Source organism: Algoriphagus namhaensis, from assembly GCF_042649705.1.
Taxonomy (GTDB): Bacteria; Bacteroidota; Bacteroidia; order Cytophagales; family Cyclobacteriaceae; genus Algoriphagus; species Algoriphagus namhaensis.
The window spans coordinates 633,743-749,085 of record NZ_JBHRZS010000006.1; the positions used below are offsets into that span (position 1 = coordinate 633,743).

69 protein-coding genes and 1 tRNA gene (2 of these 70 running past the window's edge) are annotated in these 115,343 nt (G+C 41.4%); 59 read left to right on the forward strand and 11 right to left on the reverse strand.

Annotation, left to right across the window (positions count from 1 at the left end):
• The 41 genes from ACFOSV_RS06465 to ACFOSV_RS06665 form a co-directional block, all read left to right on the forward strand.
• On the forward strand, window positions 1–3,390 hold the final stretch of the coding sequence (locus ACFOSV_RS06465) for an ATP-binding protein (RefSeq protein WP_377904583.1). The gene continues 4,236 nt to the left of window position 1, outside the view; only the last 3,390 of its 7,626 coding nucleotides appear in the window; its start codon lies beyond the left edge, outside the window; the stop codon is at window positions 3,388–3,390.
• Window positions 3,387–5,525 (forward strand): sensor histidine kinase, encoded by a 2,139-nt coding sequence (locus tag ACFOSV_RS06470; protein ID WP_377904585.1) that lies wholly within the window; start codon window positions 3,387–3,389, stop codon window positions 5,523–5,525. Before ACFOSV_RS06465 ends, ACFOSV_RS06470 begins: the two co-directional genes overlap by 4 nt.
• A gap of 2 nt (window positions 5,526–5,527) precedes the next feature.
• Entirely contained in the window at window positions 5,528–7,687 is a 2,160-nt protein-coding gene (locus ACFOSV_RS06475; protein ID WP_377904587.1) for a sensor histidine kinase, read from the forward strand.
• A complete protein-coding gene (locus ACFOSV_RS06480; RefSeq protein WP_377904589.1) occupies window positions 7,684–11,460 on the forward strand; it encodes a sensor histidine kinase in 3,777 nt (1,258 codons plus the stop codon). Before ACFOSV_RS06475 ends, ACFOSV_RS06480 begins: the two co-directional genes overlap by 4 nt.
• Window positions 11,457–15,140, forward strand: coding sequence for a sensor histidine kinase (locus tag ACFOSV_RS06485; protein ID WP_377904591.1), 3,684 nt, complete (start codon window positions 11,457–11,459; stop codon window positions 15,138–15,140). Before ACFOSV_RS06480 ends, ACFOSV_RS06485 begins: the two co-directional genes overlap by 4 nt.
• Before the next feature lie 7 nt (window positions 15,141–15,147).
• Window positions 15,148–18,879, forward strand: coding sequence for a two-component regulator propeller domain-containing protein (locus ACFOSV_RS06490; protein WP_377904593.1), 3,732 nt, complete (start codon window positions 15,148–15,150; stop codon window positions 18,877–18,879).
• Window positions 18,876–22,532 (forward strand): sensor histidine kinase, encoded by a 3,657-nt coding sequence (locus ACFOSV_RS06495; protein WP_377904595.1) that lies wholly within the window; start codon window positions 18,876–18,878, stop codon window positions 22,530–22,532. The genes ACFOSV_RS06490 and ACFOSV_RS06495 overlap by 4 nt, the downstream gene beginning before the upstream one ends.
• A gap of 25 nt (window positions 22,533–22,557) precedes the next feature.
• Complete coding sequence (locus ACFOSV_RS06500) at window positions 22,558–23,718, forward strand: FIST signal transduction protein (protein ID WP_377904597.1); 1,161 nt, start codon at window positions 22,558–22,560, stop codon at window positions 23,716–23,718.
• Window positions 23,715–24,779, forward strand: coding sequence for a sensor histidine kinase (locus ACFOSV_RS06505; protein ID WP_377904599.1), 1,065 nt, complete (start codon window positions 23,715–23,717; stop codon window positions 24,777–24,779). Before ACFOSV_RS06500 ends, ACFOSV_RS06505 begins: the two co-directional genes overlap by 4 nt.
• Before the next feature lie 4 nt (window positions 24,780–24,783).
• Window positions 24,784–25,518, forward strand: a complete 735-nt coding sequence (locus ACFOSV_RS06510; RefSeq protein ID WP_377904601.1) for a DUF6090 family protein — start codon at window positions 24,784–24,786, stop codon at window positions 25,516–25,518.
• A 2-nt stretch (window positions 25,519–25,520) separates the two neighbouring features.
• Entirely contained in the window at window positions 25,521–26,294 is a 774-nt protein-coding gene (locus ACFOSV_RS06515) for a DUF6090 family protein (RefSeq protein ID WP_377904603.1), read from the forward strand.
• Window positions 26,295–26,376: 82 nt separating this feature from the next.
• Window positions 26,377–27,372 carry a sensor histidine kinase gene (locus tag ACFOSV_RS06520; protein ID WP_377904605.1) on the forward strand — a complete coding sequence of 332 codons (996 nt, stop codon included), beginning with the start codon at window positions 26,377–26,379 and terminating at the stop codon, window positions 27,370–27,372.
• Window positions 27,369–29,387: an ATP-binding protein gene (locus tag ACFOSV_RS06525; protein WP_377904607.1), complete on the forward strand. Its 2,019-nt coding sequence runs from the start codon at window positions 27,369–27,371 to the stop codon at window positions 29,385–29,387. The genes ACFOSV_RS06520 and ACFOSV_RS06525 overlap by 4 nt, the downstream gene beginning before the upstream one ends.
• Before the next feature lie 4 nt (window positions 29,388–29,391).
• Window positions 29,392–30,114: a DUF6090 family protein gene (locus ACFOSV_RS06530; RefSeq protein ID WP_377904609.1), complete on the forward strand. Its 723-nt coding sequence runs from the start codon at window positions 29,392–29,394 to the stop codon at window positions 30,112–30,114.
• Window positions 30,114–30,422 (forward strand): hypothetical protein, encoded by a 309-nt coding sequence (locus ACFOSV_RS06535; protein ID WP_377904611.1) that lies wholly within the window; start codon window positions 30,114–30,116, stop codon window positions 30,420–30,422. The genes ACFOSV_RS06530 and ACFOSV_RS06535 overlap by 1 nt, the downstream gene beginning before the upstream one ends.
• Window positions 30,423–30,505: 83 nt before the next feature.
• Window positions 30,506–33,880, forward strand: a complete 3,375-nt coding sequence (locus ACFOSV_RS06540; RefSeq protein ID WP_377904613.1) for a sensor histidine kinase — start codon at window positions 30,506–30,508, stop codon at window positions 33,878–33,880.
• A gap of 151 nt (window positions 33,881–34,031) precedes the next feature.
• Entirely contained in the window at window positions 34,032–41,714 is a 7,683-nt protein-coding gene (locus tag ACFOSV_RS06545; RefSeq protein WP_377904615.1) for a sensor histidine kinase, read from the forward strand.
• Complete coding sequence (locus ACFOSV_RS06550) at window positions 41,711–43,660, forward strand: sensor histidine kinase (RefSeq protein ID WP_377904617.1); 1,950 nt, start codon at window positions 41,711–41,713, stop codon at window positions 43,658–43,660. Before ACFOSV_RS06545 ends, ACFOSV_RS06550 begins: the two co-directional genes overlap by 4 nt.
• Before the next feature lie 20 nt (window positions 43,661–43,680).
• On the forward strand, window positions 43,681–46,878 hold the full coding sequence (locus ACFOSV_RS06555; protein WP_377904619.1) for a sensor histidine kinase: 3,198 nt from the start codon (window positions 43,681–43,683) through the stop codon (window positions 46,876–46,878).
• A gap of 251 nt (window positions 46,879–47,129) precedes the next feature.
• Window positions 47,130–51,929 (forward strand): response regulator, encoded by a 4,800-nt coding sequence (locus tag ACFOSV_RS06560; RefSeq protein WP_377904621.1) that lies wholly within the window; start codon window positions 47,130–47,132, stop codon window positions 51,927–51,929.
• Between the two features lie 41 nt (window positions 51,930–51,970).
• Complete coding sequence (locus tag ACFOSV_RS06565) at window positions 51,971–52,351, forward strand: response regulator transcription factor (RefSeq protein WP_377904623.1); 381 nt, start codon at window positions 51,971–51,973, stop codon at window positions 52,349–52,351.
• Window positions 52,352–52,392: 41 nt separating this feature from the next.
• Window positions 52,393–54,078 carry an adenylate/guanylate cyclase domain-containing protein gene (locus tag ACFOSV_RS06570; protein WP_377904625.1) on the forward strand — a complete coding sequence of 562 codons (1,686 nt, stop codon included), beginning with the start codon at window positions 52,393–52,395 and terminating at the stop codon, window positions 54,076–54,078.
• Between the two features lie 12 nt (window positions 54,079–54,090).
• Complete coding sequence (locus ACFOSV_RS06575; protein ID WP_377904627.1) at window positions 54,091–54,348, forward strand: ATP-binding protein; 258 nt, start codon at window positions 54,091–54,093, stop codon at window positions 54,346–54,348.
• Window position 54,349: 1 nt separating this feature from the next.
• Window positions 54,350–61,384: an ATP-binding protein gene (locus ACFOSV_RS06580; protein ID WP_377904628.1), complete on the forward strand. Its 7,035-nt coding sequence runs from the start codon at window positions 54,350–54,352 to the stop codon at window positions 61,382–61,384.
• 378 nt (window positions 61,385–61,762) lie between these two features.
• Window positions 61,763–65,524 (forward strand): two-component regulator propeller domain-containing protein, encoded by a 3,762-nt coding sequence (locus ACFOSV_RS06585; RefSeq protein WP_377904629.1) that lies wholly within the window; start codon window positions 61,763–61,765, stop codon window positions 65,522–65,524.
• Window positions 65,525–65,538: 14 nt separating this feature from the next.
• A complete protein-coding gene (locus ACFOSV_RS06590; RefSeq protein ID WP_377904631.1) occupies window positions 65,539–66,900 on the forward strand; it encodes a sensor histidine kinase in 1,362 nt (453 codons plus the stop codon).
• Window positions 66,901–66,963: 63 nt separating this feature from the next.
• Window positions 66,964–70,644 carry an ATP-binding protein gene (locus ACFOSV_RS06595; protein ID WP_377904633.1) on the forward strand — a complete coding sequence of 1,227 codons (3,681 nt, stop codon included), beginning with the start codon at window positions 66,964–66,966 and terminating at the stop codon, window positions 70,642–70,644.
• 3 nt (window positions 70,645–70,647) lie between these two features.
• Window positions 70,648–71,022: a response regulator gene (locus ACFOSV_RS06600; protein ID WP_377904635.1), complete on the forward strand. Its 375-nt coding sequence runs from the start codon at window positions 70,648–70,650 to the stop codon at window positions 71,020–71,022.
• Between the two features lie 5 nt (window positions 71,023–71,027).
• Entirely contained in the window at window positions 71,028–72,077 is a 1,050-nt protein-coding gene (locus ACFOSV_RS06605) for an adenylate/guanylate cyclase domain-containing protein (RefSeq protein ID WP_377904637.1), read from the forward strand.
• Window positions 72,078–72,097: 20 nt separating this feature from the next.
• Window positions 72,098–75,688: an amidohydrolase family protein gene (locus tag ACFOSV_RS06610; protein ID WP_377904639.1), complete on the forward strand. Its 3,591-nt coding sequence runs from the start codon at window positions 72,098–72,100 to the stop codon at window positions 75,686–75,688.
• Between the two features lie 218 nt (window positions 75,689–75,906).
• Window positions 75,907–76,662, forward strand: a complete 756-nt coding sequence (locus tag ACFOSV_RS06615) for a DUF6090 family protein (RefSeq protein ID WP_377904641.1) — start codon at window positions 75,907–75,909, stop codon at window positions 76,660–76,662.
• A gap of 50 nt (window positions 76,663–76,712) precedes the next feature.
• Window positions 76,713–77,480: a DUF6090 family protein gene (locus ACFOSV_RS06620; protein ID WP_377904643.1), complete on the forward strand. Its 768-nt coding sequence runs from the start codon at window positions 76,713–76,715 to the stop codon at window positions 77,478–77,480.
• A gap of 231 nt (window positions 77,481–77,711) precedes the next feature.
• On the forward strand, window positions 77,712–78,440 hold the full coding sequence (locus tag ACFOSV_RS06625; RefSeq protein WP_377904645.1) for a DUF6090 family protein: 729 nt from the start codon (window positions 77,712–77,714) through the stop codon (window positions 78,438–78,440).
• Between the two features lie 47 nt (window positions 78,441–78,487).
• Window positions 78,488–79,756 (forward strand): hypothetical protein, encoded by a 1,269-nt coding sequence (locus ACFOSV_RS06630; RefSeq protein ID WP_377904647.1) that lies wholly within the window; start codon window positions 78,488–78,490, stop codon window positions 79,754–79,756.
• Between the two features lie 9 nt (window positions 79,757–79,765).
• Window positions 79,766–80,518: a hypothetical protein gene (locus tag ACFOSV_RS06635; RefSeq protein ID WP_377904649.1), complete on the forward strand. Its 753-nt coding sequence runs from the start codon at window positions 79,766–79,768 to the stop codon at window positions 80,516–80,518.
• Window positions 80,519–80,559: 41 nt separating this feature from the next.
• Entirely contained in the window at window positions 80,560–81,363 is an 804-nt protein-coding gene (locus ACFOSV_RS06640; protein WP_377904650.1) for a DUF6090 family protein, read from the forward strand.
• A 147-nt stretch (window positions 81,364–81,510) separates the two neighbouring features.
• Window positions 81,511–82,224: a DUF6090 family protein gene (locus ACFOSV_RS06645; RefSeq protein WP_377904652.1), complete on the forward strand. Its 714-nt coding sequence runs from the start codon at window positions 81,511–81,513 to the stop codon at window positions 82,222–82,224.
• Between the two features lie 10 nt (window positions 82,225–82,234).
• Window positions 82,235–83,386: a serine hydrolase domain-containing protein gene (locus tag ACFOSV_RS06650; protein WP_377904654.1), complete on the forward strand. Its 1,152-nt coding sequence runs from the start codon at window positions 82,235–82,237 to the stop codon at window positions 83,384–83,386.
• A gap of 27 nt (window positions 83,387–83,413) precedes the next feature.
• Entirely contained in the window at window positions 83,414–84,442 is a 1,029-nt protein-coding gene (locus tag ACFOSV_RS06655) for a serine hydrolase domain-containing protein (RefSeq protein ID WP_377904656.1), read from the forward strand.
• Window positions 84,443–84,519: 77 nt separating this feature from the next.
• Window positions 84,520–84,960 carry a nucleoside deaminase gene (locus ACFOSV_RS06660; RefSeq protein ID WP_377904658.1) on the forward strand — a complete coding sequence of 147 codons (441 nt, stop codon included), beginning with the start codon at window positions 84,520–84,522 and terminating at the stop codon, window positions 84,958–84,960.
• Window positions 84,961–85,044: 84 nt separating this feature from the next.
• Window positions 85,045–85,878 carry a hypothetical protein gene (locus ACFOSV_RS06665; RefSeq protein WP_377904660.1) on the forward strand — a complete coding sequence of 278 codons (834 nt, stop codon included), beginning with the start codon at window positions 85,045–85,047 and terminating at the stop codon, window positions 85,876–85,878.
• Between the two features lie 133 nt (window positions 85,879–86,011).
• Here ACFOSV_RS06665 and ACFOSV_RS06670 read toward each other — a convergent pair whose 3' ends face one another.
• Both ACFOSV_RS06670 and ACFOSV_RS06675 read right to left on the reverse strand, forming a co-directional pair.
• The gene (locus ACFOSV_RS06670) at window positions 86,012–86,398 is read right to left on the reverse strand and encodes a cupin domain-containing protein (protein WP_377904662.1); all 387 of its coding nucleotides are present in this window, start codon (window positions 86,396–86,398) and stop codon (window positions 86,012–86,014) included.
• Between the two features lie 367 nt (window positions 86,399–86,765).
• Window positions 86,766–87,815, reverse strand: coding sequence for a zinc-binding metallopeptidase family protein (locus ACFOSV_RS06675; RefSeq protein WP_377904664.1), 1,050 nt, complete (start codon window positions 87,813–87,815; stop codon window positions 86,766–86,768).
• A 123-nt stretch (window positions 87,816–87,938) separates the two neighbouring features.
• On the opposite strand from ACFOSV_RS06675, the gene ACFOSV_RS06680 reads away from it, so the two are divergent.
• Together ACFOSV_RS06680 and ACFOSV_RS06685 are read left to right on the forward strand one after the other, a co-directional pair.
• Window positions 87,939–88,577, forward strand: coding sequence for a YdeI/OmpD-associated family protein (locus ACFOSV_RS06680; protein WP_377904666.1), 639 nt, complete (start codon window positions 87,939–87,941; stop codon window positions 88,575–88,577).
• Between the two features lie 50 nt (window positions 88,578–88,627).
• A complete protein-coding gene (locus ACFOSV_RS06685; protein WP_377904668.1) occupies window positions 88,628–89,338 on the forward strand; it encodes a sialate O-acetylesterase in 711 nt (236 codons plus the stop codon).
• Window positions 89,339–89,456: 118 nt separating this feature from the next.
• Here ACFOSV_RS06685 and ACFOSV_RS06690 read toward each other — a convergent pair whose 3' ends face one another.
• Together ACFOSV_RS06690 and ACFOSV_RS06695 are read right to left on the reverse strand one after the other, a co-directional pair.
• Window positions 89,457–90,545: a terpene synthase family protein gene (locus ACFOSV_RS06690; protein ID WP_377904670.1), complete on the reverse strand. Its 1,089-nt coding sequence runs from the start codon at window positions 90,543–90,545 to the stop codon at window positions 89,457–89,459.
• A complete protein-coding gene (locus ACFOSV_RS06695; RefSeq protein WP_377904672.1) occupies window positions 90,535–91,920 on the reverse strand; it encodes a family 2B encapsulin nanocompartment shell protein in 1,386 nt (461 codons plus the stop codon). Before ACFOSV_RS06695 ends, ACFOSV_RS06690 begins: the two co-directional genes overlap by 11 nt.
• A 293-nt stretch (window positions 91,921–92,213) precedes the next feature.
• Here ACFOSV_RS06695 and ACFOSV_RS06700 point away from each other — a divergent pair, with 293 nt between their 5' ends.
• From ACFOSV_RS06700 to ACFOSV_RS06715, 4 genes are all read left to right on the forward strand, one after another.
• Complete coding sequence (locus ACFOSV_RS06700; RefSeq protein ID WP_377904674.1) at window positions 92,214–92,357, forward strand: hypothetical protein; 144 nt, start codon at window positions 92,214–92,216, stop codon at window positions 92,355–92,357.
• 17 nt (window positions 92,358–92,374) lie between these two features.
• Window positions 92,375–92,893: a hypothetical protein gene (locus ACFOSV_RS06705; RefSeq protein ID WP_377904676.1), complete on the forward strand. Its 519-nt coding sequence runs from the start codon at window positions 92,375–92,377 to the stop codon at window positions 92,891–92,893.
• 20 nt (window positions 92,894–92,913) lie between these two features.
• Window positions 92,914–94,128, forward strand: a complete 1,215-nt coding sequence (locus ACFOSV_RS06710; RefSeq protein WP_377904678.1) for an adenylate/guanylate cyclase domain-containing protein — start codon at window positions 92,914–92,916, stop codon at window positions 94,126–94,128.
• 176 nt (window positions 94,129–94,304) lie between these two features.
• The gene (locus ACFOSV_RS06715) at window positions 94,305–95,852 is read left to right on the forward strand and encodes a M20/M25/M40 family metallo-hydrolase (RefSeq protein ID WP_377904680.1); all 1,548 of its coding nucleotides are present in this window, start codon (window positions 94,305–94,307) and stop codon (window positions 95,850–95,852) included.
• A 31-nt stretch (window positions 95,853–95,883) separates the two neighbouring features.
• Here ACFOSV_RS06715 and ACFOSV_RS06720 read toward each other — a convergent pair whose 3' ends face one another.
• Window positions 95,884–96,846 carry an alkaline phosphatase family protein gene (locus tag ACFOSV_RS06720; protein ID WP_377904682.1) on the reverse strand — a complete coding sequence of 321 codons (963 nt, stop codon included), beginning with the start codon at window positions 96,844–96,846 and terminating at the stop codon, window positions 95,884–95,886.
• A gap of 96 nt (window positions 96,847–96,942) precedes the next feature.
• Between ACFOSV_RS06720 and ACFOSV_RS06725 the strand changes: the two genes are divergently transcribed.
• Both ACFOSV_RS06725 and ACFOSV_RS06730 read left to right on the forward strand, forming a co-directional pair.
• Window positions 96,943–98,034, forward strand: coding sequence for a serine hydrolase domain-containing protein (locus ACFOSV_RS06725; protein ID WP_377904684.1), 1,092 nt, complete (start codon window positions 96,943–96,945; stop codon window positions 98,032–98,034).
• Between the two features lie 23 nt (window positions 98,035–98,057).
• Window positions 98,058–99,086, forward strand: coding sequence for a metallophosphoesterase family protein (locus ACFOSV_RS06730; protein WP_377904686.1), 1,029 nt, complete (start codon window positions 98,058–98,060; stop codon window positions 99,084–99,086).
• 19 nt (window positions 99,087–99,105) lie between these two features.
• Here ACFOSV_RS06730 and ACFOSV_RS06735 read toward each other — a convergent pair whose 3' ends face one another.
• From ACFOSV_RS06735 to pnuC, 3 genes are read right to left on the reverse strand one after another with little or no spacing between them, the layout of a single operon-like run.
• A complete protein-coding gene (locus ACFOSV_RS06735) occupies window positions 99,106–100,665 on the reverse strand; it encodes an arylsulfatase (RefSeq protein WP_377904688.1) in 1,560 nt (519 codons plus the stop codon).
• A gap of 9 nt (window positions 100,666–100,674) precedes the next feature.
• Complete coding sequence (locus tag ACFOSV_RS06740) at window positions 100,675–101,196, reverse strand: AAA family ATPase (RefSeq protein WP_377904690.1); 522 nt, start codon at window positions 101,194–101,196, stop codon at window positions 100,675–100,677.
• Complete coding sequence (gene pnuC, locus ACFOSV_RS06745; RefSeq protein ID WP_377904692.1) at window positions 101,186–101,800, reverse strand: nicotinamide riboside transporter PnuC; 615 nt, start codon at window positions 101,798–101,800, stop codon at window positions 101,186–101,188. The genes ACFOSV_RS06740 and pnuC overlap by 11 nt, the downstream gene beginning before the upstream one ends.
• Before the next feature lie 159 nt (window positions 101,801–101,959).
• On the opposite strand from pnuC, the gene ACFOSV_RS06750 reads away from it, so the two are divergent.
• The 5 genes from ACFOSV_RS06750 to ACFOSV_RS06770 all read left to right on the forward strand — a co-directional run bounded on the left by ACFOSV_RS06750 (window position 101,960) and on the right by ACFOSV_RS06770 (window position 106,305).
• On the forward strand, window positions 101,960–102,535 hold the full coding sequence (locus ACFOSV_RS06750; protein ID WP_377904694.1) for a Crp/Fnr family transcriptional regulator: 576 nt from the start codon (window positions 101,960–101,962) through the stop codon (window positions 102,533–102,535).
• 76 nt (window positions 102,536–102,611) lie between these two features.
• Complete coding sequence (locus ACFOSV_RS06755) at window positions 102,612–103,070, forward strand: hypothetical protein (RefSeq protein ID WP_377904696.1); 459 nt, start codon at window positions 102,612–102,614, stop codon at window positions 103,068–103,070.
• Window positions 103,071–103,096: 26 nt separating this feature from the next.
• On the forward strand, window positions 103,097–103,276 hold the full coding sequence (locus ACFOSV_RS06760) for a hypothetical protein (protein ID WP_377904698.1): 180 nt from the start codon (window positions 103,097–103,099) through the stop codon (window positions 103,274–103,276).
• A gap of 77 nt (window positions 103,277–103,353) precedes the next feature.
• Window positions 103,354–106,170, forward strand: a complete 2,817-nt coding sequence (gene uvrA / locus ACFOSV_RS06765) for an excinuclease ABC subunit UvrA (protein WP_377904700.1) — start codon at window positions 103,354–103,356, stop codon at window positions 106,168–106,170.
• 60 nt (window positions 106,171–106,230) lie between these two features.
• A tRNA-Val gene (locus ACFOSV_RS06770) sits at window positions 106,231–106,305 on the forward strand.
• Window positions 106,306–106,536: 231 nt separating this feature from the next.
• Here the strand turns inward: ACFOSV_RS06770 and ACFOSV_RS06775 are convergent.
• The 3 genes from ACFOSV_RS06775 to ACFOSV_RS06785 are packed head-to-tail and all read right to left on the reverse strand — an operon-like array spanning window position 106,537 to window position 108,923.
• Entirely contained in the window at window positions 106,537–107,148 is a 612-nt protein-coding gene (locus ACFOSV_RS06775; protein WP_377904702.1) for a class I SAM-dependent methyltransferase, read from the reverse strand.
• A gap of 57 nt (window positions 107,149–107,205) precedes the next feature.
• Entirely contained in the window at window positions 107,206–107,517 is a 312-nt protein-coding gene (locus ACFOSV_RS06780; protein WP_377904704.1) for a rhodanese-like domain-containing protein, read from the reverse strand.
• A gap of 8 nt (window positions 107,518–107,525) precedes the next feature.
• Window positions 107,526–108,923 (reverse strand): MBL fold metallo-hydrolase, encoded by a 1,398-nt coding sequence (locus ACFOSV_RS06785; protein ID WP_377904706.1) that lies wholly within the window; start codon window positions 108,921–108,923, stop codon window positions 107,526–107,528.
• 197 nt (window positions 108,924–109,120) lie between these two features.
• On the opposite strand from ACFOSV_RS06785, the gene ACFOSV_RS06790 reads away from it, so the two are divergent.
• The 5 genes from ACFOSV_RS06790 to ACFOSV_RS06810 form a co-directional block, all read left to right on the forward strand.
• Window positions 109,121–111,652: a M14 family zinc carboxypeptidase gene (locus ACFOSV_RS06790; protein WP_377904708.1), complete on the forward strand. Its 2,532-nt coding sequence runs from the start codon at window positions 109,121–109,123 to the stop codon at window positions 111,650–111,652.
• 179 nt (window positions 111,653–111,831) lie between these two features.
• Window positions 111,832–113,493, forward strand: a complete 1,662-nt coding sequence (locus ACFOSV_RS06795; protein ID WP_377904710.1) for a carboxylesterase/lipase family protein — start codon at window positions 111,832–111,834, stop codon at window positions 113,491–113,493.
• A gap of 194 nt (window positions 113,494–113,687) precedes the next feature.
• Window positions 113,688–114,026 (forward strand): cupin domain-containing protein, encoded by a 339-nt coding sequence (locus tag ACFOSV_RS06800; RefSeq protein ID WP_377904712.1) that lies wholly within the window; start codon window positions 113,688–113,690, stop codon window positions 114,024–114,026.
• On the forward strand, window positions 114,023–114,715 hold the full coding sequence (locus ACFOSV_RS06805; protein WP_377904714.1) for a hypothetical protein: 693 nt from the start codon (window positions 114,023–114,025) through the stop codon (window positions 114,713–114,715). The genes ACFOSV_RS06800 and ACFOSV_RS06805 overlap by 4 nt, the downstream gene beginning before the upstream one ends.
• A 52-nt stretch (window positions 114,716–114,767) precedes the next feature.
• Window positions 114,768–115,343 carry the beginning of a GMC family oxidoreductase gene (locus ACFOSV_RS06810; protein WP_377904716.1) on the forward strand. Its footprint extends 1,038 nt past the window's final position, so only the first 576 of its 1,614 coding nucleotides appear in the window; the start codon lies at window positions 114,768–114,770; the stop codon falls past the right edge of the window.

Below are 115,343 nucleotides of genomic sequence, written 5' to 3' on the forward strand. Positions count from 1 at the left end.
CAGCAAGTAATGGTCAAACATGCACCTATGATTGCCGAGCGAAGAGTGGGGTTTGTGAATAATCGAAGGCAATCTGATCATTCAGAATTTTGGAACTTTAGTGACTTTTCCGAAGGATCTCTTTTGCTGGTAACACATTCCCCCGCAAGTATAGACACCAAAGTGGTGCTAAGAAAAGCCGCAGCGGTATTTGATATCGCCTACAGGAGATTTCGTGATCTTCAAAAAGCTGAGGCTCAAGCTAGAGAAGCACAAATAAATTTAGCAGTAGAGCGAGTCCGTGCAAGGGCTTTGGCCATGAATCGATCAGAGAAAATTCTTGATGTTGTATATAAACTGAAAGAAGAGCTGATGGGCCTTGATATTTCGGGGGTAGCTGCTGCCACCATTTTACTGAAAGAGACTGATGGCAGAGTCCGTAGCTGGGATCTCACCTCTATGGAACAAGAGGGAGACCAAATGCATATCTCTTCTGATATCGTCTTCGATTTGGATACAACCCATCCCAATTTTTATCAACGCGAACTATGGGCCAAAGGGGAAGCATACCGGGTAGTGACACAAGACAGAGCATCGCTTAAGATTTCCACTAATTGGTTACGGGATCATGGTAAAATCAAGGAAGCTGAGGAAGCAGATGCATTTATTGCTTCTGCAGACATCAAGGTAGTATATCATCCTAGCGTTCCTTTAGCAAAAGGAAGAATGGTCATTGATTTGTTAGAACCGCCCCAAGAGGAGGTGAAATCCATTCTCACAAAAATGGCTGCGGCCTTTGATCTTGCCTACAAACGATTTGAAGACCTACAAAAAGCGGAAGCTCAGACCAGAGAGGCCAAGGTAGAACTCTCTCTAGAAAGAATCCGAGCGCAAGTTACTGCCATGAGAGAGTCAAGTGAGCTCTTTGATATTGTGGTAGCCATGCGCAAGGAATTCATCACTCTTGGTCATGAAGCAGATTACTTCTGGCATATGAAATGGACCGAAAAATCCTATGAAATGTCCATGACCTCTGAAGAAGGAGATCGAATTGGTATGGTGATCAGCATTCCAAAGTTTGTACATGATGACATTCCAAGATTGGCTGATTGGGAAAAGAGTGATTCCAACCTTTTTGTCTTGGACCTTAATGGGCCAGAAGCTTGGGACTATATTGAAAAAATGAACACCTATGGCAAGTATGAGCAAGTAGACCCTCATGCGCCATCGGAAGAAGATATTTTAGCAATAGGAGGTCTGACTTTTATAATTGCAAGAACCTCCCACGGAGAAATTGGATTCAGCCTAGCAGGCCAAGTTCCCGAGCCCCCTCAAGAATCTCTAGAAACCCTCATCCGCTTTGCTAAAGTATTTGGAATTGCATACAAGCGATTTGAAGATCTTAAAAAAGCAGAGGAGCAAGCAAAAGAAGCAAAAGTAGAGCTATCTCTAGAAAGAATCCGTGCCCAAGTCACGGCCATGAGAGAATCTGAAGAGCTCCTGGAAATCGTGGTAACTATGCGCAAGGAGTTTGTTAATCTGGGACACGAGGCTCATTACTTTTGGCATATGCGTTGGCTACCCGATACCTATGCCAAAGCTATGACTTCAGGAGACGGTACTCAAATCGGGATGGTCATGTCTTTACCTAGACATATCCATGGAGATATTCCGGCTGTGGCAGCTTGGGAAAAAAGTAATGAACCCACACATATCCTGGCAATGGACATAGATTTGGCCGTAGACTATGTGGACAAAATGATCAAATTGGGAGACTTTGAAAGGGTAGACCCGCAGGCTCCTACCTTAGATGACATTCGGCATATTGGGGGCTTGACCTTTGTCATGGCCAGAACAACACACGGAGAAATCGGATATAGCCTACCTGGCAAAGTAGAGCAGCCACCACAAGAATCCATAGATACACTTACTCGATTTGCAGGGGTTTTTGATTTGGCTTATCGACGTTTTGAAGACTTACTTACCTCGGAAAAACAAAACCGCAAAGCCAAAATTGAACTCGCACTGGAGCGAGTCCGAGCACGAGCGATGGCAATGCAGGAACCAGAGGAATTGGTAGAGGTGGCCCAAGTTTTACGAGAAGAAATGGGTCTCCTAGGGGTAGAAGAATTAGAAACCAGCTCCATCTATATCAATCAAGGCGAACAAGGAAAAGCGCAATGCTGGTATTCGATTAAAGATATTCGTGAAGGGGCCAAAACGTATATAGCTGATCATTTTGATCTGAATTACAAGGACACTTGGGTGGGCAAGCAAATGTTAGACTTTTATCAAAGTGACCAAACCAATACCTCCATTTTGATGCAAGGGGAACACCGGATCGAATGGATCAACTATTGTGCAAAGCGTACGAAAAAGCTGGATGGATACTATGGAAATGAAATTCCCGAGCGTACCTACCACTTGACCAAATTCTCGAATGGTGCCATTGGTGCAGCAACGCCAGGTGAAATTTCTCCCGAAAGCTGGGAGCTATTGCGAAGAGCAGCCACTGTATTCTCCCTTGCCTATTCCAGATTCCGCGATTTGTCTCAAGCGAAAGATGATTTAAAGAAATTGAAGCGTGCCAAGGCCAAAGCAGAAAAAGCACTGAAAGAATTGAAGGCCGCCCAGGAACAATTGGTGCAACAGGAAAAACTTGCCAGTCTGGGTCAGCTGACCGCGGGAATCGCCCATGAGATCAAAAACCCCTTGAACTTTGTGAATAACTTCTCAGATCTCAGTAGGGAACTGATCGAGGAAGTCTTCGAAGAATTGGAAAACATTGAAGATTCGGCGGCCAAAGAGGAAATCATTGCAATTCTTAATGATGTAAAAGGAAATCTATCCAAAGTTTATGAGCATGGATCTCGCGCTGACAGCATTGTCAAATCCATGCTTCAACATAGTCGTGCCTCAGGAAGTAAGCGAGAAGCCAAAGCCTTTAATCCGATGGTGCAAGAATTTGTCAACCTATCCTTTCATGGCATGCGGGCCGGAAAAGCTCCAATCAATGTGGAAATTGACTTACAGCTAGACCCAAAAGTTGGTGAAGTAGACTTGATCAGTGAAGATTTTTCACGAGTGATCTTGAACCTCTGCAATAATGCCTTCGACGCCATGCGAGATAAGCTGAATTCGAATAATGAATATCAGCCAAAATTAACCGTGAAGACCGCTGTGCAAAAGGACAAGGTATTGCTATCAATTGGGGATAACGGTGGCGGAGTTCCTAAGGAAATCCAAGACAAAATCCTCCAACCTTTTTTCACCACCAAAAAAGGAACGGAAGGAACAGGCCTTGGGCTGAGTATTACGCACGATATTATCAAAGCTCATGGTGGGGAAATCCAAATACATAGCGAACAAGATTCAGGCGCAACCTTCATCATCAGCCTTTCAAACTCATGAAAAAACTCTCCGGGCTCTTTACTTTTTTGATTATTCTCGCTCAGCCCCTGCTGGCACAGGAGGAGGTCGTTACGCTTGATGATGGAATGTTTCGCTCACATCAGCGAATATTTCTGGCGCCATTGGGCGGTTGGCTTTTCAAGCAAGGCCATGATCCCAAATGGGCTGATCCCGAATTTAATGTTTCTACTTGGGAAAAAATGAACCCTACAGCCATGAGTCCCGCGATGGAGGATGAAAACGGAAGAATCGAGGGCTGGTTTCGGATTAAAATCCGCTTGGATGATTCCCTAAAAGATCTTCCCATGTATTTGAATAGAAATCTTTGGGCAGCTACAGACATCTTCTTGGATGGTCAGTTGATTCATTCCTTCGGTGATACGGGTGATCCTTATAAGGCTTTCAACCCCGTTCTTAAATATCCACAACCCATTGATATCGATTTGGGTAGAGAATACGTTCTCGCAGTTCATTTTGTGGATTACGAGTCTACCTTTACGCAACGAGAAATCCGTCTGAAACCTGAAAACTTAGAGTCATTCCTGAATCTCACCGGGCCTGCCTTTGTGCAGTGGGTTGAAAGAGATCATAAACAAACCCATATCTATGTTACCCTTAGCATAGGAGTTTCTTTTTTACTGTTTTTCTTGTATTGGTTTCTGGTCTACCTCAATCCCGACCAAAAGATTTTTCGCATTATCGCCTGGTATACAACGGCCGTTTTGATCGGGACACTGGTAATATTCGGACACACCCTTTTTGAGATGTCCTATACGCTTGAAAAAGTCAGGTTTATACTATTTGTTACTTTTCAGGCTATTATGACCCTTTTTGGGTTATTGATTTTGGAGTGGGTACTTACCCAGAAAATATCCAAGACCTCGTGGGTGCTTCTTCCTGTAATCTTTATAGCAAATATCCCCGCACATATTTTTTCAATCTCTCCTCCCTTTGCCATTGCATTTAGCTACATGCTCTTCCACTTTGGGCGCAAGCTCTATGTTCATCGAAACGACATTACCGGTGCGAATTGGGCCATCGTTGGCGCAGTAGTGGTACCCACGGCAGCAATTATTATTCAGATCATTTTGCACAAATACTCACTTGATCTTTACAATGAGTATGACAAATTACTTCTGTCCATGAATATCCTTTCCGCGCCCTTATTTTATCTGGCCTATATATCGATCAGGTTTAAGGAAACACAGGAGGCTGTACGAATCGAAAACCTAAAACTCCTGCAAGTCACCGAGGAAAAACGCGAAATTCTGGAGAACCAGAATACACTTTTAGAAGCCCAAGTGGAAGCTCGTACACACGAACTCAACCAATCACTTGAAAACCTTAAATCCGCTCAAGCTCAACTGATCCAATCGGAAAAAATGGCAAGCCTAGGAGAGTTGACAGCAGGAATTGCTCATGAGATCCAAAACCCGCTAAACTTTGTGAACAACTTCTCAGAGCTGAGCAATGAACTGATTGATGAAGTAGAAGAAGAGAGAGCCAAGAACCAAGAGTCAAGAGATGAGACCTTGGTCACCGAAATATTGGGTGACATCAAGCAAAACCTAAGCAAAATCAACCTCCACGGCAAGCGCGCTGATGCCATCGTCAAAGGAATGCTCGAGCATAGTCGAACAAATAAAGGCGATAAAGCACTTACAGATTTGAATGCTCTAGCTGATGAGTTTGTGCGACTCTCCTATCATGGACTTCGAGCCAAAGACAAAGAGTTCAATGCTGACTTTAAATTGGATCTCGATCCCGACTTACCAAAAGTGAATGTGGTTGCTTCGGATATCGGCCGAGTGATTTTAAATCTGGTGAATAATGCTTTTTACGCAGTAAATGAAAAAATAAAATCTGCCCCTGAAGGCTACAACCCAGAGATGGTAATCAGTTCGAAGCAGACCGAAAAAGGAATCGAGCTCTCCGTAGAGGACAATGGAGATGGGATTCCCGAACACATTAAAGAAAAAATCTTTCAACCCTTCTTTACGACAAAACCTACAGGATCTGGGACAGGTCTCGGATTGTCCTTAAGCTATGATATTGTGAAAGCACATGGAGGAGAATTGAGATTGACCAGCCATGAAAATCAAGGCAGCAAATTTACAATCCACCTAAAAACGTGAGCATGAAAGCCCTATTTTTCCTAGCTAGCTTATTCTTTATTTTTTCACTAAGTGCCAATGCTCAAAAAGATGTATTGAGACTTAAGGCTGCAGATTTCGATGAGTTGAATAGTATTATCATTCAAGAGAGTGATCTCTGGAGATTCACGACCGACCCTAATGCATTTTGGTCAAATGACACCCTTGTTGCTGAAGATTGGCAAAATAAAAACACACTGAACTTTGCTCCATTCTTCCACCTCGACCGAACCTTAGAAGGATGGTTTCAGATTAAATTATCCTTTGATGAAAGTATTACTTCTCAACCCGTTGGATTAAATGTTGGAAATTTTGGCCAAGCATTGGAAATTTTCTTGGATGGGAAATTGATCCATAAAATTGGCTCTTTAGGTGAGGGAGACGAAAAATACCAGCGAGGAATTCCAGAAAATCTATACGATGTAATTCCGCTTAACATAAACCCGAATCAAGAATATGTCCTTAACATTCATTACAAATACGAACCTGTAGGATTTCCAGCGAACCTGTTTACTATCTCGGATTCTTTCAGATTTGGATGTGCGATTACTGGTCCTGCCTATGAAACTCCTGCTTCAGGAATAAATATTTCTGAATTAGGTGTCACTCTTTTTTCTGCAGGGATAGTTGGTACCATTTTGATCCTTTTGCTGATGCTACTATTTCAAAATTGGAATGACGAGTTATTGCGGCTCCTAGCAATCTGTATAACTGGTTTTGCTTCATTGGTTGCCACAAGCATATTCACTGATTTCGGCATTTATTTCAACTATCCTCTTTATGTCGTGGTGAGCGGATTATCCGATTTATCGTTTGCACTAATTTTACCCACCCTACCCCTGATTTTTTCAATTATTTTCACGGGCCAACTCCCTCAAAAAAAGGGTTTTGCTTGGGCTTTTTTCTTCCTATGTATTCTGGAATTTCAGTTTTTACACATCGCAGCACTTGGATTCTCGCTGCTTGTCATCGGATTTGGGACTAGTCTCACATACATCGTACGATCGAGAAAAACTGTAAAAGGTGCTCAATGGTATGTCGTGATTGGAGGGATCATCTTTTTATTAAGTGCAATTTTGCTGTTTTCCTTATTCCTTCAAAATAGTCCGTGGGTGAACCCGTTCACTTTCAATTTTCTTATGTTGGTTTTTCCATTTTCACTGGTAGGCTATGTGGTGACCAGATTTAAAGAGGCAGAAAAAGAAGTGAAACTAAAATCTCAAAAGGTAATTCAGATTACGGAGGAAAAAAGACTTCAAGCGCTAAACCAGAAAGATCTATTAGAAAAGGAAGTAAAACTCAGGACTGCCGAATTAAGTCAATCCCTAGAAAACCTAAAATCCACCCAAGCTCAACTCATTCAATCGGAAAAAATGGCTTCCCTGGGTGAGCTAACTGCAGGAATTGCCCATGAAATCCAAAACCCGCTAAACTTTGTGAATAATTTCTCGGAGTTGAATAAAGAGTTGCTTGAGGAAGCAAATGAGGAGTTGGAAAAGGGCGATATCGAAGAGACTAAAGTCATCTTAAAAGACTTAGGAGAGAATTCCGAAAAGATCAACTACCATGGCAAGCGCGCCGATGCCATCGTCAAAGGAATGCTCGAGCATAGTCGAAGCAATAAAGGCGATAAAGCCCTTACAGATTTGAATGCTCTAGCTGATGAGTTTGTGCGACTCTCCTATCATGGACTTCGAGCCAAGGACAAAGAGTTCAATGCCGACTTTAAATTGGATCTTGATCTCGACTTACCAAAAGTGAATGTGGTCGCTTCCGATATAGGCCGAGTGATTTTAAATCTGGTGAATAATGCTTTTTACGCAGTAAATGAAAAAGTAAAATCTGCCCCTGAAGGCTACAACCCAAAGGTGGTAATCAGTTCGAAGCAGACCGAAAAGGGAGTCGAGCTCACAGTAAAAGACAATGGAGATGGGATACCCGAACACATTAAAGAAAAAATCTTTCAACCCTTCTTTACAACAAAACCTACAGGGTCTGGGACAGGTCTCGGATTGTCCTTAAGCTATGATATTGTGAAAGCACATGGAGGCGAATTGAAAATTGAAAGTCATTCTCACAATGGGGAAAACGCGGGTGCTTCCTTTATTATCATCCTTCCAAATTCAAAAATTGAAAGACAATGAAATTAGATCGCAAGCAAATAATTAGGTTTTTTCTTTTACTATGGGCAATCCCCATTTTGGTTCTTTCTTGTCAGCCGAAAAAAAGCCCCATAGAATTCCCCTCGGATAAAACTGAATTCGAAGAACCAAAAATTTCCCCTTTAGAATTCGGTGATCCTAAAGAAGTCGAATGGAATGTAACGGATATGAAAGCTTTTCCAGCTCCCATTTCCAGGAATGTGAACCTCCAAGACCTCGCCGCAAAGCCGTTTTATCCAGAGGGGTATTTTCCATTAAAGACGCCAATGATTGAAATTGACGTTGCTTTTAACCCGCTTTTAGACTCCTCAATTATTTTCTCAGAAATCCCTTCACTAGAAATTAACTTTGAAACTTCCTTATTGGATAAACCCAAGAAAATAAAGGCAGGCCTACCAAAAATTGACAAAAACTCTTCACTGGGCATATTGGAATTTAGCGAAGACCAAGGTTTACCAAGTTATTTGGTGACTGCTTTAAAAGAAGATAGCCATGGGGCAATGTGGATTGCCACTGATAAAGGTTTAAGCAGGTTTGATGGAGAATATCTGGAAAATTTCAATTTTATAGAATCATTTTTTACTGGAAGTCAAGCTATTGTAAATGATATCCTAGAGGATAAAAGAGGTAGAATATGGATTTATACCTCTCAAAAAGGGCTTTATACCCTAGACATTAGAAGAGGTTTAGTAAATAGCTTTGATTTTTCAGCAATAGACCAAAGCTTCAATTTCAATGATAACTGCTCTATGGTCATGGATGAAGAAGGCTCAATTTGGGTAGGTACCCTTCGGGATGGACTTTTTATCATTGATCCTGAAAATGATACTTACAGACATATCCCTCAACTTGGGCCAACAGCTATTCAAGATGCTTCCAAGTTGACAATAGATAAGGATGGAAATATTTGGGTAGGATCAAGTTTAGGTTTAACAAAAATAGATCCCAGAAACGGTAGTGTTCAGACCATAGAAAATCAAAAAGATGTGATTATAGCACCTGTCAACGCTCTTTTTACTGATAGCAATAATCAAATCTGGGTAGGATCTTCCTCGGAAAGTGTGTCAGTGTTCAACACGAGTCGCACCAAAGTCAACATACTGGGAAATGATCAAGGAATAGAGACAAGTATCGCTCACTTTTCAGAAGGGTTTGATCAAAAAATATGGATGTCATCAAATGAAGGTCTTTATTCTTTTGACCCAAACCAGCGAAGACTGAAACACATAAATGCCTCCGATGGTTTGATAGATGATTTCATCAATACTACCTTATTTGACAGCGAGGGTCAAATTTGGATTGCAACTCAGGATGGAATTAATCTTTTCCCTTTAAAAGGTCTTGCTCCTATTTTTCTCAAAGCCTCCGATGGTCTCACAGGCCCTGATGCATGGTCATTTTTTGAAGACTCAAATGGAAGACTTTGGATAGGTACTCGGCAAGGATTGGATATTTATGATCCAGAGAAAAACTCTATCAAACGGATTGATCAAGCACTTCAAATGAGAAAGGCAAATAACATTTCTCATAAAACCCAAAGGCTTTCTCCCAGCGAATTGCTTATCTCTTCACCAGGTTTAGGCTATTGTATCTACGATGAGATAAACCAAACAATTAAATATATCACCTCCAACCAAGGTCTTACAAATATTTTTCCCTCTTCTACAATAGTGGATAGTAAGGGAAGAATATGGAGTGGATCCTTTCGTGATGGGAGCATAGAAGTTATAGATTTAAAGAATAATCAAGTAAAAGGTTTAACGAACAAGGAGGGAATATTCGGATCTATAGTTTGGGGGTTTATTGAAGATCCTTATGGACAAATTTGGGCAGGAACAGACCTAGGTATAAACATCATCAATACTGAAAACAATACTATCTCTCTCCTTCTGGAATATGGGAAACCAAGTCAACGAAATTCTGGGGCATTTTTTAAGGATGAAGAGGAGAGACTTTGGATTGGAACCCGTTCTGGACTTCTTATCGCAGACCAAGAAAACAATCAATTAACCGAAATCTCTGTACAGGAAGGACTTATTAATCCCGCTGTTTATACCGCCTATAGTTCAAATGGAATTAACTATATAGGAACTGGCAACGGACTTACCATCCTTACGCCAAAACCTGAGGGCAATGAACAGAATAAGCTGGAATTTGACTTAAAATCATTTGACAAAGGCCAAGGTTTGATTTATACAGATTTCAATGCGGATGCAGCCTTTGAATTCAATGATAAACTTTGGTGGGGGATCGAAACTGAAGCAATTACGCTTACCAATCTTCCACAAAAGAATCCTTCAGAGAGTCAAGCACGGATATCTGGAATAACCATTTCTGATAAGCCTCAGGTTTTCTTCGATAGAGAAGATCTTAGCAGTTCATACCCTAAATTAGACACCCTTTTCAGTGCGAAGAAGGACACCTTTTTTCTGGCCAACAACATACCGGATGAAAGTAATTGGCTAAGTGAAAATGAAATAAAATGGGATGGGTTAACTGGATATTTTAACCTTCCAGCTCAATTAGAAATACCTTTTGAGCATAATTATCTGAGCTTCCAATTCAATAGCACACAGCTTTCCGATAGGGATAAAGTAAGATATAGGTATTTTTTAGAAGGATTTGATAAGGAATGGAGTCAAATTTCATCAGATCCTTTCAGCGAAAACTACAGAAATCTACCTGCGGGTGATTATACGTTTCATGTCCGTAGTTTATCCTTTGACGGCCGTTGGAGTGAACCGGACAGGTTTAGTTTTACTATTCTCCCCCACTGGACCAATACTTGGTGGGCTTGGGTTTTATACCTCATAGGGTTTTCAACATTAGTTGGAACAATTGTTCAATATCGGGCCAAGGCATTAAAAAAGGAAAATTTGATCCTTGAAGAAAAAGTCAAACACCGTACAGCTCAACTCAACCAATCCCTCGAAAACCTAAAATCCACCCAAGCTCAACTCATTCAATCGGAAAAAATGGCTTCCCTGGGTGAGCTAACTGCAGGAATTGCCCATGAAATCCAAAACCCGCTGAACTTTGTGAATAACTTCTCGGAGTTGAATAAAGAGTTGCTTGAGGAGGCAAATGAGGAGTTGGAAAAGGGCGATATCGAAGAGACTAAAGTCATCTTAAAAGACTTAGGAGAGAATTCCGAAAAGATCAACTACCATGGCAAGCGCGCCGATGCCATCGTCAAAGGAATGCTCGAGCATAGTCGAAGCAATAAAGGCGATAAAGCCCTTACAGATTTGAATGCTCTAGCTGATGAGTTTGTGCGACTCTCCTATCATGGGCTTCGAGCCAAGGACAAAGAGTTCAATGCTGACTTTAAATTGGATCTCGATCCCGACTTACCAAAAGTAAATGTTGTTGCTTCGGATATCGGCCGAGTGATTTTAAATCTGGTGAATAATGCTTTTTACGCCTGTGCTGAGCGGAGTCGAAGTACAGTAAATGAAAAAGTAAAATCTACCCCTGAAGGCTACAACCCAAAGGTGGTAATCTGTTCGAAGCAGACCGAAAAAGGAATCGAACTCTCCGTAAAGGATAATGGAAATGGTGTCCCCGAACACATTAAAGAAAAGATCTTTCAACCCTTCTTTACAACAAAACCTACAGGGTCTGGGACAGGTCTCGGATTGTCCTTAAGCTATGATATTGTGAAAGCACATGGAGGGGAGTTGAGGGTAGAAAGTGAAGAAGGTGAGGGAACAACCTTTATTATTTCCTTACCTTTTAAATTCAATCCCATATGATGATATCGAAAACGAAAACCATACTATTTTTTTCTTGCCTTGCGGCCATTTTTACGGTATCCTGTGATGATGATGAAGCTAAAAAAAGGGCTCTTGACCCGACCGCCTTCAGAGCGCCTGTAACCAACGCCTTTAAGCTTACAGACCCTAAACCCATCGAATGGCAAGTTGTTGACCCGGATAGTATTGACCTTCCTCAAACATATCCGTTGGACATTGACAAAATACCTTCTAAGCCATTCAATATTACTGAGTTCAAAACTCTAAATCCTCCAATGGAGGAATCTCCCCTGGATTGGGATCCTAATAATCGGATGAAACTGGAATTTGACACCATTCCGATTAAAAAGAAAATTTCTATCCTTCCTGAACCGGTTGTTACCAGAATGAACCAACCAAGTGCTCTGAGTGGAACCTCTTCGGTTATGTTGCAACTTTCGAGGGCTGAAGGGCTTCCCGGGAACGACATCAGAAAAATCATTGAGAACGAAGACGGCACATATTGGATTGCCACCTTCGACGGAGGACTATGTCTCTACAACGGGAATGAGTTATATACTTATGATTATTTGCGAATCTGGGATCTCGAAATAGACCAGGATGACAAACTCTGGATGGCCACGGGAAATGGTATCTACGTTCTTGACTTCAAGAAAAAAACCCAAACCCATTTCCTGTCAGCGAATACAATCCTTTCCCTTCTTTGTGATCATCAAAATCAGATGTGGATAACCTATTGGCAAAAGGGCACCTATGTCATGGATAGTGAAATGGAGCATTTACGTCGAATCACCAATCCCGGATTCCTAGGTATTCGACCTAATTATCCATTGATGGAGGACAGGAATCACAATATCTGGCTATTGAGTCAAAGCGGGGATCAAACCGTAACCAGTATCATCGGTGAAGACAGACAGGACTATACAAACATTCCGATTAGTGGTGGGTATCATTTTCAGGATCGTGACAATAGGATGTGGCTGACTTCTGTAAGTGGCACCTTTGGCATTTCATTAGACGATAAAACTGTCCGTACCCTGAATGAGAAGGATGGATTTAATGAAGAAGCGCAATTTTATGACGATGCGCAATTTTATGAGGAAGACAATCAGGGAAGATTATGGATGATAAATAGTGATAGCATCCATGTACTCAACAAAGAGTACACTAAAATGAAATCAATTGCAACCAACAGTCCTGTAAGATTTGGAAATACGATAAAAGATAAAAGAGGCGTCATCTGGATTGGTACTGCTACAAATGGAATCCTTCTGGTGGATCCGGATGGACCTTTGCCTGAGTTCCTAGACGAGTCTGATGGACTTATGGATGGTCAAATCAGGAGTTTAGAGGAAGACCATCGAGGGGATATCTGGCTCGGAACACAGGACGGAATCAATATTTATAGCCCTTCCACTAAGACCCTCAAAGCGATCGATGATGCAACGCTACAAAACCCAAATTCAAGAAATATCTTTTTCATCAAAGAATTTGAAAAAGACAATCTATTCGTTGATGGAGATCAGCAGGGTTTTCTCATTATCAATCGCGAGGAAAAAGTACTCACCCAGTATCTTAAAACGCAAGAAATTGCACAACGGATTTTCGACGCCCTTAAAGATGAAGAGGGCGCCTACTGGTTAGCCACTGAGAATGGACTCTCGGTATATAATCCGGTATTAAATGAATTAAAGATCATCCCTGAGAATACTCCCCAATTAGAATCTGATTGGGTATTTTGTATTCTCGATGATGGATCAGGCCGTTACTGGCTGGGCACCACCAATGGATTGATTATCATAGATCCGGATAAAAATACGATCCAATATTTACGGGAACAGGAAGGGTTGGCCCATAATACCGTTTGGGAGATCATCCAGCGAGAGGATGGTACATTGTGGGTGGCAACAGATGGTGGCATCTCGATTATAGATCCTGTCAGCCAGACCATCACCAATCTAGGAGAAGCAGAAGGACTCGTACCGGACGCCGTGGACAACATACAGGAAAAAGACGGGACTTTATACCTAGGGAGTGAAGATGGTCTCCTGCTGGTAAACCCTCCCACTGATCCAAACACGCCCTGGAATTTTTCCAGGTATGCGGCAGCGCAAGGTTTTCTCTCAAATGACTATAACCGCAGAGCGAGCTTACTTCTGCGTAACGGGCAACTTTGGTTTGGTACTGGGCCTATTTGGAAATTGACCATTCTGACACAAGATCCGGTGATTGACACTTTGCCCAATCCGGTTTTCATAACCGGCCTGACTATCATGGATGAGAAACGCTCTTTTGATCGTATGGCAGATTTCCAACCCCTTGTTGAAACGGGAGATACCCTGTGGTCCAGCGACGGCAATCAAGTCTTGACGAAAAATACGCTGCCGCAAAACTCTGGATATGTAGTTGAGCATCAAATCCAATGGGACAGCCTTTCAAGTCCTTACAAATTGCCCATCGGGCTGCAACTGCCTTATGATCAAAATTATCTCCAGTTCAGTTTTGCCAATATGAGTGTCTTGAACAGGGATAAAATTTCCTTCAGATATATGCTGGCAGGCGCTGACGATCGCTGGATCTATGCCGGCCAGGAGCCTCAAAGCAAAAATTACTTTAATCTCTCACCTGGTGCATACACCTTTCGCGTCGCAACCAGAGGAATCAAAGGCCAATGGGGTGAACCTGCTGAATTCAGTTTTCGAATTTTTCCACCCTGGTGGCAAACCTGGTGGGCTTACCTGGCTTATGCAATCCTAGCCTTCGGCGGCATCTGGGCAATTATTCAATACCGGTCGAGGCGATTAAAGAAGGAAAACCGTTTGCTCGAAGAAAAAGTAACTCAAAGAACCGATGAGCTCCGGGAGACCATAAGCAACCTTCAATCCACCCAAGCCCAACTCATCCAATCTGAAAAAATGGCAAGCTTGGGAGAACTCACTGCTGGCATTGCCCATGAGATTCAAAATCCCTTAAACTTCGTCAACAACTTTAGCGAAGTGAGCAATGAGCTCATCGATGAGATGAAAGACGAATTTAAAAAAGGAGATATTGAAGAAGGATTTGCCATTGCGGATGACATCAAAGAAAATCTCGAAAAAATAACCCACCATGGCAAACGCGCCGATGGCATTGTAAAAGGTATGCTGGCTCATAGCAGAAGCAGCACAGGGGAGAAAGTACCCACTGATATCAATGCGCTTGCGGATGAATATTTGAGGTTATCCTATCACGGATTGCGTGCCAGAGATAGATCTTTCAATGCTGACTTTAAAACAAACTTCGATCCGAATTTACCCAAAGTGAATGTGATTCCTCAAGATATTGGTCGTGTTTTGCTCAATTTGATTAATAACGCATTTCAGGCCTGTACTGAGCCTAGCCGAAGTGCGACTGCTGAAGTTGAAAAACCTTTAGTTCAAGTTTCAACAAGAAAATCGGACAATGGAATTGAAATCTCGGTTTCAGATAACGGCCCTGGAATTCCTGAGGCTATCAAAGACAAAATATTTCAGCCGTTTTTTACGACTAAACCAACCGGACAAGGAACAGGATTGGGCTTATCGCTGAGTTATGATATTGTCAAGGCACATGGGGGCGAGTTAAAGGTGGATACGAAAGATGGATCAAGTCTGCCTGCCGGCGAGGTAGGCACAGAATTTACCATTGAATTACCTATTTAAAATGACTATGAGAATAACAACATCACAATTTTTAGGTAAAATACATTTCATCCTCCTGCTTCTGCTATTAGCCGCCTGCAACCGCAGCCCAAAAGATGACGGAACCACCCCCGCACCACTCTTTCCGCAACCTCAAATGGTAGAAGCTCACCCCGAAGGTGGTTATGCCATAAACCCGGTAACGGGGGATAGCATCAAACCCTTCATTTTGAGCAGTGGCGACACGCTCATCACCGGTGTACCCATACCAGCAAGGGGAAAACTCATTCACCCGGACAGTGTTGCCAGTCCCAGAGTGGTCAAGGCGGTTACTGAACTTGTCAAAGTAAATGCCCACCCCAACCGACATATAATACCCGAAAACCTGCCAACTTTTCAGGTTGACCACAGCCAACTTAAAACGGTGAAATTTGGCGAAGGCAATAAAGATTTTGTTTTAATTAATTCTATCGGTGACACCATACCCACCGGTATACCTATACCTGCCCGGGGCAAAACAGTAAAAGCCATACAACCCCCTCCCACCAAAGCCCTATCTCCGGCTTTTAAAGATGCCCTTACCAATTTACAATATTTAGATGTGGACCAAGGTATGGGGTCCTCTTATCTCAGCTCTATTTTAGAAGATAAAAGCGGAAACATTTGGTTCGGTACTTTAGACAGAGGTGTATCCAAATATGATGGTGAATCGTTCGTTCATTTTACCGAGGCAGCCGGCTTGAGTGATAATAGAGTCACGTCTATTTTAGAAGATAAAAGCGGAAACCTTTGGTTCGGCACTCAAGGCGGAGGCGTATCGAAATATGATGGTGAATCGTTCGTTCATTTTACCGAGGCAGCCGGCTTGAGTAATAATGATGTCAGGTCTATTTTAGAAGATAAAAGCGGAAACCTTTGGTTCGGTACTCAAGGCGGAGGCGTATCGAAATATGATGGTGAATCGTTCGTTCATTTTACCGAGGCAGCTGGCTTGAGTAATAATGATGTCAGGTCTATTTTAGAAGATAAAAGCGGAAACCTTTGGTTCGGCACTTGGGGTGGAGGCGTATCGAAATATGATGGTGAATCGTTCGTTCATTTTACCGAGGCAGCCGGCTTGAGTGATAATAGCGTCACGTCTATTTTAGAAGATAAAAGCGGAAACCTTTGGTTCGGCACTTGGGGTGGCGGCGTATCGAAATATGATGGTGAATCGTTCGTTCATTTTACCAAGGCAACCGGCTTGACTAATAATATTGTCATTTCTATTTTAGAAGATAAAAGCGGAAACCTTTGGTTCGGCACTTATGGCGGAGGTGTATCGAAATATGATGGTGAATCGTTCGTTCATTTTACCGAGGCAGCCGGCTTGAGTAATAATGATGTCAGCTCTATTTTAGAAGATAAAAGCGGAAACCTTTGGTTTGGTACTTGGGGCGGAGGTGTATCGAAATATGATGGTGAATCGTTCGTTCATTTTACCGAGGCAGCCGGCTTGAGTGATAATAGCGTCACGTCTATTTTAGAAGATAAAAGCGGAAACCTTTGGTTTGGCACTTATAACGGAGGCGTATCGAAGTATAATGGTGAATCGTTCGTTCATTTTACCAAGGCAGCCGGCTTGAGTGGTAATATTTTCTGGTCTATTTTAGAAGATAAAAGCGGAAACCTTTGGTTTGGCACTCAAGGCGGAGGCGTATCTAAATATAATGGTGAATCATTAGTTCATTTTACCGAGGCGGCCGGCTTGAGTAATAATAGAGTCAGGTCTATTTTAGAAGATAAAAGCGGAAACCTTTGGTTCGGCACTGATGGCGGAGGCGTATCTAAATATAATGGTGAATCATTCGTTCATTTTACCGAGGCAGCCGGCTTGAGTGATAATAGTGTCAGGTCTATTTTAGAAGATAAAAGCGGAAACCTTTGGTTCGGCACTGATGGCGGAGGTGTATCGAGATATGATGGTGAATCGTTCGTTCATTTTACCGAGGCAGCCGGCTTGAGTGATAATAGAGTCTGGTCTATTTTAGAAGATAAAAGCGGAAACCTTTGGTTCGGCACTGATGGCGGAGGTGTATCGAGATATGATGGTGAATCATTCGTTCATTTTACCGAGGCGGCCGGCTTGAGTAATAATAGAGTCAGGTCTATTTTAGAAGATAACAACAGGAATTTATACATAACTACAGTAAAAGGGCTTACGCAAATTAGCCCGCTCCCTGCTTCCCCCGAAGGAGGAGAAGTGTTTGCAATACAAGTTTTTGGCACACAAGATGGCCTTAAAGGATTAGATTTTTATCATAATTCTGCATTAATCGATAGTAAAAACCGTGCCTGGTGGGGAAGCGGTAAGGGTTTAACTATGTTGGATTTAAACAAGTTTAATCCATCTGCTCAAATACCACAACCATTATTAAAACAATTGGATATCAATGAGCAATTTCTAGACTACCGCAATATTTCAGATAGCCTGAGTAATGAAATAGCATTTAAAAGCGTGCAAAAATTTGAGAACTACCCGCTCAATTTAGAGTTGCCCTACCATAAAAACCACCTCACCTTTCATTTCGCTGCTATAGACTGGGCTGCTCCGCATAAAATACGATACAGTCACCGTATGCTGGGACTCAATGACAATTGGAGCAATCCCACAAGAGAAGCCAAAGCAGACTACCGAAACCTGCCCTACGGCACTTACACCTTTCAAATCAGAGCCATTGGAGCGAGTGAAGTATGGAGTGAGCCATTTGAATATACGTTTACTATAAACCCGCCTTGGTGGTACTCTTGGTGGGCTTATACTTTATATGGGCTGATATTCCTTGCGGCTTTAAGATCATTTAGCCTTTGGCGTGAACAAAAACTGCGAAAAGAAAAAGAACAACTTCAACAAAAAGTAGAAGAAAGAACCGGTGAGTTGAAGAAAAAATCTGAGGAGCTTGAACACTCATTGGAAGATTTAAAATCCACCCAAGCCCAACTCATCCAATCCGAAAAAATGGCAAGCCTTGGAGAGCTAACGGCGGGTATAGCTCATGAGATACAGAATCCGCTGAATTTTGTGAATAACTTTTCGGAGCTTAATAAGGAGCTGGTTCAAGAAGCCAAAGAAGAATTGGCTAAGGGAGACCTTGAGGAAACCAAGGCAATTCTGAATGATCTTGAGGGTAACTCTGAAAAAATCAACCACCACGGCAAACGTGCCGATGCTATTGTTAAAGGCATGCTCGCACACAGCCGAAGCAGCTCCGGTGAGAAAATACCCACCGATATCAATGCACTTTGTGATGAATACCTGCGTCTTTCCTATCACGGATTGCGTGCCAGAGACAATTCTTTCAATGCTGACTTTAAAACGTATTTTGATCTCAATCTGCCCAAAATAAATGTAGTGTCACAGGATATCGGAAGGGTGCTTTTGAACCTGATTAACAATGCTTTTCAGGCTGTTAACGAAAGGGGCAAAAAGGGAGAGTCGGGATATAAGCCAGAAGTTTCTGTAGAAACCAAGCCAACAACTAAGAACCTAACACTAATCACTATACGTGATAACGGTCCCGGCATCCCCGACTCCATCAAAGAAAAAATCTTCCAGCCATTTTTTACAACCAAGCCGACTGGGTCAGGAACGGGCTTGGGCTTGTCACTCTCTTATGATATCGTAAAGGCCCACGGTGGTGAGATAAGAGTAGAAAGCGAAGAAGGTGTGGGAACAACCTTTATTATTGCCTTACCTTTTAAATTCAATCACATATCATGATATCGAAAACGAAAACCATACTATTTTTTTCTTGCCTTGTGGCCATTTTTACGGTATCCTGTAATGATGATAAAGTTCAAAAAGGTGCTCTTGACCCGACCTCTTTCCGAACGCCTATTACCAAAGCATTTGAGTATACCGAAACCAAACCCATCGAATGGCAGGTTATTGACCCGGATAGTATTGACCTTCCTCAAACATACCCGTTGGACATTGACAAAATACCTTCTAAACCATTCATTATCAATGATTTCAAACCTCTAAATTCTCCGATGGAGGAATCCATCTTGGATTGGGACCCCAATGATCGGATTAAGCTGGAGTTTGACACAATTCCGATTGAAAAGAAAATTTCCATCCTTCCCACGCCTGTCGTCACCAAAATGAACCAACCAAGTGTTCTGACTGGAGTCTCTTCGGGGATTTTACAACTCTCCATGAGTGAGGGGCTGCCCTCTAACGAAATTAGAAAAATCATTCAGAACGAGGACGGTACGTTTTGGATTGCCACATTTGACGGTGGACTATCTCTCTACAACGGGAATGAGTTGTACACTTATGACTACACTAACATCTGGGATATTGTATTAGATCAGGATGGCAAATTATGGGTGGCCACGGGAAATAATGGGGTTTTCGTACTAGATTTTAAAAAAAGAACGCAAACCCATGTTCTGGCAACGCAGGTAATCCTTTCCCTTCTTTGTGATCATCAAAATCAAATCTGGATGAACCATTGGCAAAATGCCAACTATGTCATGGATGGTGAAATGAAGCAGTTGCGACAAATCTCCAATCCCGGCTTTGAAGGTGGGTTTCGGATAATGGAGGATCATAGGAACAATATTTGGCTCACTCATAATAGTGATGGTCAAATTGTATTGAGCGTGATCGGGGAAGACCGTGAAGACTACGTAGAAATCTTGGATGATCGGGTTTCATATTTTTTTCAAGACTCAAATCACAGTATGTGGCTGGCCGCCGAAAAGGGTCCTATGGCCATTTCATTAGAAGAAAAAACAGCTGCTACGATTGACATTAAAAAGGGGGAGCTTGGGTGGCAGGTTTTATTTGAGGAAGATCGTCACGGAAGGTTATGGGTCATAAAAAATGATACTATAGAGGTGCTTAGTAAAGATCGCAGGCAGATGAAAACGATTGTCACCAATAGTTCTGTAAGATGGGGAAATGCGATAAAAGATAACAGGGGCGTAATCTGGATTGGTACTACGGAAGGAATCCTTCTGTTGGATCCGGATGGACCTTTGCCTGAGTTCCTAGACGAGTCTGATGGGCTGATCGATAGTGAAGTCAGGAGTTTGGAGGAAGACCATCGAGGGGATATCTGGCTCGGTACCCCTTTCGGAATCAATATTTATAACCCTTCCACTAAGACCCTTAAAGCGATCGATGATGCAACGCTACAAAACCCAGATTCAAGAAATATTTTTTTCATCAAAGAAATTGAAAAAGACAATCTATTCGTTGATGGAGATCTGCAGGGTTTTCTCATTATCAATCGCGAGGAAAAAGTACTCACCCGGTATCTTACAACGCAACACATTGCGCAACGGGTTTTCGGCGCCCTCAAAGACGAAGAGGGCTTCTATTGGTTAGCCACCGATAATGGACTCGCGGTATATAATCCGGTATCAAATGGATTAAAGATCATCCCAAAGGAGTCTCCCCAATTAGGTTCTGATCGGGTAAGCTGTATTCTGGATGATGGATCAGGTCGTTACTGGCTGGGCACAAGCAATGGATTGGTTATCATAGATCCGGATAAAAATACGATCCAATATTTACGGGCACAGGAAGGATTGGTCAATAACAACATCTGGAAGATCATGCAGCGAGAGGATGGTACATTGTGGGTGGCAACAGATGGTGGCATCTCAATAATAGATCCTGTCAGCCAGACCATCACCAATCTGGGAGAAGCAGAAGGACTCGTACCGGACGCCGTGTACAACTTACAGGAAAAAGATAGTACCCTATACTTAGGGACTATAGATGGTCTCCTGGTGGTAAATCCTCCCGCTGATCTAAACAAGCCCTGGAATTTCTTCAAATACAGCGCGGGGCAAGGTTTCCTCTCAAATGACTATAACCGAAGAGCAAGCTTACTTCTTCCTAACGGGCAACTTTGGTTTGGTACTGGACCTAATTGGAAATTGACCATTCTGACACAAGATCCGGTGATTGACACCGTGCCAAGTCCGGTTTTCATCACTGGCCTGACTATCATGGATGACGAACGCTCTTTTGATCGTATGGCAGATTTAAGGCCCCTTGTTGAGACGGGAGATACCCTGTGGTCCAGCGATGGCAATCAACTCTTCACTAAAAATACGCTGCCGAAAGACTCAGGATATGTATTTGATAATCAAATCCAATGGGACAGTCTGTCAAGTCCTTACAAATTGCCCATCGGGCTGCAACTGCCTTATGATCAAAATTATCTCCAGTTCAGTTTTGCCAATCTGAGTGTCTTGAACAGAGACAAAATCTCATTCAGATATATGTTGGAAGGCGCTGACGATCGCTGGATCTATGCGGGTCAGGAGCCTCAAAGCAAAAATTACTTTAATCTCCCGCCCGGCGCCTATACCTTTCGCGTCGCAACCAGAGGAATCAAAGGCCAATGGGGAGAGCCTGCTGAATTCAGTTTTCGAATTTTTCCACCCTGGTGGCAAACCTGGTGGGCGTACCTGGCTTATGCAATCCTAGCCTTCGGCGGCATCTGGGCAATTATTCAATACCGGTCGAGGCGATTAAAGAAGGAAAACCGTTTGCTCGAAGAAAAAGTAACCCAAAGAACGGATGAACTTCGGGAGACCATTAGCAACCTTCAATCCACCCAAGCCCAACTCATCCAATCGGAAAAGATGGCGAGCTTAGGAGAGTTGACTGCAGGAATTGCCCACGAAATTCAAAACCCCTTGAATTTTGTGAATAACTTCTCTGATGTCAGTGGGGAGCTAGTGGACGAAATGAATGAGGAACTGGAGAAGGGGGACATTGAAGAGGCAAAAGCCATCGGAAAAGACTTAAAAGAAAATCTCTCGAAAATAAATCACCATGGCAAACGTGCTGATACTATTGTGAAAGGTATGCTAGAGCATAGCCGAGCCAAAAAAGGAGAGCAAACACCCACCGACTTAAATGCACTTGCCGACGAATATTTGCGGTTGAGTTACCACGGACTTCGGGCAAAAGACAAATCCTTCAATGCTGACTTTAGATTAGAACTTGACCCGGAATTACCTGAAGTAAATGTGGTTGCTTCAGAGATCGGAAGGGTAATTTTGAACCTAGTGAATAATGCTTTTTATGCCGTTCACGAAAAAGCAAAATCTGATCCTCTAGGCTACAAACCAGAGGTGGTAATCAGTTCAAAGCAGACCGAAAAGGGAGTCGAGCTCTCCGTAAAGGATAATGGAAATGGTATACCCGAACACATCAAAGAAAAAATCTTCCAGCCCTTCTTCACCACCAAGCCCACTGGGTCTGGAACGGGATTGGGTTTATCGCTATCTTATGATATCATAAAAGCGCATGGGGGTGAATTAAGGGTAGAGTCGAAAAAAGATCGAGAACTCACTGGAGGTGAGCTAGGGACAGTATTTACTATTCAACTACCGATATCCTAAGGGGAACTTTTAAACGAATGAAAAAATGAAAGCAAAATCAATTTTTGGTACTTCGGCTGAAGAAATAAAAACCGCACTAGAAAATGCAATGGTGGACCATTTTAACCCAACATTGGCCGTTGTTTTTGTTTCGGTAAAACAAGACCGAAAGGCTATTTGTGACATCTTAAAGTCAAAGGACATTGAGATTTTTGGAGCTACCTCTTGTGGAGAGTTCATTAACGATCACCAGAGCGAAGGGGAAACCGTAGTTCTTCTCATGGATGTAAAAAGGGAATATTTCACCATAATCATTGAAGATGTAGAAAATGAACAGGTAGATAAGGCAGCTTCCAACATTGCAAAAAATGCTTTAGATCACTTTGAAAAGCCGACGATGCTGTTGACAAGCTGTGGCGTCTATGGCAATGGAAAATATTTTGATGGCGAAACCTTGGTCAATGTTTTGGTGAAAGAGCTAGGCGAAGACACAATATTTTTTGGCGGGATGGCCGGTGATGATTGGGGCATTGTAAATAGCTATGTGTTTACGCATGAAAAAGAGTCTGATAATGGTATCGCCGCCTTAGTTTTTGATTCAGACAAAATTTCCCTTCAGGGGATGGCTATTCACGGCTGGCAACCTCTGGGAATTGCGAGGAAAATAACAAAAAGTGTAGGCAATATGGTATATACCATCGATGATAAACCTGCTGCTCCCTTGTATTTAAAATATTTGGGTATGGCCGAAAAGAAGGAGGAAGAAAGCTTTGATGTCTTCAAGGATCTGTCAATTCAATACCCCTTCATCGCTACAAGAGAGGATGGAGAATCGATCATCAAGTCACCTCGATCAATAGATGCTGAGACGAATGCCCTAGAGATGGACATCCCGATGGAAGAGGGCACTGAGTTTCACTTTGCCACGCCCCCTGATTTTGAAATTTCGGACGAAATTATTGCTCAGGCAACTGAATTGAAGAGCAGCATGGATGGTGAACCTGAAGCTATGCTTATTTTCTCTTGTGCGGGTAGGCCACCCGTTCTGGGGCCCTTGACTAAACTCGAGAATAACGGACTGGCTGAAGTCTGGCAAGTACCTATGGCTGGTTTTTACACCTATGGGGAATTTGGGCGAACAAAAGGAGGAAAGCAGCATTTTCATTCCGCCATGTGCTGCTGGGTAACCTTGAAAGAAAATAAATGAATGAGCAGATAAAATTATTAGTTGATTTTTTTCAACAGAATAAGAACATTTCTGATCAGGAAAAGGAAATCCTGACCAAAGCAGTAAAGCGTTTGGAAAGTGACCTGGAACTTGCACAATTCAAGCTCGATCGCACAGAAAAAGTAAAACGGACCACAGCAATCCTGCTTGAAGAAACTATCGAGGAACTCGAGCTGAAAAGAAAAGCGATAGAAGAAACCAATTCAGCACTTGAAAATTCTTTGAAGGACCTCAAAGCTGCTCAAGCTCAACTGATCCAATCTGAAAAAATGGCCTCTCTCGGTGAACTAACTGCCGGCATCGCCCATGAGATCCAAAACCCACTGAATTTTGTAAACAACTTTTCGGAGCTGAGCAATGAGCTCATAGATGAACTAGAGGAGGAAAGAGCTAAGAGTCAAGAGTCAAGAGATGAGACATTGGTCACCGAAATATTAGGTGATATCAAGCAAAACCTAAGCAAAATCAACCTCCACGGAAAGCGGGCAGATGCTATCGTAAAAGGTATGCTTGAACACAGCCGCACCAATAAAGGAGAAAAGGCCCCAACCGATTTGAATGCGCTAGCCGATGAGTTTGTAAGACTTTCCTATCACGGAATTCGTGCAAAGGATAAATCATTTAATGCCGATTATAAACTGGAACTCGACCCGAATCTGCCAAAAGTAAATGTGGTTGCTCCAGAGATCGGAAGGGTAGTTTTGAACCTGGTGAATAATGCTTTTTATGCGGTGAACGAAAAGGCAAAATCAAGTCCCAGTAGCCATCGGGATGAGGGATACAAACCAGAGGTGGTAATCAGTTCGAAGCAGACCAAAAAGGGAGTCGAGCTCTCCGTAAAGGATAATGGAAAGGGTATACCCGAACACATTAAAGAAAAGATCTTCCAACCCTTCTTCACCACCAAGCCCACTGGGTCTGGAACGGGATTGGGTTTATCTCTATCTTATGATATTGTAAAGGCCCACGGAGGGGAATTGAGGGTCTGGAGCGAGGAAGGAAAGGGAACAATATTAAGACTGCATATACCAATTTCATGAGGATTTGATTTCATTTTTTAGACATATCCGCCAGAAACTACTCTCCCAAAATAGAGTCACACGATACCTAATCTATGCCCTCGGGGAGATATTATTGGTCGTGATTGGAATTCTCATAGCTCTTCAAGTAAACAATTGGAATGAGGACAGAAAAGCAAAAATACAATCCCTTAGTTACTTGGAAGAGTTTAAAAAGGACCTCGTCAACGATACGATTAACTTTAACAGAATTCTAGATTTAATTGAAACTCAATTCCAATATGAATCTTGGGCCCTTACATACCTTTCCTACCAGCCGCAGCATATGGATAGTTTACAAAGAGCCTTTTTTTCCCCATATTTTAATCAACCAATCTCGGACCGAACTTATCAAAAACTTCAATCTTCCGATAATCCTAACTTGGTAGGATTCCCGGCACTTTTTGAAATGATTACTTTTTACTATACCGAAGGAAAGTTTTTGGTAGACATGTTTAACGAAAGTGAAAAATCCTTTTTCGTCAACAATAAGTTCCATGAAAATTTGAGTAATCAATTTGAAATCACTCTCCCAGATTTTCCAATGATGGCCACTGAGGCTGAACAAATGGAAACGCTTTATTCCATGGCAGAATCCATTGAGGGAAGGAATTTTATTATGGAAAAATATTTGCGCAGGAAATCTATGATTAACGTTTTCAATGATGTTAAGAAGAAAGCAAAATTATTGATTATAGAAATTGACAAATACCAACCTTAATCATGATCTCCTTCTTCCGTAAAATCCGTCAGAAACTACTACAGCAAAATCGGGTTACCCGATACCTAATTTATGCCTTGGGGGAGATATTGTTGGTCGTGATCGGAATTCTGATTGCACTTCAAGTGAATAATTGGAATGAGGAGAGGAAACAAAAAAAACAAAAAGGCATCCTCTTAGAAAGTCTAAAAACAGAATTTGAAGAGAATCAAAATCGGTTGAATACCTTGCTTAGTTTCATAGCCCAAAGGGAAGACTATGCGAGAAGCCTCTTGAAACTACTTGAGGGACTCCCCTCCCAAGTGGACAGCGTAGAAACGGTCTTCGCTCTGGAAAGAGCTGGATTTGTTCACTATTTTAACCCAACCCTTCCCACCTATGAGGAAATGAAATCCTCGGGAACTTTAAGTCTAATCGAGAACAAAGATTTGAAAAGGCGAATGGCTGAATACCAAACATTTCTGGAGTACAGTTTCAGAATAGAAGATGGAAACAAGGAACCCATCCAACAATACTCTGAGCGTATCTTGAAATATATGGATCCCGATTTTGGGGATGTGAACATCACGGATAATGAATCAAGAAAATATGCTTCTGTCAAATTTGACCTTGAAGCCATGTCAAATGATCCTGAAATTCAGTATCTTCTAAAAATTATTATCCAAAAGAGTGTAGCTGAAGCCGGATACAAGGAGCGGATCTTCAAACCGAGATTAACCAGAATTATAGATTTGATCGAAGAAGAAATAAACCAAACAGCGGATAAACAAGGCTAGAGGCTTGTTTTGATCTTCTTTTTCATGCTCCAATAATTTATTTTGTTGCTTTCAGGCACTAGTTATTTAGACTGTTTTTTTAATGAAAAAGCTTATTCATAATCCATTTTTTTGGGTGTTTCAGTTCTGTGTTTTCATCTTAATTTCCTTAACTGTAGGCGCCCAGAACTTGTCCCATAATGCAGTTTTCAACAACCTCACGGCCGAAGACGGCCTCCCAACTACTTCTGTCACCAGCGTGAGCCAAGATACCTTTGGCTACATCTGGATTGGATCTTGGGATGTGGCCTTTCGCTATGATGGCAAGTCTTTTGAAAAACTTGCATCTCTGGGCCAGTTAACTGCAGGTATCGCGCATGAGATTAAGAATCCACTCAATTTTGTCAATAATTTCTCCGACCTCAGCCGAGAGCTTATCAAGGAGGTATTTGAAGAATTGGAAAATGTTGACGATTCGGATACCAAGGAAGAAATCATTGCTATCCTAAATGACGTGAAGTCCAATCTCGCAAAAGTCCATGAGCATGGTACTCGGGCAGACAGCATCGTCAAATCCATGTTGCAACATAGCCGGGCCTCTGGCAATAAGCGAGAAGAAAAGGCCTTTAATCCATTAGTGAAGGAATTTGTGAACCTTTCCTTCCATGGCATGCGGGCAGGAAAATCTCCAATCAATGTGGAAATAGAATTTCAATTGGATCCTGAAGTTGGCAAAATCTCATTAATCAGCGAGGATTTTTCCAGAGTGATTTTAAATCTATCAAACAATGCATTTGATGCCATGCGGGAGAAATTAAAATCCTCAGAGTCGGGTAGATACATTCCAAAACTTACCGTGAAAACTTCAAAGCTAAAGGACAAAGTGGCTTTAAGTATTGAAGATAATGGCCCTGGCATCCCTGATCAGATCAAAGATAAAATCCTGCAGCCATTCTTTACCACCAAAAAAGGGACTGAAGGAACCGGGTTAGGATTGAGTATTACGCATGATATTGTGAAGGCACATGGAGGAGAACTTAAAGTAGAGAGCCAAGAATCAACAGGCAGTGCTTTTACGATTCAAATACCAATTACATGAAAAAACTATTCTGTATTTCATTTCTTTTCTTGTTGCTTCCATTAATTTCTATAGGGCAGCAATCTGAAAATGAAAATTTAAATTCTCTGCATCTCACATTGAAGAAAGCATCCAATGATACGCTTCGCATGGATAGTTATAGGGAAATTGGTTTTTACTATCAAAATGGCAATCCTGACAGTGCGTTATATTATCACAGGCTTCAATTAGAGTTATCGAAAAAGCTTAAGATGAGATTATGGGAAGCAGACGCATATCAGCAAATCGGTTATGTCCAAGTCCTTCGGGTTAATTTTCCTGAATCGCTGCTATCATTTTTCGAGGCCTTTAAAATTGCGGAAGACGAAGAAAGTGAAAAAAATGCATGGAATGTATCGCGCTTCTCTTTATCCAAAAATCCTCAAGAAGCTAGATTATCGATTCTTGGAATGATTCATAACGATATTCACCGGCTTTACAAAGCTACGGGCAAACCCGATCAAGAAAGAGAAAATTTATTATCCGTCCTTCGAATTGGCGAATTGACGCAGAATAGAAAATTGTTAACACTTAGCAACAGAGGATTAGGAGAATTTTATCTCGATCAGGGCATTGCAGATTCAGTTCTCTATTATTTAAACCAAGCACGCAACTATTATCAAACTTCGAAATATCAATTACAGCGAGGGAAACTCTATGAGATCATTGGAAATTATTATTTCCAGGAACAAGAATATGATTCGGCATTAAAAAACTACAATGTCGCCACCCTAATCAATATTGAACAAAGCCAGCTCCAAAGTTTGGCATCTACCTATATCCAAATGAGCAAGGTCTATTTTATAAATGACAAATTAGACTCAAGCGAATATTTTGCACAGAAAGGGATACAAACAGCCCGTGAGGGAAATTTTTATACCACTATCGCTGATGGCAATTTTCAGCTCTATAAACTAAATGAGAAAAAAGGTGAACTGTCACAGGCTATAGCCTATTTATCTACCGCAAAAATAATTACTGATAGCTTAAACGAATCCTTTACGGATAAGCTTATACAGTTTCAAAATATCATTCTTGATGAACAACTGGCCCTGAAGGAAAAGGAAAGAAAGGAAATCGAAGAACGAAACAGATTGAGGACATACTCTTTTCTAGGTGGTGCTGGAATTTTTATCGCAATAGGCCTTTTGATGTATCGAAACAACCGTCAGAAAACTAAAGCAAATAAAAAGTTAGAAGAAACTCTCCATGAGCTCCAAACCACTCAAGTCCAACTCATCCAATCCGAAAAAATGGCCTCCCTTGGAGAGCTCACAGCCGGTATCGCCCATGAGATCCAAAACCCACTGAATTTTGTCAATAATTTTTCAGAGTTGAATAGCGAATTGGTAAAAGAAGCGGTGGAAGAATTAGAAAAAGGAGATATCGAAGAGACAAAGTTTATTCTAAAAGATCTGGGAGATAATTCAGATAAAATAACCATCCACGGCAAGCGGGCTGATGCCATTGTAAAGGGAATGCTGGAACATAGCAAAAGAGGCTCAGGCCAAAAGGTACTTACCAATCTCAATGCACTGGCAGATGAATTCTTGCGACTGAGTTACCAATCTTTTTTGGCAAAAGAACCCGATTTCAAATGCGAATTAAAAACAGACCTGGCTACTGATCTTCCACAGGTTTCGGTAATTCCCCAAGATATCGGTAAAGTTCTTCTCAACCTGATCAATAACGCTTTCTACGCCGTTCACGAAAAATCTAAATCTTGTCCAGAGGGCTACAAACCAGAGATAATTGTCAGTTCTAAGAAAACTGAAAAAGAAATTGAGCTCTCCGTACAAGACAACGGCCCGGGAATCCCCGACTCCATCAAAGAAAAAATCTTCCAACCCTTCTTTACCACAAAGCCTACAGGTTCTGGGACTGGATTGGGTTTATCATTAAGCTATGATATTGTAAAGGCACATGGGGGTGAATTGAGGGTCTGGAGCGAGGAAGGAAAGGGAACAATATTTAGACTGCATATACCAATTTCATAAGAATTTGATTTCATTTTTCAGACATATCCGCCAAAAACTAATTCAGCAAAATCGGGTAACCCGATACTTAGTCTATGCCCTTGGTGAGATATTATTAGTCGTCATTGGAATATTGATCGCCCTGCAAGTCAATAATTGGAATGAGGATAGGAAATCAAATAAAGTATCCGCCCAAACTATTCAAAAATTGCAGGCAGAATTATCAGAGGTAAAAGCGGAAATTGAAGAAGCTATTGAGGTAAATGAAATGATTCTTTCCTGGGCTGATGGTTACCTACAATCCTCTTCTTACGTGGACTCGCTTAAAGCTGAATACACACGGATTCTACTTATGACCAGTTATGTATCATTAAGGGTAGATTTGCCGGTTTTAAATCAAGAATTAAGTTCAGACCAATTAATCAGAGAAGAGCCTGATCTCACAAATAAACTCAGATCCATAAAACTTGGGTATGAAGAAGCTAGCTCAATTCGTGATATATCTAGATCCCTGTGGAATGAAAATGTTATTGGGTACTATTTCGATAATCAACTCTTAGTGTTGTACAATGCATTCCTAAGAGGACAAGATTATAATAAGGAGGAGGTCATTTCTCTGCTTTACGATGAAGAATTCAAAAATGTAGTTGCCTTGACCACCTTGTCGAATGCTCAATTAACCAGAAAACTTAAAGAGCTTTTAGTCCATATTGATGAAACCCTTCAATTAATTGATCAGGGTTTGTAATGCTGCGAATATTCAGACATATCCGCCAAAAACTTATTGACAGACAAAAATTCACACCTGTATTCTCTACGCCATTGGTGATGAGGAGTGTCAACATCACAGATAATGAATCAAGAAAATATGCTTCTGTCAAATTTGACCTTGAAGCCATGTCAAATGATCCTGAAATTCAGTATCTTCTAAAAATTATTATCCAAAAGAGTGTAGCTGAAGCCGGATACAAGGATCGGATCTTCAAACCGAGATTAACCAGAATTATAGATTTGATAGAAGAAGAAATAAACCAAACAGCGGATAAACAAGACTAGAGGCTTGTTTTGATCTTCTTTTTCATGCTCCATCAATTTAATTTGTTGCTTTCAGGCACTAGTTATTTAGACTGTTTTTTTAAATGAAAAAGCTTATTCATAATGCATTTTTTTGGGTGTTTCAGTTCTGTGGTTTTATCTTAATTTCCTTAACTGTGGGCGCCCAGAACTTATCCCAAAATGCAGTTTTCAATAATCTGACTCCGGAAAATGGGCTCCCCACCACATCGGTTACAGACATCACTCAAGACTCTTTTGGCTTCATTTGGTTAGGAACTTGGGATGGCGTTTACCGCTTTGATGGTAAGAACTATGAAAGATTTTTTTATTCGGGACGCTATGTAGAGGCAGATCAAGCGGGAGGAGTTTGGGTATCCATGGAGGACGGGGATATAGGATATTTTGATCCTGAAACGGAAGAAATTAGCTTATTCCAAAATGTAGATGAGAATCTCAGGTACCTAGGGATCAGGGTTCTTGAAAAAAGCGATGTTTTGGTGGGCACAAGCCTTGGAATCAAGCGTTTTGATCCTATTTCTAAGACTTTCAAACTGGAAGAAGGACAAAATGAGGGGAGAATACGAGAAATGAACGTGGGCAATGACGGACGGTTAAATTTCCACTTAAATATTAAAGGAAAACTCTTTTTAGGTACTCGATCCCCCGAAGGAAAATACAGTTATGAGGATTTTCCCTTAGACAAAAACAGCCCTGATACCAAGCTATTTTATCAAAGCTTTCCAACTATTGTGTTCCCATATGGGGATACAGGAACGATCATTTTAAATCCAAATGGTTTTGCAAAAAGAAAAAATCCGAAAGAGGAATGGGAATTTTTTAAAGTCAGCCAGCCAGATCTTTTAATAGAAAAAGGCTTTGAAAATGATAATTCCTACGAGCTTCAAGATCATTTTATCTGGCTAAATCAGATCAATTCCATTAGTAGGATCAACTTAGAAACAGCAGAGATGGAAACTATAGACTCTGATGTCAATAATTCTAGAGGGCTCCTACCCTTGGAAAGTGAATCTGGTTGCAATTTATTTATAGATCGCCAAGGGGTTTTGTGGGCTACAAGATTTTCTTATGGGCTCAGTTTGCTCAATATATACCAGTCAGATTTTGGTTTGCTCCGAGATGAAAATGGAAAGGTAATCGCAGATATTTTATCGGCATACGAAATGAAGGATGGGAGCTTTTGGGTGGGAGCTAGGACCTCACTTGAAAAGGGATTAATTCATTTTTCTAAAGACGGAAAAACCATTTTAAAACGCATAGGAGCTGGAGATTCACGTCCTCCGGGAGGAAAAACTATCTCAAAAGACTTAACCCACCCATACGCATGGGAAATTTTTGCCGCTTCTGATGGAACCCTCTGGGTAGGAACTGGTTCCCCAGGTCCAAACAGTGGAGGCCTTAATCGGATATCACCCAATTCTGATCAGATTATTCGCTACAAAAATGACCCATCAGATCCTAACTCACTCTCCTCTGACTGGATTTTTAACATTATGGAAGACCGCCAAGGAAAACTTTGGATCAGTCATTCGAGCGGCATTGATGTTTTTGATCCAGATACGGAACAATTCTCACTTATCGATCCAGAATCGAAATATGAAAGACTGCGAGGAAATTTCATTGACCCTAATGGAAAACTAGTAGGTGTGTTAAGAGATTCAGTTGAAAGCTTATTTACGATCGATACCAAAACCAAACAGATACAAATTCATGAGTTATTCAGTGAAAAAATAATACCCTACTTTGCAGCGAACCCCGTAGTTGATAATCAAAATAGGGTTTGGATTGCTCTTACGGACGGTTTAGGATATACCGATTTGACCTATGAAAAATTTATCCACTGGGTAGATTTCAAAGAGACGGAATTTCCTGATATAGAGGTCAGAGCTTTCAGTTATGATGATGAGGGGAATATTTACTTGGCAACATCTGATGGCATTCTTCAATATTTCCCCGAATCAGGCAATTTCCGAAAGTTTGGATATGAGCGTGGTCTTCAATCTTTACGCTTTGATAGGCTAAACCATCGAGGTGCCTCTGGAAAAATTTACTTTGCGGGAACAAGTGGAGCAAATATTTTTCATCCGGATCAAATCAAAACCAATCCCTATTCACCCCAAATACTCTTTAAGAAAATCCGACTAGATGGAGAAAACTATCAATCCTTTTTGGACTCTGTAGAAAGAAAACCCAACCACCTACTTTCCTCGCTCCTAATTCCGCCTGGTATCACTACCCTTAGTATTGAATTTGCTGCCATTCATTTTGGGGGAAATGGACAAAATCCTTCCCAATATAGACTGCTTGGATTTAATGAAACCTGGCAGGATGCAGGCACCAATGGAACCCTAACTTACACTAATTTGCCAGCGGGAGATTATGTCCTAGAGGTAAAATCCATGAATTTGGACGGAGTCTGGAATGAAGAACCTTTCACCCTCAATATCAAAGTGTTACCTCCTTGGTATCAAACTTGGTGGGCCTATACCCTTTACTTCGCTCTATTTATTCTTCTTGCTTACCTATTTATTCAGGAGCAAAGAAAAAGAGCTGCCCGCATCGAACGCGAAAAATCCAAAGATCGTGAGCTAGCTCAAGCCAAAGAGATAGAAAAAGCCTACTCCGAGCTAAAATCCACCCAAGCCCAGCTGATCCAATCCGAAAAGATGGCCTCCCTTGGAGAGCTCACTGCAGGCATCGCACATGAGATACAGAATCCGCTGAATTTTGTGAACAACTTCTCTGAAGTAAGTGAAGAGTTGGTAGATGAAATGAATGAGGAACTGGACAAAGGAGATATTGAAGAAGCCAAATTCATCGGGAAAGACCTGAAAGAAAATCTCTCCAAGATCAACCATCATGGCAAACGGGCAGATGCTATAGTCAAAAGCATGCTAGAGCATAGCCGAACCAATAAAGGAGAAAAAGTTCTTACCGATTTAAATGCACTTGTAGATGAATTTGTACGGCTCTCCTATCATGGCCTTCGAGCAAAAGACAAGTCCTTTAGTTCCGATTTTAAACTACATCTTGACCCCGATCTACCAAAGGTGGATGTAGTTGCTTCAGATATCGGCCGGGTGATTTTGAATCTGGTCAATAATGCCTTTTACGCAGTAAATGAAAAGGTAAAAACTGATCCCGATAGGGATGATGATTACAACCCAATGGTAATTGTAAGTTCTAAGAAAACGGAAAAAGGAATCAAGATCTCTATCCAAGACAATGGCTCGGGCATCCCAGAACATATCAAAGAAAAAATCTTCCAGCCCTTCTTCACCACAAAGCCTACGGGCTCTGGTACGGGATTGGGATTATCGTTATCTTATGATATTGTTAAGGCGCATGGAGGGGAGTTGACCGTAGAATCAAAAGAAGGCAAAGGCCTGACCCTTGAGGAATCGGGGACGGAATTTAGACTGATTTTACCTCTTGCCTAGAGTAAAACCAATTTTAGTGATTCGAATAGATGATGTTGCATCAGAAGTACATAGAGTAAAATTGAAGGGAAAAAGCTGTTTAGGTTAACTGCCTATTCGCTAGTGAGTCGGGAAGAGTTAAGTATTTTTTGCCAGTAGACCCAAAATAGCTATGAAGAGCGCAGCCCAGTTAACCGCGGAAAACAAAAGACTCCAACAGTCAGTGAAAGAGCAGGCACTGGAGTTGAAACAAAAAAACCGTGAGCTCGAAATTGAGGTGGCTTTGGAAAGGGTCAGAAGTCGCTCTTTGGCCATGCATAAAAGTGATGAACTGAACAAGATTGTCTCCGTCCTTTACCATGAAATGGAGGCATTTGGGTTTGCAAAATGGGCTTGCACCTTACAACTTTTTGACCAAAAATCTCAAAACATAGAGCTCTGGTCAGGGGATTATTTAAATGAAGATTTTCAAAGACCCTACTATTGGTACGGAAGAGAAAACAAGTGGATCAACGAACTTTGGTTGGCCTGGGAATCAAAAATCCCCACCCTCTCCTTTCATTTAAAAGGAAAAGAAAAGACTGATTTCGATGAGTATCTTTTTACTAAAACTGACTATAAAGATTTCCCTCAGGAGGTCAAAACCCACACAAAAAGTATAGATGAAGTTTACTTCAATCTGGCCTACTTTAAATTCGGTTTTCTTGTCGCTACGGATATGGAAGCCATTCCTGCTGAAAACTTCGAGCTCTTAGTCCGCTTCGCCAAAGTCTTTGAACAAAGCTATACTCGATTCCTAGATCTCCAAAAAGCAGAAGCTCAGGCCCGAGAGGCACAGATTGAAGTGGCCCTTGAGCGAGTGCGTGCTCGAGCAATGGCCATGCATTCTTCAGATGAGTTGATAAGTGTTGCCATAGTGCTAAGGGAACAAATGCAACTGCTTGGACAGACTGAATTGATAGGTGCCGTGGTAGAACTTTACGAAACTCACCCCAATTATATTGAATCTTGGCATGCATTCAGGCCAGCCGGTAATCAAGATGCTCCTATTGAAACAGGCGTAGTGTTGTTTGAGAAAAATTCATGCGCCGTGCTGAGGGAAATGATTGAAAGCTATCAAGGCCCATTGAAAGAATATACATTAGAAGCAAGTGGCGAAAAGATCATAGAATGGTATAAAGTTTTAAAAGAAGTTGTCCCGGAATTAAAAAACTCAAAAGTTCCTGAACAAGAATTTTACCATTGTGCTGATTTTTCGGGGGGAACCTTACTATTGGCATCGCTGAATGAACCTTCCAATGAAGCCAAAGAACTTTTGATGCGATCTTCGAAGGTATTTGACCTTGCCTACACCAGATTCCTAGATCTTCAAAAAGCAGAAGCGCAAGCAAGAGAAGCAAAGATTGAAGCAGCCTTGGAAAGGGTTCGATCTAGAGCAATGGCCATGCATCAGACGAATGAATTAAATGAAGTCTCGATGGTGCTCTATAAGGAATTAAAAAATCTTGATTTTCAGTTTGTTTCGTGCGGGTTCGAAATTGTTCTTGAGGAGGAGCAGGTACTAAAAGTCTGGAATCATGATTTCAACCAAGGGCAGTTATCGCATTTTCAAATGCCCTTAAAAGGGGATAAGACGCTTAAAGAGCGCCTTAAGGCATGGAAAAGCAGAAAAGCAATATTCCTGCAGGAACTAGACGGCATTGCACTTAATGAGCATCTAAGAATAGGAGCACCTGAGACCGTAAAAAATGAAAAGGACCTGATTTCCTTATTCAATTTTCCAGACCCGGCCTATTTCTGCCTTGCTAATTTTTCAAAAGGTGGTCTCCATGTTATCGGAAAAAGCCAAGTACAGATTGATCATCAGAAGATTCTTATTCGCTTCGCAAAAGTATTTGACCAAGCCTATACCCGTTTTTTAGATCTTCAAAAAGCAGAAGAGCAGGCGCGAGATGCAGAAATTGAACTGGCATTAGAGCGGGTTCGATCCAGAACCATGGCCATGCACCAAAGCGAGGAACTGTCTGAGGTTGCAGCGCTATTGTTTGATCAGTTAAAAATTCTTGGGGCTCAACTTTGGACTGCCGGATTTGCGATTTGCAAAAAGGATGAAGTATTGGTCGAAAAATGGATGAGCAGTCCCATTCCTGGCCAGATGTTTAATCATCTTTTTATTCCCTACAATGCAGATCACGGGGAGCAACGCATGTATGATACCTGGAAAAATCAGCAAGCGCTCCATTCATATGCGCAAGGAGGAAAAGAACTCAAAGATATCTATGATCATCTCATGGAAATCCCAAGCTTCAAGGCCAATTTCCAAAAAGTAATAGACTTTGGAAGACCGCTTCCAGTCTGGCAAAAAAACCATGTCGCTGCCTATAAATACGGATACCTCCTAATCATCACCGAAGAGGAATTTGAAGAAGAATATATCTTCCCGCGATTCGCCAAAGTATTTGAACAGACATACACCCGTTTTCTCGATTTGGAAAAAGCAGAAGCTCAGGCACGGGAGGCTGAAATCGAACTCGCATTGGAAAGGGTCCGTGCGAAGTCTATGGAAATGCATCATAGCGACGACTTAAAAGAAGTAGTGGCTGTACTCTATGAGCAAATAAATAGGTTAAAAATAGCTGCTTGGGGAAGTGGAATAATAATTTTCAATGAACCAAAAGACTATCAAGAGCTTTGGCTTTCTACTGATGCTAACGACACCCATCCCAGGAGCTACAAAATTCATGGTCAAGAAAACAGACTCATCAAAGAATTATGGCGGATTTGGAAGAAAAGACTCGAAAATCAGCACATTGATTTGGTTGGTGACATTAAAGAAGATTACGATAATTATGCATTTACCAAAACTGAACTTAAGAATCTCCCAATAAAAACCATCAACGCCATCAGGTCAATGCCGGACTCCTACGTATCCTTGGCTTGGATGAAATGTGGTTTGTTGGCATTGTATGATGATACATCTTCTCTTTCCGAAGCCTCTTTTGTGGTTCTTCGTCGTTTCGCCAAAGTCTTTGACCAAGCATATACCCGATTCCTAGATCTCCAAAGAGCAGAGGCCCAAGCAAAGGAATCACAAATTGAGGCTGCTTTGGAAAGAGTCCGAAGCAGGACTATGGCCATGCAAAAAAGTGAGGAGCTTACGGATGTGGCAGCCTTACTTTTCAACCAAGTTAGCGAAATGGGTATAAAAGTCTGGACAGCAGGCTTTAACGTTTGGAGCAAAGACAATAACTATTATACGGATTACATCACAAGTCCCAAAGGAGGCTTTATCAAACCCTACACGGTAGATACCCAACAGGATCCAGTATTGAAAGAAGTAAGTGATGCGAGGAAAAGTGGAATGGATTACTTTCTACAATATGCTGAGGGAGAGCCCCTTCGACAGATGTATCTTACACTCACGAGATTTGGTGACGAAAAACAGTATGAGATCATCTTAAGAGATGGATTTCAATTCCCCTCCCATCAATATCACCATTTTATTTTTGGCCAGGAAGTAAGTTTGATGTTTGTTTCATTTGAAGCTGTTCCAGAAGCTCGGGACATTTTTCAAAGGTTTGGAAAGGTCTTCGAACAAACCTATACCCGATTCCTAGACCTCCAAAAAGCGGAAGCTCAGGCACGAGAAGCACAAATAGAAGCTGCTTTGGAAAGGGTGCGAAGTACAGCAATGGCCATGCATTCTTCCGAGGATTTACATCGTGTAGCAGAGGAGCTAAGGAAGCAAATTGGCCAGCTTGATTATAAAGACCTAGAAACATGCGCAATTCATCTTTATGATGAAAGTCCAGACTATTTGGTGTCCTGGGCTGCCTCACTTTCTCCAAATAGTGAATCCGAAATCCTCCAAAGCCAAAACCGCTTTCCCAAAAAAGGGGTGTCCGTATTGGAAGAGTTAATTGCTCGATATAATGGTCCTGAGGAGGATTATGTGGTGGTGAATGAAGGAGAAAAGATGACTGGTTTCCTCGAAATGCTTAAGGAAATTGCTCCCGAAACCCATCAACTTATTAAAAACACCTACAAGGATTTTGCTCCCGAAGATTACAGGTCATACTGGACTGTTTCTGATTTTAAGGGTGGCTCACTTTTGATGACCACTTTTCAGAGACCAGATGCTGAAACCCATCAGTTATTACGGCGCTTCGCGGACGTATTTGGCTTAGCCTATCGACGTTTTGTTGACCTAAAAAATGCAGAGAATCAGGCGAGAGAATCACAAATTCAATTGGCGCTGGAGCGAGTTCGAGCGAGAACAATGGCCATGCATAAAAGTGAAGAGCTGATTGAGTTGAATGCTGTCATCCTTCAGCAGGTACGGGATCTTGGAGTTGAGATTTTTGCTGCTGGAATTCATATCACTGACCCAAATAAGCCTATTTCAGAAACTTGGATAGGAGACCCCGTCGATGGTCAAATGCCAAGAACCCTAATTGATCACAGTGAGGATCAACTTTTGGTCAAGATGTATGAAGGCTGGAAATCGGGGAAAAAGCTAATTATCGAATTGATGGAGGGCGATGAGTTGAAAAATCACTTTCAAAACATGGCAAAGATGATCCCTCAGCAAAAAATATTTGAAGAGCTAGTGCCGCCAGATAGGATTTACTTCCATTTGGCGTATTTTTCCTATGGCTTTTTTGTTTTTGCCACTGTCGAACCATGTTCTGAAAACCATGATATTTTTACACGCTTCGCAAAAGTCTTCGAACAGACCTATACCCGCTTCTTAGATCTTAAAAAAGCAGAAGCCCAGGCGCGAGAAGCAGAAATTGAAGTTGCTCTAGAAAGGGTCAGAGCCAAAATGATGGCAATGCACAAAAGTGAAGAGCTTCGCGAGGTAATTGGTACAATTTTCAACCAATTGCAACTTTTAGGATTCGATGCGCCAGGAAGTGCATTAATCATTTTTGATAAAGATCTGGCGGCAGAGCATTGGATGACAGGATTTTCCAAAAGTGAATTCCCGGAGAGCTACAAAATCCCTTATGTAGATCACCCCTATTTTACTGATTTGCTTAAGGAATGGAAGAATGATACTACTTTCCGAGAATTCTATTTTGAGGGGAAGCTAAAAATTCAATATGCGGAGTGGTGCCTTGAAAATAGTGACTTCAAGCGAATGCCTTCAGAGTTCAAAAAAGAGATGCTAGATCCTGCGAGGATGGTTATTTCTGATGCTTTCAATAAGTATGGAATGCTGGAGATTATTGGATCTGAATCATTAACACAAGAAAAAATTAGCATTTTAAATCGCTTCTCTAAAGTCTTCGAACAGACCTATACCCGCTTTCTTGATCTCCAAAAAGTAGAAGCGCAGGCTCGGGAATCACAGATTGAGGCTTCCCTAGAAAAGATAAGGTCCAGATCACTCGCTATGCACAGCAGTGAGGAATTACAAGAGGTAATTAATTTAGTTTTTGAAAGGATCCAGGATCTCAGTATTCCGATTGATTCAGCAGCGATTAACATTCTAGAAAAAGAAGACCCGAAGCACTATAAAGTTTGGATTCAAAATACTACTCGAGCCTATTCGACATGTATAAAAGTCCCATTTTATGAAGAGAATATTATGGGAAAAGAAGTCGCCTCCGTAATTAGAGGCCACAAAAAATCCCTCAATAAAAAATTCTCTAAAAAGGTCAAAAATAACTGGTTGCGGTACATGTTTAAGCATTCCGACTTTGGACGGATGCCAGTCGAGTTACAACAATACTCACTGAATAAGCCTGCATTAATGGTGGGCATGAGCAGTAAAAGTCACGCTGCAATAATCATCTATCGTTATGAGGGCTCCATTTTCACGGAAGCCGAAATGGATGTTCTAGACCGATTCTCTGCGATCTTCGATCAGGCCTACACCCGCTTCTTAGATCTTAAAAAAGCAGAAGCGCAGGCGCGAGAGTCACAGATCGAGGCTGCGCTAGAGCGAGTCAGATCTTCGGCCATGGCTATGCAAAAAAGTAGCCATTTGAAAGAAGTCGTGAGGGTTATGATTGAGAACCTCAACGCTCTTGATGTAGAAACTAGACTATGTGAAATATTACTTTTTGGGAATAATTTTGATTCCTGGAAGTCATGGATCTACGTGGGTTCAGGTAAAAATCTACTGGATTTTGAATTCTCCGGCCCTTATTTTAATCATCCCTTTAATGAGCATCACAAGAATGCATTTCAAAAAGGGCTGAAATACACCAGCTATGTTTTAGAAGGGGAAGACAAAAAAAGCTTCGATAAGCTTTTCGATAAACATATGACCGGTTCCAATTTAAACCAGTTGAAGGAACTTGTTTTTCCTATAAAACGCACCGTATTCTCTTTAGCATTCTTAAGCCAAGGTGCTGTGTTGGTAGGCAGTGACCAACCGCTTTCCAAAGAGGGATCCTCTATCCTCGAGCGGTTTGCCAAGGTGGTTGACTTCACTTATACTCGAGTAGAAGATTTGCAGAAAGCAGAAAAGAGGACTTTGGAGGCCATCAAGCAATCTTCCCTAGATCGTGTCAGAGCAGAAATCGCCTCCATGCGAAATACCGAGGATCTTCAGAGGATTACTCCTTTGATTTGGAGAGAGCTACTAACTCTAGGTGTTCCCTTCTTCCGTTGCGGATTGATGATCGTAGATGAAAAAGAAGAAAAAGTCCGATTCTATTTGTCCACACCGGATGGAAAACCTTTGGCCGCTCTTAATCTCGATTTTGACAGTAACAACATCAGTACAAATGGAGTGAAGTATTGGCGAAAACAAGAGCCTTACGTTGATCATTGGAACCAAGAAGAATTCCTTGCTTTTTCGAAAACGCTATTGGCTGAGCATCAAATCCAGAATGTCAAAACCTACCAAGGAGGCGAAGCTCCACCTGAGTCCTTGACATTGCAGTTTATTCCTTTTCCCCAGGGTATGTTGTATGTGGGAAGTAAGGAGGATTTATCTCCGGCTCAAATTGAACTAGTTCAGAATTTGGCAGATGCCTTCTCTGTGGCCTATGCCCGATACGAGGATTTCAAACAACTAGAAGATGCCAAATCTCAAATTGAGCAAACACTTAGCGAATTGAAATCCACCCAAGCCCAACTGATCCAATCCGAAAAGATGGCCTCACTTGGAGAGCTAACCGCTGGTATCGCCCATGAGATCCAGAATCCACTGAACTTCGTCAATAACTTTTCTGAAGTGAGTGGGGAATTGGTTGAGGAAATGAATGAGGAATTGGAAAAAGGGGATATTGAAGAGGCAAAATTTATTGCCCAAGACCTTAGAGACAACCTCATAAAAATCAATCACCATGGAAAGCGAGCCGATGCCATTGTGAAGGGCATGCTTGAGCATAGTCGAATAAATAAAGGTGAAAAAGCTCCTACTGACTTAAATGCCTTAGCAGACGAATTTGTCAGGCTCTCCTATCATGGGCTTCGTGCAAAGGACAAGTCATTTAACGCTGACTTCAAATTAGAGCTCGATCCACAACTTCCTAAAGTAAATCTTGTCGCTTCTGACATCGGTCGGGTCATTCTAAACTTGGTAAATAATGCATTTTATGCCGTGCACGAAAAAGCAAAATCCGCTACACACGACTATTCGCCAGAGGTAATTGTCCGTTCCAAGAAAACTGAAAAAGGAATTGAGCTCTTTGTCCAAGACAACGGCCCGGGCATCCCCGACTCTATCAAAGAAAAAATCTTCCAGCCATTCTTTACGACCAAACCGACAGGTTCGGGAACGGGCTTGGGTTTGTCGTTGAGCTATGATATTGTGAAGGCACATGGAGGGGAATTGAAAGTCAGCAGCAAAAACGGAGGAGAAACAATTTTTACATTGGTCATACCAGCAACATGAAAAAACTATCAATTCTTATTATTGCTGTACTCATATCTTTTCATGGGATAAGTCAAGACAGCCTGCCTCCAATGGAGAATGATTACTATTTCGAGCGATTTAGAATTTTAAATACAACAGATTCTGATTCCCTAAGGATAAAGACCTTAAACGATTTAGCAAATCACCATAAGTTCAATCGGTCGGATTCAGGAATCTACTATGCGTTAAAGGGTCTTAGGCTCGCTCAAGAAATAGGGGATAAAGAGCAAGAAATGTCATCTCTTCATTTTTTAGCCCTGTCTTACCACGCATTAGGGAATTCTATAACCGCCTATCGTATAAATCTGGAAGGGCTTCGTAAAGCAGAAGAATATGGGTCAGAAATGAGAGGTCAGTTTTTGATGAATCTGGGTAGAATTATGCAATACAGTGAAAAATTTGAGGACTCCAGAGAATACTATTTACAGGCAGTTGAGGAATTTGATAAAGTAAACAATAAGAATTTTTACACTATCGTTCATGCACATTTAGCTATAACTCATATTGGATTAAGGAATATCGATTCTGCTTTTATTTACAGCTATAAAGCAAAACAGCTCGCTGAATCTCGTGATGTGGGATTTGTTAAAAGATTTGTTTACTCCAGACTAGGTGATGTTCACAACTCTGTTGAAAATATTGACTCTGCTCTTTTTTATTTCAAACTCAGCGATTCTTTCTTAGAGCGGGAGTTTAAAAGTGCAAGTATAATGCGACGAATTGCTGAGATCTATACCCTAAAAAACCAACCTGATTCGGCTTTATTTTATGCAGAAGAATCATTAGACATAGCACTTATCAATAAACAATATCAAACCATTTCAGAAAGTGCTATTTTCTTTTCAGACTATTACAAAGAAAGCAATCCTTCCAAAGCTCTAGAATACAGTAAACTAGCAATAGAATTCAGGGACAGTCTTGAATACATAAATAGAATGACTGGATTTGAGGATTTGATAAGTTTTGATGAGCTTCAACGACAAGCCGAAATCGAAAGATCTAATCAAGAATTTAGATCAAAATTAAGGACTTACATTTTCATGGGGAGTTTATTAATTCTTTTGATAATTGCCTCTTTTCTCTATAGAAACAATAGAACAAAACATAAGGCCAAGATCCAAATTGAGGGTGCTTACAACCAACTCAAATCCACCCAAGCCCAACTGATCCAATCCGAAAAAATGGCCTCACTTGGTGAGCTGACCGCAGGCATTGCCCATGAAATTCAGAACCCATTGAACTTCGTCAATAACTTCTCAGAAGTAAGTAGCGAGATGATAGAGGAGTTGGATGAGGAAATCGAAAAAGGCGATAAGGAAGAAGCGAAAGCAATATCCGCAGATATTAAAGAGAACTTGAATAAAATCACCTTCCATGGCAAGCGGGCTGATGCCATTGTCAAGGGTATGCTTGAACATAGCAAAAGAGGCTCAGGCCAGAAGGAACTCACCAACCTCAATGCACTAGCAGATGAATTCTTGCGATTGAGTTACCAATCATTTTTAGCAAAACAACCCAATTTCAAATGCGAATGGAAAACAGATCTGGCTTCTGATCTACCCGAGATTTCAGTGATTCCACAGGATATCGGAAAAGTTCTGCTTAACCTGATCAATAATGCTTTTTACGCCGTTCACGAAAAAGCGAAATCTGCTACAGACGACTATTCACCAGAAGTAATCGTCAGTTCTAAGAAAACTGAAAGAGGAATCGAACTCTCCGTTCAAGACAACGGCACTGGCATCCCTGACTCCATCAAAGAGAAAATTTTCCAGCCCTTCTTCACCACCAAACCGACAGGCTCTGGAACGGGATTGGGATTATCCTTATCTTATGATATCATAAAAGCACATGGAGGGGAAATAATAGCAGAATCTATAATTGGTCAGGGGGCAAAAATAATTCTGGTCTTACCCAATAGCTAGCTGAATATGAATTTCAGGTTATGAAAAAACTGCTGTATTTAATTGTTTGGATTACTTTGATTTCAACGGAGGTTTTGGCTCAAAACCAGTTGGAAAAAGGGTTCCCTGCGATCACAAATTACAGTCCAAAAGAATATGATGCCTTTCGCCAAAATTGGATTTTTGCACAAGATAAAAGAGGAATAATTTATGTAGGCAATACGGATGGCTTACTAGAGTTTGATGGGAATACTTGGCAATTGCACACGGTGCCCAATAAGTCCGGGATTCTCGGAATGGATTTTAGCAGTGATGGGAAATTATTTGTAGGTGCTCAAGGGGACCTAGGGTATTTCGCTTCGGATTCTCAAGGAAAGCTGACTTTTTACTCCTTGCTTGACCATCTCCCTGAAGAAAATCAGGACTTCTCAAATGTGACTGAAACCTATTTTAATCAAGGAAAGGTCTATTTCAATAGTGAAAAATATTTGTTGATCTGGGATATTGAAAAAAAGGAATTTGAGGTCATTCCATCAAAAAACGGCTTTCATGTCTTGTTTAAAGCAAATGACACAATTTATATCCGCGAATGGGGAGTAGGATTGAAAGTGTTGAAAAATGGATCTCTAAGTCTTTTAGAAGGCGGTGAACAATTTGAAAACGAACGAATCTATTCCATTTTGCCATTTCCCGATGAACCTGGTGTACTCTTAATTGTTACTCGATCGAAAGGATTTTTTAAGTATGATGGGATCAGCTTTGAGCCATTCAAAACAGAAGTTGATCAATTTATAAAGGATAATGTTCTATATCTACCGGGCACGGTACTTCGGGATGGACATTTCCTTCTGGGGACACTGAATGGTGGTGCAATTATTATCGATAAGGAAGGGAGAAAAATTGCACAATACAACCAAAACATAGGGATCATAAATAATACGGTTTATTTCTCCTTCCAAGATCAAGCGGGGGGAATATGGTTAGGAACCGAAAATGGAATTTCAAGAATAGATTACGAGACGCCTGTTAGTTATTTCGATTATAGAAGTAATATCACGTCCTATTCTCATGACATCATTCGTTTTAAGGGGCTCATCTACGCCTCCACTGCCGATGGCATTTATACTCTTGATCCCAAAACTTCTGTTTTTAATCACCTGAGTGAGTTCAACATCCAATCCTGGGATTTTTTAGAAGTGGATGATGATTTGTTAGTCGGGACTTCAGACGGCTTATATCAGATCGAATTGGACAAATTAATCCCTATTAAAAAGACGATTGGGAATGAGTTTATTGTGAATGAATTGGTTCAATCGAAATTAAATCCAAATCGGGTTTTTTTAGGCGTCAATAGCGGAATATGGTCCGTTGTCAAAGAAAAAGAAGACTGGATTGCAGAAAGGCAGATTTTAGAAGTATCTGATCAAGCTACTTCACTTGTGGAAGACCCAGCCGGAAATGTTTGGATGGGTACTTTTTCAAATGGGGTATTCAAAGTGAATTTCCCGCAAGGCCCAAACCAAATAGAAGCACCGCTTATTGAAAATTTTGATCAAAAAGATGGACTACAAGACGGGATTGCTTTTGTGAAGAAAATCAATGAGAATGTTTATATCATCACAACTGATAGTATCTATCGATTTGATGACCAAAAGAAAAGATTTGAAGCTAACCTCTCAGATCCAGTTATTTCCAATTTTTATTCCATCGGAGCGATCTTCGATTATGTACCCGTAAAGCAAGATTTCTTGGGCCGGATCTGGATGGGAAATAAGCAAAAAATTACGGTTGGCGAATTCAAAAATGAAAATTGGACATGGACTTCCTTCCCATTAAGGCGTATTTCAGACGAAGCGATCTACGCCTATTTTACCGAAGAAAATGGTGTCACTTGGTTTGCATCAGGTGAGGGATTTATCAAATATGATTTTAGCAACCAAGAAAAAGATTCTCAATCCTTTTCGACGCTTATCAGAAATGTGGCCACCGTGAACGATTCCACAATTTATTTTGGAGGAGATGAACAGAGTCTTGATGTCCCAGAATTACTATTTAAAAACAATCAGATTAAATTCAGATTTTCCGCGACCAGCTATGAACGAAAAGGTGCAAATCAGTTTTCCACATTTCTAGAAGGCTTTGATGAAAACTGGTCTCCTTGGTCATTAGAGACTGTCAAGTCATATACCAATCTTTCTCCTGGCGAGTACACTTTTCTTGTGAAATCGAGCAACATACATGGCGTAGAAGGAAGTCCGGCAAGCTACTCTTTTTTGATTTTGCCACCATGGTATAGAACCTGGTGGGCCTATCTTATTTATTCATTTATCATCACTTCTTTGATCTATGCAATCGTGCAGATCAGGGCCTTTTATCTTAAGAAAGAAAATAGGATTCTTGACGAAAAAGTACAACATAGAACCAGACAGCTAAATAAATCCCTTGAAGATCTTAAGTCCACTCAAGCCCAGTTGATTCAATCAGAAAAAATGGCTAGCCTGGGAGAGTTGACAGCAGGGATTGCCCATGAAATTCAAAATCCCTTAAATTTTGTAAACAACTTCTCTGAGGTAAGTAAGGAGCTTTTGGAGGAACTCGGGGAAGAGATTGAAAAACAGGATTGGTCAGAGGTCAATGCTATTAAAGATGACCTCAAAGAAAACCTCACAAGAATCAATCAACATGGTAAACGGGCGGGGGCCATTGTTAGAGGAATGCTCGAGCATAGCAGAACCAACAAAGGGAAAAAAGGCCCAACCAATTTGAATGTACTTGTAGAGGAATTTGTTCGACTTTCCTCACACGGTTTCCGTGCAAAAGATGAAGATTTTAATTCTGACTTCAAATTAGAACTAGACCCCGATTTACCCAAGGTAAATGTGGTTGCGGCAGATATTGGAAGGGTTATTTTAAACCTAGTAAATAATGCCTTTTACGCGGTAAATGAACAAGCAAAAAAAAGCATTGAAGACTACAAACCCCAAGTAATTGTCGGTTCGAAGAAAACTGAAAAAGGAATTGAGATCTCCATAAAAGACAATGGCCCGGGAATCCCAAAACAAATCAAGCAAAAAATCTTTCAACCCTTTTTTACGACCAAGCCAACTGGCTCGGGAACGGGGTTGGGCTTGAGCCTGAGCTATGATATAGTGAAGGCACATGGGGGTGAATTAAAAGTAGAAAGCCCACTTACTAGTGAGGGAGGAACTGAGTTCAAGCTGATTTTACGTTTTGTTTGAATCACGATAAGTTCAAAAATCTGCCTATTAGTCTTGCATAGAAGAGGATAATCTTTGGTAGGACTTTGGGTATTTATTTATTACATTCCTACTCCATTTTTTTATAATTATCTAAAAATAATACTATGACGTGGCTAAGCCGATCTTTTTTTAACATCACAAAGAGGAATTCGTTGTATTGGTTTTTAGGGGTTCTGCTTTTGTATTCAAGCCAGTCCTTTTCTCAACCTAGTGCAGAAATTGGAGTTCCTTTGATTACCAATTACCCTACCTCAGAATACGGAGGAAATGGGCAGGTTTGGTCAATCATTCAAAGTGATGACCAAATGATGTATTTTGGGACATCTACAGAAATCATGGAATTCGATGGGATCAATTGGCGACAAATCCGAAATCCTGATTACCCTACTGGCGCCTCTACCAGAGGACTGGTAAAGGATGATAATGGAGTCATATTTTATGTGGCCGGAGGAAGCTTCGGCTACCTCAAGAGAAACAAATTTGGCAATCGTGTAATTGAGTCTTTAAAGTATCTTATTCCAGAAGACAAGCGCGATTTCGAAGAGTTTTGGTCTGTCCAATTTGACGGAAAGTACCTTTATTTTCAGGCAAGAGAATATATTTTTCGCTTAGATTATGACTTAGATCAAGAAGAATTTGATCTCAAGACATATCCTGCTCAAGGCACCTTTTCACATGGTTATATGATTCACGGGGAATATATAGTCCATGACATAGAACAAGGTCTTTATAAGATGGTCGATGGGGAACTTGAATTCATAGATGGAAGTGAAGTGGTTGCAGGAGACCGTCTTTTCACTTTAGTAGAACACGTAGACAATCCCGAAACTGGCCAAAAGCAGTTTTTAACGGGTCGCTTTTACCAAGAGTTTTACAAGTACGATGGTGAAAAGTTCGAGATTTTTGACAGTGAGCTTAATGCATATACTGGAACTAATTTACTTTACAAAAGTGCTCTTCTACCCAATGGCAATCTAGTAGCTTCAATGATTGGAATGGGTCTTGCGGTCGTCAGCCAAGAAGGAAAATTACTAAATATCCTTTCTGCTGATCAAGGTCTTCAAGATCCTTCGGTGTATTCGGTCTTTGTAGACCAAGACCAAACTGTTTGGGTTGGGTTAGACAACGGGATTTCAAAGCTAGAACTCAATTCTCCGATCAGTACTTTTACCAAAAATCAAGGCATAAACTCAACCATTTATGCAATTACTCGAGCTGGCGGACAATTGTACGTGAGCTCTTCTATTGGTCTTTATAAATATGACCAGAAAACGAAAAAATTTGTCCCAATTCCTGAAATTGGTAATATCCAGATTTGGAATCTGATAGTAGATGGAGATGATTTAATTGTCCCAGGAGAAGTCTTCTCGTTGATCCGAGATGGCAAAATTATTCCGATTGACCCGAATACAAGTGGGGGTCAGGATCTGATGATCTCACCTAGCCATCCAAACCTTTTATATATATCCATCCCAGGTGGATTAAGAATTTACGCTAGAAAAGGAAATTTCTGGGAAAAATTTGCCGATTTGGAGGGAATGTCCAACACGATTTGGACCATAGCCGAAAGTGAGGATGGAACCCTTTGGGGAGGAACTCAAACAAATATGGCCTACCGAATTACGCCTGCCTATGATGAAAATGACCTCCCAATAGTCAGTGACTTTAAAATCAAGGAGTTTGGTATTGAAGAAGGTTTGGTTAATTCTCCTGGATATTTGGGTGCAATTGCTGGTGAAATCTTTTTCCCTTCCTTCGGGGCATCCTTACGCTATGATCCAGCAAAAGAGTCCATAGTCCCAGATGACCGATTTGGGATGATCCCAGATAACCTGGGTCTTTCTGAAGGCTTTTTTATGATAGAGGACTCCCAAGGTCAAGTTTGGATTACTATTGGCAATAGGCTAAGACTAGCCATCCCTGGACCAAACAACACCTATACCTTAGAAGAAAACCTCTTCAACGATTATCCTTGGCCAAGTGTAAACGGACTCTATTCTGAAGATGATGGAATCTTGTGGCTGGGAAGTGGCCAGGGTTTGCTTCGATATGATCGCTCCATCTCTTCTGTATCCAAGGAAGACTTTCCAGTGATGATGAGAGCAATCTATGCTGGTTCAGACACCTTGAATCATCTAAAAAAAGAAGCTGATCAGGATTTATCCTATTCACAAAACTCTGTGCGCTTTACTTACGCCGCGCAATTTTACCAGCAAGAACAAAGAACTACTTATCAGACATTCTTAGAGGGATTTGAATCTGACTGGTCAGATTGGAATAGAAGTGTGTATAAAGAATACACCAATCTTTCACCAGGCACCTACACCTTCCGAGTTCGTGCGAAAAATGTCTTTAATGATATAAGCGAAGAGGCATCTTATACTTTTTCTATCACCCCTCCTTGGTATAATACCTGGTGGGCATACTTGATTTACGCCCTGGCAGTCATAATTTTAGTTCGTTTGATTCTGAAATGGAGACTGAGTCAACTTCGTGAGAAACAGGAATTACTAGAAAAAACTGTGGCAGACAGGACTCAAGAACTGAGTCAACGGGTCTCTGAACTTGCTGTATTGAATGGGGTGCAAAATGGGTTGGTTAAAGAGATTCACACGGAAGGAATCTATGAATTAGTTGGTGAAAAACTGAACGAGTTATTTGATACCCAAACTGTAGTCCTACGCTCCTTTGATCACAGCACTCATCAAGAAATTTGGCATTATTCCATCGAACGGGATGTGAGACAATATAGTGACCCACGTCCAATAAATTGGGCGAACCAACAGATCATTGAGTCCAAAAAACCGCTTGTCATTAACGAAAACTATACCAGTACAGCCCAAAAATTTGGAAGTAAAGGATTCACAATGGGACACACTCCCAAATCGGCTGTTTTTGTACCAATCATCATCGGACAGACGGTACGTGGATCCGTCAGCCTTCAAAACCTAGACCATGAAAGAGCATTCAGTGACGCCGAAGTGAACCTCTTGGTTACAATCACCAACAGCATGGGTGTGGCACTAGAAAACACTCGGCTATTCGATGAGACTAACCGACTACTTGAGGAATCAAAACAACAAGCCAACGAATTGTCAGCTGTGAATCGAGTTACGCAGGCCCTTGCATCGCAGCTTTCCCTTGATGAAATCATTCATTTGGTTGGGGATCAAATGAAAGAATTATTTAATGCCAATATTGTCTACTTGGCCCTTTTAGATGAGTCAAGTGCTATGATCAATTTTCCTTATCGTTATGGAGATGAAATGCCTCCGCAGAAACTTGGAGAAGGCCTAACGTCCAAGATATTAAACTCTGGAAAACCTTTGCTTATTAATCGAGATGTGGAGGAAATGACAGTTGCGATGGGTGCAAGTCACCTTGGAATGCCCTCTGCATCTTATCTGGGAGTACCAATATTTCAGGGTGAAAAAGCGATTGGTGTACTTAGTGTTCAAAGTACTGAGCTAGAAAACCGCTTCGATGAGAGTGATTCCAGCTTATTGTCAACTATCGCCTCTTCTGTTGGAGTAGCCATCAATAAAGCTCAACTATTTGAAGAAGTGGTGGCTTCAAAACAAGCTGCAGAACAAGCCAATGAGGCTAAGAGTGCGTTTCTTTCCACAGTAAGCCATGAGCTACGGACCCCGCTGACCTCGGTATTGGGTTTTGCTAAAATCATACAAAAGAGACTCGAAGAAAAAATATTCCCACTAGTAGATCAGAAAGACCCGAAAACTGGAAGGGCTTTAAGCCAAGTGTCTCAAAATCTCAATGTTGTCATTTCTGAGGGAGAACGTCTCACCACACTAATCAATGATGTCCTTGATCTTGCAAAAATTGAGGCCGGAAAGATGGATTGGAGTGAAGAAGAGGTTCATCTTCCAGAAGTTGTTGAACGGGCTATCGCCGCCACAAATTCTCTTTTTGGATCAAATAAACTCAAGCTAACCCGTGATTTTGAAAAAAATCTTCCCGGAATTAGTGGTGATAATAATAAGTTGATTCAAGTAGTGATTAATCTTATTTCCAATGCTGTAAAGTTTACAGAAAAAGGAGGGGTGACTTGTCGAATTAAACGTCAGGGCAATGAAATCATAACTAGCATTATTGACACAGGAATGGGGATTGCCCAAGAAGATTTTACCGCTGTTTTTGAACAGTTTAAACAAATCGGTGGGGATACACTCACTGACAAACCGAAAGGAACTGGATTAGGGCTTCCTATTTGTAAGGAGATCATCGAGCATCATGGAGGTAGGATTTGGCTTGAAAGCAAAGTGGGTGAAGGAAGTAATTTTTCTTTTGCCTTGCCAATAAAAAGTACAGCAGGTAAAACAAATTACGCAGCTCCGATTCATCTCAACGAATTGGTGGATCAATTGAAGAACAAAATGGTCTTCTCTAAGCTGAAGTCTGTCAAAAAAAATGCGCATATCTTAATTGTAGACGATGAACAATCGATCCGCTCTTTACTGAGCCAAGAATTGGCGGATGCTGGTTACCTCACCTCAGAGGCCAGCAATGGAAAGGAGGCAATTGAATCCATTCGAGAGAATAGGCCCGATTTGGTTATTCTTGATATCATGATGCCTGAGATTAATGGTTTTGATGTCGCAGCCATTCTGAAAAATGACCCTCAGACAATGGATATCCCAATTATCATTTTATCCATTGTACAGGACAAAGCGAGAGGATTTAGAATTGGTGTAGACAGGTATTTAACAAAGCCCATCGATACCAATCAATTATTTGAAGACATAAGCGATTTGCTAAATCAAGGGAAGTCGAAAAAGAAAGTGATGGTCGTGGATGAGGATTCAGCTGCGATCAGAACCTTAACAGATGTTCTCCAGACCAAAGGCTATCAAGTGGTAGAATCAGACGGGAAAGAACTTGTGGAGAAGGCAAAAGAGACCCTGCCAGATATTATTATCCTCAATTCAATTCTCTCATCAAATGATGAAATCATTCAAACCCTTCGCTTTGAAAAGGGACTAGAAAACGTATTATTCTTTATTTACCAATAAATCAAATCTTTTAAACTAAATATGTTAACCCACATTTTTGTATGTCTCTAAAAATATTAATTGTCGATGATGAAGCTCACATCCGCATGCTCATAGAGCAGTCACTAGAAGAGCTAGAAGATGAAGGAGTGGAGTTTTATACCGCAGAAAATGGAGAAATGGCCCTAGAAGTTATAAAGGAAGAAAAACCAGATCTCATTTTTTTGGATGTGATGATGCCAAAACTCAACGGCATGGAAGTTTGCCGAAGAGTAAAACAGGAAATGGGGCTATCCCAAATCTATATTGTTTTGCTAACGGCAAAAGGTCAAGAATCTGACCGCCAAAAAGGCCTTGATGTAGGAGCAGATATTTATATGACCAAGCCATTCGATCCAGAGTTATTGCTAGAAAAAGCACGTGATGTACTCCAATTACCTTAGTCTATAACTAAAATAGCCTAAACAGAAACTGAATATTAACCATGGCAAAAATTTCAATTAAAGCTATTCTGAGGAAAGAAGACACACTCAGGCTATGGTTAGATAATTGGTGTACTCATAATAAGACCGAGATTTGTATTTCCGATCCTTCTGGAAAAGTAGTTTATGGCAACCCAGACCTTTTACATAACTCATTGAGTATTCCCTTGATTACTGGAGATGCTATTGTCGCACGTGTCTGGAGCAAAAGTAATGTGCTCAATCAGGTATGGGATGTGCTAAACATGCTGATTACTAAAGAATCAGAAAAAAGAAAATTAGGAGCGGAAGTCCTTCACCTTTATCAAGAGCTCAACATTATTTATGGCTTTGCCGAAAGCTTAGGCGAGGCTATTTCCACACATGCTATTGCAGAGATTACACTTGCCCATTCTACCAATTCCATTCCAGCGGATGCCGGAATTATTACCCTTTGGGATGAACAGGATAAGACACTTGGAGTCCCAGCCGTCTCAGGAGATGACTTGTTTGATTCGGAATTGATGGCAAAAAACACGGCTTTTCTTCTTCAAATAGGGCATACTGGGCAATCCGGAATTATCACGGATATCGAAGAAATAAAAAAACTGGGACTGGTGGCTTCAAAAGTGACTAGCTTAATCTATGCCACCCTAAAGGGAAAAGATCGGATTTTGGGAGCTATTGTTTTGGCTGGAACTCAACTTGACCAATTTACAGCGGCACATCTAAAACTGTTAGTCACCCTCGCCTTGCAGTCTTCCTCTGCAATTGAATCAGCCCTTCTTTTCGAGAAAAATCTTACAGAGATAAAGATGAGAGAGGAAGCCATGCAACGGATCAATGAAGTCATCAAAAAATTTGTTCCTAATGAATTTATTTCTTCGTTAGGAAAGGAAAATATCACTGATGTAAGGCTGGGTGATCAGGTTGAAAAAATAGTTACGGTCCTTTTTACAGATATCCGAGACTTCACAACACTTTCAGAGCAAATGAGCCCTGAGGAGAATTTTAGATTTGTCTCCTCATTCAATGAAATCCTTGGACCTATTATTCGCCAACATAATGGGTTTATAAATCAATATTTAGGTGATTCGATTATGGCCATTTTTCCAAATAGGCCAGAAGACGCAGTTTTGGCTTCCGTCGAAATGCAGCGAGCAGTTCGGACACTTAATTGGCAACGTGCAGAACAAGGGCTTCCCATTATTAATGCTGGGATTGGAATGCATACTGGTCCATTGATTATGGGAATAACCGGGGACGAGCACCGCCTCGACGCGGCCACAATCAGTGATACCGTGAATACAGCCTCGCGAATAGAAAGCTTAACCAAATACTATCAATCCCCTCTACTCCTTAGTGGTGACACAGTAAAAAGCATCCCAGACACTTCTAATTTAACATTTCGCCGATTAGGCAAAGTTCTTCTCAAAGGAAAAAACAATGTCCTCAGTGTAGTAGAGTGTATGAATGGCTTACAAGAAAATATCAGTTTTAGGAGAAGAGAAAATCTGGGAGATTTCGATATGGCAATGGAACTTTATCAGCAGAGGCAATTCGAAAATGCAATTACCCTTTTCAACAAAGTTTTGAAGTCAGATCCAGAAGATAATACGGTCAAGGTATTTCTTAAAAACGCAAAAAGATATCTCACCGAAGGGGCTCCTAAAAATTGGAATGGTGCGGAAGAAATGCTGTATAAATAGTCTTGAATTAAGATGAGGTCAAGTAAAAATATCCCTGATACAGAATTAAGGAAAGAGCATATATCTATAATTCAGGACAACAGCTCCGGCATCTCCGCTTCCATTAAAGAGAAAATCTTTCAACCCTTTTTTACGACCAAGCCAACTGGCTCGGGAACGAGGTTGGGCTTGAGTCTGAGCTATGATATAATAAAAGCCCATTGTGGAACTACCCAGTTCGAAAGCACTCAAGAAGGAACTCTTTTCACTATAGCACTCCCACTTTCTTAGCATGATGACCAAAGAAAAAGAACAAGCCTTAAATGAAGCTTTCGAAACGTTTGTGGATATGTGCTTTATGCATATCCCAATAGATAGTACCGCATCAAATTTTATCGCGAATGATATAATGGGCTGGGGTACAACGATTGATGAATTCGTGAAATCAATTTCAGATTGGGAGTGGCTTATTGCTCGTCAAATTGAACAAGCAAAAAACTTAAACCTAGACTTTCATTTTGAACGTCAGCCTTTGCATAGACGAATTTCCTATAAAGAGGATACAGCTCTTATCAGTGAAATGATTCATGTAACTGTTAAGGGAAAGGACTTTCAAAATAGGTTTACGTTTAGAATGTCGGCAGTTTTAGAGTGTCTAGACAATGATTCTTGGAAAGTGATTCATTGGCATGGCTCTGTCCCATCCGACTCTGAAAATGACCCATGGCATGTGAACGAATGGAATCAGAGGATGGAACAACTAGAGAAGGAAGTTCAAGAACGAACTACAGAGCTCAAAGCCAAAAACCGCGACTTGGAAATAGAGTCGGCTTTGGAACGGGTACGAGCTCGAGCCCTTGCAATGCGCTCCTCCGATGAATTACCAGACGTAGCATTAGAATTAAGAAAGCAAATGGGTCATTTAGGCCAAAAGGATCTTGAGGTCTGTGCGATTCATCTTTATGAAGAGGATGAAAATTATTTTGAATCCTGGGGAGCGATGCGTTCACCTGAAGACGCGAATATTCTATTCCAAGGAATGGCCAAATTCCCAAAATCAGGAATTGAAATAGTGGAGGATATGATGTCGAAGTACAAATCGGGTCTTCAGAACTATGTGTTGGTCAATGAGGGTAAAAAGGCTCAGGAATGGCTCAATGCCATGAAGATTCATTCCCCACAAGCCTATGCTATGCTTCAAAAGAAGATTGAGAATACAAATCTTAAAGATTTGAAAGCTTTTTGGACAATATCAGATTTTGATGGGGGTGCATTAGTGATGGTTACATATGAAGAACCAGATGATCATTCAAGAAACCTTCTTAATCGCTCTTCAAAAGTTTTTCAGCTTGCATATCGTCGATATTTGGATCTTCAAAAGGCAGAAAAACAAACCCGTGAAGCACAGATAGAAACCGCTCTTGAGCGAGTACGTTCCGCGTCATTGGCTATGCACAGTACAGAAGACATAGCAAAGGTAGTTGTCGTTTTTTTTGAACAATTAAAAGAATTAAAAGTCGCGTTTGCTCAGGCTTGGATCACCATATTACACTTGGAGGAGGGTTATTTTAATTCATGGTTTTCTCCCATAGAAGGAATTTATGACAAGCCTCAGCATTTTCAAATGCCTACCGCCCCTTTCGAAAAAACGACCATCAAGAGTTGGCTAGAAGGGGCGCCCTTTTCCTATTTGACCATTTCGGGTAAAAAAGAACTGGATCAATTCTACAAAGCTTGCGATGAGATGACAGGGTCCAAATATTTCACCCATAGTCAAAAAACCCTTCAATTAGATCGATTAGAATTTTTAGAAGCCAATCACAAATTTGGGATGTTGAGCAAGTCACATTCTGAGCCGCCCACTAAAGAAGAAGAAGATTTGCTACATCGATTCGGGAAGGTTTTTGAGCAAACCTATACTCGCTTCTTAGATCTTCAAAAAGCAGAAGCACAAGCCCGTGAAGCCCAAATAGAGACCGCTCTTGAGCGGGTACGTTCTGCTTCTTTGGCCATGAATAAAACTGACGAGCTAGCAAATGTAGTCAGCGTACTTTTTTCACAGTTTGCTGAACTGAAGCTAGAATTCTACCAGGTCTGGATAAATATCTTTATTCTGGACGAAGGGATTTCAAATTGTTGGTTTTCACCAGTTGAAGGGGTGATTGAAGAACCTTACACTGCAATCGTTCCTTTAGCACCGTTTGAAGACACCTCTATCAAAAGCTGGAGAGCCGGAGAAAAATTTTCTTACCTGTCTTGGAAAGGAAAGAAAGAAGTTGACAAAATAATGCAGGAGCTGAGCAAAATGACCGGCCACCCAAGCTTTGATCAGATCCAGAAAAAGAAAAAAATGGATCGAATGGAGGTCCTAGACTGCAATCATAAATATGGAGTCCTAGCAATTGCCAAGAACACCGAAATCACTAAAGAAGACCACTCAATTCTCCAGCGCTTTACCAAAGTTTTTGAACAAGCTTACACCCGCTTCTTGGATCTAAAGAAGGCAGAAGCCCAAGCTAGGGAAGCGGAAATTCAATTAGCCTTAGAGCGAGTGCGTGCTCGATCCATGGCTATGAAAAACTCGGACGAATTGCATGAAGTACTTAGCGTTTTGTTCCGACAATTTGACCAGCTAGGCATCCATCCTATGAATGTATACTTAAGTCTTTTTGATCGGGAGAATAGAACACTCACCTATAGAGCTTCCGGCAAATCAAGACATAGACAACCTCAAAAACAGGTTGTCCATGTAGATAGTATGGTAGAGTTGCAGGGGCTTTATGATAAGTTTATCCATGACCAATCTGACTCGGTAGAGGTCATCTTTTATTCCAAGGAAGTCCTTCCACAGGTTTTTGAAATATTTTCTAAAACCTTTGATGCGATGCTGGAGGAGGAAAGAATGAAGATAGAGTATTTCCCAGAAGGAGGCTATTCCATGGCTGGCTACACACCTTTTGGTTATTTAGGCTACGACCATCAGCGACCTGCCACTGAAGAAGAGAAAAATATACTTTCCAGATTTTGTCAGGAATTTACCAGAGTCTACCAGCGATTCCTTGACATTCAGAAAGCTGAGGCTCAAGCTCGAGAATCAAAAATCCAATTGTCTCTGGAACGGGTACGTGCTAGATCGATGGCAATGCACAGCTCTAATGAGCTATCGGATGTATGCCAGATTCTTTTCGAGGAAATAAGCAAATTGACCAAGACACCAGATCGCTTCAATATCGTTATGCCTCATGAGGAGAGTGATTTGCTCGAAGTTTGGCTAACCGATCAGGAAGGGCATAAGGTCAGTACAAAATTCTTGATGTCATCCAAGAAATCAGAGGTCGTCAAAGAGATATTCAAGGGTTGGAAGGAAAAGAAACAAGTTCTGATTTTTGATTTGAAAGGAAAGAAACTAAACGACTGGATTGCATATAGCAGCGAGGTGCTAGGGATTCCCTTCAAAAAGGATCAAAAATTAAAAGAACGCTTCATCACCTCAGCCCTTTTTGAATACGGATACCTTGGCACTACCGATCACACCGCCCCTAGCGAAGAAATCATCCAATTAATTCAACGTTTTGCCAACGTATTCGAACAAGCCTATCGGCGATTCCTGGATTTGGAACGTTCTGAAAAACAGTCCAGAGAAGCACAAATCGAAGTAGCATTAGAGCGAATCAGGTCTCGAGCAATGGCTATGCACGATCCAGAGGAATTGACGGAGGTGCTCGCCTTGATGTTTGATCAATTGAGTCAATTAGGAGTAGATGCCCTCTGGACTCACTTGACCTTAATTGATCTCGACAAGAACATTTTCACCTATCGGATGACAAGCAGGGATGGCAAACCGGTTCACACCGAACAAGTGGTGCAACTAGATGCAATGGATAGCTGGTCCCACACCGTAGAAACGTTCAAATCCCAAAATCCAGAAACTGTCACTCAAATTCACTTTTTGCCAGAGGTCCTGCCGAGAGTTTGGGAATTGTTTGACGGAATTTTCTCCTCTCTGCCAGAAGAGTCAAAAATGAGTCCGGAAGACTTCCCCAATGGTATTCATACCACCGAGGCAAACTGCAAATTTGGATACCTGGGAATCAATCAAAGAAGAAAAGCTACAGACGAAGAGAAAAAAATATTAGGCAGATTTGGGAGTGAATTTGGGCGTTTATACCAGCGCTATTTAGATATAGAAAAAGCACAAAAGCAAGCTAGAGAAGCTCAAATCGAAGTATCTCTAGAGCGAATTAGGGCAAGGGCAATGGCCATGCACCATCCAAATGAGCTAAGTGAGGTTTTAACTTTAATGTTTGCCCAATTAGATCTTTTGGGAGTGGAAACTGCGTGGACGCATCTCACTTTGGTTGATCTGGAAAAAAACACCTTTACGTATCGAATGACTGGTCGAGAAGGCAAACGGGTAGATGTGGAACAGGTTGTAGCCCTAGACGCATCACCTGTATGGATTCACGCCACAGAAACCTTCAAGTCTGCAAAACCTGATACGATTACACGGCTGGAATTTAAACCAGACACGCTTCCTGGTTTGTGGGACCTATTTGATGGAATTTTTCCCGCCTTGCCGGAGGGATACCAAATCTTTCCTGAAGACTTTCCTAAAGGTCTATTTACCACACAAGCCAATTGTAAATATGGATACCTCGGTATCAATCAGCCAAGAAAAGCCACCGAAGAAGAAGAAAAAATACTTGCCAGATTTGGAAGCGAGTTTGGTCGCTTATACCAGCGATATCTAGATATTGAAAAGGCGCAATTACAAGCCCGAGAAGCACAAATTGAAGCCTCACTGGAGCGGGTCCGTGCCAGAGCGATGGCCATGCATCAGACTGATGAGCTTACCGATGTGCTCTGTGTGCTCTTCGATCAATTTGATCTTCTTGGGATCAATCCCGTATTGACACACCTTACATTATTTGATGAAGAAAATGAAACCTTCAGTATTCGACTGACGACCACCGCTGATAATGGGGTGGTTGCAGAACAACTAATCGACATTCATGCCATTGAGGCTTGGAAGCAGGCTTTCGAACAATGGAAAACCTGCGAACCAAATTCTGTCAATACGATAGATTACGCCCCGGAGGATCTGCCCTATCTATGGGATTTACTGTCCGAAGTAATGGCCGCATTGCCAGAAGGACACAAAATAAATCCAACAGACTTCCCTGGTGGTTTATTTACCGCGCAAGGCCACTTCCAATTTGGCTACCTTGGTTTCAATCATTCTAGAAAAGCGACCGAAGAAGAAAAAAGCATTGTCAGCCGATTTGCCCGCGAATTTGGCCGCACCTATCAGCGCTTTTTGGATCTTGAAAAAGCTGAGGCACAGGCGAAGGAGGCTCAAGTCGAGGCTGCATTAGAAAAAATCCGTAGTCGAACTATGGGTATGCAAAGCAGTTCCGAACTACCCGAAGTTGCAAATTTGCTTTTTTTGGAAATACAGGCACTAGGTATCCCAGCATGGAGCTGTGGGTATAATATTCTAGCAAAGGATAAAAAAACAGCCACCTGTTGCATGAGTAGTGAAGGCACCCTTCAAACCCCATTTCAGCTTCGTCTTTGGGGAGAAGCTTCTTTTGATGAGATGAGAGAATTCATTCTGAGTGACGATACGATGTTAGTTCAGGAACTTGGAGGTAAAGCCTTGGAGGATCATTATAAGTACATGAAATCCTTCCCGGACCTGAAGCCCACTTTTGACGAAATTGAAAGGCTTGGACTTTCGCTACCGACCTATCAGATTAATCACCTATGTAAATTCAACCAGGGATTTATTCTGTTCATCACCTATGAACAAGTACCTGATGCACATGACATTTTCAAGCGATTTACGAAAGTCTTTGATCAAACGTACACTAGATTCCTGGACCTGAAAAAAGCAGAAGCTCAGGCAAGGGAAGCCCAAATTGAAACTGCATTGGAGCGAGTCCGAAGCCGTACTTTGGCCATGCAAAAATCGGATGAATTAGCCGAAACGGCAGCCATCCTTTTCCAACAATTGATCCACCTAGGGATCGAACCAAACCGTCTATACATCGGAATTATAAAAGATAATTCCAGTGAAACAGAATTCTGGACCACAGAAGAGGATGGTAGCAAAATCAGTACTGCATATACCACAGACTTGCTGAATAATGTCACCTTCAAGAAAATGTACGATGGATGGAAAAGAAAGGAAAAATCTACAGTGGTGGATATTCAAGGGAAAGAACTTAAAGAATACATCGAGTACCTCACAAGCCTCAATATTCCCTTCAAGGATGGAAAAAACCAGACCCGAAGAATTCAATATCTCGCTTATTTTGCCAAGGGATTCATAGGAATGGCTTCGCCTGACGAGCAACCGAGAGAGTCTTTAGAAATTCTCGAGCGCTTTGCCTATGCATTCAATCTTACCTTCACCCGATTTAGTGATCTCAAAATAGCCGAAGCTAGCGCCCTGAAAGCAGCACAGGATTTGGTGGAAATAAAAAAGGCGCGCGAAAAAGCCGAAAAAGCCTTATCCGAATTGAAGTCGGCTCAAGAACAACTGATCCAACAGGAGAAACTCGCAAGTCTTGGCCAGCTAACCGCAGGAATAGCTCACGAGATCAAGAATCCACTTAACTTTGTAAATAACTTCTCTGACTTAAGCCGCGAGCTAATCGAAGAGGTATTTGAAGAGTTAGATCTTATGCCTGCTTCAGAACACACAGATGAAATCCGTGCTATTCTCGAAGATGTAAAAGGAAATCTAAATAAGGTTTTTGAGCATGGTACTCGGGCCGATGGCATCGTCAAATCCATGCTGCAGCACAGTCGAGGAAGTGCAGGAAAGGTAGATAGCGTTTCGGTCAATTCACTTGTCCATGAGTTTGTCAATCTAGCATTCCATGGCATGCGGGCTGGTAAAAACCCAATCAATGTAGAATTAGATTTCAAGCTAGATGAGCAAGCTGGTAGCGCCGATCTGGTCATGGAAGACTTTTCTAGGGTGATTCTAAACATCGCAAACAATGCATTTGACGCCATGCGCGAAAGACTGAAAAATGAAGACCCAAAGAGCTACCTTCCAAAATTTACTGCTACAACTGAACGGGATAAAAAGGGGGTTCATTTGACCTTTCAGGATAATGGGTATGGAGTGCCACAGGAGCTCCAAGACAAAATCATGCAACCATTCTTTACCACAAAAAAGGGTACTGAAGGAACAGGATTGGGACTCAGCATCACTCATGACATCATCAAAGCTCATGGAGGAAAATTGAGCTTAAAGAATCATGAAAATGGAGGAGCTATGTTTTCTATATTTCTTCCAGTGAAAGGCAAATAAATTGAGGCTAAGTCGCCTGAATTTCATTTAGAAATAAAATATGGATCACGAAAATTTATACTTTCTTCATTTACTGATTTACTCAGAATTGTAAAGTCTAAATATTTCTCAATAGGCATATAAACTTGAACCTAGATCTACTAGGAAAGCGTCATTCATCAGATTATTAGAAGATTATTCTGTTAAATCGGCAGTAATTCTCCATTATATCAGAATAATGCCTAAATTTTGATATAATTCTTTTTTTTAGAGACGGAAGGCATTTTTGAACCAAGAAAATAGAATTAGATCAAGTACCCACGGATTAGTTCCTGGTGCATGGTCACCCATAGGTCTCAAATAGACACTTATATCGGGTCGTAATGAAGTATAAAACTCATGATGCATAGGAATTTTTTTTCTGGGATTTTTGGATTGACTTTGCTCATTGTTGCCTCATGCGGATCGAGAGATAATACCAATCTTAATGAATCAACACCAGTTTTACTCGAACCCAAGGTGACCCTAATGGCTGATCTCCCAGACAGCCTCTCCCCAAGAATAATCCAATTGACAGATGTCCCGCCGGCTCCTACCATCCGTATTCCACTTGGCTCTTCTCGGGCCTATACACTTTATGCAGGTACTGAAGACGAGCAAAGAATTGTCCTAGAGCCGCCTTTAAGTACTCCGCTCCCAGTTTTGACCAATTCTGTTGGAGAACAAGTCCTTGGAAAAGATGGCAAACCGATTCTGTTGGGAACCGGAGGTTTAGCGCAATTTCGAACTTATACCACTGAAGATGGATTGGCTCAGGATGCTGTGAATTGCTCCCTGATTGATTCTCGAGGACACCTTTGGTTTGGAACCAACGACGGGGGTGTGAGCCGATTTGACGGAAATACCTTTACCAATTATACCAGTGCCCAAGGACTAGCCGGCAACTCTGTTTTAAGTATCATCGAAGATTCACGAGGCAATATTTGGTTTGGAACCTTAGGAAATGGGGTTTCAAAATTTGACGGGAAAGTATTCACCAATTATTCCACAGAAGATGGTAGGCTAACGAATGGAATTTACGATCTGATTGAAGATTCCTTCGGGGCTATTTGGATCGGAACTTTAGGTGGGGGGCTAGTGAAATTAGAAAATGAAGAATTCACAACTTTTTCTGAAGCCGATGGATTGCCAAGCGACAACATTATTGCCCTACTTGAAGACGAAGACGGATTCCTTTGGATAGGAACATTTGGCGGAGGTCTAAGTCGATTTGATGGAAACACATTTGTAAACTTTGGTCCGAAGGACGCTTTACCAGGAGACCGAATTCGAAGTCTTTTTCAAGATAGTTCGGGGCTGATCTGGATGGGTGTCATGGGAGAAGGATTGGCCACCTATGATGGAAAAGATTTTGTCCTATATGACCAAGAAGATGGGCTAGCCGGGCTGGTAGTACGTGATCTGATCGAAAACAAATTTGGGGAAATTTGGGCGGTGACCAATGAAGGTGCAAGTATGTTTAAGGATGGAAAATTCACTACCTATCGCCGAGCGCAAGGACTTCCGGAAGATAATCTACAAAGTGTGGTAGAGGACCGAAACGGAAAGCTTTGGTTCTCGACCGAGGGTGGAGGTGTAAGCCGATTTGATGGAGCTGGATTTACTACCTTCTCCACCCGACAAGGACTCGGTGAAAACCTAGTTTTGAGTATCGCTGAAGACGATTTGGGAGTGTTATGGTTTGGTACTGTAGAGGGTGGAGTTAGTCGGTTTGATGGAAATAAATTCACCGTTTACAATGTGGAGCAAGGACTTGCCGCCACCAATGTGAACAGTATTTTTGAGGATTCGAGTGGCTTTCTCTGGTTGGGTACTGGAGGCGGCGGCGTCAGCAGATACAATGGCAATCTAGTTCCGGAAGGACAAGCCACATTTACTAACTTTTCTACGGATCAGGGGCTGGCTGGAAATGATGTCTATAGTATCCTGGAAGATCGCTCCGGAAAAATTTGGTTTGGAACAGATGAAGGTGGTCTGAGTATTTTTGATGGAAAATCCTTCACCAATCTAAATACAAGTCATGGCCTGGCAGGAGATGTGATTTTGGGCCTGGAAGAAGATCACCTGGGTAATATCTGGATTGCTGCCATCGATGGAGGCTTGAGCATGTATGATGGGCAAAAAATTATCAGCTTCACTCCTGAGCAAGGCCTAGTAGACCACGAAGTTTCCAAAGTCAAACGAGATAGTCAGGACAATCTGTGGGTAGCCACACAACACGGCCTGAGCTTTATATCCAAAATGCGGCTGGAGAAGTTCCTGAATGGAACACTCGAGGAGTCACTTTTCGAAAATTTCACCTCAGAAGATGGCTTACCCAATGACAAGGTTTTGCAAATCGCTGAAATGCAAAATGGTAAAATCGCGATAGGGACAGGCAGAGGAATTTCCATTATAAATCCTCCTGCTCCAGGTAGTTCTTCCTTGGACTCACTTGCAGGCTTAGAGATATTCAACTCCCAATTTGGCTTTCCTGCTAAAGACCTCACAGATGGACAGAACGCCCTTTTTGTTGATTCCAGTGGCCTACTCTGGGCCGGTACTGGTAGTACCAAAACGGCTTTGGTGAGTTTTGATTACAGCTCTTTATTGCGCAACGACACCAAACCAGAGGTATCCATCAAGGGAATCCAAATCAATGAGGCATCCATCTCTTGGAATAATCTGGAGGCCGTCAGAAATGCCGATGGATCGACTAGACCTGCATCGAATGCTGAACTTGCGGAGGAGGTCATTGCCTTTGGGCGTTCACTGAGCGACCGGGAGCGTCGGGAGATGCTCAATCAATTTGACAAAATCAGATTTGACAGCATTTCTCCGTTTTTTGCCTTGCCACAAAACCTAACACTCCCTTTCAAAAACAACCAAGTCAACTTTGACTTTGCTACGAATGAATTGGCATTCCCAGACCTTGTTGAGTATCGATACTTCCTTCAAGGTTATGATCAGGATTGGAGTCCGGTGATCAAAAAATCCAATGCCACTTTCGGTAATATCCAAGAAGGCGATTACACCTTCAATGTGATGGCACGATACATTGGCGTAGCAGAAGGAGATGCGGGTGAATGGTCCGATCCCATCAGTTTTTCTTTTACAGTACTTCCCCCCTGGTACCGTACATGGTGGGCGTATTTGATATATGCTGGACTTTTTATCTCGCTTTTTTATCCCTTTAGTCAATACCAAAAACGACAAGTCATCAAAAAGGAGCAGGAAAAAGCTCGTGAGCGCGAGTTGGAGCAGGCTCGAGAAATCGAAAAAGCCTACACCGAATTGGAGGCTTCACATGAAAACCTGAAAGCTACTCAATCTCAATTGATCCAATCTGAAAAAATGGCATCTCTGGGTGAGCTGACAGCCGGTATCGCTCATGAAATTCAGAACCCATTAAACTTTGTCAATAACTTCTCCGAAGTGAGCAAAGAACTGATGGAGGAAATGGAAGAGGAGCTTGAAAAAGGAGAAAAGGACGATATTTTTGCGATAGCGAAGGATATCAAGGAAAACCTAGAACGTATCAGCTCACATGGTCGGCGTGCAGACTCCATCGTAAAAGCCATGCTACAGCATAGCCGTACTGGCTCTGGCAACAAGGAATTGACTGACATCAACGCCCTCGCCGATGAGTGTCTTCGTCTGAGCTATCATGCCATTCGATCAAAGGATTCGGAATTCCGCACTGAGTATGAGCTCGAGCTCGATCCTAATCTACCGAAGACTGTGGTTATCCCACAGGATATTGGGAAGGTGTTCCTTAACATCACCAGCAATGCCTTTTATGCGGCAAACGAGGAGGATAAGGCAAGAAAGGATGAAAACTACAAGCCTTTGGTCAAGGTAAAAACCAGAAAATCGGGTCAAGGCATAGAGATTTTGGTTGTCGATAATGGAACTGGTGTACCAGAGGATATTAAAGAAAAAATCTTCCAGCCTTTCTTCACCACGAAACCTACCGGAAAGGGCACTGGCCTTGGACTCTCCTTGAGCTACGATATTATCAAAGCCCATGGAGGCCAGCTTAAAATCAAATCCCGTGAGGAGCTAGAGCAGGAGAAGGAGACGGGTACTGTATTTAGTATTATCTTACCTCTAACAAATTAAATAAAGCACCTATTATGGGATTAGATGCATTTATTATTCTTTTCATTCTTCTTTTACTAAAGAAAACCCTAGATAAAAGTCCCGAAAATGACTTTTGGCGGAAGCGTTTCAACTATGGGATGATTTTGTCCATTGCCCTTGGGGTACTTTCAGAAGTCAAGATCGGTGTCACAGTTTTCTGGGACATCGGTTTGATCGGACTTTTCTTGATTACTGCCTATATCATTTACACCGTAGATCAATTTAACCATAAAAAGTACTTTGTGGTCTGCTGGGCTCCTACGATCATTCTTTCGTTTTTTGAAGGACTTCTCGGGTCATTTTTCCCAAGTTTTGCGGAATCTTGGGAGGAGGTTATTACGGCCATTATGGTCTTTAGCATTATTTGGGGGGTAGGCATTTGGCTTTATGGAAGAAGAGAGCGAAAAGCTTTGGAACGTGAGCGGAAAATTGCCGAGGAAAAAGAAAAGGAATATCTCGTAACTCAGGAAATCCGTGCCTCCCTTGAATTGGAAGTAAGTGAACGAACCAAAGCGTTGGTAAAACAAAAAGAAGAGCTACAAAAGGCCCTCGAAGAACTGAAAGCCACACAAGATCAGCTTGTGCATTCGGAAAAAATGGCTTCCCTTGGGGAATTAACCGCAGGGATTGCTCATGAGATCCAAAATCCACTCAACTTTGTGAATAACTTCTCCGAAGTAAGCAATGAATTAATCGGAGAAATAAAAGAAGAACTCACCAAGCCCTCTAGCGAAAGAGATATGAGCTTGATCGAGGAGATACTGGATGATCTTGCAAAAAACCTAAACAAGATCAATTCCCATGGCAGGAGAGCAGACTCCATTGTGAAGGGTATGCTTCAGCATAGCAGAAATAGTGGGGAAGAAAAAGAACCCACTAACCTGAATACCATAGCAGATGAATATCTCCGCTTAAGTTATCATGGCCTTCGAGCAAAAGACAAGAGCTTCAATGCAGATTTCAGCTTGGAACTAGACGAAGGTATTCCCGAGATCTCAGTAATCCCACAGGATATTGGCAGAGTTCTGTTGAATTTGATTAATAATGCCTTTTATGCCGTGACCGAGCGTCGGAAAAAGGAAGGGGAATATGGTTATAAACCCATGGTGACAGTAGGAACTAAGAAAATGCCAAACGGAATAATGCTCACGGTAAGCGATAATGGCTACGGAATTCCAAAAGACATTCAGAATAAAATTTTCCAGCCATTTTTCACCACCAAACCCACAGGATCAGGCACAGGACTCGGATTAAGTATGAGCTACGATATCGTGACTAAGGGACATGGAGGAGAATTAAAAGTCAATTCCAAAGAAGGCGAGGGTACCACATTTACAATTGTACTTCCCATTTAGTCAAAAAGGAATTAGAAATCAGGAAGTTGCTACCAAAGTGACTTAAAATAATTATATTCCAAGATGAAATCACTTTTTCATTTGTTTGATTCCAAGATCACTTTTATACTTTTTCTAGTAGGAGTATTGTCTTGTCAACAAAAAGGAGAAGTCCCTTACCCAGAAAACCCATCTAACTACCAAATCCCAGAGGCTCTACCCTTTGCCTTACCCGAAGGAAAACCATTCAACTGGAAGGAACTGCCCGCAGATAGTGTACCTATGGGCAAAACCATAAAATTTGACTTAGATCGATTGCCTTCGGTGCCTTTCGATCTTCAGGAAGAAGTCCCTCTGAAAAGTCCACTAGAAGTGACCTCTTTTGACTGGGACCAATTGGAAGAAATCCCTTTTGAGTTAGAGTTAGAGACAGATTCTCTAAGCGGTGTCATCACCCCGCTTCCTGAGCCCATTATTTTCAGTACTTCCACCTTACTCAAGGCGGACAATACCAATGCTGGACTCTTAGCTCTTACCTCTGGACAGGGATTACCCGGCACCACGGTCTATGCTCAAGAAATCGGGGCTGATGGTACGCACTGGATAGGAACCGAGCAAGGTCTGGTGAAATACACCGGCAACGAATTTCATCTCTATGACATCATTACTAGTGATTTTACAGGTGTTTTAAATACAATCTCTGATCTGGAATTTTTGTCTGATGGTAGGCTCCTAGTCTCTACATTCCGTAAAGGTTTTTTGATCGTGGATGCTGTCAATCAAACCCTCGAAAGTTTTGAGCTTCCTTATGGCTTTTCTCGAGGATATGTTGATTCCGAAGGGAATTATTGGGGTGGTACGGTTACTCCTACCATCAAATTTGTAGACTTTCAGCAGGGAAAGGTTTTCTCTTTGAAATTACCCGAGGAGCAATTAACTGTTAATAATTCCCTTGGAGCATTCCAAGATTCAAAAAAGAATTTCTGGATTGCTTTCAATAATGCTGTTGGGGTGGTCAATCCCGACAAAACTTCAATGAAAATATTAAGGTCAAACCCCTTGCTCCAAAGTTACGCAAACTATGACTTTATAGAAACCTCAGAAGGAGACATTTACATCTCCTCATTTTCACCTGGCCTATCCATAGTGTCCCTTGAGAAAGAAACGATAAGCAGGCTTGGAGCCTCACAAGGTTTTAAGGCCGGGGCTGTTGACGTAAAACTCGATGAGCAAGAAAATGTGTGGATAGGATCTAATGGTTCTTTTACCATTTACAAGCCAAAAAGCAATACCCTCAAAACCATCGAAACAAATCTAAATATGACCGGACAAGGCCCTCCTGCTGAATCCATCATTGATGGAGAAGGAATGTACTGGCAGGGTACTTGGCCAAATGGGCTCATTCTTTATGATCCTACAGGGACAGACTCGAGGCATTTCAATGTAGATGATGGGCTGTTGAGTAATGACACTTGGGGAATCGCAGAAGACGGCCAATCAAACGTTTGGCTGGCTACATATGGTGGTCTCCATATTTATGACCCAGAAGCAAGGGAAATCAAGTACTTAGAAATCCAAGAAAGCATTGGAAAAAATGATCATAGAGGGGTTTCCAAAATTGACGAAAATACTCTTTTCATTGGCTCTGTAGGCGGCTTTGCAATTGTGGATTTAGAAAATGAAACACTGACTGCCTATACAGAAATGTCAGGCACTGACTTCATTGCTTGGCGAGCTATTCAAAGGCCAGACGGTGCGATTTGGATTAGTAATAACCAAGGCCTGCTTTCATTTAATCCTGTAAAAAGGACTATGAAAAAATTAGACCAGTCTTCAGGTTTGGCAGGAACATCCGTATGGAGTTTATTGACTGATCATCAAAACCAAGTTTGGCTTGTGGGTAATTTGGGAGTAAATGTCATAGACCCTGAAAAAAATATAATCAAGTATATCGGAGTCGAAGAGGGATTACTCACAGTAGATCAATCCGCCTTAGTAATCACCGATCAAAATGAAATGGTGATCGGTGGAGCAAAGGGAATTTCCATCATAAACAAGGATCGAACTACCATTACCAAAATCAACCGAGCCCATGGGCTGAGTCCAGAGGCATTATACGATATGGTTTTTGCTCAGGGCAGAATTCAATTGGGGACCGAAAACGGAATTGTGGTGATAGACCGACCTGAATCAGACAGTTTACAAACCCCATGGACATTCACCAATTTTGCGAAGCCTGAAGGCTATCCATTCTCTGACTACAATCAGTCCACAGGTTATGTAATGTCAGATGGTAAAGTATGGTGGGGAGCCTCTCCTATTCTTAGTGTAAATCTTCAAGATCCCATAACTCAACAAAGTTTTAAACCAAGACTAACTCTTACCGGAGTGAAAATCATGGATCAACTTCCCTCATTTGCTAAAAATTTTAAAAAAGCGGGAGAACAGGAACGTACTTCACCCAATGAAAATTTCGATTACTTAGCAAGCAATAATATTCGCTGGGATGATGTGGATCCTCAAACCAAAATGCCTATTGAATTAATTTTACCGCATCATCAAAACTCGCTCACTTTTCTTTTCACCAACCCCACGATTAAAAGTCGGGACGAAATCGAATTCAGATATGTCCTTGAAGGTTCGGACAATGAATGGTCAGAAATAACCAAAACCTCCGCCTCAAAAACCTATTTCAATTTACTTCCTGGGGAGTATACCTTCAAAGTGATCACCAAAGGTTTTAATGGAGTTTGGAGCGAGCCAGCGACCTTTTATTTCACCATTTCACCCCCTTGGTGGCTTACTTGGTGGGCTTTTTTATTGTATTTCTTTGCATTAGGTCTTTTGGTTTATGCGACAGTGCAGGTCCGTTCCTCCTACCTTAAACGCGAAAACAAACTCCTTGAGGACCGAGTGAATCATAGAACTGCGCAACTGAAGCAATCCATCGATGAGCTAAAAGCCACTCAAGAGCAGCTCATCCAATCAGAAAAAATGGCATCACTAGGAGAGCTTACCGCGGGCATAGCTCACGAGATTCAAAATCCACTCAACTTTGTGAATAACTTCTCCGAAGTGAGCAACGAACTGATTCAGGAAATAAAAGAAGAGCAGCAGAAAGAAAATAAAGACGACGGACTGATCAATGAAATAATTGACGATATCTCCCAAAATCTGGCGAAGATAAATTTCCACGGAAAACGTGCAGACTCCATCGTCAAAGGAATGCTTCAGCATAGTCGGAATAATTCTGGTCAAAAAGAACTTAGCGATATTAATGTTATCGCCGATGAATACCTTCGTCTGAGTTACCATGGTTTACGAGCCAAAGACAAGTCTTTCACCGCTGACTTTAAATTGGAGTTGGATCCGGATCTTCCCAAAATTGAAATCGTCCCACAAGACTTGGGGCGTGTATTACTCAATCTGATTAACAATGGGTTTTATGCTGCCGGGGAGAAGAAAAAAGCACTTATTGAAGCAGGTAGTCCCGAAGCTAAAGCGTTTCTCCCGACGGTAACTGTGAGCACAAAGAAGCTTAAAGATGAAATTGAAATACGTGTTAGAGACAACGGGAATGGAATCCCAGAAGATATTAAATCAAAGATTTTCCAGCCCTTCTTCACGACCAAACCTACAGGAAAAGGCACAGGCCTTGGGCTATCAATGAGTTATGATATCATCACCAAAGGACACGAAGGAAAATTAGAAGTAGAAAGTAAAAAAGAGGAATACACAGAATTTATAATTATTTTACCTTATTAGAATATGAAAATTTTAATCGTAGATGACGAAAAGGATGTCGAGTTACTTTTTCGACAGAAATTTAGAAGAGAAATCCGGAGCGGAGCTGTAGATATGGTCTTTGCTTTCTCTGGTAATGAAGCCTTGGAAATCCTGGCTAATGACGATCCGCCGGAAGTGATGTACATGTTTTCGGACATCAATATGCCGGGGATGACTGGACTAGAACTTTTATCCAAAGTAAAGGATCAGTTTCCTAGTATTCAGGTAAGCATGATTTCGGCCTACGGAGATAGTGAAAACTACAATAAAGCAATCAAATCCGGGGCAAAGGAGTTTTTCACCAAACCCATTGATTTTGAATCCTTAAGAAAGGAAATCAATGATTTAACCAAATAAATCGAATGTCTAGCCCGGTAAAAATTATGGTGGTGGATGATGAGCCTGATTTAGAGGTACTCATCAAGCAGAAGTTTCGAAAGAAAATCCGATCTGAAGAGTTTGAGTTTCTTTTTGCACTCAATGGACGGATAGCCTTGGAACTTCTTGAGGCCAATCCAGATGTGGACATGATTCTCAGCGACATAAATATGCCTGAGATGGACGGACTCACCCTGCTCTCCAAAGTGAAAGAAAAATATTCATTGCTTAAAACGGTGATCATTTCCGCTTATGGCGACATGGAAAATATCCGAGTTGCCATGAATTTAGGCGCATTTGACTTTATCACCAAGCCGGTTGATTTTCAAGATCTGGAGATTACAATCGACAAGACCATACAATATGTCACTCAGATCAAATCAAATCTGAAAGCCATCAAGGAAAATGACATTCTGAAAATGTATGTGGATGAGAATGTCCTCAGTTTTATGGGGCGTCGATCTGTGGAAACGGATATCGCAGAAAACGAAACCATTCAAGGGGCGGTAGCATTTGTGGATCTTTGTGGGTTTACGGCCATTTCTGAAAACGAAAATCCAAATGTCGTTGTAGGACTGCTCAATGAATATTTTGACCTGATGGTCAAGGAAATAATGGTCGAAAACGGAAGCATAGACAAGTTCATTGGAGATGCAGTGATGGCTGTCTATCAAGGTGACGACTATCTGGAACGAGCAATTCGTTCGGCACTTTCCATACGCGACAAGATGAATGCCCTACCTGAATTTTCGAAGGAATCAGGCTTTAGACCAAAGGTTTCGATCGGAATAAACTTCGGCGAGATGGTATCTGGAAACATTGGTTCCCATTCACTCAAAAGACTCGACTACACAGTTATCGGCGATACAGTCAATGTGGCGGCAAGACTACAGTCCAAAGCAAGTCCAGGCCAAATCCTTGTTCTCCAAAAATATATGGAACAAATCCCTGATACATTCACCTATGAAAAAGTAGGCGTTTTTACCCTAAAAAATAAAGCACAACCGGTCACTGTCTATGAAGTGATCTCTTAATTACCCAACCCTAAACACTCATGAAGAAAATCTTACCCATTCTGCTGATTGGGGTCTTTTGCTCCTTCAGTGCAATGGCTATTCCTTTAGAGAATAGCTTTTTTGCCTTTAGCGACAGCACCAAAAAAGACTCTCTCGACTATCCAAAATTCAAAGATCTCCCGCTCAAGCCTGAGCGAGAAATGAAATTTACTACATCCGAAGGTACTTGGATGAGTTTGGACGTAAGTCCAGATGGACAGACCATCGCCTTTGATCTGCTTGGCGATATCTATACCCTCCCAATCACTGGGGGCAAAGCCACACAAGTCACCAAGGGAATGGCTTATGAAACGCATCCTCGTTTTTCACCAGATGGAGAAAAAATGCTTTTCACTTCTGATCGTGACGGTAATGACAATCTCTGGTACATTGACTTAGTCAATAAAGACACCGTACAAGTCACGAAGGATAAAAAAGGAGACGTTCCTGGAGCAGCCTGGACGCCAGATGGAGAATATATCGTGGTAAGCAAGGGAAGAAGAATTCCCAAACTTTACATGTATCACAAAGATGGCGGAGGCGGTATTCAATTGGTGGAAGGTTCTTCATCCTTCAAAACCATAGATCCCGTGGTGAGCCCGGACGGGGAAAGAGTTTATTTTTCTCATCGAAATGGAGCATGGAATTACAATGCGCTTTTGCCACAATATCAACTCGGTACTTACGACTTTGAAGAAGGAAAAGTCACCTCTATCTCAAGTAAATATGGTTCAGCCTTCACTCCAACCTTGAGCAAGGACGGAAAATGGGTGGTCTACGGAACTAGATGGAAAAATAAAACAGGCCTAATCGTCAGAGATCTTGAAACTGGGGACGAGCGCTGGCTAGCCTATCCTGTGCAGCGAGATGATCAGGAGTCTATTGCTCCACAGGGAGTATTGCCTGCAAGTTCTTTCACTCCGGATAGCAAGCATTTTATCACTTCCTATGGGGGCAAAATTTGGAAAATAGATATCGCCTCAGGAAATGCAGTCGAAATACCTTTCGAAGTGGATGTGGAAATGGCTATGGGTCCGAGACTATATTTCAATTATGAAGTCAAAGACAGTACCCATGCTTTAGTCACTCAGATCCGAGATGCAGTTCCTTCTCCAGATGGAAGCAAACTAGCATTTACGGCCCTGAATCGACTCTATGTAATGGACTATCCAAATGGTACCCCGAAGCGTTTGACGAATCACAACTTTACGGAAGCCATGCCTGCATGGAGTCCTGATGGCAAAAACATAGCCTTTGTGACTTGGGATGAAGGTACAGGCGGGAGTCTCTACAAAACCACTTTGGCCGGAGGCCTAACCAAACTCAGTACAGAAAACGCAGTCTATCTACAACCCGCGTGGAGTTATGATAATCGGATTGCGGTCTTCAAAGGTCCAAGACGAGTTCTTCAAGATGCTGAAGGGCCTGGTTTTTCAGGAGCAGAGGCAGAATTAGTCTGGATTCCCGCCAATGGAGGACCATTCCGTAAAATCATGAATGCCGGAAATTACGGCAATGTTCACTTTACCAAAGACACATCCCGAGTATTCCTTAATGGGGGAGGCGGAGCTTTGCTGAGTGTCAATTGGCAGGGCAAAGACGAAAAAGTCTACGCCAAAATCTCTGGAATCACCACCTTCGGAACTGCAGCTGAGGATCATGACAACCATGAGCATAGCATCACCACCGAAGAAGGAACCGTAGAATACGTGATGGGCATGCCCAGATCCAAGGCAGATGCGGTAAACTACTGCATGCTTCCTGAGGGTAGCAGTTCTCGTGAACCAACTCCTCAAGCCTCCAGTGCCAGCACCATCTATATGGCACCTGTCGGAGACAAGGCCTTGGCTCAGGTAAATAATAACGTCTACGTAGTCACTATCCCCAAGGCAGGTAAAACCCCAAGCATAAATGTGGGAAATCCAGCTTCGAGCTCTTTCCCTTCACGTCAACTCACAGAGATCGGTGGAGAATGGCCAGCTTGGGAGGCTGACGGAAAAAAGATACACTGGTCACTGGGTAATGGACATTGGGTGTATGATTTAGATCGGGCAGAGTTTATTGAAGACTCTGTAAAATCCGCCAAAAAGGCGAAAATGATGGCAGATGCGGATAGTGTGGCTTCACTCAAAGCTCTGGGACCTGATGCTGTAAAAGCTGCTGACTCGGTTGCCAAAGCTGAAAAAGAGCGGATCAAAGAGCTTTTCAAAACCGATAAAGAAAAGGCGAAAGCTGACAGCATCTACAAGGCTGAGCAAAAGGAAAAAGAGAAGTACAAACCCAATGAAAACCAAGTTCAGGTGTATTATGCCAAGGATACTCCAAAGGGTAGTATTCTCCTAAAAAATGCCCGAATCGTAACCATGAACGGGGATAAGGTAATTGAAAATGGTGACGTGCTGATTGAAAATAATCGCATTAAAGCCGTGGGTGAAACTGGCTCCTTGGATTCCGGAGGAGCTGAAGTAGTAGATCTTTCTGGCAAAACCATCACACCAGGCTTTATCGATACCCATGCCCACATGTGGCCTACTTGGGGCATTCATAAAAACTCCGTCTGGATCTATGCGGCAAATCTTGCCTATGGTGTCACCACGACCCGTGATCCACAAACGGCTACCACTGATGTGCTTACCTATTCGGATATGGTAGAGGCAGGAATGGTTCCTGGCCCAAGAGTTTACTCTACAGGACCAGGTGTAGGCTTTTGGCAGTACAATTTGCAATCTCTCGAGCAGACCAAAAATATCCTCAAGCAATACAGCAAATACTACAATACCCAGTATATCAAGATGTATCTGGTAGGCAATCGTCAGCACAGACAATGGATCATCATGGCTGCCAAAGAGCAAAAGTTGATGCCTACCACTGAGGGCGGTTTGGATTTCAAGCTGAATATGACTCAGCTGATCGATGGTTATCCAGGACATGAACACTCCATCCCAATTCATCCGCTGTATAATGATGTAATCAAAACTATCGCGGATAGTAAAATGGCTGTGACACCTACCTTGCTGGTCGCTTATGGAGGGCCTTGGGCCGAAAACTATTTCTATACCACAGAAAGCCCATTGGAAGATCCAAAGCTCAATCGATTTACTCCGTACAACGAATTAAACTCCAAGGCTAGACGAAGAGCTGGAGGTTTGGGAGGCTGGTTCTCTCCTCAAGACCAAGTATTCCCATTACATGCAGAGGGCATTAATGCCATGGTGGAGCAAGGTGGACTTGCAGGTGTAGGATCTCACGGTCAGCTTCAAGGCCTAGGTTACCACTGGGAGCTCTGGGCAGTGGCTAGCGGCGGCATGACTCCCATGAATGCACTGAAAACTGCTACCATTTTAGGAGCCGAGGCATTAGGTCTGGATCAGGAATTGGGCAGCATAGAAGCCGGAAAATTGGCGGATTTAGTGATTATGGAAGCTAATCCCTTGGATAACATTCGGAACACGAATACCATCACTCATGTGGTCAAAAATGGTAGACTCTACGATGGCAATACGCTCAATGAAGTCCTGCCAACTCCAAGGAAACTGGACATCAGCCCTTGGACCAAAACAGCACCCACAGTGACGACTGAACTCAAATAAAGGTCTAATTACGAATCCCCCTGCAAAATTTCAGGGGGATTTTTTCTATTTTAGAATTGGCCCGAAGGAGATTAGAGGGTTTTGTAGAACTATGATTCTGAAAAAGTCCAAGAAGCCGAGGCTTCATTAATGGAGTAATTTCACCCCAGATCATAGCTTGGCGAAGAGTAATATCGATACGTTAAAACATTATTTTTCATTCTGACTACGTCCATACCATGCTAAAATTTTTTAGAAAAATCAGACAAAATTTACTCTCCGAAGGCAGAACAGGAAAGTATATCAAATACGCCTTTGGAGAAATTGTGCTGGTGATGATTGGTATACTATTGGCCCTTCAGGTGAACAATTGGAATGAAAGTAGAAAGAACAACATACTAAGGAAGTCAATAATTGATAACTTAATTACAGACCTCCAAAAGGATATTGAAAATTTACACTCACTTAATGAAATTAATACCGCTGCCGAAAAAGAGGGCGAGTACTTAGCTTCATTTTTGAAGGAAGAGTTGAATGAAATAGACACTTTAAGGCTTACAAATTCAATCGTGATTTGTGGTTACGTCCCAAATAAATCCATTATCTCCTCCACATATAATGAGTTAATCAACAGTAATAATTTTCACTTATTTAAAGACGCGACTTTAAAAAGACTTCTTGATGAATATTATAATCCGAATTCTTGGTCTGACCTTTTAAATTCTCGAATTCTAAAAACCATTTGGTACGATTACAGAGATGAAATGTCAAAATTTCACAGCCCTCTGCTTTATCAGGATTATTATGAATTTCAAGAACCAATTATCTCCAACCCTTCTAAATACAATGTACAATGGAACCAAATCCAGGACAATGACTATATCAAAACTCAGGTAGGGATGATTGCAGCTTACAGAATAGTGATTAGACAAGATTTTGAACGTTATATTCAAAAAGCAACGATCACTCTGGATTATTTAAAAAATTCAAGGTAGCGCACCTTTCCCAAGGCTCATTCTTCTTTATCACAACCAGCCCAAAACAAATGCTAAAATTTTTTAGAAAAATCAGACAAAATTTACTCTCCGAAGGCAGAACAGGAAAGTATATCAAATACGCCTTTGGAGAAATTGTGCTGGTGATGATTGGTATACTGTTGGCCCTTCAGGTGAACAATTGGAACAACCAGAGGCTGGATAATTTGAAGGAACAAGCCATTTTAAAAAATCTACAAATGGATTTTCGAAATAACTTGAGTAACCTTGAAGTGGCCTCAGCCAGTTTTGAAGAGGCATATAAAGCCTCAGTAGATTTGTTAGAAATTATAAAGGATAATCAAAAAATCAATCCTGAAGAAGTGGAGTATTTAGTGGATGTGATTGTGAATAAAACGATGTCCTATGACCTGATCACTGGTTCTATAAACGAAATATCCAACACAGGCTCTCTAAATATACTTCGCGACCCCGCACTGAGAAGGCAAATCTCTAACTGGTCATACTACTATTCAGACACTGAAGATGACATAGTAATTTATCGAGACTATTTATTCGATTTTTTTATTCCATCCTTGACCGATAAGGTTCGAATGAGAAATATGTCCGTGCCTGATTTTTTTGAAGAAGACCTTGATTTACCAGCTATTTCTAAGTCTGAGTTTCAGCCAAACTATGAAAAAACGATTCGAACTTTTGAATTTGAAAACGAAGTATACAATAATACTTTGAACTACATGTATGTATTGAATTCATACAAGGTTTTTCAAAACTATCTGAGCGAAACATTAGAGATAATCGACTCCAACATAAAATGATGGGATCAATGAGCACAGTCAGATGAAACCATCTCACAGTAAAAGAGTTGGCAACCGTCGAAAGATTAAGTCAATGCTAATTTAAACCCTTGATCTATTTTGGGTAGATTATAACCGATTACCCAATGATTTTAAACTAATTAAGCCAATAATACAGCTTACTCAATCATGCTAAAATTTTTTAGAAAAATACGCTTCAAGCTTATGGAAGAAAATAAATAGGGTAAATATTTGAAGTATGCCCTCGGCGAAATCATCCTTGTAGTCATCGGGATTTTAATTGCCCTATCGATCAACAATTGGAATGAAGACAGAAAAGAGCGACTTAAAGAAAGGGAATTATTGATCCAGCTTCAATCTGAATTTGAAAGCAACTTGAAACAACTAAACGAAAAGGTAAGCATTAGAAATGATATGATTTCTTCATGCTTTAAGCTACTCGATTACATCGATCACCCAGAGAATCAGGAACCAGATAGCATTAATTCCTATCTAGCAAAGACTCTATTGGTTCCCACCTTTGACCCCATAGTGAATGATATCATGACTTCCGGTCGGATTCAACTGATCCAAAACAGCCGGCTGAAGGAACTATTAACCCTCTGGACAAGCGAAGTCATACAAGTGACTGAGGAAGAAGTCGCATGGGGGGAGTATAAAACACATTCTTATTCCCCGTTTTTACAGAAATATTCTTCTCTTCGAACCATAGTAAATCAATATTGGCAAGACGACAACATGGAGGCCTTCTATTTAGATAAAGGCACCAGGGTCAAGTTTGATTTGAAAAGTTCCACACTGGATACGGACCGTCCGAACATTTTTAAACTTTCAGAATTCGAAAACCATCTTGCTGTATGTGCCACTGATGCCAAAATTGCAAATACCCAATCTATCAGCTTAAAAGGCAGAATTGCGGAAATATTACAGATTATAGCAGCAGAATTGGATAAAACTTAAGTCCACCGGTTTAAATAATATTCCGCTCCTTTGGTTAAATTGAAAGGATGTCAGAAGAAAATACAAAATCAACAGACGTAGGTAAACGATCATTCTTCTGGCTAAATCCAGAGTGGATTTCAAAAGGCACTTATTTTTTACTTGTCCTTACCCTTTTAAGTGGCTGCTCCACTTTTCAACGAATAAAATCAAACAAGTTACTAGCAAGTGCCGACTTAAAAAATGAATCATTTCAGTCGGTCGTACCTATTGAGTATATCTCCAATTTACCTGTCTTTGAGGTCACAATCCAGGGTGAGGTTTATCGATTTATTTTCGATACTGGAGGATATACCGTTTTTTCTGAAAGATTAACTGATCGGTTAATTGGACTCGCTAAACCAAGTTACATTGATGTAAAAGATGGTAACAGTACAGTAAGTAGAATCAATACTTATTTCCTCGATGAGTTAGAAATAGGTGGGATTACATTTGAAAAAGAGGGGTTTGCTACCATTGGATTTACGGAATCTGAATGGTTCAGCTGTTTGGGTTTAGATGGCACTATAGGACCAAATATTATGAAAGAAGCTCTTTGGGAGGTCGACTCCCAAGAAGGTCATATTATCCTTTCGGACAAATCGAAAAGGCTAGAAATAGTGGACTCAGGCCACACCATACCTCTTTATACAGATCCAGTTTTTAAGCCAAGCCTAGATTTACAAATTGGAAAGGAGATCAAAAGAGTGGGTTTTGACACAGGATTCAACGGTTTTTTAAAATTAATTGGCAAGCCTAGTTCAGATTATTTGGATAGCTATCCTTCCGTCCTCCGTTTAGGGAATAGAACTAATGCTGGCAACAGCATAGTTTTCTCGGACACCAAAATGGTGAAATTGGATGAAATGGGTCTGAATGGTATCGTTTTTAGGAATGTAATTACTTCAGTTGGCAACCAATTTTCAAGTGATTTGCTTGGCAGCCAGCTTTTTGATCAATACAAGATACTAATAGACCTATCTGGTAAAGCTTTGTATTTGGAAGAGTTTGAGACAAAACCCGAAAGGCAAACCAAAATAGAGTCCTTTGGATTTGGGTTAGATTTTAGAGCTGGCAAAGTGGTAATCGATTATGTATATCAACCAAGTGCAGCTCATGACATGGGAGTGAAACCTGGCCAAGAAATTCTCAAAATAAACGGAAGACATTATGCCTTTTCAAGCTATTGTGAGTTCATTGAAAACTTCCAATTGCCCATGGAGAATACCATGGAATTAGAATTGCTGCAGGAGGATAAACCGTTTTTTGTTAGTTTGACCCGACAAACCATCCTTTAATAATTCATAATGGTAAATTTTTTTAGAAAAATTAGATATAGCTTTTTTTTGGAAGGAAAAACTGGAAAGTACCTCAAATACGCCTTTGGCGAAATACTTCTTGTAGTCATAGGTATTCTAATTGCAGTATACATCAATACGAACCGGGAAGAATCACTTCAAAAACAGTATACCATAAGTGTATTTGAGCAAATCAGAAATGATTTGATAAATGATAGTATCAAGTTAAGTGACGATATCCAGAAAATAGTAACCAATAATCAGCTTATCGTGGATATGCTGAATGATAGGCTACCAGAATCTTTTTATGCTAATATTAACGAGACTACTTACGATGATCCAGATGTTAGACCTATCCGGAGTTTATGCACTGATTTCGTCAACTTCTTACCTAACACCAAGGGTCACGAACTTCTGAAGTCATTAAACAGCAGAGACTTGGTTAACGATTCTTTGACAAATGAGATCATGAGGTACTATTCACAACTAGAGACCGCACTACCTGAATATAATAAGGTGACCATTGAGGTATCAAAAAAGAATATTCAAGAATATAAGCAGTACACCTGGTTTGAAAACTGGGCTCTAGGGATCTATGACCCTCAATTTGTGAAATATCTAAAGGAGGATCCTGACAATCGCAAACGTCTCGCGGAGTTTTACACTTACAGTTCCGTCAATGAAACCTATTGGAAAACTCTTCGACAAACGACGCAAGAACTTATCAGCAGAATTGAGCAAGAGGTAAAACTATCCCAGTAGATTAGATTGTAGAATCCTCACCTATTGACAATCGCTTTTTAATGACAAAACTCTTTAGAAATATACGCTTCAAGCTTATGGAAGAAAATAAATCAGGCAAATATTTGAAGTATGCCCTCGGCGAAATACTTCTTGTGGTCATAGGTATTCTAATTGCTTTATCCATCAATAATTGGAACCAAACCCGTCTAAATAAAAATCTAGAATCCCAATATCTTACCCGCCTTCTAGAAGATGTCAAGGTGGAGAAATTAATCCTTGAGAGTACACTTAGCTATTCCAAGCAAGTAACGGCACATGCTAAAGACGCTATAGCAGTATTGGAAAATTCACCAAATGCTGACCCAGACCCCGTAGAAAATCTGATAGACTTATACCAAGCCAGTCAGCTGCAGGACCCAGCCTCCGCCTCCTCCACATATAGAGAGCTTATCTCTTCAGGTCAGATTAATTTGATTCAAAATGAAAATTTGAAGACCTCTTTAATCAGGTATTACCAAGTGGACTGGTCTGATGGCGGTATTTTCAGCCTTGAAAACCCGTATCGAAAGAATTTAAGAGGTAAAATGCCGGATGGTATCCAATCTGAGATCAGAGCAAATTGTAACGATATTTATTTACGATCCGATAAAGATCTGTTGTTTGCATTACCTGAAAATTGCGAGATCACGATTGATCCTAATTATGCAAAATCTGTTGTGGCAGAACTTCGCCAAGATGAAAGTTTGAAAAAAGATCTTCGGTATATTATCGGAAATGAAGCAGGTAAACAAAACGATCTTCAAACGGAAGTGATAAAATTAGAGGAGCTCAAAGCCCTAATAGAAAGCTTAATCAAGGCTTGATTCTTTCAGAAAGCCAAGGCCAACAGTTGCCTTGAAAACTGACGTGCGCAGATTAAGGACATTTTAATTCTAAGCCTACTCATTCAAATTTGAATTATGGCAAAAGCCTTTAGAAAAATTCGGTTCAGCCTCATGGACAAAAGCAATATGAAAAAGTATATCAAATATGCACTTGGAGAAATCCTTCTAGTGGTGATTGGAATTTTAATAGCTCTTCAAATCAACAATTGGAATGAAGCCCAAAAGAGCACCCGACAAGCCAAAAAGCATCTTGAGACGATTCGACTTAATTTAATTGATGATATCAAACAAGCTGAAGATCTATCAGCAGAAACTCAATTGACCATTGATTATGCTGAGGTTTTTTTAGACCAATTCAAAACATTCAGACCAGCTGATGAAAAGATCCAGATGTATATTATTTATCTGATGTTTGAGCGAAACATAGAAGTGGACAACAGTGGAGTTACTGCTCTTCTAAATTCCAATAGTATGGCATTTCTGGAAGAACCGCTTCAAATAAAAATATTGAATTACTACAGATACATTGAGCAACTGAAAAGTAGAGAGCTAAATGCCAACTCCGAAATAAAAACAATGTACGAGCCCTATGTGAAAGAAAATTTTTATTGGATCTATAACAAAACAAATCCCTGGCATAGGCAAGCCGAATTGTACAAGGATGACCCACGGCCAGTAGAAAATCTTGATCAGAAATTAGCCGGTGTGCTGGCCAATAAACGATTCGAAATCATGGTAACCCACAGAAGATACCAAACCAAAATCCTTCTTGATTTCTACACCGAGACGATCCGGCTTGCTCAGGAAATAATCTCTGATATCGATCAATACAGCTCATAATTAAAACTAAATGAAAAAAAATTTCTTTAGTGTTCTCTTGATTCTATTTGCCTTTTCGGGAAATCCGGAAAAAACACCAGACCTCTCAACCAATGAATTGGACCAATTACACGAAAGCCTGGATTCCCTATTTAGGACAGAAATCCGTCCAAATGATCCTGGAGCGGCAGTACTTGTATCCTACGATGGAGAAATGATCGTGGGAAAAGGATACGGATTACGGGATTTAGAGAGTCCGACACCCATTACTCCACACACTAACTTCAGAATGGCTTCAGTAAGTAAGCAGTTTACTGCATTAGCCATTTTGACTTTGGTGGACGAAGGAAAGCTTTCATTGGAAGATTCTTTGATTGATTTCTGGCCGTATTCAGTTTTCGAAGGAATCACAGTCCAACATCTATTAAATCACACTTCAGGTTTGGCAGATTTTGAACAAGTCTTTTTGACGGAATGGGATCGATCAATTATAGTTGAGAACAAACATGTCCTAGAGTGGCTCCAAACCAACCCCAAGGCATCATTTGCCCCCGGTAAAGGCTATGAATACTCTAATACTGCATACATTCTTTTGGCACTATTAGTGGAAAAAGTGAGCGGAGAAGAATTTTCTGCCTACGCCAAAAAAAATGTCTTTGAAAAAATGGGAATGGAGGAAACAAACTTTGTGAATCTAGCCTACCCCATCAGCATAAAAGAAAGAGCAATCTGCTACGAAAGAGATAGCTTGAGCTCTTGGGAGAAAATGGACGGTTTTTTTATGAATGGAATTATGGGTGATGGAGCTGTCTATACTAGCATCATGGACTATTTTCACTACGATAATGCATTAAGGAACAATTCTTTCTTGTCTAAAAAAACCAGTGATTTGATTTTTAAACCGAGCTCTATTGTAATAGATAAAAACTCAAACACGGGAAATCTAATGAAGAGAATTCTCGGATCCGAGGATACCAAAATAAGCTATGCTATGGGTTGGTTTGTGGAGGAAAACTTAATGGTCCATGGTGGAAGCTGGTTCGGTGCTAGAACTACCGTATTGCGGGAAAAAAACAGACCGTTAACCATCGCCATATTTCGAAATTCCGATTCCTCAGTTAATGACCTAGTGATAGGTACCTATGACCTAGTTAATCACTATCTTAAAAAAAACAGCAGGTGAAAATCCCTAGCCATAGAAGCAACCAACATGAACAAAACGCAAAAAACCCGAATCATCAGAATAGTATTATTCTTGGGAACGGCAATTTCGCTTTACTTCGTGCCTTGGCTATTGGTAAAAGCGTGGATTCTCCCCTTGCCTGATACGGTGCAAGAGCAGTTGGAGGAGGCGATTGGGTATGGATTTGAGGGTATGATTGTCTACATAGATCAAGACGGTAAACCTCCACAGTCTTTGGCTGCTGGATGGCACGACCGAGAATCAAGGATCCCAGCCAAACCACAAGCCTATTTTAAGATTGCCAGCATAAGCAAACTTTATGATGCCATAGCTGTCACCAAATTGGTAAAAGCTGGTCGCCTTTCTTTGGACAAAACCATTGTTGATTATTTGCCTGAGCTTGAAGGAAGAATAGAGTATGCTGATAAAATCACGCTGAGGTCTATGATCCAGCACCGAAGCGGTATTCCTAACTTTACGGATTCCCCGAATTTTTGGGCCGAGCCCAATCAAAGCTATGAGGAAAGTCTTGCCTTAATTCTGGATAAGCCCGCCAACTTTGAGCCTGGAGAGGATTATGAGTATTGCAATACCAATTATCTTTTGCTCAACAGGATTATGGATCAAGTACTTGGTTATCCTAATTTTCAATTTATACAAGATGAAATCCTGACTCCACTCCATCTCAAAAACACCTTCAGTTCGCTCAAGGAAGTTGATCTAGATCAGGTAATGAGCGGATATCATGTCGGCCATCCCTTTGATCTGAAAGAGGATGAACATGGAATGGTGGCAACTGCGGAAGATGTTGGTATTTTCCTCAGGGCATTAAACGATGGATCGGTATTTAACCCCGGTGAAAAAGAAATCTATTCTTCTATTTATGAGTATGAGCACGGGGGCTGGGTTCCTGGATATCAGAGTTTCGCAAACTATTATGAAGACCTTGATGCCGTGATCATATCCTTTTATAGCACCACAGATCCTAAACTTTACAATTGGAATTTATCTGAAATCATAAATAGTAGAATTGCCAAAATTATCGAAAGGCAATAAGGCGTACCCACCCTAATGTTGATCTGTAGGTTTTGTATTCCAACTAATTATCAACCACTTTTTCTTACATTCAGTACATGGATAAGTTTTTTGAACGAGCCATCGAAGAGGCTCAAAAGGGTCTAGCCGAAGGGGGAATCCCAATTGGTTCGGTAATCGCACATGAAGGAAAGCTCTTAGGAGCAGGTCACAATAAGCGGATTCAGCAAGGCAGTGTGGTTTTGCATGGCGAAATGGACGCTCTGGAAAATGCAGGCAGGCAATCTGCAAAAGTGTACCAAACCAGTGTCTTGTATACCACTTTGTCCCCATGTCCCATGTGTACAGGGGCCATTTTGCTTTATGGTATTCCCAAGGTCGTTATCGGAGAAAACCAGACCTTTATGGGATCTGAGCAACTCCTTCGAGATCAAGGAGTGGAGGTCGTGGTCCTCAATGACCCCACTTGCATCCAGCTAATGAAAGACTTTATTGCAGCGAAACCCAACTTATGGAATGAGGATATTGGAGAGCCCTAAGAAGAAGAGTCCATTAAAGAATTTTAATTTCCTATTTTAAATCACTAAGACTACACTTCACCCCTTAACGAACCCCGAAAACCCATGCGTACTAAATTCATTTTAGCCATTTTTTTGCTCACTATACTGTACTCTTTTCAGAGTTTTGGTTTTACCAATAACCCAAGATTCAATTCGGACAAAGATCTTTTACTCGTAAATTTTGACTGCAAAACGGACGTAGATGATCTTCATACCGTAGCGGCATTAGCCACTTTAATGTCTAACGCGGAGTTTTCGAAAATCAAGTACCACGCAGTCGCTGGCACCTATGGAATTCAAGAAGGGCTTTACGTTCCGCCGAATCCTTTGTTTGAATTGGCCTTCGACCAAAACTGGACCGATGCTCATGAAAATATACCTGGGGCTGTCTCTAAGGTAATGCCCCTTGTAAATCAAATCCTTGCTGGCAAGGGAGATATCTGGATTGCAGATGCGGGGCAATCTGATTTTTCGGCTGCTTTGGTGAAAGCCATCCAGGCCCAGCAGCCTAGACTCAACACTCGCAAGCGCATTCACATCGTCCAACATAGTGATTGGAACGAGGAGGTCACCGATCCAGAAAAACTCAAATTTGTAAAGGAAAATACAGACTATCACAAAATCCCAGATGGTAACGCCGTAGGAAATGGTACTCCTGGTTTTCGCGATCCCAATTTCAGAGATTGGGATAAAAAAGTCAAAAATCAGCAATTAAACGCAGTTTGGAAGCTTTCCACAGATATTTCCAACCAATACAATGGTAAAGATGGTCGCTACAATAACGAAGCTATCGAAGCCGGCGGATTGGATTTTTCTGATCTTTCTGAAGTTTGCTATATCCTAGGCTTGGAGTCGATCAATGATGCTGACGAGTTTTTTGAGCGATATGGTCATTAGGCGAAAAGAATTGTCAAGGTAAATACCCACTATTTTCTTCTCTGTGCAGAATTGTGACTTTCGCCATTCGACTGAAAGAAAATTTGCGCTTTAGAAATGATTTCCCAATTCCAATAATGGATTGAACAAGAATTTACCCCTTAGTCATTTCAATCATATGATTAATTACAGGTGTATGTTGGTTTTGAGGGCTAAACATCACTATCTCGGCATCTTTATTCACTTTGACATTATGCCCTGAAGGCCAATAAAATAAATCTTTTTCATTGACTATTTCTTTTGCTCCCTTGGCATCAGTTGTTGTTAACTGCCCACTTATGAGAAACCCCCAGTGAGGACATTGACACATATTACCTTGCAACCCCATAAATAAAGGCTTGGTATCCACTCCTTCAGCAAGACTAAAATACTCTCCACTGATTTTTCCTAGTCCAGTTGCATCACCGAAATCCAATTTTTGTCGAATAATTGCACCAGGAATCTGCATTTTTATTTCGATGTCATCTTTCGCGATCTTCATAATTTGTTGGGTTTTGTGAAAAGTAACTTAAGAAGGCCAGTAGATATTTTGTTATACCTAAAGCAGAAAAGTTGCTTACAGCAAATAGTTTTTGATAATGCCTTCTTTGTAAGGTAGACTATTATTTCCGACAAGCAACTTGATTTTTGAGATAAACCTTAATATTTGATTATTAAGCAATTAAATCCTGTTGACCCTGTTTTATTGTGTAACATAGATACACAGATTTAAGATAAAAATGAGGCTTGATTCATCTACTTTCCCTTATCCAAGAGTCATATATCCAAGATGACGTGGATTATGATTTGCGTTAGAATCAAGTCTAAGCCGTTAAAACCAAGGTCAAATCGTTTTTTCTTTTAACAGTTCAATATAACTGAGCCGAAAGCATCAGCGAATGAATGAAACTCATTTTCTTCACCACCCCGTGATTGATTACAAAGGGATAGACATCAGGAATTCCCATCGCCCGATTGATGCTGTTTACAGCAAATGAAATCGGCACAGCGGCATTGACGATTTTTTTGAAGCTCTTTTCTCCGTAGGGATCGAAAGTGACTTTCGCTCGCATGGATTTTTGTTTATGGAAAGGATCCACTTTCAACCCGAAAAAATGAGCCGTCTCTACCATGTCCATCAAATGTAAGTAATGCGCCCAGGTTTCCGCCCAGTCTTCCCAAGGGTGCGATGTTGCATATTTACTGATGAAGTTTTCCTGCCACTCTACAGGTGCTCCAGTTTTATAATACTCGGCCAAAGCGGTTCCATAATCCTTCCTTTCATCTCCGAAAATCGTTCTAAATTCAACCAGTAACTCGGTATGAGGAAGTACTAGCCTATCCCAAAAATAGTGTCCCACCTCATGCCTCAAATGACCAATGAGCGTGCGGTAAGGCTCACCCATTTGTAGCCTAGCCTGCTCTCGAAGTACCGAATCCGCCTCGCGCAAAAGGATGGTAATCACCCCGCTCGCATGGCCTGTCATGAGACTTTTGTTATGCTGTCTAGCTACAAAATCAAAACAAAGACCGTTAGGATCTTGCATCTTACTTGGGAGATTCAATCCTAATTTTTGGAGTTGATACACCAATCGATGCTTGGCTACCTCTAGATTTCTCCACTTCTCCAAGTTCTTTTCATTGGATAGATTTGGGATAGTTCGGTTGAGTTGACATGCTTCGCAAAAATCATTTGCTTCCTCAGCCGGAACTACCCAATTACACACATCAAAGTGGTGGTTCTTACAGTACTTATAGCGGATCCCCTCCCTGTCCGATACCTGCTCTCTATGAGCAGGATCAAAGGTTAGCATCATACGATCCATGGATCGATACCCCGACTCGTGCCCACAGTTTTCGCAAGAGTAGCTTTCAAAAAATAAAGGGTGTTGACAATGACCGCACTGGAAAACTTTCATTTGGCAAAGATCATGGTAATATTTCGGTCGAGGACTATCAATCTATAATTGCTATTCGATTTGAGAAGATTATTCTCAAGAATACAGTAAATTCAAAAGAAGCCAAGAAATCAATTCCCTTACATGAACCCCAAAGTAGATCTTTACCTCGAAGAGGGCTGTGGTCGCTGCTCACTTTATCAAACGCCAGATTGTAAAGTTCATACTTGGAAACCTATACTTGTTCAGCTCCGAAGGATCGTATTGGAAACAGGCCTTGAAGAGGAATATAAGTGGTCTCAGCCTTGCTACACTTGGAAAAATGCTAATGTTGTAATGGTGACCGCTTTCAAGGATCATGCGGTTTTGGCTTTCTTCAAAGGTAGTCTGCTACAAGACCCTTCGAATATCTTAATCTCTCCTGGGGAAAACTCCCAATCCTCTAAGGTCATTCGATTTACAGATGTCAATGAAGTTTTAAAACAGGAAGCTCTCCTCAAGGCCTATATTTACGAAGCTATAGAAGTTGAAAAATCAGGGCTAAAGGTAGAATTCAAAAAAAACCCAGAACCAATTCCGGTGGAACTGATTGATGCTTTTGAATCAGATTCTGTTCTTAAAGAGGCGTTTTATGCACTGACGGCTGGAAGACAACGCGGATATATCCTCTATTTTTCTGCGCCAAAGCAAAGTAAAACCCGCCAAACAAGAATTGAAAAGTTAAGCTCCCAAATCAAAGCTGGCATCGGGATCAATGATAAATACAGCTCCGGTAAAAAATAATAGTCAACCTCCTCTGTCTAAACTTACGCTCATTTCTAAATCTAAAGCCTTTGGAAAACATCCTCTCAAAAATCGCAAAACTCATTTTGATTTTCCTTGTTGCTACGGCTTGCAGGCCTGAGGGAAAACACCTCTTTATCCTTTCCGGGCAATCCAATATGGAGGGTCTGATCCCTGAAGAATCTTTCATTCCGAAAGTAGAGGCTGAATTTGGTGCGGAGAACGTGATCGTAGTTAAAAGTGCCTACGGAGGCCAACCCATCCGAAGGTGGTTCAAGGACTGGAAAGATCCCCTCGAAATGGGAATACAAGCACAACCTGATTTGTACGACACCCTTCTGTCTAAAGTAAATTCTGCTATCATCGGGCAAAAAATCCAAACCATCACCCTGGTTTGGATGCAAGGAGAGCGGGATGCACGAGAAGGGCATGCTGACGAATATGAACGGAGTCTAGTTGGACTTCATGGTCAATTAGTAGAGGATTTAGACTTTGAAAACATCAACTTTGTCATCGGTCGACTCAGTGATTTTGATTTAGAAAATGCTAGATATCCGCATTGGACCCGAATTAGAGACATCCAGGTCCAAGTCGCCCAGTCCAATGGAAAATTCGCATGGGTAGATACCGATGACCTAAATGATGGACTCAATCGTCAAGGAAAAGAGATTCAAAATGACCTTCACCTTTCAGCCCAAGGATACTATATTTTAGGAGAGCGATTTGCCGAATCAGCGATTCACTTGATTCGATCCAATTGATAATCGTAATTACCAATCCAATTCATTAAGGTGTAATTGGCAATCGGGGTGGAAAAACGAAGTTTTAAATGGGTGTCCAATTTAACTACCACACTCTAACGCTATAAAGATTCAATGTTTATCCAGAATATCTTTTGCTAGTAGTGTGCCAAAGATGACTTCCCGCTATCCAAGCTTCCAAACCGATCAGATATTTTCGTAGCTCAGGTGTAGCATACACCATCAACTTACTTGATTCATCTTCAAAAATTCTAAGCAAATCATTATGAAAACGAACTCCTAGTCGATGGGCTTCGTCAAATGTGCAGTTTTCTTCTTTTTGAATGGCTTCCCTGATTCCAAACTGATGTACTCCCGCTTCTTCTTCTTTTTCCGTAGAAACTAGATCATTTACCATTACACAGATAAGTCCCGCTATTTTCACTACTCTTCTTACCTCTGGCATCGAATAGATGTTGTGCGGCAGTTCATAGCCATCCACAATATCAATCATTGTCAAACAAGGTGTAAAACCATTCATCTGTCTTCCCCCAAGATACTCCCAAACAGGAGCAACCATTTTATTGATCCGCCAACTCGACTCCTGACACATGGCCACAAAAAGACACATATCTTCATGCCTGACGCGTGCTACTTGCTGAGGAGTACCAAACTGGGCGGTCTTTGCAATGTATTGTTTCAGTGCAGTATGAACAGGATGAGCACCAAGCCCTTTATTTGTGTCTTGATCATATTTTGGAGTAAAATAGGGCTCATCTAAGGCGGACATGCATAGCGATAAGTTCCTTCCCACCATATCCAATGTAGAACCAGCTCGTTTATCATCTACAAAATAATCATCCAATCCAAAAAGGGCGAGCATGGCTTGCCCTGCCAAAAACAATCGCTCCCGGTCCTCAGAAAAAGCGTAAGTCAACATGACGTATCGACCAAAATTACATTTCCTGAGATAATCCAAATGTCCTTCATAAAGACCGATACTTTCAGCCCAATCAAGTAGTTTTTCATTGAGCTCTTCACCTAGCGCAACATTGTCTCGGTAGGGTGCTCTATGTCTCAATTCTGTATCAGATTCCTGATCCGGTCGATTCAATATACCCGCAATGTTGGTGGTATTCGTGCCGATACCTGTTGGACCCAAACTCAAAACACGGTTGATCAGATCTAGATTGTTGACTGAACTTGGCATGGAGCTATTAACTTTCATGAACACCCACTTCCACATTCTCTAGAATGCCAAGTGCATCAGGAACAAGGACGGCCAATGAATAGTAGTTTGTGATCAGGTAGGAGATTATCGCTTTTTCATCAATCGACATAAATCGAACAGATAAGCTCGGCTCTATTTCATCAGGAAGCGCCATTTGATACAAACCTACAACACCTTGATCCTCTTCACCAACACGAATTGCGATCATTGAAGTTAGTCCATTTACAATCGGAATCTTATTACTTGTAAGGATTGGACAACCGCGCCACGCTACCACTTCCTTTCCATCTATCTCCACCGTGCTAGGATAGATGCCTCGTTTTGTACATTCACGTAAAAAAGCTGCGATCGCCCTGGGATGGGCAAATATATATTTCGTTTTTCTGCGCTTGGATAATAACTCATCTAGGTCATCAGGCGTGGGCGGCCCGGTTTTAGTATGTATTCTTTGACGGAAGTCGGCACTATGAAGCAAACCAAAATCCTTATTATTGATCATTTCGTATTCTTGTTTCTCCCGAAGTTCCTCAACAGTCAATCTAATTTGTTCGTGGGTTTGATTATATGGGTTATTATGTAAATCAGCCACTTTGGAATGAATTTTTAAGATAGTTTGACTGCTGTATAGTTCGTATTCTCGTGGGGCTTCATCATATGCAACATAGGTGCCGGGAATAGAAGGCTCGTCATCATGAAGGCCTGAATACATGTTGATAAGTGCCTCTCCTTTTCGGTTAGTTAATTTCCCTAATCTTTCCAGCTCGTTTAAATGGTCTTCCAGATGATCATCTGCCAATATGGTTTTGATATCATCTTCAGAGATCTTGAAAATGGTGACGGCCGTCTTCGCTTTCGCCATATATTTGCGCACTTCCTCTACGTTCTTCCCAAAATCAGCAAAATATTGTCCAGGACCGAGTGTCACAATGACGCTATCATTGTTATACACTCCATCTTCAAGCAGAGAAACCTTACCTATGGCAATAAGGTAAAGCATAATTGAATTTTCGTCTTGTGATTTAATGGATGCGTCTTTTTCAAATTCCACCTTTTCAGCTTTCTCAGCGATTTGTGTTAAAAGTTGTTCGTCTTGAACGGTTCTAAAAACTGGGATTTGATTTAGTGAGGGTGGATAAATTTTAGGTTGTCCATTGTCGTCGGTAAACGTGACAAGGTTTGGGCGAATCTCCAAAATCTGCCTACGGTTTACACGATAGAAACCCCCAACAACATTTACCCAAGGTAATACTTTCAACAGGTTGCGTGATGAAATCGACTCCATCATTGGCCTGGTCTTCTGAGTAGTAGTTAACTGTCTAGCCTGTTCTTTTGGCAAGCTAATCCTAACCTGACCCTTTGCTTCTTCGCTCATAGTTTTTAATGATTAAATTTGATAAATTCAGAAAATCCGATTAGTATTAGTATTAGCTTGATTGTTTTGGGATTTCGTCTGTCTTCTCAAATATAACTTTACAAAAATTCTAGTAAATAACCACTCGATTTGTTAAAATATTATGTGTTTTGGCAAGTTCGCATTTAGCCAAAGAATAGTTGGTATCATAAGAATAGTTGGTATCAAAGGTTTTGTCAAGTAAAAAAGTATCACTTTCTTTGGTTCCAACACCTGAGAACATAAATTAGTCTTCTATATGAATCAATTTCTTGATGAAGAATCCTTTAAGCGCTTCAGTTGATTTTATCATGAGAAGTCCGGTATTTTTTGTGAAAAGTGCCAGAAAGCAACTCATCCTTTCTAGTTCAATGGGGCCAAGTATTTCGAATGCAGAGATGGCCGGAAAAGAAGCTTGATCAAAACCTGGAAGGTCATGGAAAATAGCAAAAGGCTTCCACAAGTCTGGATGTTGACATTAATGTTTATCACAGTGATCAAGAAAGGGCTTGCTTTACTTCAGCTTAATCGACATTTAGGCTTAAGCAGATTTGAGATCGCATTCAGACTTATGCACATAAAAATAAGAGATGTGATGGGAGGAAGAGACGATTTATACTTTTTAGAGGAAATGGTTGAATACGACAAAGGCAATGTAATTATGGCTCCAAAAAGGCAGGGTCAAAACCAGCTGAAACCCAGAAAAGGAAGTCCGAGACAGGCTGAAGGGGCGGTGGAGAGTAATGCGGCCTTAGGGTACATTTACAAGGCATTCAGTAATCTGAAAATGAGGCTATTAGACATCTATCATAAGGATACTTTCAAACACTTGAAGAATTACCTTTATAAATTTATCAACCTGACGAAGCGGAGGTTTTTCGGTGAAAAATTTTTCGAACGATTGATTATTGCGTCAATTCACCCTAAAGTAGATTGGTGGGAATACACAAATTAACTATTTAATAAGGTAAATAAATGCTCAAAATTACAAGTGTATATGCCCGTAATGAAGACGACTCACCTGATCTAATTTATCAGAAAAAACTGCTTATAACAATCTCTTCATTGTTATTTCTCTGTGGGGTGGTGTGGTGTCTGATGTGGTATTTTATTTTTGGGTGGTCTGTTCCAACTGTGGCAGCTGGACTGTTTGGGGCTATGGTTTTAGTCATGATTTTTGTTTCCCATTTTGCTAAAAACCACCTCCTCCTGGTTCATTCAGTGTTTTTAGGAACTCTCATTGTTCCGGTCACCTGTCAGTGGTCTATTGGAAGTTTGGAAGCTAGCGGAATGATAATCGCTTGGGCTTTCCTTACCCCCTTGGGTATGCTCATATTTAGCCGGGCCAGATATGCCATAGCGTACATGATCGTTTTTTTAGTCTGTATTTTGATAACTATTTTTTTTCAGCCCATGTACTATGGTTATGAATTAGTAGTTCCACAGTCTACCATTACGCTTTTCTATACGATGAACTTGATCACTTCCTTTTCTGTGATTTTTGTAACCTGTGCCTTTTTTGTCGACACCATCAAAGTTGAAAAACGGCTATCAGAGGAATTGTTACTAAATATACTTCCTCGCAATGTGGCGGAGGAGCTTAAATCTTCAGGAGATACAAGTGCTAAAGCATTTACCATGGTTACGGTCATGTTCACCGATTTTGTAGGCTTTACTGAAAAAAGTAAAAGAATGAGTGCTGAATTGTTGGTAGATGAATTACATCATTGTTTTAGTGCCTTTGACAACATTATCCAGAAATATAAGGTCGAAAAAATAAAGACCATAGGAGATGCATACCTATGCGTCACTGGTTTACCCGTTTCCAACTACACGCATCCAGTGGATATGGTCTCTGCAGCTTTTGAAATGCGAGACTTTATGATAGCTCGAATGAAAGAAAAAGAGGCCAGAAATGAGATTGCCTTTGAATTGAGAATTGGAATTCACACAGGACCAGTCGTCGCAGGAATTGTTGGAATTAGAAAATTTCAATACGATATCTGGGGGGATACTGTAAACACAGCCAATCGGATGGAATCTATGAGCTTGCCTGGCAAAATCAACATAAGTCAAACGACCTACGAGTTGATAAAACATGTGCCCAAATTTGATTTTGAAAAACGTGAAAAGGTTTTCGTAAAAGGAAAAGGGGAAATGGAGATGTACTATGTATCAAACAAAGATTAAATATCTTCCCTAGTAATCAAAATACCATCAAACGACTCAAAGAGTTGAATTGATTTTTCATTGAGCCCTTCAAAATGCTTCTTGGATCAAGAAATGAATTCACCTGATTTTAAATCCACAAACGGCGTTCAATTATTGTGAGCTATCCTTATTTTTAAGTCTATAAAAAAATCAAAATGAAAAAACACTACGCTATTACCCTGGCAGTCTTGTTATTTTTTGGCTTTCAAGCCAAAGCCCAAGACCCCGTCATTCAAAATATCATCAAGGAAGCCGAAGAAAACTCTCAGCTAAAATACCTCGGCCATGAACTATTAGACGGAATAGGGCCAAGACTTGTCGGTTCTCCACAAATGCAGCAGGCTCACGAATGGGCTGTAGCACAATTTCAGGAGTGGGGTATCGAAGCTCGCAGCGAGCAATGGGGCGAATGGAGAGGCTGGGATCGAGGCATCACCCACATCGACATGGTAGAACCTTGGGTTCGCTCGCTTTCTGGGATGCAATTGGCCTGGAGCCCATCCAGCCCAGCTGGAGGAGCTTCTGGCGAAGTGATCATACTACCCCAGTTAGGCGATGACGAAACTTTTGAAGATTGGCTACCCAATGTGAAGGGCAAATATGTGATGATCTCCGCTCCTCAAATCACAGGAAGACCGGACTATAACTGGGAAGAATTTGCGACTGAGGAGTCATTTGAGAAAATGAAAGAAGAGCGAGGTGTGGTCGAAGCCGAATGGCAAGTACGTGTACGACGTACTGGCAAAGGTCGTCGAGAACTGCCACAGGCTCTAGAAGAAGCTGGAGCACTAGGCATCATCACTTCCTACTGGTCTAGAGGATTTGGTGCCAATAAAATCTTTTCTGCTTACACCAAAACGGTCCCAACTGTGGATCTTTCCCTTGAGGATTATGGACTTCTTTTCAGACTTGCCGAAAGCGGTAAAAAGCCTATAATCAACCTTAATGCGCAATCTAAAGAAACCGGTGTGGTACCTACTTTCAATACCATAGCAGAAATCAAAGGAACTGAAAAGCCGGATGAATACGTGATGCTCTCTGCGCACTTTGACTCATGGGATGGTGGTACAGGCGCTACAGATAATGGCACAGGCACTATTCTAATGATGGAAGTGATGCGCATTTTGAAAGAAGTGTACCCAAATCCAAAGCGAACTATTCTAGTTGGACTTTGGGGTTCGGAAGAACAAGGACTAAATGGCTCACGCGCTTTTGTGGAAGACCATCCCGAAATGATGCCTAAGATCCAAGCTCTTTTCAATCAAGACAACGGCACCGGACGAGTAGTTAATATTTCAGGTCAAGGATTTGTGGATAGCTACGAATACTTGGGCAGATGGATGTCAAAGGTACCTAGCACCATCACGAGAGAAATTGAAACCGATTTCCCTGGCAACCCAGGCGGTGGTGGATCCGACTATGCTTCTTTCGTGGCTGCTGGAGTTCCTGCATTTTCCCTAAGTTCACTTAACTGGTCTTACTTCAATTACACTTGGCATACCAATTTGGACACGTATGACAAAATCGTTTTTGAAGACGTGAAAAATAATGCAATACTCACAGCTATCATGGTTTATATGGCTAGCGAGGAAGATGAAATGGTCTCCAAGGAGCGAAGAATTCCAATTAATCGTCGTACTGGCGAACCAACCGATTGGCCGGCAATGCGATCCCCGACTCGAAAAGGAGGAATCGAGCAATAAATTGAAGCCCTGACCAAATGGTCAGGGTTTTTTATTTCCCAATCAAGGAAACTCCATCCAGCTTTTTAGACACCTTTTTTGGGATATTTAGTTCTAAAAATTCAATAAGGCTTGGAACCACATCCACCATTTCCGGCTTGCGCTCGCTGAAGTTCGCATTCAAGTTTTGGGCATTGGTCACAAACCAGATTTCACGTTCGCGCGTAGATTGACCACCGTGGCCCTTGCCATCCTTATGCGTTCGTCCATGATCCGTAGTAATCCAGATGAGCCAATCTTCTCCAGTTTCCAGTCTTCTTTTCTGGATTGCCTCCCATATCTTTTTCACCTGCTGATCTGCGAGCTGTACTGCACGATCCATTTCTTCACTATCCCCGTATTTATGGCCTACCGCATCGGTATACTCCAAGTATACCCAGCTCAAGTCTGGACCCTCAATTACGATAGTTTCAGCGGCCTTTGATGAGACAAATTCATCGATTTGACTCAAATAAAACTTCTCGGCATCATGTGGATAAGTCACTGTATCTTTTTCATATCCATCGAAGACAAAGTCAAGCTGCAAGTAATTTGTTTCTTTTAAACCTTCACCCAAAATCTTGGTGCGATTGTCTTCCCAGGTGGAAAAAATACCAAGTTTAGATTCGGGTTCTCCTTCTTTCATCATTCTAAAAATCGTCCAATATCTATAATTGGGGGCCTCAATATCGTTTCCGTATACATTGTGTTTGTTTGCCCAGGTCCCCGTCATCAAGCTGGTATAACCCACCGCTGAAATGGTTGGGGATTCGGTCCTCGCACCTACTTCACCGCCCATGATGGCCCGGGTGTACCCTCCTTCTGCAGCAATTTGATCCATGACGGGAGTATCAACCCGCTCGAAAACATCCGCCGGAATCCCATCCAAAAGAATAATTACTGCCTTTTTTTGAGCTAAAGAAGCCGTGGCAAAAGACAGTAAAAAAAACGTAGCAAAAGTTGTTTTTAAATTCATGGTAGAAAGTTTACAGTTTGCAATTTAAGCCTGATTTTTTTGTAACTTCTAGATTATTCATCCTATCGAAGTTAAGCTCTTAAACTTCTTAAGCCTATGAAAATTGCAAAGTTATCCACAGCACTTCTTCTCATCTTTTCTTTCTTATTCACCCCGGCAATTGCCCAAGAAAAAATCCTGAGGGAGGCCTTTGACAGAGCGGCCGCGGATGGATTTTCAGGAGTGGTACTCGTGGCAGAGGACGGCAAGGTGTTATTTGAGCGAGCTACGGGATACAGATCCTTCGAAGATCAGATTGCTCTCCAAACCAGCGATATTTTTGAATTGGCTTCTGTATCCAAGCAGTTTACGGCTATGCTGGTGATGATGGCAAAAGAAAAGGGATTGCTGAATTTTGATGACCCTGTAGAAAAATTTGTCAAGATACCATACCCTGAGATTACCATTCGTCAATTGCTCACCCACACTTCCGGGCTTCCAGACTATCAAGCCATCATGGATGCACATTGGGACAAAAGTAAGGTGGCAGGAAATCCAGATATTTTAGACTACCTCAGAAAATATGCTCCTCCACGTTTATTCCCTCCAGGGGAAAAGTATCAGTACAGCAACACTGGATATGTGCTGCTTGGAAGCATTGTAGAAAGAGCCACCGGCAAAGACTTTGTAGTACTTTCACGTGAGTGGATCTTCAAGCCCCTAGGCATGGAAAATACAGACATAAGATCGCTAGAAGAAAAAGCTGCTGTTCCAAATTTTGCCGCAGGCCATATCCAAGATGAAAACGGGAAGTATGTGAATGCAAACAAATTTCGCTCATCTGACTACACCGTTTGGCTGGGAAATCGAAAAGGTCCCGGCCGGGTAAGCAGTAACGCTTCAGATCTGCTCAAATGGGATCAGGCATTATATACGGATAAACTCGTGAGTCAAGAAACTCTTGAAGAAGCCTTCACTCCATTTCGTCTCAATGACGGCACCCGAAGCTATTATGGTTTTGGCTGGGACCTAGAGCCCAAAAGTCCATTTGGGCGGATGGTGAGCCATACCGGTGATAATCCCGGCTACCGAACGATCATCGTCCGCTACATTGAGGAAAACAAGACGATCATTATCCTAAATAATGATGCCCACAAAGACATGATCAAGTTGGTAGAAGCAGCCAACCTTTCACTTTATAAGTGGTGATTTATACCTAATCCCAATTCCAAATGTCAGATAAAACGACCATTGCAATGAAAAGAAGGCATATTTCAACTACGCTATTCCTTTTCATCGCCCTTCTTTTTTCTTGCAAAGAAGCACCGCCTGTTTTTCAACATGACTTGCCCTCATCCAATCAGCCTTGGACCAAAAGCCAATTTGATAATGATTCGGAAAAGTTTTCTTTCATCGTCCACAGTGATTTGACTGGAGGTGAAAGACCTCGAATTTATGATGTGGCGGTAGAGCAAATGAATCTATTAAGGCCAGAATTTATCGTGAATGTGGGTGACTTAATCGAAGGAGGAAAGCCAGACTCCACTAGTTGGATTGGACAATGGGATGAATTCGACGAAAGAGCAAATAAGGCCAAAGCACCTGTATTCTACACAGGCGGTAACCATGACCTTACGGGCAATTTCGCACATGGAATTTGGGAAAAAAGGTACGGCAGAAGCTATTATCACTTTTTATACAAAAACACTCTTTTCTTAGTTCTTGATAGCGATGATCATGGCAGCATTAGAAATGATGAAATAGAAAAAATGAGAAATGAAGGCATACGTATCCTTGAGGAGGAGGGAGAGGAGGCTTATGCCAAAACAGATTACGCGAATCTGCCAGAAAGGAGCTATGGAAATATGAGTGAGGAGCAAAGAGATTACTTTCTAGAAGTACTTCAAAAATATCCAGACGTAAAGTGGACTTTCTTAATGATGCATAAGCCCATGTGGGACAGTCCTCAAAACGAACGATTTGCAGCCTTGGAAGAGCGCTTAACAGGGAAAAATTATACCGTTTTCAATGGCCATACCCATACTTTCAATTATCAGGTTCGCAAGGGAATGGATTACATTAATCTGGCGACTACCGGTGGGGCCCAAAACAATTCAAGGGGAAGGTCCATGGATCACTTTTTATGGATCACCGTAGATAATGAAGGCATAAGCATCGCCAACTTGCTTATGGAAGGAATTCTAAATAGGCAAGGCTTTATCCCGGCAGGAGGTGATACTTTGGTCTTTGAGAAAAAATAAGAAGCTCTTAAGATTTTGATCAATTAGATTGTGTTCCGCCTAAAATATCCCCCAAACTCGGCATTTTAAATCGATCTAGGACTGAACTTGTATGTTCTTCCTCCATAATTAGCTCGATCCGATTCACTACCTCTGGGTATTGTTGAGCAATATTTACTTGCTCCATAGGATCAGATTCCAGATCATATAACTCGATCTCCAAAGAGCCCTCTTTAATGATATTCTGTCGAATCCCCTTCCATTTTCCCATCCTCACAGCTTGCTGACCTCCATATTCTGGGTACTCCCAAAAGATATACTCCCGATCTTTTTGTTTTTTTCCCAACATGGTAGCCAAAAAGCTCTCTCCATCAGTATCTGAAGGAATATCTATCCCCACTAATTCACATAAAGTCGGAAGCCAATCATAAAATATGGAGACATGGTCGCTTTTGGTTCCGGCCTCTATTTTCCCCTTCCAATTCACCAACATTGGAACGCGCACGCCACCTTCATAAACAAAGCCTTTGCTACGTCCATAACCGTTAGTAAATGGAGCTGAGCTTTCAAAGTAATCAAAGTCCACCCCACCTGTATAAGTAGGCCCATTGTCTGAAGTCACCACAATCAAGGTGTTCTCTAGCAAACCCAATTCATCCAACTTATCTCTTAATTCACCGATCTGCTGATCCAGCTTAGTGATCATAGCTGCATAAGTAGCTCGTGGATATTGATTTGGGAAATAACCACGCTGCCCGTCATAGGGCATTTCTTCTCCAAATTCAGCCATATAAGCTTCCCTTGCTTCGTCAGGAATTTGTAAAGGCAAATGAGGAAGCGGTGAGGCGTAATACAAAAAGAAAGGCTTGTCTTGATTTGCCTCCACAAAGCTCAGTGCCTTCTCGTGCATCAAGTCAGGCGCATAATCCTCCTGCTGATAGCGGGCATAACTCTCAGGTGAATTGGGATCAGCGAGTGAATCCAAAAGTGTCCGAGGCACTACAATCTCATTATTTAGCGAAATTTTGGTTTCGTTTTCCCAGAGGTGTGGAGGGTATAAATTGTGAGCCTGACGCTGGCAGTTGTATCCATAGAAATAATCAAAACCGAGATTGGTCGGTATGCCCTCACTAAGCGGAGCACCCAGGCCCCACTTTCCAATGATGGCAGTCTTATATCCTGCCCCTTGAAGCAATTTCGCAAGAGTTTGGGTATCTGCGGGCAATGGACGCTGACCCTCAAGATTGGGATCTACTGCGGCCTTGGCATAATCCCAAACCTCCCCGCGCTCTCGCCATTCGTCATTCCCTCGGATATAAGCATGCCCACCATGTTTGCCGGTAAGTAACATACAGCGAGCAGGAGCACAGACAGGTGCGGCCGTGTAATGATCAGTAAAGATCATCCCTGTAGCAGCCAAAGCGTCAATGTTAGGCGTCTTAATTTTAGACTGACCTTGATAGCCCACTTCTCCATATCCCAAATCATCCGCGAGTACGAAGACGATATTTGGAAGTCTATTTTCTTGCTCCGAAACAGACTCCTTTTGGCTACAAGCCCCAAAAAGCAAAACCACCAAGATTACCAGACTATTTCTCATAGTATTGAATTAAAAACGTTGATCTATTATTTGAATGGCTCCCTTAAGCCGCTCACTTTGGGATCCGGACATAAGCTCAAAAGGAAACTCACTTTCCTCTGCAAGCTTAAGATACTGATTAAAAAAATATGCTCTCATTTCAGGTTCAGGATGTTCTCGTTGAGGATCCTCCTCCCAAGGCATATCGATATCAGTCAGCAAAATCAAATCGTAATTCCTCCTTGCGATTTCATCCACAATCCAAGAAGCTGTTTTTCCATACTTATACTCGGACCAAATGTGGATAACTCGCAAATCCGTATCACAAAAAAGAAATTTTTTAGCTTCTTTTTCTTTTTGATCTTCCAAGGCAATCTGACCTTTCGCAATTGTGGATAAGTCTTCAAAATCGTACGATACGCTCAAATTTTGAAGATACTCTCTGGCATATTCTGGAACCCATGGCTCGCCATAGTATGTGGATAAGTCTTGAGCTAGAGTGCTTTTACCCGTTGACTCAGGGCCAAGTATTAAAATCTTTTTAATTGCCATAAGCTCTGGCCGATTTGATCCAAGCTAGCAAGCCTAGCACAGCAAGGACAGTAAAAAACAAAAACTGAAAGGAAGTAAGCACCAAACCTTTATAAAAATATAAGGGAACAGAAACCAAATCCGTAACGATCCAAGCGATCCAGTTTTCCACTTTCTTTTTGGCCATAAGCCACATCCCCACAAAGGCCGAGGCGGTGGTAAAGGAATCCCAATAGGGCACATCCGAATCGGTAAAATTACTCAGTACAATTGACAGCAATCCATAAGAAGCTACGAAGATCAAAATCGCAATCACCCATCCCTTTGGCTTCAACCAAGTGACTGGAAGTTCTACTTGACCTGCTTTGGGATGCGTCCAAACATACCAGCCATAGATCGACATGCTGAAATAGTAGGCATTGATCCCCATATCTGCGTAGAGCTTGTATTGGAGACAGATCCAGACATAAATCAAGGTAGAAATAATCCCCGTGGGATAAACCCAGATTTTTTCACGAATGGAATACATGACCGAGGCAATCCCAAAAAACACAGCAATGCCCTCAAGCCAAGTCATTGCTTTTAGGCCCTCGACCAACCCACCTAGGAAAAATTGAAGATCCATGATGCGAAGAAAAGGAAATAAAGTTGGAATGTTAGGAGTGCAAAGGTTGTAAAGTAGGGTAAAATATTCCCTGAGTTTAATTTAGGGTAATCGAGTAAAGGTGAATATCTTATATTAAGGAGAAAGAAACTACTTCCCATCTTCACCTTATTCTAAAAAATGAACGAATTTAGCCCTCTTCATTCCTATATCGAAAAGCTTCACCCTTTGAAGGAAGGGGTAAAGGACCAAATTGAGCAATCATTCCTTTTCAAAAAAGTCAATAAAAATGAGTTTTTGCTCCAAGAAGGAGAAGTGTGCAAATTCAATTATTTCGTACTCAATGGCTCTCTCAGACTGTATAAAGTGGACTCGAAAGGCGAAGAACAGATCCGCTATTTTGCATTTGAAAACAAATTCGCAACCAATCTTACCAGTTTCATAACCGGTCTGCCCTCCGAAGAATATATTCAGGCAAATGAAAAAAGCGAGCTCTTCTATATTCCCAAACCCATTTTTTTCGATTTAGTCGAAAGCCTTCCCCCTATCAACTGCGTTTATCGAAATATACTCGAGAATGCTTACATCACTTCTCAGAAAAGAATTTACAATTTTCAAAGTTACAGCGCACTAGAAAGATTAAAGTGGCTTCTAGAAGAATACCCGAAAATTCTGTCTCGACTTCCGAGTAGATTGATTGCTTCTTATTTGGGAATAACCCCTTTTACTCTAAGTCGGTTAAAAGCTGAGCTTTAGCCCAAACCTTGACCTAGAGCAAGGTTTAGTAAGCTAGGCCTACCTAGTTTTGGATTCTAAAACAAAAGTATCCAAAATGAGACAAAAGTCCGTTCTAAAGGCAATCCTCTTCCTATTCACTCTTTTTACACTTGCTTCCGTGGCCAAAGCTCAAGCACCCCACACGCCAATTCCAGCAGAAATCATGTTTGGCCATGAAAGACTAGATTTCCAACTGATCCTCAAACGAAAGTTTAGCCCAACAAGCAAATTCAGTTTGGTAGCCATCAGTATTTTTGCACAGAATTATGATCGGGATCAAACACTGGGCAATTCCATAGTCGCACCTGTACAGGTAACATACAATCTAGGAAAAAGTGGTTTTAGTTTGGCTGCTGGGGCAGAAGCCAATTCAAAAGTAGGATTTATGCCCATGGCTGGAGTTCAGCATGTCTTTGCCAATCGTGAAATCCTTGCCTTGACTTTTATCAATGTGCTGTCAAATCAAGGAGCGGATGGACAAATTTTTGGATTTATGAATACAAGCCCCGATTGAATGACACTTGGTCAATATACTCGAGAGTGCAGTTAATGTATATTCAGGGTATTTCTGAAAGCTTTCATAGGCGAAGCTTCCTTTATCTCAGAGCAGGATTGAAGAAAGGTCCCCTTGGTTTTGGAATAGGAGCGAACTGGGATGCCTATGGCTCAGAAAAGCAGACAGCACAAAATTTTGGGGTTTTTACTCGACGGGAGTTTTGAGGAATAGCATACTATAGAGTCTGATTGAAGCAAACTTTCGCATGACTTCTAGGGTTTGATGTGTAACTTTGCCAGCTATGACTTTGAGTCCCATTACCACAACCACCAAAATCGACGAGCTTGATCCCAAGCAATTTATCATCATCAAAAACGCCCGGGTCAATAACCTGAAAAGTCTAAGTGTAGCTATTCCACGAAACAAATTTGTGGTGGTCACTGGGCTATCAGGCTCAGGCAAATCCTCCCTAGCATTTGACACGCTTTTTGCCGAAGGCCAAAGAATGTACGTGGAGAGTCTCAGCTCTTATGCGCGTCAATTCCTCGGACGCATGGAAAAACCAGATGTGGAATATATTAAAGGTGTGGCTCCGGCTATTGCCATACAGCAGAAAGTCTCTACTAAGAATCCACGCTCCACTGTAGGTACCACGACGGAGATTTACGACTATTTGAAATTACTATTCTCACGTGTTGGAAGGACTTTTTCTCCCATTTCAGGAAATGAGGTCAAGCACCATACCGTCACGGATATTGTGGACTTTGTCCAAAGCTTTGACGAAGGCACGAAAGTCATGATCTCTTGCCCGCTTCAGGTGGAGAAAGGAAGAAAAATTGAGCAGGAACTCGAGCTTCTCCTCCAAAAGGGCTATACCCGAATTTTGATCAATGGGGAGGTGTTTTTTGTAGAGGACCTTCTTCAGGAAAAAAAGGTAGCCAAAGGCAACTATGAAATATTAATTGATCGAGCCTCAGTCAGAAAAGACGACGAAGACAATCAGTTTCGAATCGCAGATTCAGTACAAACGGCCTTGTTTGAAGGTCATGGAGATGTAAAGATTACCATTCCGGAGGTGGTGGAACAGTCTTTTTCAGACCGTTTTGAACTGGATGATATGGTCTTCGAAATTCCTTCAGTAAATTTTTTCTCTTTCAATAATCCATACGGTGCCTGTAAGACTTGCGAAGGTTTCGGTAACGTACTTGGGATAGATCCAGACTTGGTGATCCCAAATAAAGACATGTCAGTCTACGAGGGAGCAATTGCACCTTGGAGAGGCGAATCGTCCAGATCTTGGCTAGAACCTTTGTTGCGCAAAGGAATTGAATTTGACTTCCCAATTCACCGTTCTTACAATGAACTCACAGAAAAAGAACAGAATCTAATCTGGACAGGCAACAAATATTTCAAAGGATTGAATGCCTTTTTCAAAGACCTGGAAACCAAAACCCACAAAATTCAATATCGCGTGATGTTGTCTAGATTCCGAGGCCGAACTACTTGCCCTGATTGTAAGGGAACCCGCTTGCGAAAAGATGCTTCATACGTGACAATTGGGGATAAATCCATTATTGACTTGGTCCTGATGCCCATCGATGAGGTTTTGCCCTTTTTCCAAAATCTCGATCTCCCAACCCATCAAGCAAAAATTGCCGATCGATTATTAAAAGAGATCATTAGTAGATTGGAATTTATGGATCAGGTGGGGTTAGGATATTTGACCCTAAACCGCCTCACTTCCAGCCTTTCTGGAGGAGAATATCAGCGGATCAAATTAGCTACCAATCTGGGATCTGCTTTAGTTGGATCCATGTATATTTTGGACGAACCTAGTATTGGACTGCACCCAAGAGATACTGATCGTTTGGTTGGCGTATTGAAATCCCTTCGTGATATGGGCAACACCGTCATAGTGGTGGAGCATGAAGAAAAAGTGATGCGTGCAGCCGATCAAATCATCGACATAGGCCCGGATGCGGGGGTAAATGGAGGAGAATTACTTTTCCAAGGACCCATCGAAGAATTGATGAGCAGTGGCCAAACCTATACTGCAAAATACCTCCGAAGCGAGGAGCAAATTTTTGAAAAAGAAGGTAACAGAAAGTGGAAGGATTCCATTACTGTGAAAGGTGCCCGGGAGAATAACCTTAAAAACCTAACGGTGAAGTTTCCGCTGAATGTCCTGACCACCATCACGGGAGTCTCAGGATCGGGTAAATCTACATTGATCAAAAAGGTCCTCTATCCAGCTTTGGGTAAGATGCTGGGTACGGTGATAGATGAAAGTGGAAAATATGACAAAATCGAAGGGGATTACAAGCAAATCACCCAAATCGAGTTTGTGGATCAAAATCCTATCGGTAAATCCTCACGATCCAACCCGGTAACATATGTGAAAGCATATGATGCCATCCGAGCACTGTTTGCAGACCAACCGGTCTCGAAGCAACGAGGATACAAACCAGCCTTCTTCTCCTTTAATGTGGACGGTGGACGATGTGAAAACTGTGCCGGAGAGGGTATCACCACCGTGGAGATGCAGTTTATGGCTGACATTCATCTGACCTGTGAGTCCTGTAAGGGAAAACGATTTAAGAATGAAATTCTCGACGTCAAGTACAAGGAGAAAGACATCTCTGAAGTCCTAGACATGACCATCGATGAGGCTCTAGTCTTTTTCAAAGGAAAAAGTCAAATCGTCAATCGATTAAAACCTTTACAGGAGGTAGGTCTGGGTTACATTGGCATGGGCCAAAGTTCAAATACGCTCTCCGGAGGGGAAGCGCAGCGAGTGAAACTTGCTTCATTCCTTGGAAAAGGAGGCACCAAAGCAGGAGATCATATCCTGTTCATCTTTGACGAACCGACCACCGGGTTACACTTCCATGACATCAGAAAACTACTCCAATCCATCAATGCTTTGATCGATCAGGGTCATTCCGTGATCATCATCGAGCACAATACCGAAGTCATCAAATCCTCGGACTGGGTGATTGATCTAGGGCCTGAAGGAGGTAATAAGGGAGGTCATTTAACCTTTTCCGGAACTCCGGAAGAGCTGATGAAGGAAGAGGATAATTACACGGCGAAGTATCTACGGGAGGCTTTTGCTTAATCTTAACCAAAAGCAGATTTCGATAATCTGTGGGTTTCTCTATATTCGCAAACACAAAAAGGAATCTTAGCTCAGTTGGTTTAGAGCGCTGCTTTGACAGAGCAGAGGTCATGGGTTCGAATCCCTTAGGTTCCACATAGAATCTCATAAAGGCACAAAGTAAGTTTTACTCTGTGCTTTTTTATTTGTTTTGAGCTCATCCCGACAATTTTCGGAAGGTCATGCCTGCCTGCCAGAAGGCAGGGGTTCGTCCGCGATAAATATCGAGACCCTTAGGTTCCACATTCAATCCTTTACCATGAAAAGCAAGTGTGATTTACGTTTTTCATGGTAAAACAACTATCACACAAGACCTATTGCTAAGTCCTAAGCCCTTTTGACCCCAAAAAGGCGAACTACAGAAGCCTTCCCTACATGATAAAGTCCTTCCGATAATTCTGTTTCTGTTTCATAAGCTTCCAAAAAATCGAAGCCTTTAAAATCTTCCTTTAGCTCTTCCAAATCAAAAAGCATTGACTCATCCTTTGGTCCTCCTGCATTCGGATTATCTTTCTGATAATCAAGATGCTTTTTACTAAAACATTCTAAAATTAGAACCCCTCCATTTTTTAGATAGGCAATTAATTTTTGATGAAAAATCCTTCTTTTCACTTCGGGGAAATGAGTATAGGACAAGGCCATGGCATCAAAATAATTTGCCGGATAATCCACTTCTTCCAAGCCTTCAACCCGATAGTCAATCGCAACTCCATTTTCCGATGCAAGCTTTTCTGCTTTCTTTTTACCTTCTATACTACTATCAAAAGCAAAAACATCCCAACCTAACTGGGCAGAAAAAACAGCATTTCTCCCTTCTCCCTCCGCAGGAAATAAAATCCGTCCAGGAGGCATATCCAAAAGCTTCGATTTTAAATACTCATTAGGCTCTTTGCCATAGGCAAATTCTGCTTGACTGTATCGCTGATCCCAAAAATTCATATCAAAATTCCTTATAATAAAAATGGAGAGTCAATCGACTCTCCACTAATCATAAATCTAGTTAACGTATTGATTTACATTACTCCAAGTGCCTCCGTTAATGACATTTTGAAAACCATTCTGTTCCAAAATGCTTTTCGCCTGTCCGCTTCGATTGCCACTTCTGCAGAAAACGACAATATTTTTCTTGCCTTTGAATTTTGCCAACTGGCTTCCGATTTTATCCAGAGGAATATTCACTGCCCCTTTGACACTACCTGAAGCAAATTCACCGGCAGATCTAACATCCACCAAAAATGCTCCTTCTTTGATTGCTTCGGTGAGCTTTGTATTATCTGTGCTACCGAAAAGTGCTGAAAAAAAACTCATATCTATTCTTATTTATTAGTTACAACAGTATTTCCCTTCTCTTTCCATTCTTTCATTCCACCTGAATAATTCTTGACCTGATTAAACCCATGTTTCCTCAATAAAGAATAAGCAATCGCAGCGCGATCTCCACTTTGGCAGTGAATCACGACTTGCTTGTCTTTGCTGATTTTATCCAGATTATCTTCAATCGTACCCACGAAAACATGGTTAGCTCCTTTCACATGGCCTACATTATATTCTGTAGTATTTCTTACGTCCACTACTTGTACCTCGGCTTTTTCTGCTAAAGCTTTAAACTCGTCCAGACCAATCACATCTGCTGTCTGCAAGTCCAGTCCCAAATCAGAGATATCCTCAACAAATCCATAAATATTATCCAAGCCAATTCTCATCAGCTTTCGGGTTAAATCATCCATCTGACTTTGATCTGCCACCAAGATAAATTGCTCCTGATAATTTAGGATCCAACCTGCCCAAGTAGAAAAGGAGTTATTTCCTTGAATGTTGATGCTTCCTGGCAAAAACCCTTTCGCAAAATCCACCTTGTTTCTGGTATCTATGACTTTCAACCCATCCTCATAAGCTTTTAGGAATTGGTCTTTTGTCAATTTTGCGTGCTTTGGCACCTCCACCAACAAAGGTCTATCTACCTTATTCAGGTGCTTCATTGTTGCAAAATATTTGGGTGGCTCTGGTTGACCATCCAAAAGATAATCCACAAAAGCCTTTTCATCATCTGCTAATTGAAATGCCCAATTTCGGATTTTCTCATATCCGACGGTTGAGCTAGGTACAGAACCCAAAGCTTTACCACAGGCTGAACCTGCACCATGCCCAGGCCAAACCTGTACAAACTCAGGCAGCTTAGCGAATCGCTGAATGGAGTCGAGCATTTGCTTTGCACCTTTCTCCTGCGTTCCTTTTATTCCTGCTGCTTTTTCCAATAAATCAGGTCTCCCTACATCTCCTACAAACACAAAGTCTCCTGTAAATACCATCACCGGTTGATCAGTCGCAGGATGATCTGTCAACAAGAAACTAATACTCTCCGGCGTATGTCCAGGCGTATGTAATACTTCCAGTGTCAAGTTTCCTACCGTGATTTTATCTCCATGCTGCAAGCCTTCATGATCAAACTCATACTGCCATTCTGCAGGACCTTCGTTGGATAGATACATTTTGGCACCAGTCACTGCCGCCAATTCTCGAGTTCCGCTGAGAAAGTCTGCGTGAATATGCGTTTCGGTAATATGAGTGATCTTCATATTGTTTCGCTTAGCGATATCTAGATAAACATCTATATCTCGTTGAGCATCTATTACAATCGCTTCATTTTTTGCTTGACAACCAATGAAATAACTTGCTTGCGCAAGGGTTTTGTCATATACGTGTTGAAAATACATTTCTATCTGTTGTTTTAAATTAGACTACAAAACTCGGGATTACTATGTTCCTACTCAGGTACTTTTGTCACATTTGAAATAATCGACTCCATCCTATTCGTACAAAAGGTAGGGGAAATCAAAAGCTTTTTTTTAATCGGTGTGAATGCTGAAGCCAAATCCTTTTAAATTCAAGTCGTCAATACATATCACCTCCTATGAAAAAACAAGTACTACTGACTTTAATCCTTTTTACCATTACAATTTGTACCTGGGCTCAAATCCAAACTCCAGAGCAATTCCTAGGCTATAAGCCTGGAGATCGGTTTACTCCACATCATCGCATGGTGGATTACTTTGAGCATGTGGCAGCTAATCAGCCAAACGTAAAACTCATCCAATATGGTGAGACCAACGAAAAGCGTCCGCTCATCATGGCGATATTCTCCAGTGCCGAAAACATGGCGATTTTGGAAGAAATCCGAACCGATAATCTGAAAAGAGCCGGGTTGATGGAAGGAGAGCCGGTACATTCTATTCCAGTCAACTGGATGTCTTTCAATGTTCACGGAAATGAATCTGTAGGGATGGAAGCAGCGATCTCAGCATTTCATTCGCTAGCTGATCCGAACAACACGATGACGCAGGAATGGCTTAAAAACCAAGTCATCATCATCGATCCAGCCATCAATCCAGATGGAAGAGACCGATATGCCATGTGGTACAACCAAAAGATGAATACCACCCTTCAGCCAGATCTACAATCCGTAGAACACAACGAGCCATGGCCAGGAGGAAGAGCAAATCACTATCTTTTTGACTTGAATCGTGACTGGGCTTGGCAAGTCCAAGTGGAGTCACAGGCACGAATGAAAATGTATCAGCAGTGGATGCCTCAGTTACACCTGGATTTCCACGAGCAGGGAATTAATAATCCATTTTACATGGCGCCTGCTGCAGAGCCCCTTCATGAGCAGCTCACAGAATGGCAGCATGAGTTTCAGGACATTTTTGGAAGAAATACAGCTAAGTATTTTGATGAGATCGGCAGATTCTATTTTACCAAAGAGCGTTTTGACTTGCTTTACCCTTCCTATGGAGATTCATATCCCATGTTTAATGGAGCTATCGGAATGACCATCGAGCAAGGAGGCGGCGGTCGTGCGGGCCGCGGAGGTTTTAATGCCGTAGGAGATACCGTGACCCTGAGCTACAGAATCGAAGGTCACTACACAGCGGCCATGTCAGCTGCCGAAATGACCAGCAAGCACTCAGATAAATTGCTTGAGGAGTTTAGCCAATTTTACAATGAAAACTCCTCCAATCCAAAAGGCAAATACAAAAGCTTTGTAATCAAAGGAGACAGCAATCCTACACAAGTTGGAAAGCTACTTGAGCTTTTGGACAAAAATGGAATTCAATATGGAAAAGCGGGTGGCAAGTCTGGATTGAGAGGTTTTGCATACCAAAGCGGAAAACCCGAAAGCTTCTCAACGGATGAAGAAGATATCATTGTTTCGGCTTATCAGCCAAAATCAGTTTTGGCACAAGTTTTCTTCGAGCCAAATCCACAGCTGAATGACAGCATTACCTATGACATTACGAGCTGGTCACTACCTTATGCATACAATGTTCAAGCCTATGCTTTAGAAAGCAGACTGGATCCAGCAGGTGCTTATGAGGCTCCGGCTTTCAGCCAAAATGTGGCCGGAAAAACTCCAGTGGCTTACATCGCAAAGTGGGAAGGAACAAGAGACGTTGCTTTTTTAGCGGAACTCTTAAACCAAGGTATTCGAGTAAAATACCCTGAATATGGCTTTACTACAGAAGGTAAAAGCTTTCCCGCTGGAACCCTACTGATCACCAAAGGTGGAAATGAATACGTTACTGATTTTGATAAAAAGGTCACCGAAACTGCCAATAAATTTGGAATAAGCCTGGCCAGCACACAGACAGGTTATATGGAAGCTGGGAAAGACTTTGGCTCGCCAAATATCCGAATCATCCAAGCACCAAAAGTGGCCTTGGTCGGTGGGGAAGGAACGAGTTCTCTGGGCTATGGCGAACTTTGGCACTTCTTCGAAAAAGATTTGAATTACCCATTGGTGAATTTGGAATTGGCAGAAATGGGGCGTTATGATCTGAGCGACTATGACGTGATTATCATGCCTTCTTCATGGGGCGGAGGTTTAGATAAAAATGCGAAAGAAAAAGTGCTAGACTGGGTAAGAGCTGGCGGTAAATTCATCGCAATTGACAATGCGGTGAATCTTTTTGCCAACCAAGAGGGTTTCGAGTTGAAAACCTTTGATACCGAAAAAGAGGAGAAAACAGCAGAAGAAAAAGCAGATAGTCTTCGCAGGGCGGAGCGACTGGAGCCTTACATAGAAGGAGAAAGACTGGCAATCGCCGGAGGTACGGCAGGAGCAATCTACCAGGTGGATATGGATGAAACACATCCCCTTGGCTATGGCACCGGTGGTAAATATTACACCTTGAAAAACAACTCTAGCAAGTATGCCTTTATAGATAATGGAGTGAATGCTGGCAAAATCCTATCCAATGACTCCTATCGAACCGGCTACATCGGTTTTAAAATCAAGGAAACCATGGGAGGCTCATTAGCGATCGGTTCGGAGCGAAAAGGCCGTGGGGAGATCATCTACTTTGTGGATAATCCAATTTTCAGAGGTTTCTGGGAATCGGGCAAGCTGGTGCTCAGCAATGCCATTTTCTTGGTGGGACAATAAGGAATTTCTGGTACACCATTTACGAATTACCGGCCGCTGATCAGTGGCCGGTTTTTTTTGTGCTTAATAAATTCTCAATCAGGCTATTAAAATGAATCAATAGTCACTACTTTATATGGAAATTGAAAAAAAGTCGCCTCAAAAAAGACAACCTTAACCCATAAATCAAACCTAGTGTGATGAAAAATAACCGTAGAGAATTCTTTAAAAAAATTGGTGCAGGAACAGCTGGTATTAGTCTTGCCTCCATGCCCTTTGTAACCTCCTCCCAAGCAGTTACCAAAGAAATGGCACGTTCTGAAGATCAATTCCTCCAAATAGGCGATGATATAGCCATTGCCAATACCAATTCAGGAAAAATTCGAGGCTACATTCTTAACGATGTCTATACTTTTCTGGGCGTTCCATATGGCGCGGACACTTCAGGAAAAAACCGCTTTATGCCTCCACAGAAACCCGAAAAATGGACTGGTGTGAAACCTACGATTTGGTGGGGAAATACAGCTCCACAAATCATGGATAACCGTTATGCCAATCCTGATTATTCATTTGCTGATCATTGGAACTATGATGATGTCAGCGAAGATTGTCTCAAACTGAATGTTTGGACGCCTGCATTGGACACTAAAAAAAGACCCGTATTGGTTTGGTTGCATGGTGGTGGTTTTACCAATGGAAATGGCATCGAACAAGATGGGTATCATGGAGAAAATATCAGTAAAAACGGAGATATCGTTTTTATCTCAATCAACCATCGCTTAGGCCCAATTGGATTTACAGATCTCTCCGGGGTGGGAGGATCTAAATATGCTAATTCAGGAAATGTCAGTCAGCTGGATATCATTGCCTCACTGGAATGGGTGCGTGACAACATCGCTAATTTCGGAGGAGATCCAGGAAATGTCACTATTATGGGGCAATCAGGAGGAGGAGCAAAAGTAACAGCTACCATGTCCATGCCTGCAGCAAAAGGGTTGGTGCATAAGGGAGTTCCCTTAAGCGGCTCCATGCTTCGAGCCAACGATCAGGAATATTCCAGAAAATTGGGTGAATATGTCATGAAAGAAGCAGGGCTTACGCCTGATTCCATCGATAAGCTTCAAGAATTTAGTTGGAGAGAATATATTGACATCGCCAATAAGGCTTTGGAAAAAATGAGGAAAGATTATCCAACTCCAGGTTTTAGGGGAGGATTTGGCCCTGTGGCGGATGGAGTAAACATTCCGAAGGAAGAATTCTTTTCTGATCCAAGTGGTTTAGCTTCTGATATCCCGATGCTGATATGTACCACATTTCATGAATGGAATCCTACCCGCACATCTCCCGAGCTTGAAAAAATTGACTGGGCTGGGGTGGTGGAAAAGATCCAACCAAGGTTTGGAGCTGATTCAGAAAAAATAGTGAATGCATATAGACAAGATTTTCCAGAAGCCTCTCCTGCCGATATTTGGGCAATGGTTTTATCAAATCGTCAAGGTGCTATAAATACGGCCAATGCAAAATCAAAACAAAAAGCTCCTGTTTATCTGTCCTGGTTTGGCTGGGAACCAAATCTTTACAGCGGAAGAATGAAAGCTTTCCACTGTATTGACATTTGTTTTTGGTTTGATAATACAGATAGAATGTACACTCATACAGGAGGTGGAGGAAGACCAAGGAAACTTTCTAAAGCCATGTCAGCTTCTTTGTTGGCATTCATGAGAACAGGAAGTCCAAATGCTGGAGAACTTCCAACTTGGCCGAATTATTCGGCAGAAAATGGCGAAACGATGATTTTGAATGATAAAAGCCAAGTTAAGAATAAACCTGACGGAAACGGACTAGCAAGCCTTCCTGCTTAAAAACTCAAGAAAGGGACTTTGATGAGTCCCTTTCTTATTGTTGTTAACTTTTCTAAAGCATTGATGTATTTATTTTTATTATAAAAGAAATTCCTAGTTTTAGCTTTATGGATAACAAAAACCTTTTTGTCCTTTTCTCTTTCTTCGTTCTATTTTCTTGTAACAACAAGGTGGAAACCAATACAGAGATAATAATGGTAAAACTAGCTGAAAGTACTCAAAGCTGGAATGGGGATACACTTCCGAATTATCCCGAAGGACAGCCAAAAGTCACCATCCTCAAGGCTAGTATTCCTCCGAAAGCAAAACTGGAAATGCATGAACACCTCGTGATCAATGCAGGACTTTTACTAAAAGGAGAGTTAACGGTGGTTGATGAATTTGGAAACCGACTTGAGTTAAAAGCTGGTGATCCTATCATCGAACTCGTGAATACTTTTCATTACGGCGTTAATGAAGGAAAAGAAACTGCTGAGATTGTCGTGTTTTATGCTGGGGACATAGCTACCCCAATAACCCAGATCAAAGAATGAAAACATTCCTCACCCTCTTTTTTTTGGTATTTAGTAATTCCCTTTTTGCACAGAAAACCGAAATATTACATGCAGTAAATTCACTAGGTGCTCCCATTTACTCAGCTCCAAGTTTTGATTCGCAGCTTGTAGGTTTAGTTGAAGCAAGTAATAATATTTATGTGGATAAAACGATAGATAAAAAGGTCAAAAAGCGTATTTCTAAAGATTTGGAGTTAGAAGGGAGTTGGTATCAACTCAATTTAGATTTGAATTTTGGGTATGTACATAGTAGCGATTTTTCAGCAAAACCTACGGAATTAATCATTGAGCACAGTGATTTGCAAACAGTAAAACTGTTTGGAAAGGAACTTGAGAAAAAAGAATTTACCGAACAGACAGTTATTGATGGGATTTCTTATCCCGTAAAAAAGAGAGTTACGGCTTATGAATTTGCGACAATCAATGAAACATTTTTCGACGGCTGCCACAATACCGAATACCTACTAGTAGGCTTTACGCTATCAGAAGCTTATCATCAATTGATCAACCTACACTCCAGAAAAAACAATAATCGAATCGAGATTCCATCAATCATCTCTCGTGAAGGAAATGTTTGGAATCTTTCAGACCTCGACGCGATTCAAGAATTGAAATTGCATGACTTAAGGGACGGTAAATTCAAGATTACTTTATACTCCTGCACCTAAGATAACCTTCTGATTTTTCATATTTTGTATCTGATTTTACCCAAATCACTCCATGCCTGAATTTGATTACATTATCGTCGGTGCTGGTTCTGCTGGATGTGTCTTAGCAAACAGATTATCCGAAGATCCAGCAAACCAAGTCTTACTTTTAGAAGCTGGAGGCCCGGATAAAAAACTAGAAATCAAAATCCCTGGCGGCTACCCAAAACTAAACCGATCCAAGGTAGATTGGGGCTTCTGGTCGGAACCTCAAGAGCATCTCGATGGTCGGCGGCTTTATTTGCCCAGAGGTAAAACACTCGGAGGAAGCTCCTCCACTAATGCCATGGCTTACGTGCGCGGCAATCCCGCTGATTATGACCATTGGGCTGCATTAGGTAATGAAGGCTGGGACTATTCATCAGTGCTACCTTATTTCAAAAAATCGGAGCATAATGAAGACTTTGATGACGAGTTTCATGGCAAAGCCGGTCCAATCAACGTCACTTTTGCCAAAACAGCACGAACACCTTTTGCTCAGGCATTTGTAGCAGCTTGTGAGGAGTCCGGCATCCCGAGATCGGCGGATTACAATGGGCAAAAACAGGTTGGTTCTAGCCTTTTACAATTCACCATTAAAGATAAGTAT

What these genes read in the sequence shown, in the direction of transcription:
- ACFOSV_RS06795 (WP_377904710.1), top strand. Translation starts at nt 111,832, where the DNA reads ATGAAAAATAACCGTAGAGAATTCTTTAAAAAAATTGGTGCAGGAACA.
- ACFOSV_RS06755 (WP_377904696.1), top strand. Translation starts at nt 102,612, where the DNA reads ATGAGACAAAAGTCCGTTCTAAAGGCAATCCTCTTCCTATTCACTCTT.
- ACFOSV_RS06725 (WP_377904684.1), top strand. Translation starts at nt 96,943, where the DNA reads ATGAAAATTGCAAAGTTATCCACAGCACTTCTTCTCATCTTTTCTTTC.
- ACFOSV_RS06620 (WP_377904643.1), top strand. Translation starts at nt 76,713, where the DNA reads ATGCTAAAATTTTTTAGAAAAATCAGACAAAATTTACTCTCCGAAGGC.
- ACFOSV_RS06540 (WP_377904613.1), top strand. Translation starts at nt 30,506, where the DNA reads ATGAAAAAGCTTATTCATAATGCATTTTTTTGGGTGTTTCAGTTCTGT.
- pnuC (WP_377904692.1), bottom strand. Translation starts at nt 101,800, where the DNA reads ATGGATCTTCAATTTTTCCTAGGTGGGTTGGTCGAGGGCCTAAAAGCA.
- ACFOSV_RS06635 (WP_377904649.1), top strand. Translation starts at nt 79,766, where the DNA reads ATGGTAAATTTTTTTAGAAAAATTAGATATAGCTTTTTTTTGGAAGGA.
- ACFOSV_RS06710 (WP_377904678.1), top strand. Translation starts at nt 92,914, where the DNA reads ATGCTCAAAATTACAAGTGTATATGCCCGTAATGAAGACGACTCACCT.
- ACFOSV_RS06630 (WP_377904647.1), top strand. Translation starts at nt 78,488, where the DNA reads ATGTCAGAAGAAAATACAAAATCAACAGACGTAGGTAAACGATCATTC.
- ACFOSV_RS06565 (WP_377904623.1), top strand. Translation starts at nt 51,971, where the DNA reads ATGTCTCTAAAAATATTAATTGTCGATGATGAAGCTCACATCCGCATG.
- ACFOSV_RS06695 (WP_377904672.1), bottom strand. Translation starts at nt 91,920, where the DNA reads ATGAGCGAAGAAGCAAAGGGTCAGGTTAGGATTAGCTTGCCAAAAGAA.
- ACFOSV_RS06790 (WP_377904708.1), top strand. Translation starts at nt 109,121, where the DNA reads ATGAAAAAACAAGTACTACTGACTTTAATCCTTTTTACCATTACAATT.
- ACFOSV_RS06500 (WP_377904597.1), top strand. Translation starts at nt 22,558, where the DNA reads ATGAAAGCAAAATCAATTTTTGGTACTTCGGCTGAAGAAATAAAAACC.
- ACFOSV_RS06600 (WP_377904635.1), top strand. Translation starts at nt 70,648, where the DNA reads ATGAAAATTTTAATCGTAGATGACGAAAAGGATGTCGAGTTACTTTTT.
- ACFOSV_RS06550 (WP_377904617.1), top strand. Translation starts at nt 41,711, where the DNA reads ATGAAAAAACTATCAATTCTTATTATTGCTGTACTCATATCTTTTCAT.
- ACFOSV_RS06740 (WP_377904690.1), bottom strand. Translation starts at nt 101,196, where the DNA reads ATGGCAATTAAAAAGATTTTAATACTTGGCCCTGAGTCAACGGGTAAA.
- ACFOSV_RS06585 (WP_377904629.1), top strand. Translation starts at nt 61,763, where the DNA reads ATGATGCATAGGAATTTTTTTTCTGGGATTTTTGGATTGACTTTGCTC.
- ACFOSV_RS06515 (WP_377904603.1), top strand. Translation starts at nt 25,521, where the DNA reads ATGATCTCCTTCTTCCGTAAAATCCGTCAGAAACTACTACAGCAAAAT.
- ACFOSV_RS06750 (WP_377904694.1), top strand. Translation starts at nt 101,960, where the DNA reads ATGAACGAATTTAGCCCTCTTCATTCCTATATCGAAAAGCTTCACCCT.
- ACFOSV_RS06475 (WP_377904587.1), top strand. Translation starts at nt 5,528, where the DNA reads ATGAAAGCCCTATTTTTCCTAGCTAGCTTATTCTTTATTTTTTCACTA.
- ACFOSV_RS06650 (WP_377904654.1), top strand. Translation starts at nt 82,235, where the DNA reads ATGAAAAAAAATTTCTTTAGTGTTCTCTTGATTCTATTTGCCTTTTCG.
- ACFOSV_RS06480 (WP_377904589.1), top strand. Translation starts at nt 7,684, where the DNA reads ATGAAATTAGATCGCAAGCAAATAATTAGGTTTTTTCTTTTACTATGG.
- ACFOSV_RS06655 (WP_377904656.1), top strand. Translation starts at nt 83,414, where the DNA reads ATGAACAAAACGCAAAAAACCCGAATCATCAGAATAGTATTATTCTTG.
- ACFOSV_RS06615 (WP_377904641.1), top strand. Translation starts at nt 75,907, where the DNA reads ATGCTAAAATTTTTTAGAAAAATCAGACAAAATTTACTCTCCGAAGGC.
- ACFOSV_RS06525 (WP_377904607.1), top strand. Translation starts at nt 27,369, where the DNA reads ATGAAAAAACTATTCTGTATTTCATTTCTTTTCTTGTTGCTTCCATTA.
- ACFOSV_RS06775 (WP_377904702.1), bottom strand. Translation starts at nt 107,148, where the DNA reads ATGAATTTTTGGGATCAGCGATACAGTCAAGCAGAATTTGCCTATGGC.
- ACFOSV_RS06715 (WP_377904680.1), top strand. Translation starts at nt 94,305, where the DNA reads ATGAAAAAACACTACGCTATTACCCTGGCAGTCTTGTTATTTTTTGGC.
- ACFOSV_RS06665 (WP_377904660.1), top strand. Translation starts at nt 85,045, where the DNA reads ATGCGTACTAAATTCATTTTAGCCATTTTTTTGCTCACTATACTGTAC.
- ACFOSV_RS06705 (WP_377904676.1), top strand. Translation starts at nt 92,375, where the DNA reads ATGGAAAATAGCAAAAGGCTTCCACAAGTCTGGATGTTGACATTAATG.
- ACFOSV_RS06490 (WP_377904593.1), top strand. Translation starts at nt 15,148, where the DNA reads ATGAGAATAACAACATCACAATTTTTAGGTAAAATACATTTCATCCTC.
- ACFOSV_RS06735 (WP_377904688.1), bottom strand. Translation starts at nt 100,665, where the DNA reads ATGAGAAATAGTCTGGTAATCTTGGTGGTTTTGCTTTTTGGGGCTTGT.
- ACFOSV_RS06720 (WP_377904682.1), bottom strand. Translation starts at nt 96,846, where the DNA reads ATGAATTTAAAAACAACTTTTGCTACGTTTTTTTTACTGTCTTTTGCC.
- ACFOSV_RS06570 (WP_377904625.1), top strand. Translation starts at nt 52,393, where the DNA reads ATGGCAAAAATTTCAATTAAAGCTATTCTGAGGAAAGAAGACACACTC.
- ACFOSV_RS06485 (WP_377904591.1), top strand. Translation starts at nt 11,457, where the DNA reads ATGATGATATCGAAAACGAAAACCATACTATTTTTTTCTTGCCTTGCG.
- ACFOSV_RS06690 (WP_377904670.1), bottom strand. Translation starts at nt 90,545, where the DNA reads ATGAAAGTTAATAGCTCCATGCCAAGTTCAGTCAACAATCTAGATCTG.
- ACFOSV_RS06640 (WP_377904650.1), top strand. Translation starts at nt 80,560, where the DNA reads ATGACAAAACTCTTTAGAAATATACGCTTCAAGCTTATGGAAGAAAAT.
- ACFOSV_RS06645 (WP_377904652.1), top strand. Translation starts at nt 81,511, where the DNA reads ATGAAAAAGTATATCAAATATGCACTTGGAGAAATCCTTCTAGTGGTG.
- ACFOSV_RS06495 (WP_377904595.1), top strand. Translation starts at nt 18,876, where the DNA reads ATGATATCGAAAACGAAAACCATACTATTTTTTTCTTGCCTTGTGGCC.
- ACFOSV_RS06780 (WP_377904704.1), bottom strand. Translation starts at nt 107,517, where the DNA reads ATGAGTTTTTTTTCAGCACTTTTCGGTAGCACAGATAATACAAAGCTC.
- ACFOSV_RS06535 (WP_377904611.1), top strand. Translation starts at nt 30,114, where the DNA reads ATGCTGCGAATATTCAGACATATCCGCCAAAAACTTATTGACAGACAA.
- ACFOSV_RS06675 (WP_377904664.1), bottom strand. Translation starts at nt 87,815, where the DNA reads ATGAAAGTTTTCCAGTGCGGTCATTGTCAACACCCTTTATTTTTTGAA.
- ACFOSV_RS06505 (WP_377904599.1), top strand. Translation starts at nt 23,715, where the DNA reads ATGAATGAGCAGATAAAATTATTAGTTGATTTTTTTCAACAGAATAAG.
- ACFOSV_RS06800 (WP_377904712.1), top strand. Translation starts at nt 113,688, where the DNA reads ATGGTAAAACTAGCTGAAAGTACTCAAAGCTGGAATGGGGATACACTT.
- uvrA (WP_377904700.1), top strand. Translation starts at nt 103,354, where the DNA reads ATGACTTTGAGTCCCATTACCACAACCACCAAAATCGACGAGCTTGAT.
- ACFOSV_RS06805 (WP_377904714.1), top strand. Translation starts at nt 114,023, where the DNA reads ATGAAAACATTCCTCACCCTCTTTTTTTTGGTATTTAGTAATTCCCTT.
- ACFOSV_RS06700 (WP_377904674.1), top strand. Translation starts at nt 92,214, where the DNA reads ATGAAGAATCCTTTAAGCGCTTCAGTTGATTTTATCATGAGAAGTCCG.
- ACFOSV_RS06545 (WP_377904615.1), top strand. Translation starts at nt 34,032, where the DNA reads ATGAAGAGCGCAGCCCAGTTAACCGCGGAAAACAAAAGACTCCAACAG.
- ACFOSV_RS06660 (WP_377904658.1), top strand. Translation starts at nt 84,520, where the DNA reads ATGGATAAGTTTTTTGAACGAGCCATCGAAGAGGCTCAAAAGGGTCTA.
- ACFOSV_RS06730 (WP_377904686.1), top strand. Translation starts at nt 98,058, where the DNA reads ATGTCAGATAAAACGACCATTGCAATGAAAAGAAGGCATATTTCAACT.
- ACFOSV_RS06605 (WP_377904637.1), top strand. Translation starts at nt 71,028, where the DNA reads ATGTCTAGCCCGGTAAAAATTATGGTGGTGGATGATGAGCCTGATTTA.
- ACFOSV_RS06785 (WP_377904706.1), bottom strand. Translation starts at nt 108,923, where the DNA reads ATGTATTTTCAACACGTATATGACAAAACCCTTGCGCAAGCAAGTTAT.
- ACFOSV_RS06590 (WP_377904631.1), top strand. Translation starts at nt 65,539, where the DNA reads ATGGGATTAGATGCATTTATTATTCTTTTCATTCTTCTTTTACTAAAG.
- ACFOSV_RS06555 (WP_377904619.1), top strand. Translation starts at nt 43,681, where the DNA reads ATGAAAAAACTGCTGTATTTAATTGTTTGGATTACTTTGATTTCAACG.
- ACFOSV_RS06670 (WP_377904662.1), bottom strand. Translation starts at nt 86,398, where the DNA reads ATGAAGATCGCGAAAGATGACATCGAAATAAAAATGCAGATTCCTGGT.
- ACFOSV_RS06595 (WP_377904633.1), top strand. Translation starts at nt 66,964, where the DNA reads ATGAAATCACTTTTTCATTTGTTTGATTCCAAGATCACTTTTATACTT.
- ACFOSV_RS06580 (WP_377904628.1), top strand. Translation starts at nt 54,350, where the DNA reads ATGATGACCAAAGAAAAAGAACAAGCCTTAAATGAAGCTTTCGAAACG.
- ACFOSV_RS06520 (WP_377904605.1), top strand. Translation starts at nt 26,377, where the DNA reads ATGAAAAAGCTTATTCATAATCCATTTTTTTGGGTGTTTCAGTTCTGT.
- ACFOSV_RS06470 (WP_377904585.1), top strand. Translation starts at nt 3,387, where the DNA reads ATGAAAAAACTCTCCGGGCTCTTTACTTTTTTGATTATTCTCGCTCAG.
- ACFOSV_RS06610 (WP_377904639.1), top strand. Translation starts at nt 72,098, where the DNA reads ATGAAGAAAATCTTACCCATTCTGCTGATTGGGGTCTTTTGCTCCTTC.
- ACFOSV_RS06575 (WP_377904627.1), top strand. Translation starts at nt 54,091, where the DNA reads ATGAGGTCAAGTAAAAATATCCCTGATACAGAATTAAGGAAAGAGCAT.
- ACFOSV_RS06680 (WP_377904666.1), top strand. Translation starts at nt 87,939, where the DNA reads ATGAACCCCAAAGTAGATCTTTACCTCGAAGAGGGCTGTGGTCGCTGC.